General features: G+C 69.1%; 105 protein-coding genes and 3 pseudogenes (2 of these 108 running past the window's edge). 61 read left to right on the forward strand and 47 right to left on the reverse strand.

Annotation, left to right across the window (positions count from 1 at the left end; all coding sequences use genetic code 11):
- The 3 genes from L0M17_RS14200 to L0M17_RS14210 form a co-directional block, all read right to left on the reverse strand.
- Positions 1-302, reverse strand: partial view of an adenosylhomocysteinase gene (locus L0M17_RS14200; protein WP_241054723.1) — the beginning only. 1,261 nt of this gene lie to the left of the window's left edge; the window shows 302 of its 1,563 coding nt (coding positions 1-302); it begins with the start codon at positions 300-302; its stop codon lies beyond the left edge, outside the window.
- 59 nt (positions 303-361) lie between these two features.
- On the reverse strand, positions 362-559 hold the full coding sequence (locus L0M17_RS14205) for a Trm112 family protein (RefSeq protein ID WP_241054724.1): 198 nt from the start codon (positions 557-559) through the stop codon (positions 362-364).
- Between the two features lie 114 nt (positions 560-673).
- Positions 674-1,075, reverse strand: a complete 402-nt coding sequence (locus tag L0M17_RS14210; protein WP_241054725.1) for a DUF3499 domain-containing protein — start codon at positions 1,073-1,075, stop codon at positions 674-676.
- 170 nt (positions 1,076-1,245) lie between these two features.
- Here L0M17_RS14210 and L0M17_RS14215 point away from each other — a divergent pair, with 170 nt between their 5' ends.
- Positions 1,246-1,755, forward strand: coding sequence for a metallopeptidase family protein (locus L0M17_RS14215; protein ID WP_241054726.1), 510 nt, complete (start codon positions 1,246-1,248; stop codon positions 1,753-1,755).
- A gap of 55 nt (positions 1,756-1,810) precedes the next feature.
- Here the strand turns inward: L0M17_RS14215 and L0M17_RS14220 are convergent, their stop codons facing one another.
- Genes L0M17_RS14220 through L0M17_RS14230 form a run of 3 tightly spaced genes read right to left on the reverse strand, consistent with a single transcriptional unit; the run spans position 1,811 to position 7,510 of the window.
- Positions 1,811-3,406, reverse strand: a complete 1,596-nt coding sequence (locus tag L0M17_RS14220; protein ID WP_241054727.1) for a DUF5719 family protein — start codon at positions 3,404-3,406, stop codon at positions 1,811-1,813.
- Positions 3,390-6,881, reverse strand: coding sequence for a glycosyltransferase family 2 protein (locus L0M17_RS14225; RefSeq protein WP_241054729.1), 3,492 nt, complete (start codon positions 6,879-6,881; stop codon positions 3,390-3,392). Before L0M17_RS14225 ends, L0M17_RS14220 begins: the two co-directional genes overlap by 17 nt.
- Before the next feature lie 11 nt (positions 6,882-6,892).
- Positions 6,893-7,510 carry a WhiB family transcriptional regulator gene (locus L0M17_RS14230; protein ID WP_241054730.1) on the reverse strand — a complete coding sequence of 206 codons (618 nt, stop codon included), beginning with the start codon at positions 7,508-7,510 and terminating at the stop codon, positions 6,893-6,895.
- 267 nt (positions 7,511-7,777) lie between these two features.
- Here L0M17_RS14230 and L0M17_RS14235 point away from each other — a divergent pair, with 267 nt between their 5' ends.
- Positions 7,778-8,515, forward strand: coding sequence for a TIGR03089 family protein (locus L0M17_RS14235; protein ID WP_241054731.1), 738 nt, complete (start codon positions 7,778-7,780; stop codon positions 8,513-8,515).
- A gap of 42 nt (positions 8,516-8,557) precedes the next feature.
- Here the strand turns inward: L0M17_RS14235 and L0M17_RS14240 are convergent, their stop codons facing one another.
- A complete protein-coding gene (locus L0M17_RS14240) occupies positions 8,558-9,160 on the reverse strand; it encodes a GtrA family protein (RefSeq protein WP_241054732.1) in 603 nt (200 codons plus the stop codon).
- Between the two features lie 233 nt (positions 9,161-9,393).
- Here L0M17_RS14240 and L0M17_RS14245 point away from each other — a divergent pair, with 233 nt between their 5' ends.
- From L0M17_RS14245 to manA, 4 genes are read left to right on the forward strand one after another with little or no spacing between them, the layout of a single operon-like run.
- Positions 9,394-10,563: a 5-(carboxyamino)imidazole ribonucleotide synthase gene (locus L0M17_RS14245; protein WP_241054733.1), complete on the forward strand. Its 1,170-nt coding sequence runs from the start codon at positions 9,394-9,396 to the stop codon at positions 10,561-10,563.
- Positions 10,564-10,616: 53 nt separating this feature from the next.
- Positions 10,617-11,234, forward strand: coding sequence for a 5-(carboxyamino)imidazole ribonucleotide mutase (gene purE, locus L0M17_RS14250; protein ID WP_241056457.1), 618 nt, complete (start codon positions 10,617-10,619; stop codon positions 11,232-11,234).
- 8 nt (positions 11,235-11,242) lie between these two features.
- On the forward strand, positions 11,243-12,856 hold the full coding sequence (locus L0M17_RS14255) for an LCP family protein (RefSeq protein WP_241054734.1): 1,614 nt from the start codon (positions 11,243-11,245) through the stop codon (positions 12,854-12,856).
- Positions 12,857-12,889: 33 nt separating this feature from the next.
- Positions 12,890-14,224 carry a mannose-6-phosphate isomerase, class I gene (gene manA / locus L0M17_RS14260; RefSeq protein WP_241054735.1) on the forward strand — a complete coding sequence of 445 codons (1,335 nt, stop codon included), beginning with the start codon at positions 12,890-12,892 and terminating at the stop codon, positions 14,222-14,224.
- Positions 14,225-14,369: 145 nt separating this feature from the next.
- On the opposite strand, the gene L0M17_RS14265 is transcribed toward manA, so the two are convergent.
- The gene (locus L0M17_RS14265) at positions 14,370-15,479 is read right to left on the reverse strand and encodes a lipid II:glycine glycyltransferase FemX (RefSeq protein ID WP_241054736.1); all 1,110 of its coding nucleotides are present in this window, start codon (positions 15,477-15,479) and stop codon (positions 14,370-14,372) included.
- A 79-nt stretch (positions 15,480-15,558) separates the two neighbouring features.
- Positions 15,559-16,596 (reverse strand): class II fructose-bisphosphatase, encoded by a 1,038-nt coding sequence (gene glpX, locus L0M17_RS14270; protein ID WP_241054738.1) that lies wholly within the window; start codon positions 16,594-16,596, stop codon positions 15,559-15,561.
- Between the two features lie 145 nt (positions 16,597-16,741).
- On the opposite strand from glpX, the gene L0M17_RS14275 reads away from it, so the two are divergent.
- The 4 genes from L0M17_RS14275 (at position 16,742) to L0M17_RS14290 (ending at position 20,131) form a co-directional block, all read left to right on the forward strand.
- The gene (locus L0M17_RS14275) at positions 16,742-17,344 is read left to right on the forward strand and encodes a DUF4245 domain-containing protein (protein WP_241054739.1); all 603 of its coding nucleotides are present in this window, start codon (positions 16,742-16,744) and stop codon (positions 17,342-17,344) included.
- 70 nt (positions 17,345-17,414) lie between these two features.
- Complete coding sequence (locus L0M17_RS14280) at positions 17,415-18,029, forward strand: carbonic anhydrase (protein ID WP_241054741.1); 615 nt, start codon at positions 17,415-17,417, stop codon at positions 18,027-18,029.
- A 76-nt stretch (positions 18,030-18,105) separates the two neighbouring features.
- Positions 18,106-19,539 (forward strand): class II fumarate hydratase, encoded by a 1,434-nt coding sequence (locus L0M17_RS14285; protein WP_255732018.1) that lies wholly within the window; start codon positions 18,106-18,108, stop codon positions 19,537-19,539.
- A gap of 109 nt (positions 19,540-19,648) precedes the next feature.
- Complete coding sequence (locus tag L0M17_RS14290; protein WP_241054743.1) at positions 19,649-20,131, forward strand: NUDIX hydrolase; 483 nt, start codon at positions 19,649-19,651, stop codon at positions 20,129-20,131.
- Positions 20,132-20,190: 59 nt separating this feature from the next.
- Here L0M17_RS14290 and L0M17_RS14295 read toward each other — a convergent pair whose 3' ends face one another.
- The 3 genes from L0M17_RS14295 to L0M17_RS14305 form a co-directional block, all read right to left on the reverse strand.
- Positions 20,191-20,709 (reverse strand): prepilin peptidase, encoded by a 519-nt coding sequence (locus tag L0M17_RS14295; protein WP_241054744.1) that lies wholly within the window; start codon positions 20,707-20,709, stop codon positions 20,191-20,193.
- A 63-nt stretch (positions 20,710-20,772) separates the two neighbouring features.
- A complete protein-coding gene (gene phoH2 / locus L0M17_RS14300; RefSeq protein ID WP_241054745.1) occupies positions 20,773-22,107 on the reverse strand; it encodes an RNA 5'-3' helicase PhoH2 in 1,335 nt (444 codons plus the stop codon).
- Positions 22,108-22,350: 243 nt separating this feature from the next.
- A complete protein-coding gene (locus tag L0M17_RS14305) occupies positions 22,351-23,109 on the reverse strand; it encodes an isoprenyl transferase (RefSeq protein ID WP_241054746.1) in 759 nt (252 codons plus the stop codon).
- Positions 23,110-23,233: 124 nt separating this feature from the next.
- Between L0M17_RS14305 and trhA the strand changes: the two genes are divergently transcribed.
- Complete coding sequence (gene trhA / locus L0M17_RS14310) at positions 23,234-23,908, forward strand: PAQR family membrane homeostasis protein TrhA (RefSeq protein WP_241054747.1); 675 nt, start codon at positions 23,234-23,236, stop codon at positions 23,906-23,908.
- A 6-nt stretch (positions 23,909-23,914) separates the two neighbouring features.
- On the opposite strand, the gene L0M17_RS14315 is transcribed toward trhA, so the two are convergent.
- The 3 genes from L0M17_RS14315 to mca are packed head-to-tail and all read right to left on the reverse strand — an operon-like array spanning position 23,915 to position 27,487.
- Positions 23,915-26,023 (reverse strand): thioredoxin domain-containing protein, encoded by a 2,109-nt coding sequence (locus tag L0M17_RS14315; RefSeq protein ID WP_241054748.1) that lies wholly within the window; start codon positions 26,021-26,023, stop codon positions 23,915-23,917.
- A gap of 56 nt (positions 26,024-26,079) precedes the next feature.
- Positions 26,080-26,484: a hypothetical protein gene (locus L0M17_RS14320; protein WP_241054749.1), complete on the reverse strand. Its 405-nt coding sequence runs from the start codon at positions 26,482-26,484 to the stop codon at positions 26,080-26,082.
- A 22-nt stretch (positions 26,485-26,506) separates the two neighbouring features.
- The gene (gene mca / locus L0M17_RS14325) at positions 26,507-27,487 is read right to left on the reverse strand and encodes a mycothiol conjugate amidase Mca (protein WP_241054750.1); all 981 of its coding nucleotides are present in this window, start codon (positions 27,485-27,487) and stop codon (positions 26,507-26,509) included.
- A gap of 18 nt (positions 27,488-27,505) precedes the next feature.
- Here mca and L0M17_RS14330 point away from each other — a divergent pair, with 18 nt between their 5' ends.
- Both L0M17_RS14330 and greA read left to right on the forward strand, forming a co-directional pair.
- Complete coding sequence (locus L0M17_RS14330) at positions 27,506-27,961, forward strand: DUF4307 domain-containing protein (protein ID WP_241054752.1); 456 nt, start codon at positions 27,506-27,508, stop codon at positions 27,959-27,961.
- A 217-nt stretch (positions 27,962-28,178) separates the two neighbouring features.
- Entirely contained in the window at positions 28,179-28,670 is a 492-nt protein-coding gene (greA, locus tag L0M17_RS14335) for a transcription elongation factor GreA (protein WP_241054753.1), read from the forward strand.
- Positions 28,671-28,833: 163 nt separating this feature from the next.
- Here greA and ilvA read toward each other — a convergent pair whose 3' ends face one another.
- From ilvA to L0M17_RS14350, 3 genes are read right to left on the reverse strand one after another with little or no spacing between them, the layout of a single operon-like run.
- Entirely contained in the window at positions 28,834-30,087 is a 1,254-nt protein-coding gene (ilvA, locus tag L0M17_RS14340) for a threonine ammonia-lyase (RefSeq protein WP_241054755.1), read from the reverse strand.
- 11 nt (positions 30,088-30,098) lie between these two features.
- Positions 30,099-31,319, reverse strand: coding sequence for an AI-2E family transporter (locus L0M17_RS14345; protein ID WP_241054756.1), 1,221 nt, complete (start codon positions 31,317-31,319; stop codon positions 30,099-30,101).
- Between the two features lie 26 nt (positions 31,320-31,345).
- On the reverse strand, positions 31,346-32,278 hold the full coding sequence (locus tag L0M17_RS14350) for an aldose 1-epimerase family protein (RefSeq protein WP_241054758.1): 933 nt from the start codon (positions 32,276-32,278) through the stop codon (positions 31,346-31,348).
- 192 nt (positions 32,279-32,470) lie between these two features.
- On the opposite strand from L0M17_RS14350, the gene L0M17_RS14355 reads away from it, so the two are divergent.
- From L0M17_RS14355 to galK, 3 genes are read left to right on the forward strand one after another with little or no spacing between them, the layout of a single operon-like run.
- Positions 32,471-33,253, forward strand: coding sequence for a DeoR/GlpR family DNA-binding transcription regulator (locus tag L0M17_RS14355; RefSeq protein WP_241054759.1), 783 nt, complete (start codon positions 32,471-32,473; stop codon positions 33,251-33,253).
- Entirely contained in the window at positions 33,250-34,371 is a 1,122-nt protein-coding gene (gene galT / locus L0M17_RS14360) for a galactose-1-phosphate uridylyltransferase (protein ID WP_241054760.1), read from the forward strand. Before L0M17_RS14355 ends, galT begins: the two co-directional genes overlap by 4 nt.
- Positions 34,368-35,543 (forward strand): galactokinase, encoded by a 1,176-nt coding sequence (galK, locus tag L0M17_RS14365; protein WP_372498025.1) that lies wholly within the window; start codon positions 34,368-34,370, stop codon positions 35,541-35,543. The genes galT and galK overlap by 4 nt, the downstream gene beginning before the upstream one ends.
- A 111-nt stretch (positions 35,544-35,654) precedes the next feature.
- On the opposite strand, the gene L0M17_RS14370 is transcribed toward galK, so the two are convergent.
- On the reverse strand, positions 35,655-36,491 hold the full coding sequence (locus tag L0M17_RS14370; RefSeq protein WP_241054761.1) for a Bax inhibitor-1/YccA family protein: 837 nt from the start codon (positions 36,489-36,491) through the stop codon (positions 35,655-35,657).
- 178 nt (positions 36,492-36,669) lie between these two features.
- Between L0M17_RS14370 and L0M17_RS14375 the strand changes: the two genes are divergently transcribed.
- The 5 genes from L0M17_RS14375 (at position 36,670) to L0M17_RS14395 (ending at position 41,364) form a co-directional block, all read left to right on the forward strand.
- Positions 36,670-36,966 carry a GroES family chaperonin gene (locus L0M17_RS14375; protein WP_241056460.1) on the forward strand — a complete coding sequence of 99 codons (297 nt, stop codon included), beginning with the start codon at positions 36,670-36,672 and terminating at the stop codon, positions 36,964-36,966.
- A 301-nt stretch (positions 36,967-37,267) separates the two neighbouring features.
- Positions 37,268-38,536, forward strand: coding sequence for a branched-chain amino acid ABC transporter permease (locus tag L0M17_RS14380; RefSeq protein ID WP_241056461.1), 1,269 nt, complete (start codon positions 37,268-37,270; stop codon positions 38,534-38,536).
- Positions 38,537-38,546: 10 nt separating this feature from the next.
- The gene (locus L0M17_RS14385) at positions 38,547-39,515 is read left to right on the forward strand and encodes a branched-chain amino acid ABC transporter permease (RefSeq protein WP_241054762.1); all 969 of its coding nucleotides are present in this window, start codon (positions 38,547-38,549) and stop codon (positions 39,513-39,515) included.
- Positions 39,512-40,570 (forward strand): ABC transporter ATP-binding protein, encoded by a 1,059-nt coding sequence (locus L0M17_RS14390; RefSeq protein ID WP_241054763.1) that lies wholly within the window; start codon positions 39,512-39,514, stop codon positions 40,568-40,570. Before L0M17_RS14385 ends, L0M17_RS14390 begins: the two co-directional genes overlap by 4 nt.
- Positions 40,567-41,364 (forward strand): ABC transporter ATP-binding protein, encoded by a 798-nt coding sequence (locus tag L0M17_RS14395; protein ID WP_241054765.1) that lies wholly within the window; start codon positions 40,567-40,569, stop codon positions 41,362-41,364. The genes L0M17_RS14390 and L0M17_RS14395 overlap by 4 nt, the downstream gene beginning before the upstream one ends.
- Positions 41,365-41,420: 56 nt before the next feature.
- Here the strand turns inward: L0M17_RS14395 and L0M17_RS14400 are convergent, their stop codons facing one another.
- Together L0M17_RS14400 and L0M17_RS14405 are read right to left on the reverse strand one after the other, a co-directional pair.
- Complete coding sequence (locus L0M17_RS14400) at positions 41,421-42,791, reverse strand: ABC transporter substrate-binding protein (RefSeq protein ID WP_241054767.1); 1,371 nt, start codon at positions 42,789-42,791, stop codon at positions 41,421-41,423.
- Between the two features lie 520 nt (positions 42,792-43,311).
- The gene (locus L0M17_RS14405; protein WP_241054768.1) at positions 43,312-43,881 is read right to left on the reverse strand and encodes a hypothetical protein; all 570 of its coding nucleotides are present in this window, start codon (positions 43,879-43,881) and stop codon (positions 43,312-43,314) included.
- A 554-nt stretch (positions 43,882-44,435) separates the two neighbouring features.
- Between L0M17_RS14405 and L0M17_RS14410 the strand changes: the two genes are divergently transcribed.
- The gene (locus L0M17_RS14410) at positions 44,436-44,780 is read left to right on the forward strand and encodes a helix-turn-helix domain-containing protein (protein WP_241054769.1); all 345 of its coding nucleotides are present in this window, start codon (positions 44,436-44,438) and stop codon (positions 44,778-44,780) included.
- 123 nt (positions 44,781-44,903) lie between these two features.
- On the opposite strand, the gene mobF is transcribed toward L0M17_RS14410, so the two are convergent.
- Positions 44,904-48,449 (reverse strand): MobF family relaxase, encoded by a 3,546-nt coding sequence (gene mobF, locus L0M17_RS14415; RefSeq protein ID WP_241056462.1) that lies wholly within the window; start codon positions 48,447-48,449, stop codon positions 44,904-44,906.
- A gap of 543 nt (positions 48,450-48,992) precedes the next feature.
- Between mobF and L0M17_RS14420 the strand changes: the two genes are divergently transcribed.
- The 3 genes from L0M17_RS14420 to istB (L0M17_RS14430) all read left to right on the forward strand — a co-directional run bounded on the left by L0M17_RS14420 (position 48,993) and on the right by istB (L0M17_RS14430) (position 51,826).
- The gene (locus L0M17_RS14420) at positions 48,993-49,241 is read left to right on the forward strand and encodes a hypothetical protein (protein ID WP_241054770.1); all 249 of its coding nucleotides are present in this window, start codon (positions 48,993-48,995) and stop codon (positions 49,239-49,241) included.
- Between the two features lie 507 nt (positions 49,242-49,748).
- Positions 49,749-51,008 carry an IS21 family transposase gene (istA, locus tag L0M17_RS14425; protein ID WP_241054771.1) on the forward strand — a complete coding sequence of 420 codons (1,260 nt, stop codon included), beginning with the start codon at positions 49,749-49,751 and terminating at the stop codon, positions 51,006-51,008.
- Positions 51,005-51,826, forward strand: a complete 822-nt coding sequence (gene istB / locus L0M17_RS14430) for an IS21-like element helper ATPase IstB (RefSeq protein ID WP_241054772.1) — start codon at positions 51,005-51,007, stop codon at positions 51,824-51,826. Before istA (L0M17_RS14425) ends, istB (L0M17_RS14430) begins: the two co-directional genes overlap by 4 nt.
- 67 nt (positions 51,827-51,893) lie before the next feature.
- On the opposite strand, the gene L0M17_RS14435 is transcribed toward istB (L0M17_RS14430), so the two are convergent.
- Positions 51,894-52,286, reverse strand: coding sequence for a nuclear transport factor 2 family protein (locus tag L0M17_RS14435; protein WP_241056463.1), 393 nt, complete (start codon positions 52,284-52,286; stop codon positions 51,894-51,896).
- 291 nt (positions 52,287-52,577) lie between these two features.
- On the opposite strand from L0M17_RS14435, the gene L0M17_RS14440 reads away from it, so the two are divergent.
- Complete coding sequence (locus L0M17_RS14440; protein WP_241054393.1) at positions 52,578-53,972, forward strand: IS1380 family transposase; 1,395 nt, start codon at positions 52,578-52,580, stop codon at positions 53,970-53,972.
- A gap of 111 nt (positions 53,973-54,083) precedes the next feature.
- Here L0M17_RS14440 and L0M17_RS22950 read toward each other — a convergent pair whose 3' ends face one another.
- Complete coding sequence (locus L0M17_RS22950) at positions 54,084-54,536, reverse strand: cold-shock protein (RefSeq protein ID WP_372498026.1); 453 nt, start codon at positions 54,534-54,536, stop codon at positions 54,084-54,086.
- Positions 54,537-54,623: 87 nt separating this feature from the next.
- Between L0M17_RS22950 and L0M17_RS14450 the strand changes: the two genes are divergently transcribed.
- From L0M17_RS14450 to L0M17_RS14465, 4 genes are all read left to right on the forward strand, one after another.
- Entirely contained in the window at positions 54,624-56,450 is a 1,827-nt protein-coding gene (locus L0M17_RS14450; RefSeq protein WP_241054773.1) for an HD domain-containing phosphohydrolase, read from the forward strand.
- 65 nt (positions 56,451-56,515) lie between these two features.
- Entirely contained in the window at positions 56,516-56,938 is a 423-nt protein-coding gene (locus L0M17_RS14455; RefSeq protein WP_241054774.1) for an ester cyclase, read from the forward strand.
- 496 nt (positions 56,939-57,434) lie between these two features.
- The gene (locus L0M17_RS14460) at positions 57,435-58,007 is read left to right on the forward strand and encodes a DUF5305 family protein (RefSeq protein WP_241054775.1); all 573 of its coding nucleotides are present in this window, start codon (positions 57,435-57,437) and stop codon (positions 58,005-58,007) included.
- Positions 58,007-58,402, forward strand: a complete 396-nt coding sequence (locus L0M17_RS14465) for a hypothetical protein (protein WP_241054777.1) — start codon at positions 58,007-58,009, stop codon at positions 58,400-58,402. Before L0M17_RS14460 ends, L0M17_RS14465 begins: the two co-directional genes overlap by 1 nt.
- Positions 58,403-58,754: 352 nt before the next feature.
- Here the strand turns inward: L0M17_RS14465 and L0M17_RS14470 are convergent, their stop codons facing one another.
- On the reverse strand, positions 58,755-59,201 hold the full coding sequence (locus L0M17_RS14470) for a hypothetical protein (protein ID WP_241054779.1): 447 nt from the start codon (positions 59,199-59,201) through the stop codon (positions 58,755-58,757).
- A 379-nt stretch (positions 59,202-59,580) separates the two neighbouring features.
- On the opposite strand from L0M17_RS14470, the gene L0M17_RS14475 reads away from it, so the two are divergent.
- Positions 59,581-60,162 (forward strand): recombinase family protein, encoded by a 582-nt coding sequence (locus L0M17_RS14475; RefSeq protein WP_241054781.1) that lies wholly within the window; start codon positions 59,581-59,583, stop codon positions 60,160-60,162.
- Between the two features lie 79 nt (positions 60,163-60,241).
- On the opposite strand, the gene L0M17_RS14480 is transcribed toward L0M17_RS14475, so the two are convergent.
- Positions 60,242-60,958 (reverse strand): hypothetical protein, encoded by a 717-nt coding sequence (locus tag L0M17_RS14480; protein ID WP_241054783.1) that lies wholly within the window; start codon positions 60,956-60,958, stop codon positions 60,242-60,244.
- Between the two features lie 173 nt (positions 60,959-61,131).
- On the opposite strand from L0M17_RS14480, the gene L0M17_RS14485 reads away from it, so the two are divergent.
- The 5 genes from L0M17_RS14485 (at position 61,132) to L0M17_RS14505 (ending at position 64,096) form a co-directional block, all read left to right on the forward strand.
- A complete protein-coding gene (locus tag L0M17_RS14485) occupies positions 61,132-61,476 on the forward strand; it encodes a hypothetical protein (RefSeq protein ID WP_241054785.1) in 345 nt (114 codons plus the stop codon).
- A gap of 790 nt (positions 61,477-62,266) precedes the next feature.
- On the forward strand, positions 62,267-62,653 hold the full coding sequence (locus tag L0M17_RS14490) for a DUF2267 domain-containing protein (RefSeq protein ID WP_241054786.1): 387 nt from the start codon (positions 62,267-62,269) through the stop codon (positions 62,651-62,653).
- 186 nt (positions 62,654-62,839) lie between these two features.
- On the forward strand, positions 62,840-63,085 hold the full coding sequence (locus L0M17_RS14495; RefSeq protein WP_241054787.1) for a hypothetical protein: 246 nt from the start codon (positions 62,840-62,842) through the stop codon (positions 63,083-63,085).
- A gap of 75 nt (positions 63,086-63,160) precedes the next feature.
- Complete coding sequence (locus tag L0M17_RS14500) at positions 63,161-63,619, forward strand: universal stress protein (protein WP_241054788.1); 459 nt, start codon at positions 63,161-63,163, stop codon at positions 63,617-63,619.
- A gap of 237 nt (positions 63,620-63,856) precedes the next feature.
- Positions 63,857-64,096: a CsbD family protein gene (locus L0M17_RS14505; RefSeq protein WP_241054789.1), complete on the forward strand. Its 240-nt coding sequence runs from the start codon at positions 63,857-63,859 to the stop codon at positions 64,094-64,096.
- 1,167 nt (positions 64,097-65,263) lie between these two features.
- On the opposite strand, the gene istB (L0M17_RS14510) is transcribed toward L0M17_RS14505, so the two are convergent.
- The 3 genes from istB (L0M17_RS14510) to L0M17_RS14520 form a co-directional block, all read right to left on the reverse strand.
- Entirely contained in the window at positions 65,264-66,061 is a 798-nt protein-coding gene (istB, locus tag L0M17_RS14510) for an IS21-like element helper ATPase IstB (protein ID WP_308196793.1), read from the reverse strand.
- On the reverse strand, positions 66,058-67,590 hold the full coding sequence (gene istA, locus L0M17_RS14515; RefSeq protein ID WP_290427285.1) for an IS21 family transposase: 1,533 nt from the start codon (positions 67,588-67,590) through the stop codon (positions 66,058-66,060). The genes istB (L0M17_RS14510) and istA (L0M17_RS14515) overlap by 4 nt, the downstream gene beginning before the upstream one ends.
- Positions 67,591-67,710: 120 nt before the next feature.
- Entirely contained in the window at positions 67,711-68,073 is a 363-nt protein-coding gene (locus L0M17_RS14520) for a hypothetical protein (RefSeq protein WP_241054790.1), read from the reverse strand.
- A gap of 430 nt (positions 68,074-68,503) precedes the next feature.
- Here L0M17_RS14520 and L0M17_RS14525 point away from each other — a divergent pair, with 430 nt between their 5' ends.
- A complete protein-coding gene (locus tag L0M17_RS14525; protein WP_290427286.1) occupies positions 68,504-69,178 on the forward strand; it encodes a TetR/AcrR family transcriptional regulator in 675 nt (224 codons plus the stop codon).
- Positions 69,179-69,215: 37 nt separating this feature from the next.
- Positions 69,216-69,461 (forward strand): hypothetical protein, encoded by a 246-nt coding sequence (locus tag L0M17_RS14530; RefSeq protein WP_241054793.1) that lies wholly within the window; start codon positions 69,216-69,218, stop codon positions 69,459-69,461.
- Positions 69,462-69,689: 228 nt separating this feature from the next.
- On the opposite strand, the gene L0M17_RS14535 is transcribed toward L0M17_RS14530, so the two are convergent.
- The 4 genes from L0M17_RS14535 to L0M17_RS14550 all read right to left on the reverse strand — a co-directional run bounded on the left by L0M17_RS14535 (position 69,690) and on the right by L0M17_RS14550 (position 73,745).
- Positions 69,690-70,502, reverse strand: coding sequence for an ExeA family protein (locus L0M17_RS14535; RefSeq protein ID WP_241054794.1), 813 nt, complete (start codon positions 70,500-70,502; stop codon positions 69,690-69,692).
- The gene (locus L0M17_RS14540) at positions 70,499-71,932 is read right to left on the reverse strand and encodes a DDE-type integrase/transposase/recombinase (RefSeq protein WP_241054796.1); all 1,434 of its coding nucleotides are present in this window, start codon (positions 71,930-71,932) and stop codon (positions 70,499-70,501) included. Before L0M17_RS14540 ends, L0M17_RS14535 begins: the two co-directional genes overlap by 4 nt.
- 73 nt (positions 71,933-72,005) lie before the next feature.
- Positions 72,006-72,596: a hypothetical protein gene (locus tag L0M17_RS14545; protein WP_241054798.1), complete on the reverse strand. Its 591-nt coding sequence runs from the start codon at positions 72,594-72,596 to the stop codon at positions 72,006-72,008.
- A 693-nt stretch (positions 72,597-73,289) separates the two neighbouring features.
- On the reverse strand, positions 73,290-73,745 hold the full coding sequence (locus L0M17_RS14550; RefSeq protein ID WP_241054800.1) for an ATP-binding protein: 456 nt from the start codon (positions 73,743-73,745) through the stop codon (positions 73,290-73,292).
- 256 nt (positions 73,746-74,001) lie between these two features.
- Between L0M17_RS14550 and L0M17_RS14555 the strand changes: the two genes are divergently transcribed.
- Both L0M17_RS14555 and L0M17_RS14560 read left to right on the forward strand, forming a co-directional pair.
- The gene (locus tag L0M17_RS14555; protein ID WP_241054801.1) at positions 74,002-75,738 is read left to right on the forward strand and encodes a sensor histidine kinase; all 1,737 of its coding nucleotides are present in this window, start codon (positions 74,002-74,004) and stop codon (positions 75,736-75,738) included.
- Positions 75,731-76,090 (forward strand): response regulator transcription factor, encoded by a 360-nt coding sequence (locus tag L0M17_RS14560; protein WP_241054802.1) that lies wholly within the window; start codon positions 75,731-75,733, stop codon positions 76,088-76,090. The genes L0M17_RS14555 and L0M17_RS14560 overlap by 8 nt, the downstream gene beginning before the upstream one ends.
- Positions 76,091-76,118: 28 nt before the next feature.
- On the opposite strand, the gene L0M17_RS14565 is transcribed toward L0M17_RS14560, so the two are convergent.
- Positions 76,119-76,514, reverse strand: a complete 396-nt coding sequence (locus L0M17_RS14565) for an Hpt domain-containing protein (protein ID WP_241054803.1) — start codon at positions 76,512-76,514, stop codon at positions 76,119-76,121.
- A gap of 179 nt (positions 76,515-76,693) precedes the next feature.
- A complete protein-coding gene (locus L0M17_RS14570; protein WP_241056533.1) occupies positions 76,694-76,858 on the reverse strand; it encodes an ATP-binding protein in 165 nt (54 codons plus the stop codon).
- On the opposite strand from L0M17_RS14570, the pseudogene L0M17_RS14575 reads away from it, so the two are divergent.
- The 7 genes and pseudogenes from L0M17_RS14575 to L0M17_RS14605 all read left to right on the forward strand — a co-directional run.
- Positions 76,815-76,943, forward strand: a pseudogene (locus L0M17_RS14575) (ATP-binding protein); the annotation flags it as partial. The gene L0M17_RS14570 and the pseudogene L0M17_RS14575 overlap by 44 nt on opposite strands.
- Positions 76,944-78,475: 1,532 nt before the next feature.
- Positions 78,476-79,051, forward strand: coding sequence for a WxL domain-containing protein (locus L0M17_RS14580; RefSeq protein ID WP_241054804.1), 576 nt, complete (start codon positions 78,476-78,478; stop codon positions 79,049-79,051).
- Between the two features lie 245 nt (positions 79,052-79,296).
- Entirely contained in the window at positions 79,297-80,970 is a 1,674-nt protein-coding gene (gene istA / locus L0M17_RS14585) for an IS21 family transposase (RefSeq protein ID WP_241054806.1), read from the forward strand.
- A complete protein-coding gene (gene istB / locus L0M17_RS14590; RefSeq protein ID WP_241054808.1) occupies positions 80,967-81,770 on the forward strand; it encodes an IS21-like element helper ATPase IstB in 804 nt (267 codons plus the stop codon). The genes istA (L0M17_RS14585) and istB (L0M17_RS14590) overlap by 4 nt, the downstream gene beginning before the upstream one ends.
- A 122-nt stretch (positions 81,771-81,892) precedes the next feature.
- Positions 81,893-82,951, forward strand: a complete 1,059-nt coding sequence (locus L0M17_RS14595; protein WP_241054809.1) for a WxL protein peptidoglycan domain-containing protein — start codon at positions 81,893-81,895, stop codon at positions 82,949-82,951.
- A 42-nt stretch (positions 82,952-82,993) separates the two neighbouring features.
- Complete coding sequence (locus tag L0M17_RS22545; protein ID WP_290427287.1) at positions 82,994-84,265, forward strand: helix-turn-helix domain-containing protein; 1,272 nt, start codon at positions 82,994-82,996, stop codon at positions 84,263-84,265.
- 413 nt (positions 84,266-84,678) lie between these two features.
- Positions 84,679-84,888: a Flp family type IVb pilin gene (locus tag L0M17_RS14605; protein WP_241054811.1), complete on the forward strand. Its 210-nt coding sequence runs from the start codon at positions 84,679-84,681 to the stop codon at positions 84,886-84,888.
- Positions 84,889-85,122: 234 nt separating this feature from the next.
- Here L0M17_RS14605 and L0M17_RS14610 read toward each other — a convergent pair whose 3' ends face one another.
- Positions 85,123-86,172, reverse strand: a complete 1,050-nt coding sequence (locus L0M17_RS14610) for an iron ABC transporter substrate-binding protein (RefSeq protein WP_241054813.1) — start codon at positions 86,170-86,172, stop codon at positions 85,123-85,125.
- Positions 86,173-86,798: 626 nt separating this feature from the next.
- Between L0M17_RS14610 and L0M17_RS14615 the strand changes: the two genes are divergently transcribed.
- The 3 genes and pseudogenes from L0M17_RS14615 to L0M17_RS14625 all read left to right on the forward strand — a co-directional run.
- Positions 86,799-86,951: a hypothetical protein gene (locus tag L0M17_RS14615; protein ID WP_241054815.1), complete on the forward strand. Its 153-nt coding sequence runs from the start codon at positions 86,799-86,801 to the stop codon at positions 86,949-86,951.
- 692 nt (positions 86,952-87,643) lie between these two features.
- Positions 87,644-88,567: a carbon-nitrogen hydrolase family protein gene (locus tag L0M17_RS14620; protein ID WP_241054817.1), complete on the forward strand. Its 924-nt coding sequence runs from the start codon at positions 87,644-87,646 to the stop codon at positions 88,565-88,567.
- A gap of 109 nt (positions 88,568-88,676) precedes the next feature.
- Positions 88,677-88,841, forward strand: a pseudogene (locus L0M17_RS14625) (recombinase family protein); the annotation flags it as partial.
- Between the two features lie 248 nt (positions 88,842-89,089).
- Here L0M17_RS14625 and L0M17_RS14630 read toward each other — a convergent pair.
- From L0M17_RS14630 to L0M17_RS14675, 10 genes and pseudogenes are all read right to left on the reverse strand, one after another.
- Positions 89,090-90,286, reverse strand: coding sequence for an NAD(P)-binding domain-containing protein (locus L0M17_RS14630; protein WP_241054819.1), 1,197 nt, complete (start codon positions 90,284-90,286; stop codon positions 89,090-89,092).
- 510 nt (positions 90,287-90,796) lie between these two features.
- Positions 90,797-92,218, reverse strand: a complete 1,422-nt coding sequence (locus tag L0M17_RS14635) for an FAD-binding oxidoreductase (protein WP_241054821.1) — start codon at positions 92,216-92,218, stop codon at positions 90,797-90,799.
- A gap of 391 nt (positions 92,219-92,609) precedes the next feature.
- Positions 92,610-92,966, reverse strand: coding sequence for an ankyrin repeat domain-containing protein (locus L0M17_RS14640; RefSeq protein ID WP_241054823.1), 357 nt, complete (start codon positions 92,964-92,966; stop codon positions 92,610-92,612).
- Positions 92,967-93,107: 141 nt separating this feature from the next.
- Positions 93,108-93,494 carry a nuclear transport factor 2 family protein gene (locus L0M17_RS14645; protein WP_241054825.1) on the reverse strand — a complete coding sequence of 129 codons (387 nt, stop codon included), beginning with the start codon at positions 93,492-93,494 and terminating at the stop codon, positions 93,108-93,110.
- A gap of 422 nt (positions 93,495-93,916) precedes the next feature.
- Positions 93,917-94,639 (reverse strand): mycothiol-dependent nitroreductase Rv2466c family protein, encoded by a 723-nt coding sequence (locus tag L0M17_RS14650; protein ID WP_241054826.1) that lies wholly within the window; start codon positions 94,637-94,639, stop codon positions 93,917-93,919.
- Positions 94,640-94,976: 337 nt separating this feature from the next.
- Positions 94,977-95,756: a CDP-alcohol phosphatidyltransferase family protein gene (locus tag L0M17_RS14655; protein WP_241054828.1), complete on the reverse strand. Its 780-nt coding sequence runs from the start codon at positions 95,754-95,756 to the stop codon at positions 94,977-94,979.
- Positions 95,734-96,801: a prolipoprotein diacylglyceryl transferase gene (gene lgt, locus L0M17_RS14660; RefSeq protein ID WP_241054830.1), complete on the reverse strand. Its 1,068-nt coding sequence runs from the start codon at positions 96,799-96,801 to the stop codon at positions 95,734-95,736. Before lgt ends, L0M17_RS14655 begins: the two co-directional genes overlap by 23 nt.
- A complete protein-coding gene (locus L0M17_RS14665) occupies positions 96,798-98,174 on the reverse strand; it encodes a dihydrolipoyl dehydrogenase family protein (RefSeq protein WP_241054833.1) in 1,377 nt (458 codons plus the stop codon). The genes lgt and L0M17_RS14665 overlap by 4 nt, the downstream gene beginning before the upstream one ends.
- A 136-nt stretch (positions 98,175-98,310) precedes the next feature.
- Positions 98,311-98,478 (reverse strand): annotated as a pseudogene (locus L0M17_RS14670) (DUF427 domain-containing protein); the annotation flags it as partial.
- 236 nt (positions 98,479-98,714) lie between these two features.
- Complete coding sequence (locus L0M17_RS14675; protein WP_241054835.1) at positions 98,715-99,362, reverse strand: class I SAM-dependent methyltransferase; 648 nt, start codon at positions 99,360-99,362, stop codon at positions 98,715-98,717.
- An 80-nt stretch (positions 99,363-99,442) separates the two neighbouring features.
- On the opposite strand from L0M17_RS14675, the gene L0M17_RS14680 reads away from it, so the two are divergent.
- The 9 genes from L0M17_RS14680 to istB (L0M17_RS14720) all read left to right on the forward strand — a co-directional run bounded on the left by L0M17_RS14680 (position 99,443) and on the right by istB (L0M17_RS14720) (position 108,763).
- A complete protein-coding gene (locus tag L0M17_RS14680) occupies positions 99,443-100,810 on the forward strand; it encodes a dihydrolipoyl dehydrogenase family protein (protein WP_241054837.1) in 1,368 nt (455 codons plus the stop codon).
- 109 nt (positions 100,811-100,919) lie between these two features.
- Positions 100,920-101,375 carry a hypothetical protein gene (locus L0M17_RS14685; protein WP_241054839.1) on the forward strand — a complete coding sequence of 152 codons (456 nt, stop codon included), beginning with the start codon at positions 100,920-100,922 and terminating at the stop codon, positions 101,373-101,375.
- A gap of 10 nt (positions 101,376-101,385) precedes the next feature.
- Positions 101,386-102,192, forward strand: a complete 807-nt coding sequence (locus L0M17_RS14690) for a Crp/Fnr family transcriptional regulator (RefSeq protein ID WP_241054842.1) — start codon at positions 101,386-101,388, stop codon at positions 102,190-102,192.
- An 18-nt stretch (positions 102,193-102,210) separates the two neighbouring features.
- Positions 102,211-102,546, forward strand: a complete 336-nt coding sequence (locus L0M17_RS14695) for a DUF427 domain-containing protein (RefSeq protein ID WP_241054843.1) — start codon at positions 102,211-102,213, stop codon at positions 102,544-102,546.
- Between the two features lie 58 nt (positions 102,547-102,604).
- Complete coding sequence (locus L0M17_RS14700) at positions 102,605-104,224, forward strand: radical SAM protein (protein ID WP_241054845.1); 1,620 nt, start codon at positions 102,605-102,607, stop codon at positions 104,222-104,224.
- Positions 104,221-105,078, forward strand: a complete 858-nt coding sequence (locus tag L0M17_RS14705) for a class I SAM-dependent methyltransferase (protein WP_241054847.1) — start codon at positions 104,221-104,223, stop codon at positions 105,076-105,078. The genes L0M17_RS14700 and L0M17_RS14705 overlap by 4 nt, the downstream gene beginning before the upstream one ends.
- On the forward strand, positions 105,075-106,019 hold the full coding sequence (locus L0M17_RS14710) for an ABC transporter substrate-binding protein (RefSeq protein WP_241054849.1): 945 nt from the start codon (positions 105,075-105,077) through the stop codon (positions 106,017-106,019). The genes L0M17_RS14705 and L0M17_RS14710 overlap by 4 nt, the downstream gene beginning before the upstream one ends.
- Positions 106,020-106,415: 396 nt before the next feature.
- The gene (gene istA / locus L0M17_RS14715) at positions 106,416-107,951 is read left to right on the forward strand and encodes an IS21 family transposase (protein WP_241054852.1); all 1,536 of its coding nucleotides are present in this window, start codon (positions 106,416-106,418) and stop codon (positions 107,949-107,951) included.
- A complete protein-coding gene (gene istB / locus L0M17_RS14720) occupies positions 107,948-108,763 on the forward strand; it encodes an IS21-like element helper ATPase IstB (RefSeq protein WP_241054855.1) in 816 nt (271 codons plus the stop codon). Before istA (L0M17_RS14715) ends, istB (L0M17_RS14720) begins: the two co-directional genes overlap by 4 nt.
- A gap of 81 nt (positions 108,764-108,844) precedes the next feature.
- On the opposite strand, the gene L0M17_RS14725 is transcribed toward istB (L0M17_RS14720), so the two are convergent.
- Positions 108,845-110,083, reverse strand: coding sequence for an IS256 family transposase (locus tag L0M17_RS14725; protein ID WP_241056464.1), 1,239 nt, complete (start codon positions 110,081-110,083; stop codon positions 108,845-108,847).
- A 172-nt stretch (positions 110,084-110,255) separates the two neighbouring features.
- Here L0M17_RS14725 and istA (L0M17_RS14730) point away from each other — a divergent pair, with 172 nt between their 5' ends.
- The gene (gene istA / locus L0M17_RS14730) at positions 110,256-111,788 is read left to right on the forward strand and encodes an IS21 family transposase (RefSeq protein WP_241054857.1); all 1,533 of its coding nucleotides are present in this window, start codon (positions 110,256-110,258) and stop codon (positions 111,786-111,788) included.
- A gap of 36 nt (positions 111,789-111,824) precedes the next feature.
- Positions 111,825-112,320, forward strand: the 5' portion of a protein-coding gene (gene istB / locus L0M17_RS14735) for an IS21-like element helper ATPase IstB (protein ID WP_241054859.1). The gene runs 278 nt beyond the window's last position; the window shows 496 of its 774 coding nt (coding positions 1-496); it begins with the start codon at positions 111,825-111,827; the stop codon falls past the right edge of the window.

Below are 112,320 nucleotides of genomic sequence, written 5' to 3' on the forward strand. Positions count from 1 at the left end.
CGCGGGTCCTCGGCAGTTCCGGTGCCCACCACGATCGCTGCCGCCGCCTCGTCCTGCGTCGAGAAGATGTTGCAGGAGGCCCAGCGGACCTCTGCTCCGAGGGCGATGAGCGTCTCGATGAGCACCGCCGTCTGCACGGTCATGTGCAGGGATCCCGCGATACGAGCGCCCTTGAGCGGCTGCGACTCCCCGTACTCCTCGCGCAGGGCCATGAGTCCCGGCATCTCGTGCTCGGCGAGGCGGATCTGATGGCGACCGGCCTCGTGCAGAGAGATATCGGCGACGCGGTAGTCGAAGGTCACGGGAGCTCCTGAGGGCGGGAGGTGGCGGGGTGAAGAGGAAAGGTCTTTGGGTCGGCGGTTCAAGCGCCGGCGCTTGAGTCTTCCGCGGACTCGGCCGGCGGAAGCAGCACGGGGATACCGTCTTCAATCGGGTAGCGCGGAACGGCGCCATCGGGTCCGGCTGCGCTAGCCACGAGTTCGTCGCCCTCTTGGACCAAGGCACTGCCGGTCACGGGGCAGCGCAGCACAGAGAGGATCGAAGAGCTGATGTACGGCATGGGTCCAAGCCTACCGGCACCGCGGGCGAGGGGCTCGTTCCGGCGCGGTGGATCACCATAGCGGCCGCCCACTATAGGTGGCCCAGTACGGAGGTGGCTCAGTACGGAGGTGGCTCAGTACAGCTCAGGGAGGATCCGCAGGTGGCGGCCGCCGGAAGGCAAGTCGACGCCTGCGGGCGGCGTCAGCATGCTCTGGCCTTCACGGCCCTCGCGGTTGGCGCGTTGGGGCGCCTCGGCGGGCACGTCGTCGTCCTCGCCTGCCTCGCGCACTGCCTCGGCCAGCGCAAGGAGGTCGTCGGGGCTCGGCTGCCGCGCGGGGAGCGCGAGCCTCAGGACTTCCCAGCCGCGGGGCACGGTGAGTTTGTCCGCATGCTTGGCGCAAAGGTCATAGGTATGCGGTTCGGCGAACGTGGCGAGCGGCCCCAGCACGGCAGTGGAATCCGCGTACACATACGTCAACGTGGCGACCGCGGACTCGCGGCAGGCCGATCGGGAACAATGGCGGACTTCTCGCACAGCCAGTACCCTACTCTGCGCTCGGCGTGTGTGTCGTGAGCGACTCGGCCCAAGCGCCTATCCCTGCTCACACGGTGAGCAGTGGAACTGCGGCGAGTACTGCGGTGGGTACAGCGGTGAGCCCTCGCGCACGGTTAGCGCGGCTTCGAGGGCGGTACTACAGTCGATACATGCAGGATCGTTCCACGCAGGGGCCCTTGGGCCTGAGCATCCGCCCCCTCCCCCCAGCCGGTGAACAAGGCGCGGGCCGCCGCCGCGGATTCCGCGAACGCCGTCGCAACCGGCACGGTCGCGGACTGCGCGGCGAAATCATGCCCGCAATCCTGCCGGGAAGCCGCACTCGCGGCGAACGTTTCGAGGATTGGGTGCTCGATTCGGCGGATCGCCTCCAAGAGCTGCGCGGCAGCGAACTCGACAACGTCGAGTACGTCGTCGAGGAAATCCCGCCCGGACTCGAGAAGATCCTCCGTGACGGCGGCCGCGTCCCCCAGGGGAACGTCTCGCGGGCGGCCCAAGGCCGCCCAGCTCGCATCACGATCTACCGGCGCGTCGTCGAGACAGAAGCGCCGTCCCCGAGCGAGGCCCAGGATCTCGTCCACGACGTCGTCGTCGAGTACACCGCCGCACTCCTCAACGTCGAGCCCGAGTCCCTCGACCCGTACTACCGCGGCTACCGCTGACACCCCGGCTACCGCTCATACCTCCGCTACTGCTGAAGCTGGACCGAGCCCAGCATCAGTACCCGAGCGTGACCGGGATGGTCTCACGCCCGCCGGCGGGCGGCAGGATCGACGCGACCGAGATCCCGTTGCCCTGATCTGCTTCGAGGAGCAACGATCCGTAGGCGGGATCTCCGGACGACGAGATCGAGTAGGCGACGGTCTTCGCGCCGTCGACCGTGTCCGGCACTTGGAGCGTAGCCGTCGTGCCTCCCGCCACATCGAGGGTCACCGGCGCATGCAGCTTTCCGTCGTCGCTGATGGGCGTGGCCGAAACCTTCGCCCTGCCGTCGGGCACGGCGAAGACGAGCGTGCGTTGGCCCGTCTCCCCCACAGGGACGAGATGCCCGTTGCCAAGCCGAGGCTGGGCCCCTGAGACGGCGAAGTCCAGGGGAACCGCCGTGCTCGTCCCCTTGACCATCCGGACGCTCGCCGTGAAGGAGACGTCCGAGGCCGCCGAGATCGAGTATTTGCCCGCGGGCAGGCCTGAGAGCGGGATCTCTGTCACGGATCCGGCCTTCGCTGTGAAGACCGCGCCCGACGGCAGCGTAACTGGGCCGTTCGGGCCGAACACGCGGATCTGGACGACGGCGTTCGCCGCCCCTGGCACTGTCACTTGGAGCGCCGCGGTCGCATCGTCGAACCCATCCTGCGATGCGAGAGCGCTCGAGGCGGCGGGATCCTGAAGCTCGACGCCGGTCGCGACCGCGCGCGTCGAGGGCGCAGCGACGGGAGTGAGGAAGTCCACGCCACCGGGGGTGAGCCCCCGGAGAGTGCTCTGCTGGACAACAGCCGCGACGGGGCCGCCGGAGCTGCGGACGTGGACCGAAAGATTGCGCTGTCCGGGCTCGAAACCTCCGAGCACGAACGATTTCGTGCTCCCGGGCGGCACCTGAATGCCCCGGCTGCCTGCTGGCGCCTGCCCGAGAGGCTGGTCCCCGTAGAAGTCGAGGTCGACGCTCGCCGGCGTCGTCGTCGGATTGGTGAGGTAAAGCACCGACGTACGGCCGACGAGGGTGCTCGCCCCGCCGAGCCAGAGGTCGTTCGACGGCGACGCGCAGGGTCCGGCGGCGAGGCCGCGGAGGTCGCCGTCGGTCGCGCTGTAGCGGAACAGCGCGGCGGCCGAGGATGGGCGGTCTTCGAGGGCGGAGGCGGTCAGGAGCGCGGGCCCAGTCGTCGCCCGGCTTGCGACGACCGCGGGGGCGGAGGCCGACGGAGTGGCGCTGGCCTTCTGCGAGTCGCTGACCTTCTGGAGGACGGATCCGTCGACGCCGTTGATCGAGCTCGCTGGGAGTGCACCCGAGGGCTCTCCCATCACCGCCGCCGTGAGCAGGCTTGATGCCGTGGTGCTCGCGGGGCTGAATTGCGGATCGCCCTGGACGGGGGTTCCCTGCAGCAGCTCGGCGGGGCCGGGACACACGCCAACAGTCTGGCCCACAGGAACATCAACCGAAGGGGGCGTCCCCGGACGCAGCGCTGCAGGGTTCGGCACGGAACTGGCCGCGACCACGAGGCCCGTTCCCGCGCCCAGAACGACGACGCCGGCGGCCACACCGAGGGCGCGACGCAAACGGCGCTTGGTCGTTGTGCTCGCCTTAGACTCGCGCGTCATTGGTATCCCTTGCTGTCTCATCGCGGCTCGAATCCGCTTGACCTGACTCGCCGCGCGGGGCGTTTCGGTGACGGGCTGCCTCAGTAGCGGGCTGCCGCGCCGGATCCCCTACGGGTTCGTCTGCGGGGGCCCCCACCGGTTCGCTTGCGGGAGCCCCCGTGATCGCTCCTCGGCTGCCGGCGCTGCCCCGCGCCCTCCCGCTCGCCTGCGAGCCGTGCGTCCGGCGGCGTGGTGCGGGGCGAGTCGGGATGGCAGTCAGCCCGGCGAGGATGAGGACGACGGCGGCGAGCAGGCCGAGTGGCAAGGCAGCGGGCTGGTCATAACGGACTTCAACCTGTCCGCCTGCGGCCGGAAGCGTGAACGCCTGAGCCCACCCCTGGGTCGTCGAAGTGAGCCTGTGGCCATTCATCCACGCGGACCAGTGGGAATCGCTGCGCTCGGCCAGGACGAAGAGCCTCCCCTCGGGCCCTGCGGGCACGGAGGCGTGAACCTCCTCCGGCCCGGCATCGACGGTGGCGAGCAGGTTGCCCTTCACGTCGACGATGCTCGCCCGATGGGCGATGGCGGTGTCCTTGGCTCCCTGCTGGCCGGACGGCGTCACCCGCCACAACCAGCCGACGTCTGTCTGGCCGACGGCCACGAGCCCGGGAACGGCGTCCATCTGGGAGGCTGTGACCGAATCGGCGGCGTCGCGCTGCTGAAGCACGACGAAGCCCACGCCGAGCGCGTCGAGGTCGGGCCGCGGGTCCACGCCCGACGAACTCGAGACGACCGCGACGGCGCGGCGGATCGCCGAGTCGGCGGCGTCGTCGGCCGCTATGGACGGCGAGGCCAGATTCCCGGTGACCCGACTCGACGAGGCGACAGCCGTCAGCGCATCGAGTGTTGTGCCCGCGCCGCGCATGAGCGCGGCAGTAAAGCCGCCCTGTGGAGTACTGCGGAGGACAAGGGTCTTCGTCTGTTCGGCTCCGAGCCCCAGATCGCTTGCGGTCGCCGGGAGCGTGCGCGTTTGGCTCGGTGCGATCTGAAGCGGGCTGCCGAGACTTCCTTGGGGTGCCGCAACCGGAGCGATACCAGCCGCGGCCCAACGGGCGAGGCCGAGGGCCGGACCGGCTACGGAAATGATGAGCGCCGCGACGAGACCGACAGTCCCGGCGATGAGGAGGCGATTCGCTGCGGCAGACCTTGGTCCGCGGGACTGCGTCGCAGCCTCACGACCGTCGAGCACACGGTCCACGCCAACGACGGCCGCGGCCAGCAGGGCCAACAGGGCCGCCGCTACCGCCGGACCCGCGAACGCCGGCACGAGGCTGTCGCCCGAAACCGCTACCGGCAGACGTGAGATCGCCCACGCGAGCGCCAGCGCGGCAACCGCGACAGCACCAGCCGAGCGGGCCAGCGCACCGCGGCGTCCCGGGAGGGCCACGATGGCGGCCACGGCAGCAGCCAGAACGGGGACGCCCACGAGTAGCGCGTCAAGGAGGGCCCAAGGCACCCCCGCAGGCAACCAGCCTGCTCCTCCGAGACCGGCCGAAGCATCGAACGCCACCGGCTGCCCGAGGACGAGCTGCCAGGGCGCCGCGGCGCCGTACGCCGCGGGAACTCCGGGGTCGGCAAGCCATGCCCTCGGGTCGTCGGGCGCCGAGGCCCAGACCGGGAGGAACAGCACCACCGAAGGCGCAAGGATGAACCACAGCGAGCGGGCACGGCTCCGCAGCGCGACCGTGGCGAGGACGACGACGACGATGGCGAGCGCGAGGAGGCTCGGCGAACCAGCCGTCACGACTGCGAGGGCGAGGCCCCCAGCGGCCGCAGCCGTCCAGGACGGGACGCCTCCCGAGCCGGGCCGCGGAGTCCTCGCGACTCCGATCGTTCCGCGGACCCTCGCGGCTCCGACGGAGCGGATCACGCCGAGCGCAGCCCAAGGGAGGAAGACGAATGAGACGACCGCGCCCAGTCGTCCTTGCGCAACGGCCTCCTGGAGCGCGGGCGCCGCAGCCCACACGAGGCCGGCGGCCACGCGCGGCCAACGGTGCGAAGTGAGCGCGGAGGCGAAAGCCCAGCCGCCGAGGCCAGAGATCGCCGGGGCGAGCACGAGGGTCCAGGCGACGGCGCGATTCGGGTCCCCGATGCCGAGGACGCCGAGCGCCCAGAGGATGAGGTCGAACGGGTCGCCATGACCGGGCTGTCCCGCGCCGAGCTGGGTCCACCACGACGTCGCGTGCTGCCAGATCGCGCTGAGGTCCGTCGAGATTGGCAGGAGCCCTCCGCCCGTGACGGCCTGCGCGCTGAGGAGCGGGATGAGCGCGATGATTGAGCTCACCAGGGCCAGGACCGCGACGACGACGGCGCCGGTCCCGGCCCAGCCGCGCGCTGCGACCGCAAGGGATGCGAAGTCGTGGTCGGAATCGCCCGTCGGTTCGGCGTGGGCATCATCGCTGCCGGAACCGTCGCCGATGACACTGTCGGGATCGGAGTATTCGAGGAAGGCGCGCCGGTGGCTGCGGATCTCTTCGCGGGAGGCGCGAACACCGCGAACGGTGCGGCGTGCGACGGCGCGTGTGCGGGATGCAGCCCGCCGACCCCGCGCAAGTGGCGCGACGCCCCCGAGGGCGGCGAGAGCGGCGGCGCAGCGGGCCAGGCCCACACTCGGCTCCTTGTTCACGAGCGCCGCGACGAGTGCCCAGAACCCGGCGAAGAATGCGCCCAGGAAGTGGAGCGGGAGCGACCAGAACGCGGCGTGCTTGAGCCGTGTGTAGACCTCGGCGCGATGCTCGGCGAACGGGGTTGGGGCGTTCTCCGGACGGTCGGCGACATGCCGCATGCGGGCCGCCGGCACGACGACGACCCGGTGCCCGGCGAGGCGGGCCCGCCAGCAGAAGTCGACGTCGTCGCCCGTCCACGGGAGCGCGGGGTCGAAGCCCCCGAGGGCGTCCCAGACGTCGCGCCGCACGAGCATGCCAGCCGAGTTGACGGCGAACATGTCGCTGCGGTCGTCGTATTGCCCTTGATCCTGCTCGTCGTCATCGATGAGCGGGAGGCGCTCGGCCCACCGGCTCGCGAAGAGACCCACGTCGACGAGGCGGCGCGGCTCGTCCCAGTCGAGCTGCTTGCAGCCCGCCACGGTGACCGCTGGGGCGCGCTCGACGGCGAGGAGCAGCTCGGCGAGCGCGCGAGGTTCGGGAGCGGCATCGTCGCGGAGGAGCCAAATCCACTCTTCAACGGGGCCCGCGCCGCCCGTGGGACGGGGTGCGGCGGCGAGGGCCGCGGCGGCCGCGGCCCCGAAGGCCGCAGGGGCGTCGACGACGGAGCCAGCGCCGAGCGAACGGCGCAGGACGTCGCCCGAGCCATCGCGTGAGGCGGCGTCCGCGCCAATGAGGACGTCGGCGGGCCGCGTCTGTGCGGCGATGGCCGCAAGGGTGTCTGGAAGGTAGCCGACGCCGTCGTGGGCGACGACGACTGCGGTAACGTGCACGCTGTCCAGGATCAGACCGCCCGCTTGCGCAGGCGGCGCCGCTCGCGTTCGGACAGGCCGCCCCAGATGCCGAAGCGCTCGTCGTTGGAGAGCGCGTAGTCGAGGCACTCGGCCCGAACGGTGCACGAGCTGCACACCTTCTTGGCGTCACGGGTCGAGCCGCCCTTCTCGGGGAAGAACGCCTCAGGATCCGTCTGCGCGCAGAGCGCGTCGGCCTGCCACGCGAGTTCGCCCTCAATCGGCGTCGCGGATTGCAGAAGGCTCAGCCACACGGGCTCCGCCGGGCGGACCATCGGCACGCGCTCCAGCGACTGCCGGTCAAGCGACTGCCGGTCAAGAAGCGAGACGACTTCGGCCCCGCGCTCCTCGTCTGGTTCCTCGGCCTCGTCTTCGAGCGCGTCGCCGGCAAGCCCAGCGCCTGCAGCCGAATCTTCCTCCAGCACAGCGTGCTGTGCGAGGAACGCTGTTGCGGCATCCTCGAGCGCGGCGGCCGACATCTCGCGGTACCGCTCACCCGCCTCGGGGTCGGCCGGGTCCACGTACCAGTCCGCGGGAATGCCCCGCGGACGCGCGTACATGGCCTGTGCGGCCTCGATTTCTTCGTTCTGGAAACGCTCCGCCTGTCCCACGGTGCTCCTCCTCGGTGGTCGTCCACGCCCGCCTGCCTGAAAAGGCACCAGACTCCGGGAGGCTCCCGGCTTGGCCCCATCTGCCGGCGCAGTTACTGTCCAGTTCTAATTACACGCGTGTAAGTCGGTCCGGTCAAGCGCGGGGCGGGAATTGTAGCCAGCGAAAATGCCGAGCCACTGCTTCGCCACGCCCGAGTGCGTGGGCTCTCGCGGACGTCCGACGAAGGGCCGAGGGAACGACGTCCGAGGTCAGGCCAGAATAGACCCATGGAATCCACCGTCGCGTCCGTCCTGCACCGCCTCCGAGGAGGCAACTCCTCGGCTCCCCGACTCACCTGGTATGGACCGGATGGTGAGCGAGTCGAGCTCTCCGGTCGCGTGCTCGACAATTGGGCCGCCAAGACCTCGAACCTTCTCGTCGAAGAGCTCGATGCGGAATCTGGCACACGAGTCCGGCTCGACCTGCCGCCCCATTGGAAGAGCGCGGTCATCGCCCTCGCAGCGTTGCAAGCGGGCTGCGTGCTCGTGGACGGCGAGGCGGACCTGGTTTTCTCTGCCGAATCAGGAGGGGTTGGGCCAACCGGGAGCTCGTCAGGAGGGGCCGGGTCAGGCGTGCGTGGACGCTCGGCTGGGACGGCACGCGTCGTCGTCGCCCTCGGCGCGCTCGATGTCGCATACCGCGGGGAACTCGCCGGCGGTGAGCTGGACTATGCGGCGCTCGTGCGCCAGTTCGCCGATTCTTTCGAGCCCTTCGATCCTCCGGGCGCGGACGACGACGCCGCCCACCTCGGCGAAGAGCGGTTCACCCAGGCGGAGCTGCTGGAGCGCTTCGCCGAGAAGGCCGAGGCGGGCGCGAGAGTCCTGGTCGACGCCGGGAAGCCGCTGCGCGAGGTGCTCGCGGCCCTTCTGGGAATCTGGGCGGCCGACGGCTCCGTCGTCCTCCGTCATCCAGACGTCGAGGACACACCGAAGCTCCGGGCCGCGGAGCGAATCACAGCGGGATAGCCGCTATGGGCTCGCCGCCGGACACCTGCTAGGCCTCGCGAGCTAGGCCTCGCGCCGCTCGCTTCCCCTACGCGGTGTGGACCCCTGCCGCGCAGCCCCACGCGCTGTGGCCCCCTGTGCGGGCTCCCCCGTCGCAGCAAGGCTGCCCGTGGGGTCGTGTTCGAAGATCTCGTGGTCTCCCTGGTAGCCCGGCTCCGTGTCGAGCTCTTGATTGAAGACCCAGAAGCGGTACGCGAAGAAGCGGAAGATCGTGCCGAGGACGAGACCCACGATGCTGCCGGCCACGAAGATCGACACCTTGTCGGTCATGAGCAGGATGTACTTCGTGAACGCAACGCAGGCGTCGGCGATGAGGAGGCCAATGCCGTTCATGATCGCGAAGAGCACGGCCTCGCGCACCATGTTCCCCTGTTTGCGATGCCGGAAGGTCCAGTACCGGTTGGCGACCCAGGAGAAGATGCTGGCCACGATCGTCGCGATCGACTTGGCCCAGACCTCGCCGCTGTGGAGCGGGCCGTTGAGGAGCCAGATGAAGATCCCAGAGTCGATGACGAAGGCGAGGCCGCCGACTACTCCGAACTTCGCCACTTCCCGCCAGAAGAGCGAGACGAGACCGTTCAATCGATCCGAGATGGCGTTGATCATGTTCCTCCGAGTCCGTGCACTGCGGCCCCTTGCCTCGGGCCCGTCGCCGCGCGGGTGCCAGCCATACCAGCCATAGAAGCCAGCTCTGCAGGCCAATCTCATGAACCGTGGAAGCTCTGGGAAGATCTGGCCGCGCGACGCTCAGGCATCTATTCTACGCGCGCGGCCAAGGCACCCTCAGGCTGCTTTCAGGGTTCACAGGAAGGGGCGCGTCCGTTCGGTAGGCTTGGCGGGTGAGTTTTCCTGTGATCGGAGTCGTCGGCGGCGGCCAGTTGGCCCGCATGATGGCTCCTCCCGCCACTGCCCTCGGGCTCGAACTGCGCGTCCTTGCGGAGGCCGAAGACGTCTCAGCGGTCCCGGCTGTTGCAACCGCACCGGTGGGCGACTACCGGAACCTGGACGACCTCCGCGAGTTCGCGCGCGGTGTCGACGTCCTCACCTTCGACCATGAGCACGTGCCGACAGAGCACCTCCTGACGCTCATCGCCGAGGGCGTCAACGTCCAGCCCGGCCCGGCGGCGCTCGTACACGCCCAGGACAAGCTCCGCATGCGCGCCGCGGTCGATCGGCTGAGCCTCCCGAACCCCCGCTGGACCGCGGTGCACCACGTCGACGACCTCGTCGCGTTCGGCGACAAGATCGGCTGGCCGATTGTCCTCAAGACGCCTCGAGGCGGCTACGACGGAAAGGGCGTGCGGGTCCTCGGCTCCTCGGCCGACGCCGCAGCCTCCATCGACTGGTTCGGCGCCATGAGCCCCCTTCTCGCAGAGGAGATGGTCCCCTTCTCCCGTGAGCTCTCGGTGCTCATCGCCCGCACGCCGAGCGGCGCCTCCCGCGCGTGGCCAGTCGTGCACACCGTGCAGGTCAACGGCGTGTGCGACGAAGTCATCGCGCCCGCGCCGGGCCTCGACCCCGCTGTCGCGCAGGCCGCACAGTCAGCCGCGCTCGCGATCGCGACCGAACTCGGGGTCACCGGCGTCATGGCAGCCGAGCTGTTCGAGACGCCTGGCCGCGGCCAGGGCTTCCTCGTCAACGAGCTCGCGATGCGCCCGCACAACACGGGCCACTGGACTCAGGACGGGTGCGTCACGAGCCAATTCGAGCAGCACCTCCGTGCCGTCCTCGACCTCCCGCTCGGCGGCACCGGTGTGCTCGGTGAATGGGCCGTCATGAAGAACATCCTGGGCGGGGAGAACACCGACCTCTACTCAGCGTTCCCCGCGGCTCTCTCGGCCGATGCGGAGGCGAAGCTGCACACCTACGGCAAGTCGGTCCGGCCGGGACGGAAGATCGGGCATGTGAACCTCGTCGGCGGGGAAGGCTCCGAGCCCGAGGAGCTGCGCACCCGCGCAGCCCACGTCGCCGCCGTCGTCCGCGACGGTGTATCGAAGGAGACAGCGTGAGCACAAGCGGAGCGAGCACCCCTTCAGCTGCCCAGCCGCTCGTCGGCCTCGTCATGGGGTCGGATTCGGACTGGCACGTCATGGAGGCAGCCGCCGAGGCCCTCGCCGAGTTCGGCGTGCCGTTCGAGGCCGACGTCGTCTCAGCCCACCGGATGCCGCACGAGATGGTCGCCTACGGCGCCTCCGCACGCGAGCGTGGTCTGCGGGTCGTGATTGCTGGGGCCGGCGGCGCCGCCCATCTCCCCGGCATGCTCGCCGCCGTCACGACGCTGCCCGTCATCGGGGTCCCGGTCCCGCTCAAGACGCTCGACGGGATGGACTCGCTCCTCTCGATCGTGCAGATGCCTGCAGGTGTTCCGGTCGCCACCGTCTCCATCGGCGGGGCCCGCAACGCCGGCCTCCTCGCCGTACGCCTCCTCGCCTCCGGCACCGATGCCCTCGCGGAGCGCCTCTCCGCCGACCTCGCCCGCTTCGCCGAGGGCCTCAACGCGACGGCGGCTCGCAAGGGCGAATCGCTGCGCCGCAAGGTCGCCGAAGTCTTCCCGGCAGGAGGCACACCGGCCCAGGGCACGGCAGCATCAGCGCCAGAACCAGCATCAGCACCCGCATCTGCACCAGCACCAGCACCCGGCCGCGGCACAGCCGAAGCGGCCACAGGAGAGCCCGGATAGGGGGCCCGGTGATCTACGGCCAGCAAACAGACCCCGACGGCGCACCTCCGCGGAGCCGACTGACCGAACCGCTCAGGCATCCCGAGCAGGCCCCGGAAAGCCTCCGGACCCGACGCGCGATAGCTCTGCTCGCCCTCACCCTCGTGCTGCCCGGCAGCGCGCAGCTCATCGCCGGAAGGCGGAGGCTCGGCCGCCGCGCCGTAGCCGTAACCTGCGGTGTGTGGGGAGCGCTCCTCATTGCGCTCGTCGTCGGACTCATCAACCGCGGCCTGCTCCTGACCCTCGTGACGGACCCCATCTCGTCCGCCGTGCTCATCGGAGTCCTCCTCGCGCTCGCCGCAGGATGGGCGTTCCTCTGGGTCGATACGCTCCGCCTTGTCCGTGTGCCGCTGCTCGCGCGGCGCACACGCCCGCTCGTCGCCGTCGCCCTCGTCGCTTGCCTCGTCGCGACGAGCGGCACGCTGGCCTACGCGGCTTACCTGACCAACGTCGCCCGGGGCGCCGTCGGCAGCATCTTCTCCGGCGGCCCGGCCATCGCGCCCGTTGACGGCCGCTACAACTTCCTCATCATGGGCGGGGATGCGGGGGCCGACCGCACGGGCCGCCGCCCGGACAGCCTCTCGGTGCTGAGCGTCGACGCCTCAACCGGGCGCACTGCGCTCATCTCAGTTCCCCGCAATCTGCAGAATGCGCAGTTCGCGGACGGTTCGCCCATGCGCTCCGTGTACCCGGACGGGTACAACTGCGGCGACGACTGCCTCATCAACGCGATCAACACCGAGGTCACCGAGAAGTACGCAAACCTGTATCCGGGAGTCCGCGACCCAGGTGCGCAGGCCACGATGGAGGCGGTCTCCGGGACCCTCGGTATCAAGGTCCAGGCCTATGTCCTCGTCGACATGGACGGCTTCGCCCAGCTTGTCGACGCCCTCGGCGGCATCCGCGTCGAGGCGGGCGGCTGGGTCCCGATGAGCGGGGCCGCCCTCGATGACAGCGGCGACCACGCCCAGCCCATCGGCTGGATCTCCCCGGGCCCGCAGACCCTCGACGGTTTCCACGCCCTCTGGTACGGACGCTCGCGCGAGTTCGCGAGCGACTACGACCGCATTGCACGGCAGCAGTGCATCCAGCAGGCCATGATCAAGCAGCTCAATCCGGCGACGGTGCTCTCCAAGTTCGAGTCGATTGCGAACGCGGGTACGAAGGTCGTCGAATCGAACATCTCGGCCTCCCAGCTCGGTAGCTTCGTGGACCTCGCCATCAAGGGCAAGGGCCAGCCCGTTAGCCGCCTCGTGATCGGTCCCCCGGACTTCGACGCGAGCTTCCCCACCTACCCCGACTTCGGTCAGATCCACCAGAAGGTGACAGCCGTCCTCGCCGGCAACCCTTCGCCAAGCCCGAAGGCAGCCGGCGGCGCGTCCCGCGGAGGCGTTGGCCTCGCCGCGCCCGCCGCGATCCCCGCAGCGCTCGTGACAGCTCAGACGCCCGCGAACCAGTACAACTCGGTCGGCCCAGACGGGGTGCCCGTCAACGCGGCACGGCTCGACTACCTGTTCAAGACAGGGCAGAACCAGACGCTCGATGCGATCATGGCCGGGAACGGCCAGTGCACTCCCCTCTAGGGGGACCTAACTGAGAGGCAGCCAGAGCAGCCCATGCACCTCCTGCTGAACACCCTCCGCCCCTACGCGTGGGGCTCGACGACCGCGATCGCTCAGCTCCTCGGCCGCGAGCCCTCCGGAGGGCCCGAGGCCGAGCTGTGGATCGGCGCTCACCCGGATTCGCCATCTCGAGTGGTGAGCGAGCCCAGCGGCGAGGGCGCCACGTCTTCGGGAGATGACATATCTTCTGAGGGCGCCAGACCTTCTCAGGGTGCCAGCCCCTCACAGGCCCCCGGCCTCGACGAACTCATCTCCCGCGACCCTGAGGCGGCTCTGGGTGCCGAGAGCGTCGAGGCTTTCGGGCCGCGCCTGCCGTTCCTCCTCAAGGTCCTTGCCGCGGAGCACCCGCTCTCGCTCCAGGTCCATCCGACCCTCGAGCAGGCTCGGGCGGGCTTCGCCGCGGAGGAGGCGTCCGGCGTCGAACGTGGCGCGCCTCACCGCAACTACAAGGACGACAACCACAAGCCCGAGATGATCTTCGCCCTGAGCCGCTTCGAGGCGTTGTGCGGCTTCCGCACGCCAGCCGACGCAGCGGCCCGCTTCGAGCTCCTGACCGCGCTGCTTGCGGGACAGGACGCGGCCGAGGTCACGGAACAGGTCGCTGAGCTCCTGCGCGGCCCAGACGAGAGCGAGGCACTGCGTGAGGCGTTCGCGCGCCTCATCACGGGCGGCAGCCAGGTCCGCTCCGCAGTTCAGGCAGCCGCCGCGGCTATCGAAGGGTCAGGGACGGACGACGCCGGGCTCCTCACCGTCGCGGCGCTCGCCACTGAGTATCCCGAGGATCCCGGCGTCCTCGTCTCGCTCCTGCTCAACCGGATCACGCTCGAACCCGGGGAGGCGCTCGCACTGGGCGCTGGGAACGTCCATGCCTACCTCTCGGGGCTCGGGATCGAGGTCATGGCGTCTTCCGACAACGTGCTGCGGGGCGGCCTCACCCCCAAGCACGTCGACGTCGCCGAACTGCTCGGGACGGTGGCCTTCGCGGCCTTTCCCGTGCCGATGGTCCGCCCGGACGAATCCGCCCTCGGCCAGGAGCTCTACCGGCCGGGCTTCGCCGAGTTCCAGCTCCAGCGCATCCACGTGCCGGCGCCCGAGGCGGGGCTCGACGCGCCCCGGCCCGAACCGGTGCCTGTCGCGCAGTCCGGGGCCGCCGTCGTCCTTGTGGTCGACGGCTCGCTCACACTGGATACGCCCAAGGGAGATCTCGTCCTCGCGCGCGGCGACGCGGCCTTCGTGCCCGACGTCGAGGCTCCCGCCCTCGCGCACCCGGGCGACGGCGGGGTCCTCGCCTTCGCCGTCACGACAGGGCTTGCGACGAAGCTCGGCTAGCTGCCGCGCTGCACACAGGGCTAGGCCCGGGCCTAGCGAGACTGCGGGGGCCTAGCGAGACTGCCCCGGCCTAGCGAGACTGCCCGGGCTGACGAGACCGCCCGGGCCCAGCGAAACTGCCCGGTCGATCCCGCTTTGGTTCCCGCTACCGCCGGACGAGCTGCTTCGCCCGGCCCGCGGTTCCCTTGGCTTGCCTGATCGCGCTCTTGGCCTGCCCGACTGCCGCCTTCGCCACAGTCCTGCCCTTCTGGAGGGTGCGCCGAGCCAACGGCATTCCGGTCGCATACACGGGATACAGGGGCGAGAGCGGCAGCTCCCAGGTCCCAGCGAGCAGGTTCTCGTGCGGAGCGAACTGCTTCTTGAAGTCCGAGATGCCGTCGTTGAGGAGACCGTTGAGGTCGTAGCGCGTGCAGCCGTCGGCCTTCATCTCAGTGAACGCGGCCCATTTGACCCCGTAGTTCGCGCGTGCCTTCTGCCCTGCCGCCGTCACACCGCCGTAGAGCTCGAACGCAGTCCCCGCGCTCTTGGCGATCCAGACGAACGCGACCGGCTCGCCGCCGTCGAACGCAGCGACGATCGGCGAATCCTCGCCGAGGAAGCGCCAGATGTCGCGATAGTAGGCGTCCGAGTGAATGCCGAAGCCCGCGCGCTGTGCGGTCTCGCGGTAGATGGCGAGGATCTTCTCGAGTTCGTCCTCGCCAGCGACGCGACGGAACTTGAGGTCGCCCTTGAGGTTCTTGCGGACGTTCGAGCGGGTCGTGCGGGACATCGCGGCCATGAGCTCGTCCTCGCTCTGGGCGAGGTCGAGGATGAGGGTGCGCGGGATGAGGATCGTGCTCTCGGTCCGCCGGAATCCCGCGGCCGCCAGACGCTGCTCCCCCACCGAGCCCGCGTCCCAGTCAGGCTCTGCGACGAGCGCGACCGAACCACGCGTTTCGCGCACGTGGCGGGCGACGGCGTCGACCACCTTCGTAGCGTCCTCCGGCGCGCATACAGGGCCGCGCGAAAGGTAGGCGAGCGACTTGAGCGGCCACGGCAACGCCCGGTACAAGACCTGGGCGCCTCCGAGCACCGAGTCGCCCTCCGCCACCGTGAGCCGCTCCACCTGCCAATGGTGCGCGGCCTTGACCTCGCCCCAGCCCCACAGTTGCAGGGGGTGCCCACCGTGCTGGTTGACGAGTTCGTCCCAGACTCCTCGGTCGGTGCAGGCATCGACCGTGAAGCTGGTGGCGGTCAGGCTACGCGCGGGGGTCATGATCCTCCTGTGGTGGGGCAACGCTAAAGGCCGCGGGCCAGTCTAGCCGCGAACTGTCCGGCGCCCTGCCATGAGATCCTCAGGCCTGACGTGCCCAGGGCTCCCACTTGCTCGAGTGGTGCTCGGCATCGACGAAGCGGACCGTCCCGGACTTCGAGCGCATGACAATCGACTGGGTCTTGACGCGGTCCTTCTCGTACCGGACGCCCTTGAGGAGGTCTCCGTCCGTGATGCCGGTCGCGGCGAAGTAGCAGTTGTCGCTCTTCACGAGGTCGTTGGTGGTGAGCACACGCTCGAGGTCGTGGCCGGCGTCGAGCGCCTTCTGCTTCTCCTCGTCGCTCGTGGGCCACAGACGCCCCTGGATGACGCCGCCGAGGGACTTGATGGCGCACGCTGCAACAATGCCCTCAGGCGTTCCGCCGATCCCCATGAGCGCGTCCACGCCGGTGCCGGCGCGGGCAGCGGCGATGGCACCCGCGACGTCGCCGTCCATGATGAACTTGGTCCGCGCACCCGCGGCACGGATCTCCTCGACGAGCGGCTTGTGGCGGTCGCGGTCCAGGATGCAGACGTTGATCTGGTTGACCTTCACGCCCTTCGCCTTCGCGATGAGGTGGAGGTTCTGCTTGACCGGCAGGCGGAGATCGACGAGGTCTGCTGCCTCCGGGCCCGTGACGAGCTTCTCCATGTAGAAGACGGCAGACGGATCGAACATCGTGCCGCGCTCGGCGACAGCGAGCACCGCGAGCGCGTTGTTGATTCCGAGCGCCGTCAGGCGCGTGCCGTCGATCGGATCGACCGCGACGTCCACCTCGGGGCCTGTGCCGTCGCCGACCCGCTCGCCGTTGTACAGCATCGGGGCCTCGTCCTTCTCCCCCTCGCCGATGACCACTACGCCGTTGAAGTGGACCGTGTGGAGGAACGAGCGCATGGCGTCGACGGCGGCGCCGTCGGCACGGTTCTTGTCGCCGAAGCCCACCCAGTGGCCGCCGGCGATGGCGGCAGCCTCGGTGACGCGCACGAGTTCAAGCGCAAGGTTGCGGTCCGGCTCGTCGGCTCCGAGGGTGAGAGAGCTGGAAAGGGTCGAGTACTGGCTGTCGATCGGCGCAGGGGACACGGTGACCTCTTCTTCGAGTCGGATTTCTTTTGATCATAGTCTGCGGGGCAGGGACGGTCCCTTGCGATGACGGCGGTCACATGGGTCGGGATGTGACGTGAAACGCGAAGACTGGGGCGGGCCGAACATGCGGGACAATGGAGGGGTGAGCAGCACGCACGAGGATGCCCAACCCCAGACCGAGCAGCCGACGGTCAGGCCTGTCCTGACCCCAGGCGCGGCGAAGCGCGCCAACGCTTCGGTGACCGGGATGATCATGGCTCTCGCCGTCTCGCTGCTCGCGATCGTTCCCGTCTGGCTACTCAGCGGCAACTCGGGCGCCCAGGTCCAACGTCCGACCGTCAACGTCTCCGCCGTCGCCTCCGAGGCGAAGGGCGCGGCCGGCTTCTCCCCCGCGGCGCCATCGCTGCCCGCGGGCTATTCGGCGAACTACGCGCGTTGGGTGTCTGGAACGTCCGACGGCGTCAACCACTGGGATGTCGGCTGGGTCACCCCCCAGCAGCAATTCGTCTCCATCGAACAGACGGCCATGGCGAACCCGACGTGGATCACGCAACAGGTCAACGAGGCGCCGATCACCGGCACCCGCAGCGCGGGCGGAATCACCTGGACGCTATACGACAAGCCCGGGGTGGAGAAGAGCTACGTCGGCAAGGTCGGAAAGACGACCGTGATCGTGAGCGGCTCGGGCGGCTTCCCCGAATTCGACGTTGTCGCGGCCGGCGTTGCAGCCACAGGCGGCAACTGACCCGGACGGTACCCGACCCCGCCGGTAGCCGACCAGGCACAGGTAGACAGATGGGTCTAGAGTGGGGGGCGTGTCTGAGACCCTCACCCCCGCAGAAGCCTGGCAGAACCTCCGTGACGGCAACGAGCGCTTTGTCGCTGGGACGTCGATCCACCCCAATCAGAACGCTGCCCGTCGCAGCGAGCTCGTCTCGACCCAGAACCCGTTCTGCGTCATCTTCGGGTGCTCGGACTCCCGTCTGGCCGCCGAGATCATCTTCGACCTCGGCCTCGGCGACGCGTTCGTGGTCCGGTCGGCGGGCCAAGTCATCGACGACGCGGTGCTGGGCTCGCTCGAGTACGCCATCGAGCCTCTGGGCGTCCCGCTCATCGTGATCCTCGGCCACGACTCATGCGGCGCCGTCACGGCCAGCGTGAACGCGTTCTCGTCCGGCAACATGCCCCAGGGCTTCGTGCGCGACCTCGTCGAGCGCATCATGCCGTCGGTCCTGACGGCCCAGCGCAACGGCGTAACGACTGTGAACGAAACCGTCGTCGAGCACGTCAAGCAGACCGGCGACCGGCTCCTCGAGACGTCCCAGATCATCGCCCGCGCCGTCGAAGAAGGCCGCACGGCCGTCCTCGGCGTTTGCTACCACCTGGACGAGGGCAAGGCCGAGCTCGTTTCGGGCCTCGGCAACGTCTGACCGGGCCCAGGGCCTCGGACTCGCGTGGCGAAAGCCGGTTCGGAACGGTCCCTTCCGGGGGTCTAGTCTGGGTGCCATGACTGACTCTGCCGTGCAGGATTCTGCCGAATACCGGATCGAACACGACACGATGGGCGAAGTGCGGGTGCCCGCGGCCGCTCTGTACCGCGCCCAGACGCAGCGCGCCGTGGAGAACTTCCCGATCTCGGGCAAGACCCTCGAGCGCAAGCACATCGAGGCCCTCGCCCGGGTCAAGAAGGCCGCGGCCCGCGCCAATGAGGATCTCGGCGTGATCGACGGAGATCTCGCCGACGCCATCGCTGAAGCCGCGGACCGTGTGGCTGCGGGGGAATTCGACGACCACTTCCCGATCGACGTGTTCCAGACTGGCTCTGGGACCTCCTCGAACATGAACATGAACGAGGTCCTCGCTGAGCTCGCGAGCCGCGCGCTCCAGGAGAAGGGCGTGGACAAGGTCGTTCATCCGAACGACCACGTCAACGCGTCGCAGTCCTCGAACGACGTCTTCCCGACGTCGGTTCACGTTGCCGCGACCAACGCCCTGCTCAACGATCTCGTCCCGGCCCTGACCCACCTCGCTGCCGCCCTCGGCCGCAAGGCCGAAGAGTTCAAGGACGTCGTGAAGTCGGGCCGTACCCACCTCATGGACGCCACGCCCGTGACCCTCGGCCAGGAGTTCTCCGGCTACGAGGCCCAGGTCCGCTACGGCATCGAGCGTATCGAGGCCTCGCTTCCCCGGGTCGCGGAGGTTCCACTCGGCGGCACCGCGGTCGGCACGGGCATCAACACGCCCGCGGGCTTCCCGCAGCGCGTCATCAAGCTCCTCGCCCAGGACACGGCGCTCCCGATCACGGAGGCCCGGAACCACTTCGAGGCGCAGGCGAACCGCGACGGTCTCATCGAGGCGTCGGGCCAGCTCCGCAACATCGCCTACTCGATCATGAAGATCTCGAACGACCTGCGCTGGATGGGCTCTGGCCCCAACACGGGCCTCGGCGAGATCGCGATCCCGGACCTGCAGCCCGGTTCGTCGATCATGCCGGGCAAGGTCAACCCGGTCATCTGCGAGGCCGCGATCATGGTCGCCGCCCAGGTCATCGGCAATGACACGACCATCGCCCTGTCCTCTACCAATGGCGCCTTCGAGCTCAACGTCGGCATCCCCGTCATGGCCGCGAACCTGCTCGAGTCGATCCGTCTGCTCGCCAACACGGCGCGCGTCATGGCGGACAAGATGGTCGACGGCATCACCGCGAACGTCGAGCGGGCCCGCTTCCTCGCGGAGGCCTCGCCGTCGATCGTGACCCCGTTGAACAAGTACATCGGCTACGAGAACGCCGCCGCGATCGCCAAGAAGGCCGTCAAGGAGGGCCTCACCATCCGTGAGGCGACTCTTGCCCTCGGCTTCGTGGAGCGCGGCGAACTTACGGAAGAGCAGCTCGACAAGGCTCTCGACGTCACCACCATGACGGGCCAGGCGAAGGCGTAGTCCCCCCTCTCAGCCCGGGCTGAACGAGGCAATGCGTCGGCGGGCGTCGCCGGGGATCATCTCCCCCGCGCGGCGCCCGCCGTCGTCGTTCGCAGGTACTCTTGAGCCCGTGCCCACCCCTGATTTCATCTTGGCCTTGCGTGACATGATCGGCGTCCACCCGCTCTGGCTGCCAGGCGTCAAGGCGGTCGTCACGGACGACGGCGGGCGGCTGCTCCTCGTGCGCCGCGCCGACAACGGCCGCTGGACTGTTCCCGCGGGCATCATCGAGCCGGGTGAAGAACCCGCGATGACAGCGGTCCGCGAAGTGTTCGAGGAGACAGGCGTTCACGTGCGGGTCAGTCATCTCGCCGGCGTAGGGACCACAGCTCCGGTCGTCTACCCGAACGGCGATCACGCCCAGTACCTCGACGTCGTGATGGCGTGCGACTACGTGGGAGGCGAGGCCTGCGTCAACGACGACGAGAACCTCGAGGTCCGCTGGTTCGAGGCCAACGCGCTCCCCGAACTGCCACCGCTGCACCGCCGCGCCATCGAATGGGCGCTCGATCCAACGCGCGGGGCGCACTTCGTCGCACCCGCCGGAAGGTGACCCCAATCCCCCACGCAGCCGCGCGCCCACGCCCTCGCGCAGAGGTGATTATTGAACCCTTAGGCGGGCAGAAGGAGCGCCAAGGCGGCGCCGACGAGCATGAACGGGCCGAACGGGATCGCGGTCTTGCCGGTTGCCCGACGGAGCACAATGAGCACAACGCCGTAGAGTCCCCCGAGCAGGAACGCGGCGGCCGTGCCCCACAGGAGATGCTCCCAGCTGAGGAATCCGAGGTAGAGGCCGAGAACACCGGCGAGCTTGACGTCGCCGAAGCCCATTCCGGCCGGATAGACGACGCGGAGCACGAAATAGACGGCCCACAGAACGGCGCCCGAGCCTAGGACCCGCAGGATAGCCCCGACGTCGAAAGCCACCCCCGCTGAACCGATCGCGGCGGCGAGGGCCAGCGGGAGGGCCGCCCAATAGCTCGGCAGCACGATCCGGTTCGGCAGGAGATGGCTGCGAATGTCGATCACGGCGAGCCGCGCCGCCATCCAGACAAAATAGGCGAGGCACGCGACGACGAGCCAGAACGCGACCGGGCTCGTCTGCCAGAGCTCGGGGAGTCGGAGGGTCACCCTTGGACCCTATCCGACGACTCCCCTCACTCCGTGGCAATCGGCGGCGGCCGCCAGACGCCCCTAGATCTCGGCCCGCTCGAGCAGCTCAGTCACGAGGGCGGCGATGGGCGAGCGCTCCGAGCGCGTGAGCGTCACGTGGGCGAAGAGCGGGTGGCCTTTGAGCGTCTCGACGACTGCCGCGATTCCGTCATGCCGGCCCACCCGAAGGTTGTCGCGCTGTGCGACGTCGTGCGTGAGGACGATCTTCGAGTTCTGGCCGATGCGGCTCATGACCGTGAGCAGGACGTTCTTCTCGAGGGACTGCGCCTCGTCCACGATGACGAACGAATCATGGAGCGACCGTCCGCGGATGTGGGTGAGCGGGAGGACCTCGAGCATCCCGCGGTCCATGACCTCGTCAATGACGGCAGGGCTTGTCACGGCGCCGAGCGTGTCGAAGACGGCCTGGCCCCAAGGATTCATCTTCTCGGCCTCGGTGCCGGGCAGATAGCCCAGTTCCTGTCCGCCGACCGCGAAGAGCGGCCTGAACACGACCACCTTCTTGTGCTCACGACGCTCCATCACGGCTTCGAGGCCCGCGCACAGCGCGAGAGCCGATTTGCCAGTGCCCGCCTTTCCGCCGAGGGAGACGATCCCCACGGCGGGATCCATGAGGAGGTCGATCGCGAGCCTCTGTTCCGCCGAACGGCCGTGGAGGCCGAACACGTCACGGTCGCCGCGGACGAGGCGAACCTGCTTGTCCGCGCCCACCCGCCCGAGGGCCGAGCCGCGGGAGGACATGATGACGAGCCCTGTGTTGACCGGCATCTCCGCCGCTTCCGGCAGGAAGACGGGCTCGTGACCGTACAGGGCCGAGACCTCAGCGTCGCCCGCATCGATCTCTGCAACTCCGGTCCACCCCGAGTCGACGATCTGCTCGTTGCGGTACTCATCCGCGTCGAGCTGCATCGCAGACGCCTTGACGCGCATCGGAAGGTCCTTCGAGACGACCGTGACGGAGCGCCCCTCGTTGGCGAGGTTCTTTGCCACAGCGAGGATCCGCGCGTCGTTGTCGCCACTGCGGAAGCCCGCAGGCAGGACCTCTGCCGAAATGTGGTTGAGTTCGACGACGAGCGTCCCACCCTGCGTTCCGAGGGGGATCGGGCTCCCAAGGCTCCCGTGTTCGAGGCGCAGATCATCGAGCAGGCGCAGGGCCTTGCGCGCGAAGTAGCCCAGCTCGGGGTCGTGGCGTTTCGCCTCGAGTTCGGTGATCACAACAACCGGGATCACGACCTCGTGCTCGGCAAAGCGCAGCACTGCCCGCGGATCAGACAGCAGAACGGAGGTGTCCAGTACGTACGTCCGACGCTCGGCAGCGGCGGCGTGCTCTTCGGACAGCGTTCCAGTGGTCGTCACGTCGACTCCAGCCCCCAGGTTTCCCCGGCAGTCTCCAGTTCCTTCCGGCTCGGCCGCGAGGCCGGGCCGGCCTCCCGGAGCAGCTGCAAACGCAACGCCCAACTCGGCCTCCCCGCTCGGGAAGCGGATGCCCCCCGATGCCGCAACCCTACGCCGCGGGAGGTTGCCGGGAAATGAACGCGATGGGCATGTTGCCTGAATCAGGCCTCAGGCACCAACCAGACCTCAGGCGCCAACCAAACCTCAGGCGCCGAAGCGGCGCTGGCGCCCTGCGTAGTCGCGCAGGGCGCGGAGGAAGTCGACCTTCCGGAAGTCCGGCCAGAGCGCCTCACAGAAGTAGAACTCGCTGTAGGCGCTCTGCCACATGAGGAAGCCGGAGAGCCTCTGCTCCCCCGACGTCCGGATTACAAGGTCCGGATCCGGCTGGCCCGCGGTGTAGAGGAACCGGGAGATGTCATCGACGTCGAGGCGTTCGGCGAGGGCCGCAATGTCCTCGCCCCGGTTGAGGGCATCCCTCAGGAGGTCACGCACTGCGTCGACGATCTCGCGGCGCCCGCCGTAGCCGACGGCGACGTTGACGTGGAGCGGCTCCGAGGGGCTCGGCTTCGCCGTCAATCGCGCAAGCCGCTCGGCAAGGTGGTCCGGAAGAAGCTCCGGGGCGCCCATGGCGTGGACGGACACGTTCGGATCGTCGTCGAGCCGGTCGAGAGTTTCGGCGATGATGTCCGTGAGCTCTGCGAGTTCCTCGCTCGAGCGGTTCATGTTGTCGGTCGAGAGCATGTAGAGGGTTACGACGCGCACGCCCAGTTCACGGCACCAGCCGAGGAATTCGTGGATCTTGTCGGCGCCAGCTCGGTGGCCCTGGGCCGTGGGCGCGTTGAACTGCCGTGCCCAACGGCGGTTGCCGTCCACCATGACCCCGATGTGGCCGGGGATGCTCTCCGGTGTCAGGACACGCTGCAGCCGGCGCTCGTAGTAGCCGTAGAGGAAGCCGGGAAGCATGGCCACCAGCCTACCGGCAGAGCAGGGCGGGGCGGGGTTCAGACGCCGCCGAGGAGTCAGGCGCGGGACGCTGGCCCAAAATCCTACTTGAGAGTAACTTGGGCGTCTCCGGCTAGACTGAAGCATGCGGCAGCACGCGGTGACCCGTGCCGAGCTCTTGGCACTCAAGCCTTCATGGCGGGGCTGGATCCACACCGTGGCAGCGCCCATCGCGCTGGTCGCCGGCATTGTTCTCGTCGCGCTCGCACCTACGGCCGACCGAAAGATCGCGTGCGCCGTCTACGCATTCACGGGCCTCGCGCTCTTCAGTATTTCGGCGATCTACCATCGCGGAAACTGGTCGCCCCGAGTCAAAACAATCCTCAAACGGATCGACCATACGAATATCGTGCTCGTCATTGCCGGCACCTATACCCCGCTCTCGTGGGTGCTCCTCCCCCGTCCGACGGCCCTCGTGCTCCTCGTCGCGGTCTGGGGCGCAGCAGCGCTCACCGTGCTCTTCCGCGTTGTCTGGGTCACCGCACCGCGGTGGCTCTATGTGCCGATCTACGTCGCCCTCGGTTGCGCCGCATTCCTGTTCCTCCCGCAGTTCTTCGCCGCAAACGTCCCCGCGGCGATCCTCGTGTGCCTGGGCGGAGCTTTCTACATTGCGGGTGCGGTGTTCTACGGAATCCGCCGGCCCAACTTCAGCTGGCGCCACTTCGGCTTCCACGAGTTCTTCCACGCCTTCACGGTGGCGGGCTTTGCCGTGCATTTCGTGGCCATCATGGTCGCGATACTCGGCGCTCCCGGCCTCTGACCGGAGTCATCCTCCCGCCCGCAGCTGCTCGCCCAGTTCCTCGGGTGTCCCGACCGGCAGCCGGCATGCGAAGTCGCGGCACACGTAGGCGAGCGGCGACCCGTCCGGGCCTGAAGGGCGGTCGGCAAGCAGGGGAACCTTTCCGTCTGCGGCTTCGGCATCCGCTACGGCAACGACCCGCCCTGCGCTGGGTGCTGCCAGCGCTGCCGCGAGCAGACGACGGCGGTTCTCCCCCGGGCGGCCCACCACGGCGATCTCGAGTGGGCCCGCGAGCGAGGCTTCGCCGACGGCCAGGAGCCATCCGGCGACCCGAGGTCCTTGGGCCAGCACACGCGGGAGTCCTGCAAGGATCGACGATGCAAGCGCGCGATCCTCGAGGGAGCCGCTGTAGGCGGCGTGGGTGAGCAGGACGCCCGCGAGCAGGGAGGCGCCGCTCGGCGTCTCGGTGTCGTGGGGGTCGAGAGTGCGGGCTCCTGCAAGGGCCGACCGAACGCCGGCGGAAGCTTCTCTGGGGGCGACTGCTTCGTCCGAGAGCAGTCCGTCCGCGACGAAGCGCTGCGTGGCTGCCTCGAGAAGCTCCTCGGCCCACGCGTACCACCGTTCTTCCCCGGTCGCCGCGTACAGGCTGAATGCGCCCTCAGCACAACCGGCGTAGTCCGCGAGGAGACCTTCGATCCCCGCTCCCGACCCGGCGTGAGAGACGCGGAGGAGTCGCTCTCCGTCCCAGTGCACCGTTGCGAGGAGCTCGGCGGCGCGCTGTGCCGCGTCGAGCAGCTCGGGCCTCTCGAGTGCCCACGCTGCGTCTGCGAGGGCGGCAACGGCGAGGCCGTTCCAGCCCGCGACCACCTTGTCATCGCGTCCCGGTGGCGTGCGCCGTGCTCGCGCGACGACGAGCGCAGCCCTGTGGCGTTCAAGGAGTTCGCGTTCGGCCGTGTCGAGGGCGCGGCCTGCGTGAAGGGGCCCGGCGTGGTCCGAGTGCTCCCCCATGGGCAGGCCGAAGACCGCGGCGAGGCGTGCGGCGTCGGCCGCGTTCTCCTGGCCCAACGCCTCGGCGAGCTCTCGGCGGGTCCACACGTAGTAGCCGCCCTCGACGCTGCGGCCGTCACGCTCGGAGTCCGCGTCGAGCGACGACGCGAAGCCGCCCTCGGGAAGGCCGAGCTCACGGACGAGCCACTCCGCGGTGAGGACGGCGGCGTGGTGGGCCTCGTCTCGGGGAAACTCGTCCGAGCCGCCGAGCCATACCCAGTGCGCGAGGACCCGCAGGAGTTGGGCGTTGTCGTAGAGCATCTTCTCGTAGTGCGGCAGCGACCAGTCGGCCGTCACGGAATACCTGGCGAACCCTCCCCCGAGGGCGTCGAAGAGCGCCGAACGGCACATGCCAGCGAGAGTCCGGCCCGCAACAGCACGCGCAGCCTCCGCGGTGCCACCTCCCGAGGATGCCGCCGAGGCGTGGCGGATGAGAAATTCGAGAACGGGCGACGGCGGGAACTTGGGGGCGCCGCCGAAGCCACCGTTTTCGGGGTCCTCGCCGCGGACCAGCGCGGCGACGGCGTCGTCGAGGGCCTGGGACTCGACGGCAAGGGCGGGTGCCTTGACGTCGAGCAGGTGGGCGGAGAACACGCCTCCGAGCCCCTCGGCGAGTGCGGCGGCCTGCTGTTCGACCGCCTCGCGCCGCTCTGTCCACGCCTCCCACACAGCGTCAAGGATCTGGCGGAAGCTCGGGCGCCCGGGGTACGGGAGGGGTGGGAAATAGGTGCCGGCGTAGAACGCGCGGCCGTCCGGGAGGGCAAAGATGCTCAGCGGCCAGCCGCCTTGGCCGCTCATGGCCTGGCACGCCGCCATGTAGACGGCATCGACGTCGGGGCGCTCCTCGCGGTCGACCTTGATGCTCACGAAGCGTTCGTTGAGCACCTCGGCTGTCGCCCGATCCTCGAAGGACTCATGGGCCATAACGTGGCACCAGTGGCACGCGGCGTAGCCGATGGAGATGAAGACCGGGACGCCGCGCCGCGCGGCTTCGGCAAGGGCCTCGTCGCCGTAGTGCTGCCAGTCCACGGGATTCGCCGCGTGCTGCCGGAGGTAGGCCGAGGGGCTCCCTGCAAGTCTGTTCGCCATACCTTCGAGTCTCCCCCGGAACCGCCCGGGGTACACACTGCGGTATGGAAGAGGGGCTAGCGCGTGGCCTTGGGGCCTCGGCTGCGAGAGGGCTGGTCTTGGGGTGACTCGTCTGCAGGCGTGCCGTCACCGGAAGCGTCGACGGAAGGGCCGGACGGGGAAGCGTCCAACGAGGAAGGGCCGGACGAGGAAGCGCCGTCGGCCACGACTTCGTCGGCGTCCTCACGGACCTCGGGCGCCTCGCCAGCGGCACGCTCTTCCTCGACCTGGCTCCGGTAGCGGACGCGGCGGAGACGGCGCACCATGTCGACGATCAGCAAGAGCATGAGGACGACGATGAACGCCGTCGAGAGGAATCCCCAGATTCCGGGGGTGATCTGGTCATCGGTCAGGCCCGGGCGGAGCGTCCCCGAATCAGTCGGGTTGGGCGTGGCGGCGAGGGCCAGGAACAGAGAATGCACCCAACAATCTTAGCGTGCCAAACTATCGCAGTCCGGCGAAGAGATCCTCCTCGGTCTGGCCATCCTTGGGGTAGCCGACGGAGGAGGAAATGAGGGAGTAGTCCTCCCACGGCCACAGGCGCTGCCGCAGCTCGAGCGAGACCGCGAAGAAGGAGCCGTTGGGGTCCACCTGCGATGCGTGGGCGGCGAGCGCACGGTCGCGGATCTCGAAGTACTTGCCGCATTCGACCTGGGTCGTCACAGGGTGCCGGGCCGCCCACGGGTGGTGCCCTTCGGCGTCGTCCTCTGTTGCAGAGGCGACCCAGCGCGCGTAGGGCGATTCGAGTCCCGCCTCGAGCAGGGCGCGGTGGAAGGTCTCGTACTTGCGGGCATTGAACGGCACGTCGTAGTAGAGCTTCGACGGCGCCCAGGGCTCCCCCGCATCGGGGTACTCCTCTGCGAGCGGGGCTGCGCGGAAGGCCTCGACAGCGACGCGGTGGGCCATGATGTGGTCCGGGTGCGGGTAGCCGCCGTTCTCGTCGTAGGAGACGACGACGTGGGGCCGGAACTCGCGCACGAGTCGGACGAGCGGCGCTGCCGCCTGATGCAACGGAAACGTCGCGAACGCGCCCCACGGCAGCGGCGGCAGCGGATCACCCTCGGGCAGGCCCGAGTCAGTGAACCCGAGCCACCGGTGCTGCATGCCGATGATGCGCTGGGCCTCGGCCATCTCGAGCCGCCGGACGCCGCCCATGTCCCTGTCTGCGTGGGCGTAGCCGAGCAGCGCCGGGTTCTGGATGTCTCCCCGTGAGCCGTCCGTGCAGCTCACCACCATGACTTCGTGACCTTCGGCGAGGTACTTGGCCATCATGGGCGCACCCTTGCTCGACTCGTCGTCTGGATGGGCGTGGACGGCGAGGAGGCGGAGGGCGCCGTCATGGTTCGCAGGGCGGAGCGCGTCGTTGTTCGCAGGGCGGAGCGCGTCGTTGTTCGCAGGGCGGAGCGCGTCGTTGTTCGCAGACACGTCTCCTAGAATAGTCAGGTGACCCAAAGCCCCGGAGCAGCAGCCGACTCGCGATACGCCCAGCGTGGCAGCGCAAGGTACGGCGACCGCTACGGTGTGCCCCGGCGCAAGATGTCCCGGCGCGCCGGCCTGATCCTCTCTGCTGCGGTGCTGGTCGTCGTCGTCATCGGGGTGGCCCTGTTCGCGTGGAGCGGAAATAGTGCGACCGTCTCCTTCAAGGACGTGAGCTTCACCACCCCGGATGCTGGGCACGCGACGGAGGACATCCAGGTCACCAAGGACGCCTCCCAGACGGCGTACTGCACGGTGAAGGCGCAGGACAGTTCGTTCGGTGTCGTCGGCTGGAAACAGCTGGAATTCGGGCCGGTAGCGGGCGCTTCGGGCCAGACGACGCAACAGGCGCACGTCGTGCTCCGCACCCAGACTGAGGCTGTCTCAGTATCGATCGATTCGTGCTGGATCGCGGGAACCTGACGCGCTCGCACCTCGTTCAAGCAAATAGCGAGGATGTGACACGCACCTCAGTCCAGCTTGGGATCGCCTGACGTGATCACTACAATGGACTAATACCAGTGCCCCGTCGGTGGCAGCAGGCGGACCGGGTTTGCACCCGGGATCGCGGCAGCACTCCGGCGGGGTCTTTGCATGGAAGGCCGTGCAGGAACGTGCACGGATATATTGAGGAGACGAGATGACCACCACCCACCATGGCGGGGCCTGGCTCACACAGGAGGCGTACGACCGCCTGAAGGCCGAGCTTGACCACCTCTCAGGTGCCGGCCGTCACGAGATCGTCGAGAGGATCGAGGCGGCCCGCCAGGAGGGCGACCTCAAGGAGAACGGCGGCTACCACGCGGCCAAGGAGGAGCAGGGTAAGATCGAGGCCCGCATCCGCCAGCTGCAGGAACTCCTCCGCAATGCCCAAGTAGGCGAGAAGCCCGCTGACGACGGCGTCGTCGAACCGGGGATGCTCGTCGCTGCGAAGATCGCGGGTGAGGAGGAGCGCTTCCTGCTCGGCTCACGCGAAATCGCGGGCGACGCCGAGATCGACGTCTTCAGCGAGAAGTCGCCGCTCGGCGCGGCCATCATCGGCCACAAGCAGGGCGAGAAGCTCTCTTACACGGCGCCGAACGGCAAGGAGATCCAGGTCGAGATCATCTCGGCTACCCCTTACGCGGGCTGATCATCTGGGCTCGCCCTCAGCGCTGCGCGTAGGGCGATAGCTCCCAGAGCGACGACGGCGGCGCCGCCCCTCATGGGGTGCGGCGCCGCCGTCGTGTTGCCGTCTGTACTGTCTCTGCTGCCTCTGCTACCTGTGCTGCCTGTGCTGCCTGTGCTGGGGCGAGCTAGACGTGCATCACGATCGGCTGGAAGCCCTCTGCCCGCAGTGCCTCGAGGACCTGCTCCGAGTGCTGGTGGCCCTTGGTCTCCATGTCGATCGTGATCGCGACGTCGCCCATGGCGATCGAGCCACCGACCCTCGTGTGGTCGACACCGGTGACGTTCGCGTCGTTCTCCGCGATGATGCGCGAGATGGTGGCGAGCGATCCCGGGCGGTCGTCGAGCATCATGCGCACCGTCAGGAACCGTCCGGCAGCTGAGAGGCCGCGCTGGATGACCTTGAGCATGAGCATCGGATCGATGTTGCCGCCCGAGAGGATGACGGCGGTCTTCTTGGCGTCGATGCCGAGTTCAGCGAGCTTCCCGTCCATGAGCGCGGCGACGCCGACCGCCCCCGCGGGCTCCACGACGAGCTTCGCGCGTTCGAGGAGGAAGATGAGTGCCCGGGCGAGCGAATCCTCGCTCACGGTCACGACATCGTCGACGAGTTCCCGGATGATGCTGAACGGGATCTGGCCGGGGAGGCCGACCGCGATGCCGTCCGCCATAGTCGCCACCTTCGGGAGGGGGACGACGGCGTCCGCGGCGAGCGACGGCGGGTACGCTGCGGCGTTCTCCGCCTGCACGCCGATCACCCGGATCTCGCGTCCGAGCTGGGCGGCCCTCGCCTTGACGGCGACGGCGACACCCGCGAGCAGACCGCCGCCGCCCACGCCCATGAGGATCGTGTCGACATCGGGGATCTGCTCGAGGATCTCAAGCCCCACTGTCCCCTGCCCGGCGACCACATCGGCGTTGTCGAACGGGTGCACGAACACGGCCCCGGTTTCCTCGGCATAGCGTTTGGCCTCGGCGAGCGCCTCGTCGACGTTGTGCCCGTGGAGGATGACTTCGGCTCCGTGGCTTCGGGTCGCCTGGAGCTTGGGGAGCGCGACGCCAAGCGGCATGTAGATGCGCGCCTTGATGCCGAGGCGTTTGGCGGCCACCGCAACGCCTTGGGCGTGGTTTCCGGCCGACGCCGCGACAACCCCGAGCGCGCGCTCCTCGGCGCTGAGGCGGGCCATGCGCACGTACGCGCCGCGGACCTTGAACGAACCGGCCCGCTGGAGGTTCTCGCACTTGAAGAAGACCTCGGACCCCGTCACCTGAGCCAACGCTCTCGACGTCTCGATCGGCGTCCTCACAATAATGCCCTCGAGCAGCTCCTGCGCAGCAAGGACATCGTCCAGCGTCACAGCGAGGGTCGAGAGCACATTCATCGGGCTAGCTCCTATGAGGTTTCGGAGGATTCTGCGGCGCCGCCGCCCTCGGAGACGGGCTCCGGGCGAGCTAGCACCCTATCAGTTTCCCATGATCGTGACGAGATGAAGCGAACGGCGGAGTTTGCGACGGCGAGGGTGGGCACCGCGAAGAGGGCACCAGGGATGCCTACGAGGTAGGAGCCGGCGGCAACGCTGAGGACGACCGCGACCGGGTGGAGGGCGACGGCGCGTCCCATGACGAGCGGCTGCAGCACGTGGCTCTCGAGCTGCTGGACGAGGATGACGACCGCGAGCATGATGACCGCGTTGACGAGGCCGTTGGCGACGAGGGCGAGCAGGACGGCGACGGCGCCGCTCACAAGGGCGCCGACCACCGGGACGAAGGACGAGACGAAGACGAGGATCCCGAGCGGAAGCGCGAGCGGGACCCCGAGGATCGCGGCACCCACGCCGATGCCGACGGCGTCGACCGCCGCGACGAGCACCTGGACCCGGACGTAGCTCACGAGCGAGACCCAGCCCGCCCGTCCGGCGCCGTCCGTGGCGGCTCGGGCAGCCCTCGGAAGGAGCCCCACGAGGAACCGCCAGATCCGCTCCCCTTCAAGCAGGAAGAAGATCAGAACGAAGAGCGCGATGAGCGCACCCGTGATGATGTGTCCCGCCGAGCTCCCCACGCTGATGGCCCCGCTGAGCAGTCCGCTCTGGTTGTTCTGCAGCATGTTCTGGGCGTTGTCGATATAGGTGTGGAGTTGCGAGGCCGTGATCTGGAGCGGGCCCTCCGCGAGCCACTTCTGCACCTCGCTGAGGCCGGCGAGCGCTTGATCCCAAAGCTGGGCGAGACCCGCGGTGAGCTGCCGTCCCACCAACGTCAGGAGACCGGCGACCAGGCCGATGAAGCCCAGCTCCGTGATGGCCACTGCGAGACCGCGCGGGACGCGTGCGCGCCGGAGCCATGCGACAACGGGGCTGAGGAGGCCAGCGAGCAACGCGGCCACGAGGACGGGAATCACGAGGAAGCTCAGGTGGGCAAGCCCCCAGAGGACAGCGCTGAGGACGGCCATGATGATCGCGAGGCGCCACGACCACGCGGCGGCGATGCGCAGCGCGAACGGCAGGTCGGCGTCAGTTACACGGCGGTCGGAAGACGGGCGAGGAGCAGAGGCTTGCGGGCCGGCGGGAAGCGCGGAGCGGTCGGGGGCGTCGGTCCGGGGTGCGTCGGAGGCGTCCATCGGTCCATCCTGTCATCCCGCCCGCGTCAGAGCGCGGCTCCGATGCCCCATTCCATGGCCGTTCCCTCCCCCGGGGCGAGCCAGCCCAGGTCTTCGCCGCTGTTGAATGCGTTGGCTGGCCCGGTCTGTGGCTCAAGGGCGACTGCTATGTCCCGGCCAGGGTAGCGGCGCGTCACGAACACGTGCGTGTAGCGGCAGCGATTGTCCTGCCAGAGCCAGACCGACCTGCCGTTCGGCGCGGTGAGCGTCGCGCGGGCTACCCCTTCCTCGAAGGTGAGGCCGGTGTAGGCCGAGTCGAGGTCAAGGTTGCCGACCCGCCGGCCCCCGGAAAGGTCCCACTCCCCCTCGGCTGGCGTCGTAGACCGTGGAATCTGCCGCTCGTCCGGTACAAGCCGTCGTTCGCCCCTCACCGTGAGCGTGAGTTCGCCGGTCTCGACGTCCCCGAGTCGCAGAAAGGGGTGCGCGCCGAGCACGAAAGGCGCGGGCCGCTCCGAGTCGTTGGCGAGCGACTGGCGCACGTGGAGGCTCCCGTCGTCGTCAATTCGGTACTCGACGCGGTGCCTGACCAGGAAGGGGTAGCCGTGCTGCGGGAAGACGGTGCCCTCGAGTACCACGCGGGTGTCTTCGTGCTCGAGCAGCTCGTAGCCGGTGTTGCGGAGCAGTCCGTGGCTCGCGTTGTTCTTCGACGGCTCGGTGATGTCGAGCTGCTGGACCTCGCCGTCGAGCGTCCAGCGTCCGTCCTCGATGCGATTCGCCCAGGGTGCAAGCGTGATCCCGGCGGCGCCCGGAGGGATTTGGGCGTCCGAATAGGTCTCCGTGAGCTGCACGCCGTCGATCTCGAAGGAGCGCAGCCCGGCGGCGAGCTCGGTGACGACGGCGGTACTTCCACCTCGTGAGATGCGGTACTGGCGGCCTGTGGCGGCCGCGCGGCGGGTGGCGAAAGGAGTCGGGGCGCTCATGGTTCCTCACGTTAGCGCTCTCGGGCCAGGTCCAACCCAGCTATGGGTCAGGTTGGTCCGAATTGGCCCTTCCCTTCCGGCAGCAGAAATGTTATCTTTTGTTAGAAAACTTTTGTTGCTGTTACCTCGTTCCTGGGACCTCTCGGGCGTCCTTCGGGGATCAACGAGCAGCTTGGCAAAGAGGGGGCGACCGTGCTGGCAGCAGAGCGCCATGCGCGCATTGTGGCGGAGCTCGAAAAGCGCGAGGCGGTCCGGGTCGCGGAGCTCGCGAGCTCACTTTCGGTCTCGGAAATGACCATCCGGCGGGACATCGAGCAGCTCGAGAACCTCGGGCTCGCGCGGCGGGTTCATGGCGGCGCAGCACGCGTTGTGGACTTCGCGTTCGCCGAGCCAGGCTTCGAGGTCAAGTTCGGGCATCACGCCGATACGAAATCGGCCATCGCGCGGGAGGCAGCGGCCCTGGTCAAGCCGGGCTCGACGCTGTTCGTCACAGCGGGCACGACGACGTTTGCGCTCGCCAAACTCCTCCCGACCATTCCCGACCTGACAGTCGCGACGAACTCGATCAAGGTGGCCGAGGCCCTCGGGCACTCCGTCCGCACGATCCTCACGGGGGGCGAGCGCACGCCGTCCGAGGCCCTCGTCGGCCCCCTTGCCACTGCTTCGCTCACTCAGCTCCACGTGGAATTGTGCTTCATGGGGGTCCACGGCCTGCACCCCCGAGGCGGCCTTACGACCCCGAACCTCCTCGAGGCTGAAACGAACAGGGCCGCCGCCGACGCCGCGGCGCGACTCGTCGTCCTCGCGGACAGCACAAAGTACGGGCTTCTGAGCCTGGCGCAGATCGCGCCGCTTGAACGCGCCGACACGCTCATCTCGGACACGGGGCTCTCCGACGTTGCTCGCCGCGAGCTCGACGACCGCATCCCCCACGTCATCCTTGCCGACACCTCCACCATTGGGAGCCATGCATGACCACAGCCGCCGGCCTCTCCCCCGTCACGCGAAGCACTCTTGCCGACGGACGCGAACTCATCTACTTCGACGATCCCGGGACTCCCCGACGCGCGCCCGTCCGCGACGCCCGTGACCTCCCGCCCCGCCCTGAGCCCGGCGAACTCCGCTATGACGCACTCAGCGGCGAGTGGGTCGCCGTCGCTGCCCACCGCCAGTCACGGACCCACCTCCCGCCCCCCGATGCCTGCCCGCTGTGCCCCAGCACGCCGTCGTTCGCTTCGGAGCTCCCCGACCCGGACTACAACGTCGTCGTGTTCGAGAACCGCTTCCCGTCGCTCGGGCCCGCGCTCGCGGAACTGCCCTCCGCCCTGCCGTGGGGAGAGACCGTACCCGCGGTCGGCAGGTGCGAGGTCGTGTCTTTCACGCCGGAGCATCACGGCTCTTTTGCCCGGCTCCCCTACTCGCGGGCCCGGACGGTCGTCGAGGCTTGGGCCCACCGGACCGCCGAGCTCAGCGCACTCCCGGGGATCCGGCAGGTGTTCCCGTTCGAAAACCGCGGCGCGCAGATCGGCGTCACCCTGCACCACCCCCATGGCCAGATCTACGCGTACCCGTATCTCACCCCTCGCGGCGCCCAGCTCGCCGAGGCGGCGCGCCGGCATTTCGACGCGACCGACAGGACGCAGACGCTGCTCGGGTCCCTGCTCGACCGCGAGCGGTCCGACGGAGCACGCATGATCCTCGAGGGCGAGCATTTCAGCGCCTACGTTCCATTCGCGGCCCGGTGGCCGATCGAGGTGCACCTCGTGCCGCACCGGCACGTCGCAGACTTCGCCGGCTTGACGGGCGAGGAGAAGGACGAGTTGACGGACCTGTATCTCCGGCTCCTCGGCGGCGTCGACGCGCTGTACGAGACCCCAACCCCCTACATCGCCGCCTGGTTCCAAGCACCGATCGACCCCGTGCTCGGCCCTCCCTCGCGGTTCCATCTCCAACTCACCTCGCCGCGGCGCGCGGCGGACAAGCTCAAGTACCTCGCCGGATCGGAGGCAGCCATGGGCGCATTCATCAACGACACTCGGGCCGAAGACGTCGCTGCCAGCCTCCGCGATGCGGTTTCGGAGGCGCGCCAATGAGCCCGAATGTGCCGATGAGCCCGGATCTTGAGCGCCTGACTGCCACCTTCGGCGACGCCTTCGGCGGAGCGGCCGACGGCGTCTGGACTGCTCCCGGGCGGGTGAACCTCATCGGCGAGCACACCGACTACAACGAGGGCTTCGTGCTGCCGTTCGCGATCGACCTCGCCGCGCGCGTGGCCCTGCGCGTCCGCGACGACGGCGTGATGCGGCTTCTCTCCACCGCCGGATCAGAGAGCGGGATTACGGAGCTCTCTGTGGGTGACCTGCGTTCAGACCGCGCCAAGGGATGGAGCGTCTATCCTTCGGGAGTCGTGTGGGCTTTTCAGGAGCGCGGGATCGACGTGCCCGGCTTCGAACTCGTGCTCGATTCGGATGTGCCCCTCGGGGCAGGGCTCTCGTCCTCGCATGCGATTGAGTGCGCGGTCGCGACCGCCCTCAACGAGGTGACTGGTGCCGGGCTTGACGCCGAGGAGCTCGTGCTCACGACCCAGCGGGCCGAGAACGCGTTCGTTGGGGCACCGACCGGCATCATGGACCAATCTGCGTCGTTGCGAGGCCGTTCGGGGCATGCCGTGTTCCTCGATTGCCGGGACCAGAGCGTTGAGCTCGTCCCCTTCGACGCAGCCGCGGCCGGGCTCGTGACCCTCGTCATCGACACGCGGGTCGCGCACTCGCATGCGGACGGCGGCTACGCGAATCGACGGGACGCCTGCGAGCTCGGCGCCCAGGTGCTCGGCGTCAAGGCCCTCCGGGATGTCTCAGTCGACGACCTCGACGAAGCCCGCGGTCTCATGGACGAGACGACGTTCCGCCGCGTGCGGCACGTCGTGACCGAGGACCAGCGGGTGCTCGACAGCGTCGCTGCCCTCCGGGGCTCCGGACCGGCGGGCATTGCTTCGCTCCTCGACGCTAGCCATGCCTCGATGCGGGACGACTTCGAGATCTCGTGTGATGAGCTCGACACGGCGGTGGAGGCAAGCCGCGCTGCCGGGGCGATCGGCGCTCGGATGACGGGCGGAGGCTTCGGCGGCTCCGCCATCGCGCTCGTCCCCGACGACGACGAGAACCGTGTGCGCGACGCCGTGCTGGCGGCCTTCGCCGAGCGTGGGTTCGGAGCGCCGCGGCTCTTCACCGTGACCCCGGCCGACGGCGCGAGGCGTCTCGCGTAGGTCAGAGACAAGGCTCGATCAGAGACAACGCTGGAGACGGAAGAGGCGGCCCCGGAAGGTACCGGGGCCGCCTGCTTCTGCCAGCTCTGTCAGCAGATTGCTCCGGCTCGGCTAATCGTTGCTGTTCACGATCGCGAGCACGCGCAGGATCTCGGTGTACAGCCACACGAGCGTCACGGTGAGGCCGAACGCGGCCGTCCAAGCGACGCGCCTCGGGGCTCCAGCCCTGACCGCCTGCTCGATGCTGTTGAAATCGAAGATGAGCGAGATCGCCGCGAGGACAACCGCGAGGAGCCCGATCACGACTCCGAGCGGGATGCCGAACACCGTGATCCCTCGGAGGCCCCATGGATTCTGAACGACGCCGAACAGCATCAGGAACAGGTTCACAACGCTGAAGGCGAGGTAGCCCACGACCGCGATGAGGAAGAACTTCGCGAGGCCCGGAGTCGCGCGGACTTTACCGCTGCGGTAGAGGAACAGGGTGACGCCAGCGACGGCGAACGTGCCGAGCACGGCCTGCAGGCCGATCCCCGGAGCCACGCGGTCGAGCAGCAGGGTCAGGCCACCGAGGAAGAGTCCCTCGAGAGCGGCGTAGGCGAGGACGAGTGCCGGAGACGGCTCGCGCTTGAAGGAATTGACGAGCCCGAGGACAAAGCCGCCGAGCGCGCCCACGAGCGTGAGACCGAGGGCGCCGGCGGGCGGGACCGAGAGCGTGATGACTGCGCCGACCACGACGGCACCGAGGCATACGAGCGTCTTGACGATGACGTCGTCGTACGTGATGCGCCCGGTCTGTGCCGGGCCGGCCGACGGCGCACGATACAGCTCGTCGAGCTGCTCGGCCGTCATCGGCGCCGCATAGGGAGACGGCTGGACAGAAGGTGCCGTCGCAACGGCACTCTTGAAGTTCTTGCCCCGGAAGACGGGGTTGCCACCAAGGGCCATGGGTCACTCCTAGATCAGGTGCGGTGATGGAGTTGCGTTCAGAGGCTACCAAGTGCACGAGCACCTCGGTGGTAAGGTTCCCTCGCCCCACTAGACTGTCTCCGTGTCTCACGCCGACAGTCCAGAGCGCTCGTCCCTCAACGCGAAGTCAGCTGTGCCCACTCGACTCCCCCTGCGCATGCTCCATGACCGGATCCTCGTGCAACTCGACAAGGATGCAAGCGAGCGCCGTTCGGCCTCCGGGATCGTGATTCCGGCGACGGCGAGCCTCGGCCGTCGGCTCGCCTGGGCGGTGGTCGTAGCTGCGGGGCCTAGCGTCCGTCAGGTCTCGGTTGGCGATCGCGTCCTCTTCGACCCCGAGGACCGCTCGGAGGTCGAGGTGGCGACGAAGGACTACATCCTCCTGAGGGAACGCGACCTCCATGCAGTTGCTGAGCCAGAGACCCGCGAGAGCGAGCTCGGCCTCTACCTCTGACCACCTCCGGGGCAGTCGTTATCTGATCGCTACCTATCCGGGTTCACAGCGCGAGTTGCGCCGTCCTTCCGCCGAGTAACATGACGTTCCATCAGGTGAGATGCGTCACAAAGGCACCATGCATCGCGCCGTCGGTCCGTCCTTGAGCTGACCTGGGCCAGCTCTGACCCCGGAATAGCGGAGGTCCAACTTGAATAGACGAGAGAGTGTCAAGAGGCAAGAGGGCGCCGCTCGCGGTTCGCGGCTCCGCCGACCGCTCTCTGCGGCAGGTGCGCTCCTCGGCGTCCTCCTTGCCCTCCTCCTGACCATCGCATCGAGTGCCGGGGCGGCCACGCCGTCGTCGCCCCCATCCAGCTCAGGGTCGCCCAGCAGCTCAGGCTCCACGTCCCAGTTCCCGAACACCATCTCCGGATTCCTGCGCAATGCCGGCCAACCGCTCGCAGGCGTCAAAATCACCGCGAAAGGCAACGGCTTCGAGGGAAGCACGACCTCTGCGCCCAACGGATCGTGGAGCATCTCGGTACCCACGGAAGGCAGCTACCAGCTGACGCTCGACGAGTCGACCCTCCCCTCAGGCGTCAAGCTCGCGGCCGGTCAGGAGAACCCGCGGACGGTCACGTTCAACCAGACCACGAATGTGAGCACCATCTTCGCGTTCGGCGCCGGTATCACAGTTCATCAGAGCAGCTTCGTCGGAGACCTCACCAACCGACTCGTCGCGGGACTCAGCTTCGGTCTCCTGCTCGCCCTCGCTTCGGTCGGACTCTCCCTCATCTTCGGGACAACGGGCCTCACGAACTTCGCACATGGGGAAATGGTGACTCTGGGCGCCGTCGTCGTCTTCTCGCTCAGCAGCATCGGCAGTCCATTCTGGCTCGCGATCCTCGGCGGCCTCCTCTCCGGCGCCGTGTTCGGCTACGCTCAGGATGCACTTCTGTGGAAGCCGCTGCGGCGGAGGGGGACGGGCAACGTTCCCATGATGATCGTGAGCATCGGCCTCGCGCTCGCGGCACGCTACGTGATCCTGTTCTTCTTCGGAGGCGAGACGCAGCAGCTGCCGTACTCGCAGACCGTTGACATCGATCTCGGACCGGTCTCGGTGTCACCGAACAACCTCGTCTCCCTCCTCATCTCGATCGTCGTGATCGCACTCCTCGGATTCGTGCTCCTCCGGACGCGGCTCGGAAAGGCGACCCGCGCCGTCGCCGACAACCCGGCCCTTGCCGCCGCAAGCGGGATCGACGTGGACCGCGTCATCCGCCTTGTATGGGTCATGGGAGGCCTGCTTGCCGCCCTCGGAGGCATCCTATGGGCCTATTACCGCCCCGGGGTGACGTTCAACATGGGCCAGCAGATCCTGCTCATGATCTTCGCAGGCGTCACCCTCGGGGGCCTCGGCACGGTATTCGGCGCCCTTGTGGGCTCCGTCGTCGTCGGGGTCTTCGTCGAACTCACAACCGTCTTCGGTCTGACCTCGGACCTCAAGTACGTCGGGGCGCTGGTCATCATGATCCTCGTGCTCCTCTTCCGGCCGCAGGGCATTCTGGGTCACCGCGAGCGAGTGGGCTAAGGAGGCACGGATGGATTTCGGTCTGATCTTCAGCGAGGCCGTCGGTGAGATGGTGAGTCCGACGACGGCGGCCTACGCACTCGCAGCGCTCGGCCTCGCCGTCCACTTCGGCTACTCGGGTCTGCTCAACTTCGGACAAGCAGGGTTCATGGCCGTCGGCTCCTATGCCTTCGCGATGTCGACCATCCACTTCGGGGTGCCATGGTGGCTTGGCTTTCTCCTCGCGGTCGCTTGCTCGGTAGCCTTCGCCCTCATCCTCGGCATCCCGACGCTGCGGCTCCGCGCGGACTATCTTGCGATCGTGACGATCGCGGCCGCGGAGATCATCCGATACATCGTCACGACCAACAGTCTGACCGACGTGACGGGATCCGCGAACGGTCTGGCGGGCTTCCGGCAGGACTTCCTCCGGCTCAACCCATTCCCGCCCGGCAACTACCTCGGCTACAGCAGCCCGGACTTCTTCTACCGGGTGTTCGGCTGGGGCCTCGTGATCGTCCTCGGGATCATCGTATGGCTCCTCATGCGCAGCCCCTGGGGCCGGGTGCTCAAAGGGATTCGCGAGGATGAGCTCGCTGTGCGCTCCCTCGGCAAGAACGTCTATGCCTATAAGATGCAGGCCCTCGTGATCGGCGGCATCTTCGGAGCCCTAGCGGGTCTCGTCTTCACTCTCCCCCGCGACGTCGTCCAGCCTGCCAACTATGGCACTGAGCTGACATTCTTCCTGTGGACCTGCCTCCTGCTCGGAGGAATGTCCACGGTGCTCGGACCCGTCATCGGCGCGATGCTCTTCTGGATCGTCCTCTCGCTCACCCAGAACATCCTCTTCGGACTGATCCAGATCGGCGTGCTGCCCTGGCTGAACCCCTCGCAGGCTGGTCAGCTTCGATACATCCTTGTCGGCGTAGCGCTCATGCTGCTGATGATCTTCAGGCCCCAGGGCGTGTTCGGCAACAAGAAGGAGCTCGCTTTCTCATGAGCCAGCACGAGATGACCACCGCCGAGACGGTCGACTACATGGCAGACGAACGTCCAATTGCCGAAGGCCCGGTTGGGCCCGGCTGCAAGAAGCGCGATCCGATCCTCGTCGCGGACGGAGTCACCCGCCGCTTCGGCGGCATCAACGCCGTCGACGTCGATCACCTCGAAGTCCCGCGGCACAAGATCACGGCCCTGATTGGGCCGAACGGCGCGGGAAAGACGACACTGTTCAACCTTCTGACCGGCTTCGACACCCCGAACTCGGGTTCCTGGCAGTTCGAGGGCACGAATCTCTCGGGCATGTCCTCGTACAAGGTCGCTCGCCTCGGGATGGTGCGCACGTTCCAGCTCACGAAGGTCATGGGGAAGCTCACGGTCATGGAGAACATGCGGCTCGGCGCCTCCGAGCAGCCCGGTGAGAAGCTGCGGAACGCGTTGTTCCGAGGAATCTGGGGCAAGCGCGAGAAGGACATCACCGGGCAGGCGGAGGAACTCCTCGCGAAGTTCAAGCTGGATGCGAAGCGGCACGACTATGCGGCATCGCTTTCCGGCGGCCAGCGCAAACTCCTCGAGATGGCCCGCGCGCTCATGGTGAACCCCAAGCTCGTCATGCTCGACGAGCCGATGGCGGGCGTCAATCCGGCGCTGTCTCAGAGCCTCCTCGACCATGTCAAGAACCTCAAGGCCGAAGGCATGACCGTCCTGTTCGTCGAGCACGACATGCACGTGGTTCGCCACATCGCCGACTGGGTTGTGGTCATGGCGGAGGGAAAGATCGTGGCCGAGGGGCGGCCCTCCGATGTGATGAAGGATCAGGCAGTCATTGACGCGTACCTGGGCGCGCACCACGATGTGGACCTCGGTTCGATGCAGGGCATCGAAGAACTCGAGGCGGACCTCGCCGCGGACGAGGAGTCCGTAGTCGGGACAGCCGACGCCGGGATCCTCTCCCACGGCGCTGTGGACGAGTCGGAGATCCTCTCGGTGCAACCGCCTGAGGACGACCAATCCCACGAGCACGGGTCCCGCTTGCGGAAGGACGACACCGAATGAGCGAACAACCAGCAAGGTCCGGCACCGCGCGAGGAAAGGCTGCCGGAGCGAGCGAGGGCGACACCGTAGTCGTCAGTGTCAAGAATCTCGTGGCTGGCTACTTGCCGGGCGTCAACATCCTCAACGGCTGCAGCATCGAGGCGCGCCAAGGCGAGCTCATCGGCATCATCGGTCCCAACGGCGCAGGCAAATCCACGCTCCTCAAGGCCATGTTCGGGCTCGTCAAGGTCCATTCGGGGTCCGTCGTCGTCCGCGGCCAAGAGCTCACCGGACTCAAAGCCAACAAGCTCGTAGCCCGCGGCATCGGCTTCGTGCCTCAGACGAACAATGTCTTCACGACCCTCACGATCGAGGAGAACATGCAGATGGGGGTGTACCAGCGGCCCAAGAACTTCAAGGAACGCTGGGAGTTCGTCACCGATCTGTTCCCCGAGCTCGCGCGGCGCCGCGCCCAGCGGGCTGGCTCACTTTCAGGTGGCGAGCGGCAGATGGTCGCGATGGGTCGGGCGCTCATGATGGATCCTGCGGTCCTGCTGCTGGACGAGCCGTCCGCAGGACTCTCCCCGGTCAAGCAGGACGAGACGTTCCTGCGAGTCCACGAGGTCAACCGCGCTGGCGTCTCCGTGATCATGGTCGAGCAGAATGCCCGCCGTTGTCTCCAGATCTGCGATCGAGGCTACGTCCTGGATCAGGGCAAGGATGCGTACACGGGGACCGGCCGCGAGCTCCTCCACGACCCCAAAGTCATCCAGCTCTACCTCGGGACCCTCGCTGATTCGGTCGAGGGCCCCTGAGACGCCGAAGGCCCCCGACCTTTGGAGGTGCGGGGGCCTTCGCTGTCAGGCCGAGGTCAGGAGAGCTTGCCGTATTCCTGGCTGATCGGCTGGGGAACGTTGTTGTTGTCGAACTGGTAGAGGCCGATGTAGGCCTCCGTCGGATCACCGTTCGAAGCGAACGTCACCGGCCCGGACTGGCCGTCATAGTCGATGTCCTTGCCTTGTCGGAGCAGCGTCACGCAGGTCGCGAAATCGAAGCACTTCTGGCCTCCTTCGGAGACGTCCTGAAGGTGCATCGCTATGTCAGTGCCCTTCGTGCTCTTCGCTTCCTCGGCCGCGAGCGCGATGAGGTTCACAGCGTCCCACGATTCGCCCGCGTAGTTGTAGTCCTTGAGGCTCGGGTCGATCGTCTTGAGCTGGGTCTTGAAGTCGGCGCTCGCGAAGGTTCCCGGGATGGTGCCACGGGATCCTGAGAGGGTGCCCGGCTTGAGGTCCTTGCTGTAGTCGGACGTGTTCCCGTCAACGAAGAACATCTGGGTCGGCTTGATTCCCTTGGCTGTGAGCAGAGGAATGATCTGCTTGGCCTGATCGAACGAGATCACAGCGATCGCATCGGGCTTGGCCGCGACGACCTTGTCGACCTGTGAGCTGAACTGCGAATCGCCCTCGTTGAAGAGCTCCTGATCGACGACCTTGCCACCCGCGGCTTGGAAGGCCTTCACGACGTTGTCCCTGAGGCCCGTGCCGTAAGCATCATTCAGGACGAGCAGTCCGAGCGTTTGGGCGCCGCAGGAGGCGATGTAGTTCCCGAGCACGCGACCCTGCAGGACGTCCGATGGGGCGGTGCGCCAGTACAGGCCGTGGGCGGGCCACGTGCTGAACACCGGCGAGGTATTCGCCGGGGAGAACATGACCGTGCCGGACCCCGTGATCTGGTTGATTACGGTCTGGGACACGCCCGATGACGCCGCGCCAACGATGGCGCTGACGCCCTGCCCGAGAAGGTTGGTGACCGACTGGGTAGCGATATCAGTCGTCGTGTCACCGGAGTCGCGATGGATGGCCTCGATGGGATGGCCGAGCACACCTCCGGCATCATTGATCTGCTTGACCGCGAGGTTCACGCCCGCGATCTCAGGTGGGCCGAGGAAGGCGAGGGCACCGGTCTGCGGCAGCAGAGTGCCGATCTTGAGCGGCGTCGGCGATGTCGTCGATGACTTCGGAACGTCCGACGGGGCAACCGTGCTCGCGCCCCCTGAAGCCTGAGGGCCGCCGCTGGAAGTCGGAGATGGGCACGAAACGCCCCCTGCGGCCGCGGCGCTTGTGGTGCTCCCGGATGATCCCCCCGATGGACTCCCGCCACATGCGGTGGCGAGCAGGGCAACCCCTACGCCGAGGGCGGTCAGCCTGGCGACTCGGGGCACTATCTCATGCCGTGCAATCATTGGATTCTTCTCCTCCATCGAAGGGCGCAGAACTCCCCAGACAGGTGGATTCAGGTGTGTTCCTGATCACAACGTCAGGCTAGACCAACGTTGTTATTCACAGAAGAACCACAGGTCACAGCCTCATAACGGCTTCTGCACCAGAGGAAGCTGCGCCTCCTGAGAGGCTATCGGCTCGGCCGCCGGACTCGGCAGTCCGTGAGCAAGCGAGGCCAGCCTTTCGCTGAGCCTGCTAATTCAGCCTTTGGATCCTCTTCTCGATCTTCATCTTGGTCCGATGAAGGCGGGCCCAACTCCCCATTCCGGCGGCAGTAATTCGCCCGACTTCTTGCGTGCTTGGCAAAGCGCTCTTCCGAAGTTCCTCATCGATCTCCGAGGGTTCTCGACCCCGCATGGTATCGATGATTCTCTGAGCTGCCTGCACGGGGGCGGATGCAAAGGGGTGCTCACTGATCTCGCGGTTCACGGATGCCAACTCGGCTTGAAGCTGCTCGAGGTTCTGCCTTCCGAACACTGTTGTCTACCGCCCTAACACGCACCGCACCGCGGCATACCCGAACGAACTGGCAATCGCCCAGGCCGAGCCCGACTGCGCAATCCTGGTAATCTGCGCCGAGTTCAGGCCGATCCCCATCAGACACCTAACGACCCATGGGGCCAACCAAAATGGGTCCGCGACCACCGGGTATGCGATGCCAGCCGCGTTCGCATGGTCGACGACCTGGGTGAGCATCCGGCCGGACACTTCGTACTTGGTTGGGATGTCCCTTCCATTAGCATCTTTCGCCCACGCGGCGCCTGCCGCGGCCCGGATGCTTCCGTCCGCGTTGACGACAACGACGCCCTTGTCCGCGAGCTCTAGACGCTGGCCTTCACCCAACTCAATCTCGTAAGCGTACCGAGTTGGCGCGTCGATGCTCGTTATGGAGGTCAGCATTTGCACCCCCACTTGAGTTGGGATCACGGCGTTCGAACTGCGCTTGGACGACGGGAATGCGATTGCGCCATCGAGCAGCTCCCCGCCCCCGCTACCTTCCGCATGCGGCAGCCCGATCGACACGACCGAACCCTCTACACCGCCGATTTCCACGTTCCCTTCAGGGTCCAGAGGCACCGTTACGGACCGACTATTGCCCAGGTCGGCAACCACAGCCGACCCATCCTCTCGAAGGGACGGCGCAGAAACGGCTAGCAAGGAAGAGTCGATCGCAGCGACGCGTGCGAGCGCACCGGTCACGTCCGACGTCGAAATCTGAACTGACGCGTCGTCTGCGAAAGCTGGTCCGGGCACTACCCCAGCTCCACAGAACAACCCTGCAGTTACGGCGGAAACTATTGCCGCTCGCAGTCGACCCATCGAAAACCCCTTCATCCAAGAACTCACGAGATGCGTTTCTTGGACGATATCTAGGGAAAATTCTGGCAACCAACTGAAGGAGCACTTCGACGCCACGAGATGTGCAAAAAGTGCACCTGCGTAGAGAGTTTGAGAACACTGCCCCCGCTCTGAAGACCGTGGCTTTCCGGTGGTTGCGGGGTGTCTACAAGCGTAGCGAGAGGCCGTCTGAGCCGTCGATCAGGGATGATCGGGGCAGGCTTGTCCATTCGGTTGGGATGACTCAAACCTTTCTGAGTGCCGCCCAGGTGGACGAGCTGGTCGCGTTGTATGAGCAGGGGATGAGCCTGCCCGAGCTCGGTGAGAGGTTCGGGCTCTACCACCGCACCGTGACGGCACACCTCGTGCGCCGGTCCGTGCCGATGCCGAAGAGGGGGATCAAGGAAGAGCAGACGCCCGAGGCTGTGCGCCTCTACGAGGATGGGATGACGTTGACGGAGGTCGGACTGCGCTTCGGCGTGAGCCAGCAAGCAGTACGAAGGGCGGTGGCTGCCAAAGGCGTGGAGATCCGGCCCCGCGGTCGCCGCCCTCTTCCCAGTGCGTTGGTCGGCGATGGCTCTGATGATGCCGAGCAACCCGCGACTTCGCAATGACCCTTATCGCCATCGACGGCATCCAGGGCATCCAGGGAACGATTCGGCAATGACATCCGTAAGAGGGGCGATGAAATCGGTAAAAGGAGGTGTGCTGGCCGACCCCGATGACGGGGTACCTCTCTATAGCGACGGCCCGACTCGCGCGGTCCCGGTGCGGCGCATGCGTTCCCGATCCTGCCGCTCGGTCGAGGCGAGACTTCGTGCTCGGCCGAGGGCCGTCTGGGCGCGGCCGGCGTCGATCTTCTGTGCCTCGTTCGCCGCTGGCGCTCCGAGCGTGACATTGTCTTTGATCCCGTAGCGGTCGCGGTAGGCAGCGACCGTGCGTGCGAGGCGCCGCCAGGTCGCGACGGTTTTGGCGTCCTTCGGCGGTGTGCCGAGCACCATAGTCCAGCTCGCGTTTTCGGCGAGCGCGGAGTTGAGGAGGGCGTCTGCGCGGGCTTCGATGAGGTCCCGCCGCTCGGTGAGCGCTTGGTGCATCTCGGCGGTCATGGGGCCGAGGGCTTCGGGGATGAGCCCGGCGATCAGCCGCGGGGCGTTCCTTGTGCGTCCGGAGCCGACGGGGCGGGCGGTGGCCCGGGCGAGGCGGTGGTGGAGAACGGCGGCGATGTCGTCGGCGTCGGTGAACCCGTGTGCGGCGACGAGGCGGGGCAGCAGGGCTTCGACGTCGTGGTGGTTGGCTTCGGCGCGGCGCAGCTCTGCGGCGAATGCCCCGAACGCACCGGAGGCGATCGCCGCGTCTGCCTGTTCTTCGGTGAGTCCTGAGGATCGGATGAGGTTCTCCCAGCGGTTGTGCTGGGCGGCTGCGGCGATGGTCTCGTATTCGGCGGCGAGCTGGGCGATCGACCCCCACTGGTCCTGCTCGGCGGCGATCGTCTGGTGGGCGGAGGGCTCGGCGCCGACGTGCTGGAGCACCGCGTGCAGGACGCTTCGGGCGGTGGCCTCGGTGTTGTCGCCAGGGTGCGGCCCCTCATGCGCGGCGTCGGACCAGTCGGTCGCGACGTACGCGCGGTTGTTCTCCCTGCCCCGGGTCATGGCGACATAGAGGTTCTCCCTGGTCATGCTCGCGTCGACCAGGAGGTGTGAGGTGTCGACCGTGATGCCCTGGGCTCGATAGGAGGTGACCGCGTAGCCCAGATCAACGTGCTCGGCCGCGTAAGCAGCCGGGAGCACGACTGCGCCTCCTCGCTTGCGCCCCGCGCGGCGAAGGGCGAGGGAGCCGTCCTCGCGCACCTCGGTGACCGTCCATCTGTCGCCGTTGCGGACCCAGCAGCGGCCGTCGCGGAGGCGGCGGTCGTTGCGGCGTGTGATGACCGCATCCCCGGCCGCGGCGCGAGTGCCGTCGTGCAGTTCGACCTCACGCGGCCCGTGGACGGTGCCGTCGAGGATCAGCTCGGTGCGCGCCCGCTCGTTCAACGCGGTGACGGCCTCGTTCGAGTCGGCCACCAGCACCGTCGCCATCCCGGCCAGGAGGTCGACGCGCCAAGCCGTGTAGGCGGCATCGATCATCGCCTCCGTCTCCCCCTCGAGGACGCGGCCGTGCTCTATGTAGGTGTCGATGGCCTCGGTGCGCCCGCGCCGCAGGCCGAGGGAGGCGGCCTTCTCCCAGGCATTGGTGAAGCGGTGCACGTCGGCGAGCTCTGGGGCGTCGTCCCGGTCGTGCACGAGCATCCCGAACGCTCCGCCGGCGTCGACCGACTGGAGCTGGGTGTGGTCGCCCACCAGGAGCACCTTCGCCCCCGCCTCGGCGGCCAGGTTCGTGATCCGGTCGAGGGAGAGGGTTCCGGCGAGGGAGGCCTCGTCGAGGATGACGAGCTGGCCCCTGCGGAACGACTGCCCCGTGCGCTCGTGGGTGTCCCACCATTTGGCGGTGTTCTCCGTCTGGATGCCGAGGTCGTCGGCGAGGACCTGCGCGGCCACGGCGGAGGGGGCGAGGCCGACGACCGAGCCGGCCCCGTGCTCGGCCTCCCACGCCCGCCGCAGGGCGCTCATCGCTGTGGTCTTGCCGGCCCCGGCGGGGCCTACGAGGACGTCCACGATGCGCCCGCAGACGGCGACCCTGGCCAGCGCCGCGGCCTGGTCGCCCGCGAGCACCCGGCCCTCCCGGCCAGGCCTGGCGGTGACCTTCTCGACCGTCGTCAGCGAGGCGGTCGGGCCGGTGGTGGCGCGGGCGCGTTCGAGGAGGCGGTCTTCGGCCGCCAGCAGGACCTCGGAGGAGAAGACTGCCGAGTGCTTCGGCCGGAACACGCTGGTCCCGTCCGAGCGCTGGAACACCGCGGGGCTGGTGGCGAGCTCCGGCGGGGTCAGCCGCAGCGACGCGGCTTCGGCGGCGTCCACGACGAGCCCGACGACGGCCTCCCGGTCCTCGGTCGTGGCGAACCGGTAGCCCATCGTCTGCCGTGCCGCCTCCGCGGTGAGGTTCCACCGCCGCCACGTGGACCTCTTCTCCCCCACCGCCTCCACCACGCTCGCGCCGAGGGAGGCGATCGCCTCGAGAGGCACGTCGTCGGCGCGCAACATCAGCGGCTCCCCGTTCTCGGTGAGGGTGCGCGCCCACGAGGTCGCATCCGAACCCAGAAAGCGGCTTGCGCGCTGCCGCCACTGGGCGGTCAGATCCGCGAGCGAGCGGACCTCCTTCTCCGGGCGGGTGGCCAGGGTGGCCTGGGCGCGGAGCTTGATGACCGTCGTGTCCGATGGCTGGCGGCCGTGCCGCGCCACGTACTGCGCGATCAGCCGGTCCTTCTCCTGGTCGATGTGCCGCGACCGTTGGGAGAACTCTGCCACCAACTGCTCGGGGACGGCTGCGATGGCCCAGGCCGGGTTTCGGTCGCGGCCGCGATCGCGGGCCTCCCACCCGGCCCCGAGGGCACGGGTGAGGTAGTCGGCGAACACGGCTTCGTGGAGTTCGGACAGGGCAACAGTCGCCGCGTGCATCGGGCGGGAGTCCAGGCTGCGCCACCTGCCATCGAGCACGGTCCTGGCCTTGTTGGAGATCACGACGTGGGTGTGCAGGTGCGGGTCCCCCGCCCGGGAGTCGAAGTGATCGTACGCGGTCGCGATCAGGCCTGCGACGTCGACCTGGGCGACCGCCCCGTTGCGGTCGGTTGCACCCGCACGCGTGGCCGCAACCTCGCGCTCCATGTACGCAACCACGTCCGCGACCGCCGCATGGTGCGCCCCCGCGATCCTCTCCTGCGTCCCGGCGTCGGCGACGGCCCAGAGCACGGAGGCGGACTTCGGGATCGAGAACGTGAAGTCATAACCCGCGACCGCACGTCGCGACAGGGCCGCCTCCTCTTCCGCTGCGATGTGCGCAACCGCCGCCTCCCGTTCGCCGTCGCTGAGGCCCGGGCCGAGCGCCTGCGTGCGCTTCTGGATCCGCTCGGCACGGGTGGCGTACGCCGGGTATGCGCGGCCAAGCGGGTCCCCGCTGACCGGGTCACGGCCCATCCCGATCAGCAGCTGAAGCTGCACCTCGGAAACCGTGTCGCCTTCGCGAAGCCGCCCGTCGCCGAGGTCGGCGATCCCGGAGCCGAGCCAGCGCCCGGGCGGGGTCCCTTCGGCGCTGTAATACCGGGTCAACGGCGTCGAGAGCGGCCGGGTGCCGTCCCCGGCAGCGACAGTCCGCAGGAGGTACCTGTAGCCCTCTCCCGCCGACATCAACCGCATCGACACCGTCACACGCCCGCCCCCATACCTGGTTCATCAGGTCAGGTGCACATGGGCACCCCTCGATCTGCCAGACGCGTGACGACCATTCAGTAGCGGCTCGACCCAGCCGGATCCTTGGCTTTCCTGGAGCTTCGTGCCCTTCTTCATGCAGGGGCTCACCGACCCAGTCCGATTTACCGACGTGCGAGCACGCGAGGGTCGAGAGCATGGACAACAGCAGCCGTGCGGTTTCCCCGAACCGGGACTGGGATTAACGGTGAAGATGTCAGGGGCGGCTCCGGCCGGGTCTGACCTGCTGACGGTCCTATAGAAAGTCAAGGCTGCCGAGATCGGCTCTGAGGTCGTGGAAGACCTCGCGGGCGATGACGCGTTTGAGGCAACCGGGGACAGGCCCTCGGCCACGCGCCTCTTCGCGTAGGCAATGGTCGGGGCGTCGTAGCACAGCCGGAGGAGTTCTTCAGGCATCAGGCCGACCACGACGAGGGCGGGCCCGATTCGGCGGCCGTCGCGGCCGAGCCCCTGGCAGAGGCAGCCGCCGGCTTGGAGACGGCGGCCGCAGCGGACAGGCGCGGCACCTGCGTGAGGGTGCTCGAGCATCTGGTCGCCACGCAACGGTCCCTGGAAGCGACCCTCGGGCCTCTGGCTGCAGCGCACCGGCCCCCGTCCGGCTCCGGCCCCGACGGCGATCCCCGCGGAGGCGCTCAGACGGCCTCCGAATTGGAGGACGCGGGCATGACGGCCGACCTGCTGTTAGAAAAGCTCGCTAGGGTCCTCAACGCCCTCCCCTGAGCGCTCCTCGGACGGGATGGCTCAGGCGGCTTCCATTCACGCACCCCATTCCCGCCCCAACCCGTACATCGGGACCCATGGGTCGCTCGCCGGGGCAGCCCCCAGCTAACCGATCGCCCCTCGGGATGAGGCAGGCCTGTGGCGGCCACGCCCTGAAGCTGCCAGAGGCTGCCCACTGCTGGAAGTCTGGAAGCGGGCCCCCGTGCATGCGACAACGGCATGCCGGCTGAACTCTGCTAGGCGCCATAGGGCCGACGTTCACGACGCAGATGCCGGTCTCCGGGACCTCGGTGTGTGGGACGCCGAAGGGCCATAGCCGGGGCCACCTGACCGTCCACGGCCTCCCAAGACGGAGATTTCCACCTCGTGCCGCAACACCCCGACGGCTTGCCTTCGGGGACAACGGCCGTGAACCATTCCACCGGGGTGGTGACGCGTGTCGACGACGGAGTGAAACTGACCCTGTAGCGACGGCTTGGAACGGACCCCCTGGCTGAGGCTAGGAGGGTGATTTCTTTGGAGGATTGGGCAGAGATCCGCCGTCTTCATCGGGCCGAGGGTGTGCCGATCAAGCAGATAGCCGCTTCGCTGGGAGTTGGCCGGAACACCGTTCGGAGGGCTCTGCGTGCGGAGGGTCCTCCTTCTCGTGCCCGTGCTCCTCGGGGGTCGGTGGTGGACGCGTACGAGCCGCAGGTTCGGGTCCTGCTGGCGCGGTTCCCGAAGATGCCCGCCACTGTGATCGCCGAGAGGATCCAGTGGCCGTATTCGCTCACGACGCTCAAGGACCGCGTCCGCGCGATCCGTCCCGAGTACGTCGGCCTCGATCCGGTGGACCGCACCAGCTATCGGCCCGGCGAGGTGGCCCAGTGCGACCTGTGGTTCCCGGAGCCGAAGATCCCCGTGGCGCCCGGCCAGGAGCGCATGCTGCCGGTGCTGGTGATGACGCTCGGCTTCTCGCGGTTCATGCTGGCGGAGATGATCCCGTCCCGGCAGGGCGGGGACATCCTGGCCGGGATGTGGTCGCTGGTCAGCAGGATCGGCCGGGTCCCCAGGACCCTGGTCTGGGACCGGGAAGCCGCGATCGGCGGCACGGGGAAGGTCACCGCCCCTGCGGCGGCGTTCGCGGGGACGCTGGCGGCGAGGATCCTGCTGGCCCCGCCACGGGACCCGGAGTTCAAGGGCATGGTCGAGCGCGCGAACGGGTTCCTGGAGACCTCGTTCCTGCCCGGGCGGGCCTTCGCCTCTCCGCAGGACTTCAACGCCCAGCTGGCCGGATGGCTCGAGCGGGCGAACGCTCGCACCGTCAGGGCCACCCAGGCCCGCCCGGCCGAGGCCCTCGAGACGGAGCGGCCGCACATGCTCCCGATGCCGCCGGTGGCCCCGGCCATGGGCCTGCACCACCGGGTGAGGCTCTCGCGGGACTACTGCGTGCGCGTTGACTCGAACGACTACAGCGTCGACCCGAGGGCGATCGGCAGGTTCGTCGAGGTCAAGGCAACGTCCTCGGAGGTCACCGTGCACTGCGACGGCGCCCTGGTCGCCGTCCACGAGCGCTCCTGGGGCAGGTACCAGCTGGTCGCCGACCCCCGGCACCGCGAGACCGCCAAGGACATGCGCCGGGCCCTGGCCGCCGAACGCCGCAAGGCCCAGCCGCGGCGGCACGCGGACGGGCACCCGGTCGCGCTGCGCGCCCTGCCGGACTACGACGCCCTCTTCGGCGTCGACTTCGACCCCGCCACATCGATCAGGGAGGCATCGACAACATGACGCCCGCAGCCACCACAGCCCAGAAGGACTCCCCGGCCCAGCCGGCCGAGGGCATCCCGTCCCAGCTCGCATACCTCACCCGCGTGCTCAAGACCCCGACCATCGGCAGGGTCTGGCAAGAGCTCGCCGCGCACGCCAGGGACGAGAACTGGTCCCACGAGGAGTACCTCGCAGCCGTCCTGCAGCGCCAGCTCGCCGACCGAGAGAGCGCGGGCACCACCATGCGGATCCGCACCGCGCACTTCCCGGCCGTGAAGACGATCGAGGACTTCAACCTCGACCACCTCCCGTCCCTGCGCCGGGACCTCCTCGCCCATCTGGCCACCGCGACGTTCGTGCCCAAGGCCGAGAACGTGATCCTTCTCGGCCCTCCCGGAATCGGCAAGACGCACCTGGCCATCGGCCTGGGCGTCAAGGCGTGCCAGGCCGGATACTCGGTCATGTTCGACACCGCCAACAACTGGATCGCCCGGCTCTCCGCCGCCCACCACGCCGGGGTGCTCGAAGCTGAGCTGAAGAAGATCCGACGCTACAAGCTGATAATCGTGGACGAGGTCGGCTACATCCCCTTCGACCAGGACGCGGCCAACCTCTTCTTCCAGCTCGTCGCGACCCGATACGAGCAGGGCGCCATCCTGGTCACCTCGAACCTGCCCTTCGGCCGCTGGGGCGAGACCTTCTCCGACGACGTGGTCGCCGCCGCGATGATCGACCGCCTCGTCCACCACGCGGAAGTCCTCACCCTCACCGGAGACTCCTACCGCACCCGCCAACGCCGCGAACTCCTCGCCAAGGACAACCGCACGGCCAACGACTGACGAGCCCCGCGGGGGGTCCATTCCAATCCGTCGCCAGGGGGTCCCTGGGCGCAGGCCCTGACCGAAGCTAGGCCCAGAACGCGTCACCCTGCCCGGTGTCCTCGAAGTACTCGCGGCCCTCGATCACCTTTCCGTCCCGGATCCGGAAGGTGATCACGCCGTCTGTGTCGAGGGTCCTGCCATTTGCCTCGGCGTGGTTGTGCTGCAGCTGGACGGTGTGGGATTCCCCTCCGATGATTTCGTTGACGATGACCTTCAGGGTTCCCTGCGACCGTCCCCCCAGTTCGGCGAAGTACGCCAGGATCTCCTTCCGCCCCCGCTTCACGCCAGAGAGCACTCCGCTGCCCGAAGCATGCCAGACGGCGTCCTCCGCGAACAGTTCGCGCAGAGTCTCCATATCGCCTGCATTGAACGCCTCGTCTCCTCGCCGCACCAGCTCAACGTTCTCTTCGGCTCCCATCTCAGCCACTCCTCACTCATCTCCCGGTCTCCCTGGACGCTCAAGGGTATTTCCCAGCCGATACCGCTGTCGATGGATCGAATAGCGGTCCTCGCCTTCACCTCACAGAGCAGCCAGAAGAGAAAACCGGGGAGGAGCAGGACGGACAGCAAGCACGGCCGCCCTAAGCCTTGATCCACCGATGGGGTTTGCGGGAGGCATGGCGTAATTAAAGGCGAGATGCCCGCCATCTCAGGGAAAACTGGACTTGCTACAGAACCGGTCTCCTGAGGATGAGAGGGCATCTCGTAGGTGTTAGTTTCCCACAGTCCCGCCGCGGTGGCGGTGTCCTTCGACGAGCCGAATCTGGTCTCCGCTGCGGGGCTGGTGCCGGTGATGCGCTTGGCCGAGGCAGCTGGTCTCCAAACCCTGGCGGACGAGCATCTGAGCGTGCCAACGGACAAGGGCGCCAACGCCGGGCTCAAGCTCGCCGCGCTGGTGGCCGGGATGGTCGCCGGGGCGGACTCGATCGACGACATGGCCCTGCTGCGGCACGGGGGCATGAAGAAGCTGTTCAAGGTCTGCTACGCGCCCTCGACCCTAGGCTCGTTCCTGCGCGCCTTCGCGTTTGGGCACGTGCGCCAATTGGACGCGGTCGCCGCCCGATTCCTGGCGAACCTGGCCGCCCGGGCACCGCTGCTGGGGAACCCCGAGGAGGGGGACTTCGTGTTTGTGGACGTCGACGACACGATCGTCGAGGTCCACGGCTACGCCAAGCAGGGATCCGGGTACGGGTACTCCGGGGTTCGCGGGCTGAACGCCCTGCTGGCCACCGCCACCACGAAGGACACCGCCCCGGTCGTCCTGGCCCAGCGCCTGCGCAAGGGGGCCGCGAACTCCTCCCGCGGGGCCTCCCGGCTGGTCGCCGATGCGCTCTCGGCCCTGCGCCGGACCGGCACCGCCGGGCGGGTGCTGGTGCGGGCCGACTCGGCGTTCTACGGCCACCCCGCCGTCTCGGCCGCCCGCGCCGCAGGGGCCGAGGTCTCGGTCACGGTCCGTCTGGACCCGGCCGTGAGGCGCGCCGTCAGCTCCATCCCGGCCGAGGCGTGGACGACGATCGAGTACACGGACGCCGTCTTCGACGAGGCCGCCGGCGCCTGGGTCTCCCGCGCGGAGGTCGCCGAGGTCCCGTTCACCGCGTTCGCCTCCCGGAAGAAGGCCGAACGGGTGAGCGGGCGGCTTGTCGTGCGCCGGATCCCGGAGCTGAACCCCAAGGTCCCCGACGGGCAGGGCACCCTGTTCGAGATCCACCGCCACCACGCCTTCTTCACCACCGTCTCCGCCGAGGACCTCGGCACCGTGGCCGCCGATGCCACCCACCGGGCCCATGCCGTGATCGAGCAGGTCCACGCCGATCTGAAGGACTCGGCCCTGGCCCACCTGCCCTCCGGGAAGTTCGCCGCGAACTCGGCCTGGCTCGTCGCCGCGGTCATGGCGTTCAACCTCGCCCGCGCCGCCGGGACCCTCGCCGGCACCGCGTTCGCCAGAGCCCGCACCGGCACCATCCGCCGCAAGCTCGTGAGCGTCCCGGCCAGGATCGCCTCCAGCGCCCGGAAGATCCGCCTCCGCCTGCCCGAGACCTGGCCATGGCAGGCCGCGTGGGAAAAGCTCTTCACCACCGCCCACGCACCTCCGGCCACAGCGTAGGAACCCGCCCGCAGCCGGCAACGGCCAAACCGAACTCCAGTGGAACACCCCGGCAGCGAGGCCGGCCGATGTCCCATGCCCAGCAGCCAAAACCGCGACCGCTGCCGAGAACTACTCAGGAACGGCCGCGGATCGGTGGATCAAGGCTAAGCCAGCCGGGCAACGCTCCCGGCCGCAGTCCGCCGTCGAACTCTCACCGGAGCGACTCAGTCCGGGTGCACTGCTGGATGTATGGCCCCCCGCGAGGACGCGACACGCGGACTCCCGGGGTCGGGGGCGGATCTTCTGGGCCTGCGGGCCCTTGTGTCCGTGCCCCACCTCGTACTCGACCTTCTGGCCCTCGTGGAGAGAGCGGAAGCCGGGCGCGTCAATCTCCGAGTAGTGGGCGAAGGCTTCCGCCCAGCTGTCGTCTGGGTCGATGGGGCCATCCTTGCATACTTTGACGCGAGACGTGCTTTGACGTGTGTTGCGCTCAGGGGGCGTCCCCGGGTGTGGCCGGCCATGAAACGCAGCAGAGACTCCGACCGCCCGATCCTGAACGAACTCGGACCGGCCTGCGTTCAAGGAGGTAGAAGCTCAGTGGCCGGGGCCGGCAGCGCGGAGGAACGGTCCCGGACCTCCAAGAGGCCCCCGACCTCGTGTCTTGCCCCGATGTCTACCGAATCCTCTTCGACCCTGCAGACGTTCGACCAAATCTGGCTTCCCGGCTGGTCGCTCGCCCGTTCGCGTAGCCGCGATCGCCTCAGGGCGCTCGGAGCGAAGGACTTCTGCCGCAGCCTGCAGGCCCGCTCAGCCAACGGCCGCTCCCAGTCCCAGCGCGACGCCGGAGAGTGTGTCGGGGAGCTGTTCGGACTACGGAATCGCTCAGCCGAACGGGCGCGGGGAGTGCAGACTTGCCTCATGGACTCGGGAGGCGGTTCGTCGATCAGGTTCGCGGAGCTGCTGGCGGCGTTGTCGCTGGCGACGGATCTGGCCAACGGGTTCCCCGCGGAGAAGGGGCTGCGCAACTGCTTGCTTGCGGTCCTGATCGGGCAGGATCTCGGACTGGGCGAGGAGGAGCTGGCAGACGTGTACTACTTCGGGCTGCTGCGCTCTGTCGGGTGCACTTCCTTCGCCTTCGAGGAAGCCGCCGCGGTCGGCGATGACAGGAACTTCCGCAGCACGTTCGCGGGCCTGGATTCCTCCAGGCCCTCGGACATCCTGCGTCGGGCCGTCACGGGCTTGGGCGCCGGGGCAGGCATTATCGGGCGGGCACGGGCCGTGGGCGGGTTCCTGGCCGGCGGCAAGGAATTCCAGGTCGCGATGAGCCAGGCGAACTGCGAGGCGGGGGCGAGGCTTGCCCAGCGCGTGGGAATCGGCGGGCACGTCCCCGCGGCGTTGGCCCAGGTGCACGAGCGCTGGGACGGGAAGGGCATCCCGAACGGGGTCGCCGGAGAGGACCTCGAGCTGTGCGCGCGCATCGGGATGCTGGCCCACGACGTGACCGTCCACCGGGTAACCCGTACCCGCGAGGAGGTGCGTGCGATGGTGCGGGAGCGGGCGGGCGGCCAGCACGACCCCCAGATCGCCGGGGCGTTCTTGGGTCGCAGCGAGGAGATGCTCGACCGGATCGAGAGCGGTTCGGCGTGGGAAGCGGTGATGGCGCTGGAGCCCTCCTCGTCGCCGTGGCTGCCCGATTCGCGCACCGATGCGGTGTGCCGGGCACTGGCGGACTTCACCGACCTCAAGTCCCCCTACATGCTGGGGCACTCAACCGGGGTCGCCGAGCTGGCCGAGGCCGCGGCCGGCGCACTGGGTTTGCCTCCGGCCGAGGTCGCCGCCGTGCGGCGGGCCTCGCTCCTGCATGATCTGGGCCGGGCAAGCGTCTCCAACGCGATCTGGGAGAAGCCGGGCCCGTTGTCGCCGGCGGAGTGGGAGCGGGTCCGGCTGCACGGCTACTATACCGAAAGGGTGCTTGGCGTCTCGCCCTCGCTCCGGCGCCTCGCCCGACTGGCCGGCAGCCACCATGAGCGCCTCGACGGCTCCGGGTACTTCCGGGGAGATCCCGCCGCGTTGCAGACACAGCAGGTCCGGCTTATCGCCGCAGCGGACGCGTACCATGCCAAGACCGAGCCCCGACCGCATCGACCCGCCCTCCCGCCGGCAGAGGCGGCCCTTTGGCTGGCGCGGGAAGCGGCCGAGGGGCGCCTCGATACCGATGCGGTCAGAGCCGTGCTGGGCAGCGCGGGGCAGCCGCCAGCCCCATGGAGGCGCACCCTGCCCGCGGGCCTCTCGGAGCGCGAGGCCCAGGTGCTGCGTCTGGCGGCCCGCGGGACACCGAACAAGGCGATCGCCGCCGCACTGTTCATCTCCGAGAACACCGTGAAGACCCACATGCGGCACATTCAGGAGAAGGTCGGGCTCTCCACCCGGGCCGGCCTGGCGCTGTTCGCCATGGAGCACGACATGTTCCGCCCAAACAATCACCCGCCGGGGTGATTCCCCTCCTCGGCGGTTGAGGGACCCTCGTGCTGTCGGAACCGATTCGAGTGAAGGAGCCACCGATGAACAGCACCAAGGAAGCCGCCGACCGCCACGTCTCAGCGTTCAACGCCAAGGACCTGGACCGGTTCGTCGGCAACGAGACCGAGGACATTGAATTCGTCATCCCCGGCGGCATCATCCTTCACGGGCGAGACCAGGTCCGCGACTACATGAGGCTGCTCTGGGAAGCCTTCCCGGACCTCACCATCACCGAGGCCTACCAGGTGGTCTCCGCCGACACGGCGGTGACCGAGTCGACGTTCCGCGGCACGCACACGGGTGTGCTCCGCACACCTCAGGGGGACATCCCTCCTACTGGGAACAGCGTCCAGGGCCGCCAGGTCGCCGTGCAGAGAGTCCGAGATGGGCAAGTCTGCTCAGAGCACCTCTACTTCGACCAGATGGACTTCCTCGGCGCGCTCGGGCTCGAGGCGCACGCCTGACGCACTGCATCGTTGGGTGCGCGCACCAAGGGCGGCGGCAGCCGGCCCGGGTTCTCCCGGCTGCCGCGGTTGTGCGGGGCACCGACTGATGTCGCTGCGATCGCAATGCCGCGAGCGCGCGATCATGGCCGATCCCTTCGAGTCCCTCTAGTCCCATTGCCGAGGCCGGGTCCGGAGGCCGGGGGCCGCCGGCATGGGGAGGTCCGCCACGTGTGGAACGGGGGTGGATTCAGCGGCGCACCTCCGCCATCGGCCGGTGCGCCCGGCCGAGGCCTGTGGTGCGCTTCGCCGCCAAGCGCGGCCTATGATGGCGGTCCGGGCCGGAGGGAACAACGTCGCCGGCCTGGGCACGTGCGGAGGCGGCCTGGTCTTGGACATGTGCACCCTCCGGGGCATCCGGGTCGACCTGGGCTCCGGACCCGGGTGCAGACCGGCATCACCTCGGGGACGTTCGACTACAAGGTGCAGGCCCTCTGCCCTCCACAGAACCCGGGACTTGACATTCCAGCCCGTCCTGAAACTCAACCTCACCCCCCTCCAGCTCACCCTCGCAGGGGACCTCACCGTCACCGACACCGCCGCAGCGGCGTCCCCCGGGGCCGTCCCGCGCGCCCTGGAGGCGAACGGCTGGAACCTCACCGCAGCGGACGCCCGGGTCCTCTCTGCGGTGCTGCTGCTGGCCGCCCTCCTCGGCGGCACCGCGCTGGGCTACCTTTCCCGGCGCCCGGCCCCGGGCGGGGAAGGCGCGGCCATCCGGCGCCGGTACGCCTCCCTTCTGGTACGGGTCCGCCCGGTAACCACAGCCCCGGGGCGACCCGTCATCGACGTCACCAGCTTCGCGACCCTGGCCAAACTGGCCCAACGCTACGGGCTGCTCGTACTGCACTGGACCCGCAGCGGAATCGAGACCTTCATCGTGCAGGACGAGAACAACACCTACCGGTACCGCACCGGAGCGCAGGCCCCCGAACCCGAAGCATCCCGCACCCAAGACCATCCCTCCCCACGGTCGGACCAAGACGCCACAGCCACCGCATTCCCAATGGCTGCAGGCAACGGGAAGAGCTGATGCGCAGAACCGCCATGATCCTCGGCATCATCGTCCTGGCCGGCCTCGTCCTGGTCCGGGTCTCCGCGGCCACAGCCGGCAACACCTTCGCCACCGGATCCACAGTGCCCTACACCAGCTACGCCACCACCACCGTCACCCGCACCGCCCTAGGCCCCACCCTGGGCTCCGTGCAGTACAACCTCGATGCGGCCCGCACCTCGATCCTGTCCGTAACGCTGACCCTGAAAACCGCGACGGCGCTGGACACCGCCTCGGTGGCCTTCAACAACGGCCCCTCATTCGCCTGCGGCGCCGGCCAGCTCACCGGGCCCACCACCTACGCCTACACCTGCACCCCCACCACAGCGCAGCCGGCCGCAGGACTCACCTCGACCAGCGTGAACATCAGCTAACGCCGCCACCTCGGACGGACAGCAGCCAACGAGAACGTCACGACAATCACCACGGCGGTCCACAGCAGAAGGCCGAGATTCCGCGACCGTCGAGTGAACGGCGTTTGAGCTCGGCCTGATTGAAGGATCAGGGGCGCCGAACAACATCGAGCTGCACGAAGACCAGATGCTCGGTCCCGTGACCGGAGATCATCGATCAGAAGGAACTCCGTAGGCACCCCATCGGCGCCCACTGCCTCGAGATCCTCGTCGGTGCAGCCACGGCTCGTGCTCGCCTTCAACTCTTGCCCCTGCCCACCGCCTGACACTACGGGCCTTCCCGATGATCCAATCCGCCGGGCACTCAAGGGCCTTAGTTTATAGAGCCGCCTAGAACAAAGAAGGCAGCGGCGAAGATGGCGCAAAGCGCGGCCACACCCCCGGCCGCGATCCATCCGGCATATTTAGCCATTCTCTCGCTCATCGCCTCGAGCGACGGCGCGATCGAGTTGTAGAGGACGAGCCAGAACATAAAGACAATCGCAACAAGCACAAGGAACATTGCGGTATGCGTTGTCTTGCCCGTCGCCAGGGTGGCCAGCGAAAGTATCTCGCCGCCGGCGAACAGTAGCATCAAGCCCAGTGCAAAGAAGATGTTTCTCGGTCGAACCTCGGCCAGAAACCATATCCGCGCATCTTTCCCCTCCTGCACCCTCATCACCCCGCTCGAGACCGCCAACGCTATCGCGAGCGTAGGAATTATCGACGATGTGGCCTGAAAGTATTGGATGGCGATTTCGTGATGCAATGCTGACTCCACAGCTTTTGAGGGTTCATCGAGGTTAATCGCAGTAAAGGCATGAGAGCAGCTGTCTCATCCGTCGAAGTTCTCCCGGGAGAGTACCAGCGCGAGGCACTGAAACGTAAATCACCTGTCAGGATTAATGCACTTTTGCAGATACCTCACGCGCTCCGACTCGAATCATACTCATCGTCCAGGGGCGCATACCCGTTGAGTCTTCTAACCCTTTGGATACGAGACGTCTCGCTAGCCGAACATCAACAGCGACCCCATCCGCTCAGTTTTCGTGGAATCGTGCGAGTTCCCCTGCGGCCGGCGTTTCTCGCAACTATGTCTCGGAACCTTCTGGTTGAATCGCCGTATCCACCGTTGGTTAAGAGACACCCTGGAGCAGCCCATGGCAAAACTGATCGGCTACGCCCGCGTCTCGACCCGGCAGCAGTCCACCGACCGGCAGCAGGCGGACCTCCTCGTGGCCGGCGTGCGGCGCGACGACCTCTACGTCGACCACGGCGTCTCCGGAGCGCGGGCGTCACGGCCCCAATTCGACCGGGCGCTCGAGGCCCTCATCGCCGGGGACACCCTCGTCATCACGACACTGGACCGGCTCGGGCGATCCACCCAGAACATGCTCGCCTTCGCCGACGAGCTGCGGGCCCGTGGTGCTGGCCTGCGCGTGCTGAACCTCGGAGGCGGCGACGTCGACACCAAGACACCCATGGGGTCGATGCTGTTCACCATCATGGCCGCCCTCGCCCAGATGGAGCACGAGATCAAACGCGAACGCGTCATCGACTCCGTCAGCAAACGCAGGGAAGCCGGCAAGGACCTCGGCGGCCGCCCCCGCCGGATCACCGACAGCCAGATCAGGAACGCCATCCGCCTGGTCGAAGGCGGCGAGCCCGCAGCGCAAGTCGCAAGGGACCTCGGAATGTCCCGGGCCACCTTCTACAGGCGCTCACGAGCGCTCACGATCTGACCAGCCCCACACCCTCAACCCAGCTTCGGCCGCTCGCCCTCAAGGCCGAAGCTCCCAAGCCGGTCCCCTCGCTGGCTGCCTAGGCCGTCTTCCCGTCCAGCTGCCCGGGCAGCTTGTAGACGAATTTCTCGAGCGCAGCCCGCCGTTGCACGAACTCATCTCTTTGGCCGCACAGCCATTGAAAGATGGTCGACTGGTCCTCAAATCCCTGCACGGGTGTCCCGAGGTCGAGGGCTTTGGTGTAGGCGTAGTACTTAGCGAGGGCATTCCAGATGTCCGATTCGAGGGCGTAGACCGCAGCCCCACGAAGACGCTCTGTGGTGCCCTCAATCTCCGCCTGCTTCCCGGACAGCGCCATCCCGTCCCGGGTCGGCTTGAGCAGCCTGTCGATCGTCGCCGCCGAGACGGCCAGCAGCTGGGCACGTCTGTGCTCGGTGAGCCGGTGCGCGTCCTCGCCGAACTCGCCGTGCTCCTCGAGCTTCGGCAGCCACAGCGGCATCGTCGCTGCGAGGTACTTCCCGGACGGCTGGCCCGCGAGCCGCCACACCCGGATCAGGAGCCTGAGGGTGTCGTACCCGTACGTCCGGGGCCGCGGCGCGCGCTTGACCGCACGCTGGGAGCGCTTCCGCGCCGCCGCCGCACGGACCTGGCGGCGGGCGTTCGCCCTCGACCAGCCGGTCGTGGCGACCAGCTCGTCGAGCATCCGCCCGCGCTCCTTCTTCGACGCGGCCGCATACCCGCGGGCGTACTTCTTCGTGATCTCACGCCTGGTCGCCATCGACAGCTCCGATCCCATACCGGCCAGCAGACTCCAGCGCCCGCACCGGGACCGGCATTTCGCGAGCAGATCCCAGATGAGGCATGCGCCGCGTTTCGCGAGCACCTTAGAGGAGTCAAGTCGCCTCATTCCCATGGCGCGGGCCCGGTTCTAGGATGTGGGCATCCAAGACCGGCACTGACGGAGAGGACATGACCGTGGCTGTCATCGAGCAGGTACGCGAGGGAATGCCCGTGGTCGGGGCGGATGGGAAGAAGGCCGGCAGGGTCGAAGACCTCAAGATGGGCGATCCGGAAGCCGTGGCCGCCGAGGGCCAGGCCGTTCCCGAAACCGGGGGCGCGGGCGGCCTCATCGACGACTTCGTTCAGATCTCCAGGCTGCCCAGGCACGTAGCAGAGAGGCTTCTGCGGCTGGGCTACGTGAAGATCGACAGGCCCGGCCTGTTCGCAGGCCACGAGTACGTCGCCGCGGACGAGCTGGACCGGGTCGAGGACGGCACGCTCTGGCTCAAGGCAGGCCAACGCGCCGACCAGTGAGCCCCAGAGACGCGGGGGTTCCTCTGAAGGGGCCATGAAGTGGCCTTCACCGCAGAGGGCCTCGAGTGGGCCAAGGCCCTGGCCGAGAAGATGGCGCGGAGAGCAGGCGGCCCCTTCCACAGGGTCAGGGAGGCGGTCCTCTCCGACCGGCGAACCCGTCCACGGAATACTCGCGCTGGATGCGTGGCCTCGGATGGATCGACAACCCCGATGCGAACGCGTGAGAGCATCGCGGGCCTTCCCACCCGCTGTCGGGCTCCTCCAGAGCCGGGCTTCTGCAGCAGGAGCCCGGGACAATCCCCATGCGCTCCGGCCCGGGGTGCAGCCTGCACCCGCCGCGGGCCACGCCCATTGCGGGCGGGAGTCCCGTCGGACTGGCAGTGCCCAGGCTTCGTCCTGTCTGACAGGGGATGATGCCCGCCTCGCATCCCCTTGCATCTGCCCCCCGTGGTGTATCTAGAATCGTCACGCCCATCAGGGGCAGACCGGATATGCACGGACCTGACCGAGGGTTTGCAGCGAGTCATGACCCAGGAGGCTGCACTGTTGCTGAAGCGGAAGGGACCTCCTTTGGCCCGAACGGAGCACGGTGCCGGGGCGGTCGGCGACGGCCGGCCGCGGGCGCATCGGCCGGCCGTGCAGGAACAGCACAGGCAGGGCGGCCCCGCGGAGCGGCGCAGGGCCGGGAAAGCAGGCCAGGAACCTGATCGTCGGTCACGTCAGGAGGCCGCGTCATCGGCCCTGCGCTGTGCCAGGAGAGAGGCCTTACCAGGACAGGGGGAAGGACGGGATGAAGTACCACGATTTCCTGAAGCGCGTGGAAGAACGCGGGGAGTACACGGATCCTGCCGACGCCGAGAAGGCTGTGCGCACGGTCCTGGAGGCCCTCGGCAGGCGCCTGACCGGCGCGGAGAGCCACCATGTGGCCTCCCAGCTGCCCGCGGAACTGAAGTGGTTCCTCGAGCAGGCGCCCGAGCCGGCCGAGAAACTGGGCCCCGAGCAGTTCATCGACCACCTCAGCGCTGGGACCGGGGAGAGCCGCGAGAGCGCGAAATGGGACGCCAGCGCCGTGCTGACCACGCTCGGCGAGGCGGTCACCGGCGGGCAGCTGAACCAGATCCTGAGTGAGCTTCCTTCCGGCTACGCCGTGTACTTCGGCAAGCCAGAACTTGCCTGACCCCGAGCGGGACTCCGAGGCCACTACCGGGACGGCGGCCTTGATGTCCGCGTCGCAGTGCGCCTGAACAGGGCGGGACAAGCCCCACAAGAGGCTTCCACGCCAAACGGCGTCTAGCGGCACCACCGACTCGCCATCACCTTCAGGCTATTGGGCAGAAGCTGGCCCACCGAAGAGAGGACAGCCATGGACGACCAGTCACTGTATCCGGACGAGGCGATCAGCACCCTGCTGGGCGTCGAGGGACTGCCTGGGGAGGCGCGAGGGCAGCTCGAACAGGCCCTCGGCGGCAGCTACGCAGTCAGGTGCACGGCCCTGCACCTGGTGCTGAAGGGCCTTCCCCAAGGGGCAAGGCACTCGATGACCGCAGAACAGCTCAGCGTTGTCTCCCTCGGAGGCATCGCCGCTGCGGAGGCCCTCGCCGACCGATGAGCGCACCCCGCAGTGCGGGTCCGTGGGGCTGGTTGGACAGCGTCCTTCCATGAAGACAAGTGAGAGGAGATCACTATGAGCAGCAGCGACAGGAACAGGATCGTGGTCGGGATCGACGGCTCGGAGGCCTCCTCGAGCGCCCTCGCGTGGGCGCTCGAGGAGGCCAGGCTCCGGGGAACGGGACTTCGGGCCATCACTGCATGGCGCTACCCGGTCCTGGGCGATGCCACCGCAGTCGTCCCGGATCCTGAGGCCTTCAGGCAGGATGCCATCGACACCCAGGCCGGGCAGCTTGCGGCTGCGGACGTGTCGGGTGTCCCGGTCGAGAGCGTGGTCGTCGAAGGGGATTCCTCGCAGGTTCTGCTGGACGCGGCCCGCGATGCCGACCTGGTCGTTGTGGGATCGCGTGGCCATGGCGGGTTCGCAGGGCTCCTCCTCGGGTCCGTCTCGGCCCAGCTGGTCCACCACGCCACCTGCTCGGTCGTGGTGGTCCGGCCCGTCCAGGGCAATTCCAGCTCCGACGAACCAGGATAGGAGAAGCCCGCTCCCCCGACGATTCTTCCGCTGCCCCCGGGGGCTCTGCAGAAGCCGTGGCACGCGGCCCGGACCCCGGTCCCGGAGGGGGCCTGGGGCGCGGCCTCTGCCAGGTCAGGCGCGGCTGCTCCCCCCTTATGCCGAAAGGGACTTTATGCACCAGATCGGGCCGCTCTGGCTCGAAGAAGCCGGCGGGAGTACCGTGGCCCACATCCAACCCGATGGGAGGCACCGAGGATGGGACTCGAGGACAAGTTCGACGCAGCCGGGGACAAGATCAAGGGCAAGGTTGAGGAAGCAGTGGGCAAGGCCACCGACGACGACTCGAAGGTCCTCAAGGGCAAGGCCGAACAGGCCAAGGGAAGCCTGAAGGACACCGCCGCCGACATCAAGGCCCACGTGAAGGAGACCGCGGAAGAACGCCGCGCCGATTCGGACGACGGCCGCCCAGCCCCGCGGGGCGAGGCCGCCGGGTAGCCCGCCCCCGTCCACCCGGCGGGAACCCCCGTGGCCGCGGTCAAGCGATTAGGACGGCTGGCGGGAACATCCGCGACCGCCCGTGAAGCGGATGGTGTCCCGGGCCGTCCTCACGGCCCGGCCGGCCGGGAGGAACTCGACGCCCCCGGTCCCGGCCCGGCAGCGCCCATCGAGAGCGATTACCGATCCAGGAGGAGAAATGCCTTCCGCAGACAGGATCCCCGACCCAGAGAGGACAGGGACGACCTTCCCGCCGGGAGAGCCGCCCGTGCCCTCGGAACCGACCCCGGGCCTTCCCCCGGACCCCGGCCCTCAACCGGTGCCCGAGCCTCCGGGAAGGCCCGAGCCCACCGTCCCACCGGGCACACCCGACCCCGACCTCCCGCCGGACCCTTGGAGGCCGCCTCCGCCCATCCCCTAGATCCGGCAGCAGCAGGAGGCTCCGCCGGACACCGCCAAGCGGTATCGGAGAGCCGCTGCTCGTTGGCGTCACTGCGCACCGGGCCCTGTCTGCGCTGCCCACCTCCTCACCGCGCCTCTCCCGCCGGACGGGCGTCGGCAGCCCGCCCCTGTTGAGCACGCGCCCCTCCGATCGGGCGGGGTCAGGCCTTCGGCGGCCAGTCCCCCTGGGGGCGGGGTGGAGGCCGACATGGGCAGGCAATGATTGCCCGCATCTGTCTCCGGCTCCCGGTCCCCTCTCTGTCCAGGAGAAGGAACCCAAGTGGGCGGTGAACAGCAGGAGCGCTTCGGGCTGATGCCCAGGAGCCGGCCGATCCCCGCCCCGGGGAGCCCCTTCCCCCAGTAGGTCCAGGACCTGCTGCTCCCGCCGTGCGAGGGAGAACTCATCGGCCGTGCCCGGCGGCGCCGCTGCGTCGCCTCCTCGTGGGAAGGCGGCCTCCAGCAGGCGCAGCATCGGCTGGATGTGCTGCGCAAGCTCCAGCTCGCTGTCCGTGTAGTCCAGATCGAGACGGTTCAAACCCCATGCGCTTCCCACCCCCGAGGCAGGGTCCGCCGTCATGAGGGCCAGCTTGCGGTTGACGCCATAGGGTGTCAACGGCCAGTTGGTTTTCCCCGTGGACGGCCAGTTGTTCTCCCCGGTGGCGGCCATCTTTCCTCCCCACGTATGGCCAGTTGATTCCCCGGTTCGGGTTTGGACTGTCTGTCGGGTCAGCGGAAGGGCGTCACCCCCTTGCCGGAGGCGGCTTGGGCGAGGCGGTAGGACTCGCCCTTGGTCTCGACCCGGTGGGCGTGGTGCATGAACCTGTCCACCGTCGCGGTCGCGATGGTCTTGGGCATGATCTCGTCGAATCCGGCCGGGGCGAGGTTCGAGCTGACCGCCATCGCCCGGCGCTCGTAGGCGGCGTCCACGAGGCGGTAGAACCCCTCGGCGGCGTCTGGGGAGACCGGGAGCAGGCCTATGTCGTCCACGATGATCAGATCGCTGCGCACGACCCTGGTCAGGGCCCGGGCGATGGAGTCGTCGGCGCGGTGCTTGCGCACCAGGGCGCCGAGATCCTCGATCCCGAACCAGGACACGATCATGCCGGCCTCGACTGCCGCGTGGCCGAGCGCCTCGCAGAAGTGCGACTTCCCAGTCCCCGACGGCCCGTAGATCGCGAGATTCTCCCGCCGGCGGACCCATTCGAGGGACTTGAGTGCTTCCTGGGTCGGGCGCGGGATCGGGGAGAGCTCCTCGTCCCAGTCGCCGAAGGTCTTCCCTGCCGGGAAGCCGGCGGATTTGCGGCGGGTGATCAGGTTGGCGCGGTCGCGGCCGGCGACTTCCTCCGCGAGCAGGACCCGCACGAGCTCGGCTGGGTCCCAGCGCTGGGCCTTCGCGGTGGGGATCAGGTCCGTGAGCGCCTTGCGCATGTGGGGCAGCTTCAGCCGGCGGGTCAGCTCCAGGGCCTCGGCCAGCGGGTCGCCGTGGGCGCGGGCGACCACGGTCTGCATCGTTGTGATCGTCACCGGTCCTCCTCCTCGCCCGTCATGTCGGCGGCGGCGGGCTCTGAGCCATCGAGGCGGCCCCAGCCGCCCGTGCCCGGCTGGAGGGAATGGGCCTCGGAGGCCCGGGAGGGCTCCACGTGGGCGAGCCCGGCCTGGTAGCCCAGGATCGAGACCAGGTCCCTGTCGGCGAACCTGCCCGTCGTCGCGGCCGTGCCCAGGGCCCGGTCGACCTGGTCGGTGCCGTAGAGCTTGGCGAACGCAACGGCCTCGGCCATCTTCGCGCGGATCCGCCTGGCTCCCGCGGCGGCGGCCTCGACCAGCCACGCCTTGGCACCCGCGCCGAGCATCAGGAACGCTGCCTCCTCCGGGGTGGTCGCCCTGGGCTGCCGGTCCGCGGCCTCATCCGCCCGGGGCGGGTAGTGCGCGTCGTCCAGGACTGGGGTCCCGGGACGCCCGGTCGCATGCCGGGCCACCTCGCGGGCCTCCCCGCGCTCGGCCACGGAAGTGACGATGACCTCCTCGCCCGCCTCGCGCACCCAGACCCTGGTGTTGGCCAGCTCGTGCGGGACCGAGTACCGGACCCCGTTCATCGACACGGTCGCGTCCCAGTTCACCCGGCGGGTGGTCCCGAACACCACCGTGAACGGCGCCTTCGGAAGCAGATGCAGCCGCTCCCGCTCCGCAGCGAGCATCGCCGCCGGCGCCTGCCGTGTCTCCCGGTGCGGGCGGGCGTTGACCTCGTCGCAGAAATCGTGGCACGCCTTCTCCAACTGCCCGAAGGTGCGGTACTCCTCGAGCAGGTTCGCCGCCGTGGGCACCAGATCCGCCTTCGAGATCCGCACCGTGGACTCCGAGCCGCCCTTGGACTGCGGGTCGGCGGGAACGCAGGTGCGCACGGTCATCCCGTAGTGGCGGCCCATCTCCACGATCTGCGGGTTGCGCACCGCGACCCTGGCGATGTGGTCGGCGGTCACGGTGCGCTCGTTGTCGGTCAGCGCGAACGCCGGGACCCCGCCCATCCTGCGCAGCGTGGCATCCATGCACGCCACGACCGTCGGCAGGCTCTTGTCCCAGATCGGGATCACGACGCGGAACCGCGACCACGCCAGCCACGCGCACCACAGCAGCGTCGCCCGGCCCCCGATCCTCGGCCCCCATCCGTAGTCCCACTGCAGCCACAGCCCAGGCTCGACGATCCAGGGGCGGAACACGCGCCGCCGCCCCGCCGCGAACTGCGCCTTGGCCTCCGCGACCGTGCGCCTCGTGGTCCTCTCCGCGCCGGCGAACCCCATCGCGACCAGCCGCTCATGGACCACATCCGCCCGGACCCGGCCTCCCGAGCGCTCGACGAGTTCTTCGATCTTCGGCAGGAACCCGTCGATCGGCCTGGCCCGCTGCCCCTTCTCGCGATCCGGCCCTCCGGCAGCCCGCAGCTTCACATACCTGGCCACCGTGTGATGGTCACACCCCGCGAGCTCCGCCGCGGCACGGTAGCTGCCGGTGAGGTCATACGCCTCAAGAATCTCCATGATCTCCTCGTTGCTCTTCATCCGCGATCATCACCACGACCGGCGGAAGGAATCCCGCACCCGGGGAGAACAACTGGCCGTGGACGGGGAGAAAGAACTGGCCGTCAGCGGGGAACTATCTGGCCGCCAATGGGGAGAATCTCATGGCCGCTGACAATAGGGGCGGAGCAGTACCCGGTAGGTGCGTGTCCGGTAGAGGGCCAGGTCCGTGACGAGGTCGCTCAGCCGCCTCGGCGCCCACAGGCCCGGCGTGGCGTCGCGCAGGTAGCTCAGGAGAATCGGGTGGTCGTCGCAGACCGAGAGGAACGCCTCCGAGAGGTTGCCGTCCTCGTACTCCGGAAAGCTCAGAACCCGTGCCGAGGGTGTGCGGGCGTCGAGGATGTTGTAGACGACGTGGTCCGAGGGGAAGAGCTTCATCAGCATCTCGCTCGCCGCGCCCAGGTACTCGCCTCGGTCGGCGAGCCCGGCGAGCTCGGCCGCGAGGCCTGCCGCAGGTTCCATCATCGGCACCCCCAATCCGGCCTCCGGGGTCCACCCGGCCGGTGCACGCAGTCCCGGCTCCTGGCACCCATGGAGGCCTCCGGGATCCCAGTTCCCCCCGATCTCACGAGGTTAGGCAGTCCCCGGCCCGTGTACAAGCAGCATTCACCACTTGTGCATGTACAAACCGCTGAAGCGCGAGCTATAGTCTCAGATGCACGACCTCTCCCTCGATGGCGTGCGTACGCTGCCGCCCCGGTTCCCCCGGCCGGGGCGGTTTCCTTCTCCCAGCCTCCGAGGGGCCGGTACCGGGACGGCGCTGCCTCCCGCTGCTCACCGGGAGCGTCAGTCGTCCTCGCCGCCGGCACGGAGCCGGAGACGGCCCCGCGCCGGAACGGCGCCCAGGCGCCTCCTGGCGGCAGGCACAACCGCACGGGCGTCCTATGATGCCCGAATGGACCCCGAAACCCCTGCCCGGACCCCCGCCCCCGAGGGCGCGCCCGGGGTGCGGGAGCGGATCGTCGAGGCCGCCTACGCCCTGTTCTCCCGGCGCGGGGTGCGGGCGGTGGGGGTGGACGAGCTTGCCGCGGCCGCGGGCGTGGTGCCCTCGACCCTCTACCGGCACTTCCGCTCCAAGGACGACCTCGTCCTGGCCTACCTGAAGCGCCGCTTCCAGGAGCGCCGCGCCGCCGTCTCCGCCGCCGTCAGCGCCGCCCCGGACGCCGAGGAGGCCATCCTTGCCGTCTTCGACGTATTCGCCCGATGGTTCCGGACAGGCTCCCCCGAGGTCATCGGTTTCGTCCAGGTCTTCATCGAGATGGGCCCCGGCCACCCCCTCGGGCGCGCCAGCGCCGCCTACCTCGCCCAGAACCGCGCAAGCCTCGAACGGACCGCGGCCGCGGCGGGTTGGCGCGACCCCGAAGGCTTCGCCTGGTCCTGCCACCTCCTCCTCCAGGGCGCGATCATCGCCCACGAGGAAGACGACCCCGATGCGGCCGGACGCGCCCGAGACCTCGCGGCACTGCTGAGCCCAGCACCACCGCCGGCAGCCGGGCCCCTGACGGGCCTCCTACGAGCCGGCTCCCGGAACGTCCCCAGGCTCCGTCAGCAGAACTTCATCTGCCGTTAATAGACAGAACCTTAGGTCTGCTCACAGACTCCTTGCCATGGCAGAGATCATGGCAGCTGGGGCCATGGCCGCGCTGACCGAGCCCTACGCCGGCGAGGAGACCCTCGCCGGCCAGGTGCTGGGCATCCTCCTGGAAGTGCTGGAGGGCCCGGGCCTGGACCAGGAGTCCAAGGACAGGCTGCGCCGGCTCATCGACACCCACGAAGGCCACCCCGAACGCGCCCTGCTCAAGCACCTGCGCTGCGTCCGCCACCACGGGGCGGCCATCGCCGAGGCAGGCTGAGGGGATGGCCGCCGGCCAGGCTCCCCTGGCGCTGCCAGCCCCGCAGCCCACCGCTGCACGGCACCCCGTCCCCGCGGGCCCTGTGTTCGACGACGTTCTCGATGACGATGACGGCGTCATTCCCGCTGCTGATGGGTTGAGCGCGAAGAGGCCCCCGCCGGGCGGTTCCGGCGGGGGCCTCGTGGTCGTGGTGGCGCGGTGGTGGTCGTGGTGTCGCTGGGGTGTGCGTCATTCGCCGGTGACCTCGGCGACGGCGGCTCGGGCAGCGGATTCGTCGACCATGGACTGGCCTTTGGCCCAGGCCGCGGTGAGGGCCTGGATCGCCAGGACGTTCACCGCCCGGGGCAGTCCCCTGGAGACCTGGTGGACGAGCGCGGTGGCGTCGTCGCTGAAGAGCGCGTCCGAGCGGCCCGCGAGGCCGAGGTGGTGCCCGATGTAGGCCTTGGTCTCCTCGGCCGTCATGCCGGCTAGGGTGCAGCGCATGGTGATCCGCTGGTCGAGGGCGGCGAACGCGCCGAGCCGGATCTTCCGCCGCAGCGTGGGCTGGCCCAGGAGCAGGGCCGCGAAGGGGGCGTGGGAGTCCATCTCCGCGTTGGTCAGGAGCCGGAGGTCTTCGAGCTGGCCGGCGTCGAGCAGGTGGGCCTCGTCCACGATCAGGACCGTGAGGCGGCCGCGTTCGTGTTCCTCGGCCGCGAGGAGCTCCTGGGCCTGGGCGATGAGCGCGTGCCGGTGGACCTTGGGCACGGCCCCGAGGGCGGTGGCGATCTGGGCGTAGATCCCGGTCCCGCCCACGGTGGGGTTGCCGATGTAGATCACCGTGTGGCGCGAGGGGTCCAGGCCGGAGACGGCGGTGCGGGCGGCGACGGTCTTCCCGGCCCCGACCTCCCCGGTCAGGACGCCGAGGCCCCGTTCCCTGATGCACCAGGAGACGCGTGCGACTGCTTCGGCGTGGGCCTTGTGGCGGTGCAGCTGCGAGGGTGCGAGCTCTTTGCCGAACGGGGTGATGCCGAACCCCCAGTACGAGCGCAGGTCATGGGTCATGCCAGCACCTCCCCGGTCGCGGCGTCCACGGCGAGCAGGCCGTCGGTCGCCTCCGGTTCGAGGCCGGGCAGGGGCAGCTCGGAGTACTGGATCCGCTCGGCGAGCTCGGCGGCGTGGCGGGCCTCCACGAGCGAGAGGTAGTCGATGCCCGTAGCTGCCGGCTCGACCGGGGTGGCCTCGTCGGGTCGGGCCTTGCGGTGGACGTGGCTGCGGATCCGGTGCGGGAGGGCCTCGCCCATGGGCATGCCCTGGTACCGGACCTCGATCCTGGCCAGGTCGAAGGGGTCGTAGACCAGCTCGACCTTCCGCCCCGCCAGCGCCGGATCGACCTCGTACGTGTTGCCCTCGAAGGAGACCGTGGCGGTCTTGGTCACCTTCCGCCATGCCGACCAGAGGAACGCCTCGTGGAGCTGGGCAGGGCTGGCGTGGGCGACCGTGATGCCGTGCTCGGCGCTGCGGGCCCAGCCGTCCTCCCACCTCTCCAGGGGCGTCTGGCCGGTCTCGGAGTGCACCCGCCGGTGGTAGACGGTCTCGACCCATGCGGTGAACTTCCGGTTCAGCTCCGCAAGGTCCTCCACCTGCCCGCCCACGCCGACCTCGACGAGGAACTGCTCCCTGACGGTGCGGAAGTAGCGTTCGATCTTCCCCCGGCCCTGGGGCCTGCCCGGGCGGGAGTGGACCAGACGGATGCCGAGGGAGGCCAATGCCCTGAGGAACTGGGCATCGACGAACGGGGAGCCGTTGTCCACGTAGACGGTCCTGGGGATGCCGCGGGCGGCGATCCCGGCCCGGAGGGCGGCCTCCATCCGGACGGTGTCCTCGCGGTGCGCCCACCGGTATCCCGTCAGCAGGCGCGTGTTGTCGTCGATGAACGCGAACAGGATCGCCTTGCCCCCGCCGACGACGGGACCGTGGAGGGCGTCCCCGGTCCAGCGCTCGTTCGGCCCCTCGGCCTCGAACCGCCCGAACACCCCATGCCCGCCCTCTCCGGCACTGGCTGGGGCGTTCAGGCCGTGGGCGGCGAAGTGCCGCTGCAGGGTCCGATCGCTCGGGGCCCACCCGGCGTGCTCGCGCAGGACCGCGGCGACCTGCGCCGCCGTCCGGGACGGGGCCTCCCGCTTCAGCGCCACGGCCGTGGCCAGCACCCCCGCAGCCGTGCGGGGAACCACGTTCCTCGGAGCCGGGACCAGGGCGTCGAACCCTCCCGTGCGCCATGCCCGGATCCACCGGTCCAGCGTCTCCCGGGAGACCTTCACCGGGGCACCGAACGGCCCCCTGTGCTCGGCCGCGGCGAGCTCCCTGACCAGGGCCCCGCGCTGCCTGGCCGTCAGGGACGGATCGGCGGCCTCCCGGATCACGGCATACCGGAACAGTCCGACCGCCCGCGCCCTCTCGGTGCGGGCCTTCTCCTCGTCGTTCTTCTGGGGCATCTCCCACCATTCCTTGTCACGGCGCGCACGGTTGCGCGCCGCGACGAGGCTCCCAGACCGCCTCGGCCCGGTATCAGGGGCAGCTCGTGTTGCGCCGGGGACCGGGGAAGGCCGGGGAGAGCAGGAGCCCGCCCGTGACGACCGAAGCCAGCGTCCACGACGACACCGCGACGCCGGCACCGAGGCGGCGCCGGGCGGCCGAGCCTGCCCGGCCGATGGCCTCGAGGGCGTCGGCGAACCCGCCCCCGTGCGAGGGCGGCATCGGTCCGGCGAGAGGGTCGAGCTGTCCCAGCAGGGCCGTGAACACCCGGACTGCTTCCGCATTGCGTCCGAAGGCCCGCATCCAGCCACGCACAGTCCCCTCCGGAACCCCGATCTCGGCGGCGATGCGCCGGTGGCCGGCACCTCGGGCCTTGGCCACCAGCGCAGACCCGATCACCCGTGCCGCGTCGGCCCGCCGCGACAGGGCCGTGGCCGGCAGCAGCACATGCGTCCGGCCGCAGCCGCGGCACCTGGACCGGCGCGGCCTCGAAGCCCCCAGACCACGCACCACGCGACGTCGGGCAGAACCCCAAGGGCCCAGGCTCCCGCCGCACCCGCACGCCATTCTCCCGCCACGAAGCCGACGCTCGACGGCATCGGCATCGACGCCTACGATCTGCATGGGTGCACTCCTATGCACCAAGCAGCGGTGCCTCCCGAGACCCTGCAAAAATCGCGGGAGGGCCGCTGCGGCCACTGATTACGCGGCCAGTCTCGCCCATGACGTCGTCACGATGGCGTCGCCGAGGACCGCGACACGGAAGATGACCACGATCCCGGCCCGTCCCCACTGACAATGACGCCGAAGACTCAGAACACAGCCATCAGGAACGTCGGTGGACAGCCCTGGCAGGAGCAGCGGATCCGCTCCGCCGCCTCGGCACGCCAGCGGCGCCGGACCCCACCAGGCACGACCAGGGCAGGCACGCCCCCGGGGCGACGCCCGCTCCGGGCCACCGGCCGGGACGGCACTGCCCCTGGGCCGCTTCAGGTAAGCCCGCCACGGCACCCGCCGCCCTCGCCCCGCCCCGCCCCGCTCCGGGGAGCGTCCGCCGCGCCCGCCTCCAGGAATTCCAAGCCGCCCACGGGCGCCTCCCCTCCAGCGGCCGCAGCGCTTGCGTTGAGGAGCGGAGGCTGGGAATGTGGCTGTGCCGGCAGCGCCGGCTCCATCGGGACGGGACCTGCCCGAGGGCGGAGGCGGCCATGCTCGCCCAAGCACCCTGGGCCCCGGCTGGGAACTGGGCAGCATGCGCCCCTCCGCCTGGGCAGCCGCCACGGGTGAGACCGGCGGAGCCCGCAGCAAGGCCCTCCCCCTCTAGCGAGGCCTCGCCTGTGCCCTCTCGGGTCCAGGGCGCTCCAGCTCGAGGATCCACAGGTTCCCCGAACTCGTCGTCTCGCACGTGAGCTTCGAGAGCAGCCGCTCCAGCAGGGCCAGCCCGCGCCCGGTCTCGGCCTCATCCCCCGGAAGGCCCCGGCTGCGCCCTCCAGGACCGAAAGGCCACGCGTTCAGCTCCGCGACGCGGGCGGCCAGCCGGCCGGGGCCGATCTCGACCCGGAACTCGAGCACTACCGGGACGCTGGGGTCGAGGGGCCGGGCATGCCGGATCGAGTTGGCGACAACTTCGACGACGGCGAGCTCGAACGCGGACTGCTCCGCCAGCCCGACGTACGGCGCAGAAGCCCAGATCCTGGCCAGCTCCTCCTGCACCCGTTCGACGAACCCCGGCTCCGCCGCTCCTCGCGCCGCGCCCCGCACACTGAGCTCGCTCAATGCCAGACACCCCTCCGCCCTGCCGATAGCCCCGCCGCCCCGATCCCCGAACGGCGCGCTGCCGGGAGCAACGCACGCTCAGCCAGAAGAGCCTTCCCCAGAAGGAAGGAACTCCAATCGGAGGGCTCCCGGCGAGCGGCGCCGCCGCCGCTGCCCCGATGCCTCCCCCGGGATTCTTCCCAGAATCCGAGACCACCCATGTAACCTGCATAGGGAAAACTGTCAATCGATATGACAACTTTGGACGGCGGGGCGTATGCGGCAGCCACGGACGCAGGAGCGGGAGTGGACCCGAGGGCTGCACGTCTTCTACTACCAGCTCTCCCCCAGGAAGAGGATGGCGCTCGGCCAGGTGCCTCTGGCCGCCTCGATCGCGCTGGTGGTCCCGGTGGCGGCCCTGTCGCACCCGGGCATGGCCGCCGATCCGCTGTTCCGCCTCGGGGTGCTGCTGCAGGCCTGCCTGCTCGCCCTCGCAGCCGCCCTGCCGTGGGAGCGCCTGCCTCCGGGCCTGGCCCTGGCCATCCCGCTGCTGGACTTCGTGCCCATCGGGCTGGTGCGGGTGGCCGGCCTGGGGACCTCGATGCAGCTGGGGGTCCTGACGGCCATCCCGGTGGTCTGGCTGGCCTGGTCCGGCCTGCACCCCAGGTTCTGCCTGTCCATGACCTTCCTCGGTCCCCTGCTGACGGTATGGATCCCCCTGGCCGCGGCCGGGAACCATGAACCGGGTGCCTACGCCGACGTGCTGGTGCTGCCGGCCATGATGCTCGCCACCGGCGCCGTGGTGCACATGCTCGCCGTGAGCAGCGCCGACCAGCAGCGCTCCCTCCGGGAGGCACGTGATCGGCTCCAGCGCACCCTGGAGGGCTCCGCCCGGGAGAAGCGGCTGCTGGACGCAGTCCTGGAGACGGTCCCGGTCGGGGTCCAGGCGGTCGACGCGGCGGGGCGGACCTCGATGGCCAACCGCCAGCAGTACCTGAACAAGACCCTCGCCGGGCGCGTGCCCGGGGCCGATCAGGACTGGCCGGGCATCTTCGACGCCGCCGGGCACCCGCTGCCCCCCGAGCAGCAGCCCGTGATGCGGGCCGTGCGCGGAGAATCGTTCTCGGACTACATCATCCGCCTGGGCGAAGGGGCCGCGCAGCGGATGTTCTCCACCTCGGCCCGGCCCATCGGCGCCCCGGGGGCCGCGGACGGGGCGGTGCTGGCCTTCACCGACGTCACCGCGCTCATCCAGGCGATCGCCTCCAAGGACGACTTCCTGGCCAACGTCTCCCACGAGCTGCGCACCCCCCTGACCTCCGTCCTGGGCTACATCGACCTGCTCCGCAGCGCACCCGGCCTGCCCCAGAACGTCAGGGACGGGCTGACCGTCGTGCGCCGGAACGCCGAGCGTCTCCATCGCCTCGTCACCGACCTGCTCACCGCCGCCTCCGGGGGGATCGATGCCCGGCCCGCCCCCTGCGACCTGGCAGAGATCGTCCGGCTCGCCCTCGCCAGCGCCGCCCCCGCGGCCGAGGCCGCCGGCATCTCCCTGCACGACGCCACCATCGACAGGCCCCTGCCTGTGGTCGTGGACGCGGAGCGGGTCGCCCAGCTGCTGGACAACCTGATCTCCAACGCCATCAAGTACACCCTCCTCGGCGGAAGCGTCACCGTCCGGGCCGCAAGGACCCGGGGCGGGGCCGAGATCACCGTCTCGGACACCGGGATCGGCATGAGCGAGGAGGAGGCCGCGTCCGTGTTCGACAGGTTCTACCGGGCCGAGGCCGCCCGCGCCGCCCGCGTCCCCGGCGTCGGGCTCGGGCTCGCCATCGCCAAGGCCATCGTCGAGGCCCACCGCGGCAGCATCGAGTGCGTCAGCCGGCTCGCCGCCGGGACCACCTTCACCGTCTTCCTCCCCGACCCCGCCCCAGAGGCCGGGCAGCGGAGAAACGAGGAAGCCTTCGCCCCCGCCGGGCAGGCAGCAGAGCGCGAGGAGGATCATCATGGATGAGAATGTCCGGGCCCTGGTCATCGAGGACGACGACGACGTGCGCGGCCTGATCACCGCCGTCCTCGCCGGGGCCGGGATGCAGGTCCGCGCCGTCGCCAACGGGCACGCCGGCATCGCCGCCATGCCCGAGCACCAGCCTGATCTGGTGGTCCTGGACTACGGGCTGCCCCGCATGGACGGCGCAGAAGTCGCCCGCCGGATCCGCGCCGCCAGCGCCGAGGTCCCCATCCTGCTCCTGACCGCCAGGGAAGACCTCGTCCAGGACCTCCCGGAGGGGGTCACCGACGCCCTGGCCAAGCCCTTCACCGTCGCCGACCTCCAGCGCCGCGCCAAGGCGCTCCTGCACCCCTAGAATGCCCGCGTTCCGGCCGCGGCGCCCATCAATGCCCGGCGTCCTGGGGCCAGGCCTCCCCGAGCGCCTCCACCGTCCGAACACCGCACTCGGCGATCACGGCGCACATCTCCGCCAGGTCGCCCCCGCCGGCGCGCAGGGCCGACTCCAGGCGTGCCGCCTCCCAGGCCAGCCGCGGCGCCCCCACCATCATCGAGGAGACCTTCAGGCTCAGCACCGCATCCACGGCCTCGTCCGTCCCCCCGGCCGCCACCGCCCCAACAAGCCGGTCCCGGCGCCGCCCCCACAGCCGCGCGAAGTCGAGGGCGAAGCGGCGCGCGGAGCCGGGGAGCTCCGCGTCGAGCTCGGCCAGCACAGAAGGATCCACAAGGGGCAGCGCACGGGTCCCGGAATGCGCGCCAGCGGCGCGAAGCGGAGCTTCCATCAGTGCCTCCAGAGAGCGGATTCGAGTACGACCAGCCTAGGCCCCGAGATCATCCCGGACTCTGGAAACAGGGACTCCCTGCGCAAAAACCTTGGCATCACCTTGGGCACCTGGGTTTCGTCAAGTGATCTGGCCCCGGCTGTCGGCGCCGATTGTGGCCCCCGCTTGAAGGGCAGCGATCAGGATGAGGCCGCTGCTGCCGTGGATTTGCGTCGGCTCGAGGTCCTGCTGGTTCGGAGGCGGTAGGAGTCAGTGCCGGTTTCGAGGATGTGAGCATTGAAGGTGACGCGGTCGACGATGGCAGCCATGATCGACCGGATCGTCCACCACGCAGAGGTCGTCACCCTCAAGGGCTCCTCATACCGGCTCAGGAACACGAGATCGAAACCCTGCCCCCTCCGTACGAGCCGGAAACGCGGCAGACTATAACCACTCGAACTGACCGGATCTCGAAGAGCACAAACGTTCAGTTCCTCAAGAGCGTCAACGGAACCGACGACAGACAAAGCCCCGACCGCGTTCACCCGACGGTGGGAGGTTCGGTCCGATGGCAGATGTCGACCGGTTCAGAATCCTCCTGAGCAGCCTCGGCTCTCGTCCGGGCGCGCCGTACCACAATGCTCCGAGTCGCAGCTCTGCATGTGAGCCTGCCATGGCTATGCGAAGGCGTGCCCGGGGTAGCCGTGTTGGGAGTCACGACCACTCGTTCCGGGCACGCATGGCGAGCCTACTGTGACTGGGCATCCTCAGGGTGTCCGACTGTTGAAGCCGCCGCAAACTACGGTCGCCGCATTCTTTCAGCGACGCTGTCAGCCCCCGAGGCTTTGGCCAAGGTTCGAAGTCGTCGAGGCGCCGTCGAACCCCAACCCCTGCCAGTATCCGCGCCGGCTGCCACCGAGCGTCCGTGTCAGGTGGGTAGGACACTGCGGCCACGGGCCAAGGCGCTGGGGCCGCACCGCGGCAAGAAGGGGAGCGGAATACACAGCGAAATCAACACCTGAGTCACAACGATGCCCACCATTCCAGGAGGGTGTCAAGCCATTCGGCGACAACCGGAGCCAGGCGTCGTAGAAGCGCGTTCGGCGCCGCGGCCTTCGGCGCCCCCTCACGCCGCGCCTGGGGCAGCGAGCGCCCGGCTCCAAGTAGCTTCCTGAATCCTTTCGAAGGTTCACACCTTCTGAGCACGGCCTGCCGGCCAGGGCCCTCCACCGGCAGGTCTCGCCGGGCGGCGATCTCCGTCCAGCCGGGCAGAGACCGCCAGCCCCCGACAGGAAGGCCGGGGCCGGTCCGGATGGTGCGCACCCGACTGCGACCACGCCACACCCCCGCCCAGCCGCGGCCCGGAGTCAGGGGGTCAGCGGTCAGGGGCCAGGGGTCTTCACCGTCTCCCTCCCTGCCGGCCCGCAGGGCCCCGACCCGACCGGCGGGGCGAAGGAGCACGCGGGTAGGGACGCGTTCCGCAGCACTGGACGATGGCCGGACGGGATCCCCGGCGCGGATCGAATATGCCTTGGAGAATCCTTGCGAATCTCTTGGGAACAATTGGGGGAAGGATGCGCGAATTCCCGCTCGAATTCATGGGACCCGTTGCTATTCTCGTAATTGCTCTTCCCGGCAATCCGCTTTGCCGGGCGCGCCCCGATGAGGGTCCGGTATTCATGGTGCCGAATTCCTTGGCTGGGTGCGGCTTGAGGAGGGGCGGTGGCCTTGGCCAAGGCTTCCTGCCCCGTCTGGCGCTGTCGTCCCGGTCCTGGAGAAAAGGGCAGGGAGGGCGGCGGACAGGACGGCTCAAATGCGTATCCGGTGCGGCTCCCGCTGCACATGCCACGGCCGTCCGTGGAATTCCTGCCCGCGGGATTTATGCGCTTCGGGCAGGCGGCAGGGGTTTGTCAGGCCGGGCGATGGCGGCTCATTAATGCGTGCCAGTACCGGTCCCATTCGAAGAGAAAACAGGAACAATCATGCGCAGAACTACTAAGGCCCTGGCGGTCCTCGCCGTCTCGGGCATGGCATTGGGCGCGGGCGCGGCGGCGGCCTCGGCCGACACCGTGAACTCGACGGTCTCGGGCGGGTCGCTGACGGTGAGCACGGCGGCCCCCACGCTCTCGGCGGTGACGCTGAACGGGACGAACACCCAGACCTCCACCGGCACCTCGGGGACCTGGACCATCACGGACGCCCGGGGCACCGGGGCGAACTGGACGGTCTCGGCCAGCGCGACGGCCTTCACCAGCGCCGCGGGCACGGTGGAGACCACCGCCCGAACGATCGCGGCGACCGCGCTGACGGTCACCCCGGGCACGGTCACCCCGGGCGCCGGCTCGGACGCCGCGACGATCTCCGCCCCGGCACTGGCGATGTCCACGACCTCCCAGGCCCTGATCAGCGCCACCGGACCGGCCAAGGGCACCTACACCCTGGCCCCCTCGTTCAGCCTGGCCATCCCGGCCAACGCCTACCGCTCCAACTACTCCGGCACGGTCGGCTCCTCGGCCCTGAACCCCTACACCTCCACCCTCACCTACACCATCGGCTGACACCCTGCCGATGCCGGCGGCCTGCCCCAAACGCCCTTGGGGGCCGGGCAGGCCGCCGGCGGCGGGGGCAGCCCCTCCGCCGCGAACCCCGTCCCATGGTTTTGACAGTCTTAGCGGGACCCACCCTGGCAATCTAAGCGGGACCCACTTGGGGGTCTTGGGAGTGTCGGCGGCAATCTAAGCCGGACCCACCCTCCACCGTGATCAGACGAGTCGAGTCTGATTGCCGGAGGTGGAGGATGAGGATGGAGCCGCGGGTGGAGTTGTTCGCTCGCATTCGCAGGGATTCGCGCGTCGAGAGTCTGGGGATCCGCGCGCTGGCGAAACGCCACGGTGTGGGCCGGAACACCGTGCGGCAGGCGCTGACATCGGCGGAGCCCCCGCCGAAGAAGCCCCGCGTCCGGTCTGCCCCTCGGCTGGGGCCGTTCAGGGCCGAGATCGACCAGATGCTCCGCGCTGATCTGGAGGCGCCGAGGAAGCAGCGGCATTCTGCCGTTCGCGTCGCCGAAGTCCTCGTCGAGCGGCATGGCGCCGACGTCGCACCGTCGTACTCGACCGTGCGGAACTACGTGCGCGCTCGACGGGCGGAGATCGCCGCCGAGCGTGGAAGTGTCGCCGCGGACGCCGTCGTGCCTCAGGAGCACGCCCCGGGCGAGGAAGCCGAGGTCGACTTCGGCGAGGTCTGGATCGTCCTGGCGGGGGTGAGGACGAAGTGCCACATGTTCATCATGCGGCTGAGCCACAGCGGCCGCGCGGTCCACCGCGTCTACTCCACCCAGTCCCAGGAGGCCTTCCTCGAAGGCCATCTCGAGGCGTTCGACGAGTTCGGCGGGGTGCCGACCCGCCACATCAGGTACGACAATCTCTCCTCGGCGGTCCGGCGGGTCGTGTTCGGGGCGGGGCGCGTCCGGGATGAGAACGAGCGCTGGATCCTGTTCCGGTCGACGGCCGGCTTCGATCCGTTCTACTGCATCCCAGGGGTGGAGGGCGCCCACGAGAAGGGCGGAGTCGAGGGCGAGGTCGGCTGGTTCCGCCGCCGGCGCCTGACCCCGGTGCCCGAGGTGTCCTCCCTGGCGGAGCTGAACGAGAGGATCCGGGAATGGGAAGCCCAGGACCTCAACCGGAAGATCACTGGCCGGCCGCGCACGATCGGGGAGGACTTCGAGGCCGAGAGGCCCTTCCTCGCCCCGCTGCCCGCCGAGAGGTTCGACCCGGGCCTGCCGTTGTATCCGCGGGTGGACCGCTCGGCGCTGATCACGGTCCGGCAGGCCAAGTACTCGGTCCCGGCCCGCCTGATCGGGCGGAAGGTGCGGGTCTCCCTGCGGGCGACGGAGCTGGTCGTCTTCGACGGGCGCACCCAGGTGGCCCGGCACGAGCGTGTTGTCGAGCGCTACGGGCAGTCCGTCCAGCTCGACCACTACCTCGAGGTCCTTGCCCGCAAGCCCGGCGCCCTCCCGGGCTCGACCGCGCTTGCCAGGGCGAGGGAGTCGGGGACATTCACCAGCGCCCATGAGGCGTTCTGGGCAGAGTCCCGCAAGGTCAACGGCGACGCCGCCGGCACCAGAGAGCTGATCGATGTGCTCCTGCTCCACCGCAGCCTGCGCGCCTCGGACGTGATCGCCGGGATCCGGGCAGCGCTCTCGGTCGGTGCGGTCTCGGCCGACGTCGTCGCCATCGAGGCCAGGATGCACGCCAACGGCTCCACCCTCGGAATGCATCATCCCCATCAGCAGCCCGAACCCGTCGAGCACCGCGTCATCAGCCTCACCCAGCGCCGGCTCACCGATCCCGCCGCGGTGATTGCGGGCCTGCCGAAGGACACCCGCCCGGTGCCGAGCGTGACCGCCTACGACGAACTCCTCAAACGGCGCAAGAAGCCCGGGAAGTCCCCGGCCGAGAGCGAAGGAACAACAGCATGAGCCCCACCGTCACGAGGGTCGCCACGACCCTGCGCCGCCAGCGCAGCATGAGCGAGGAAGCGGCCCAGGCCGCGGTCGAGCAGGCCTGCCGGCGCCTGCACCTGCCCACGATGCGCGCCGTGATGGAGGAGGCGATCAAAGTCGCCGAGCGCGAGCAGCTCTCCTACACCGGCTTCCTCGCCGAGGTCCTCCTGGCCGAGTGCGACGACCGCGACCGCCGCTCCATCGAGCGCCGCGTCCGCGGGGCCGGGTTCCCCAGACAGAAATGGATCGCCGACTTCGACTTCGAGGCCAACCCGAACGTTAACCCCGCCACCGTCCACCAGCTCGCGCAGGGCGAATGGATCCGACGAGGCGACCCGCTGTGCCTCATCGGAGACTCCGGAACCGGGAAGTCCCACCTGCTCATCGCCTTGGGGACCGCGGCCGCCGAGAAGGGATACAGAGTCAAGTTCACCCTCGCGACCAAGCTCGTGAACGAGCTCGTCGAAGCCGCCGACGAGAAGCAGCTCGCCCGCACCATCGCCCGCTACGGAAGGGTGGATCTGCTCTTGATCGATGAGCTGGGGTATATGGAGCTCGACAGGCGTGGGGCCGAGCTCCTCTTCCAGGTTCTCACCGAGCGCGAGGAGAAGGCGAGCGTGGCGATCGCATCAAATTCGGGCTTCTCCGACTGGACGCGCACCTTCACGGACCCGCGCCTCTGCGCAGCCATCGTCGATCGCCTCACCTTCAAAGGCACCATCATCGAAACCGGGACCGACTCCTACCGCCTCCAACACACTAGGGCCAACGCATAACCGCCCGGCGCGGTCCACGCTCAGGTGGTCCCGGCTTGGATTGCCAAAGTGGTCCTCACTTGAGTTGACAGAATCAGTCCCAGCCCCCGAAGACCCGCCGAGCCAGGAAGACCGAAGAAGCCGTGACCGAAAAGCACACGAAACCGCTCCGCCGCCGCCTCCGGCCCGCCCTGGCCGCCGTGGCCCTGGCCCTGGCCGGGCTGGCCGCCTCCGGCGCCCCCGCGATGGCCGTGGACGACGGCACGCTGGGGATCAGGCCGCAGAGCGAGTCCGACTTCTTCCACCTCGACCTCGCCCCCGGCGCCGCCACCGACGCGACCGCTATCGTCTCCAACCACACCGGCGCCCCGGTCACCCTGCTCACCTACCCCGTCGACGGGCAGAACACCGCCCAGGGGACCTTCGCCTTCGCCGGGAAGGACGACCAGGCCAAGGCCCTGGGCGCCTGGGTGCACCTTGACGCCGACCAGGTCACCGTCCCGGCCAACACAGACCTCCCGGTCCACTTCCGCCTCACCGTCCCCCAGGGCACCCCGCCCGGGGACTACGCCGGCGGCGTGATCATCCAGGCACCCCCGGTACAGGGGCAGACCACCACCGTCCACGACACCGCCGTGCGGATCGACACCGTCCAGCGCCAGGGCGTGCGGATCTACCTCAAGGTCGACGGCACCCCCGTGAAGTCCCAATCCCACGGCACCCTCGCCTGGACCCAGGACGGGCCGAACCTGGACTTCACCCTGCCCGTGACCAACACCGGCAACACCATCCTGCACCCCACCGCGGACCTGAACCTCACCGGCTGGCCCACCAACGGCGCCCAGGCCAAGTTCGACACCCCCGAGAGCCTCCTGCCCGGGGCCACCGTGCACCTGCACGCCACCCTCCCCGGCGCCCCGCCCGCCCAGGCCGGCACCGCCGAGGCCAAGATCAACTCAGAGGCCGGCACCCAGGACGCCACCGCCACCGTCCTCTACGCCCCCTGGCTTGCCCTGGGCATCGCCCTCCTGGCCCTCGCCGCCGCCGCGTACGGCGCCTGGCGCCTGGCCCGGTTCGTCCGCCGCGCCCGCGCCGCCCTCGCCCAGGCCGCCGCCGCCCAGAGCACCGGAATCTGGCCCGCCGCCCGGCCGGCACAGGAGCGCACGGCACAGGACGGCACGGCACCGACCGGCCGGCACTGACCCCACCGGCCCCCGCCCCGAGGGGGCAGAGAGGAGAAGACCATGGGAGAACGATTCGGGACCCAGCTGCGCGCCGAGCGCACCGCGCGCGGCCTGTCCCAGACCCAGCTGGGCGGGGAGGAATACTCCCCGAGCTACATCTCGCTGCTCGAGCTCGGCCACCGCGAACCCACCCCGGCGGTCATCGCCGAGCTCGCCGGACGCCTCCGGCTCGCCCCCCAGACCCTGGAGGCCTGGAACCTGGGAAGCACCCCCCAGGAGGGCGCCTTCCTCCAGGCGGGCCTTGCCGCACGGCAGGCCTGGGACCAGCGCGACTACCCCGAGTCCGCCCGCCAGGCCGGCGCCGCGGCACGGCACGCCCACGCCGCCGGCAACCCGGCCGCCTGGTGGGAGATGGCCTACCTGCAGGCAGAGGCCCTGATGAGGCAGGGCCAGACCGCCCAGGCCGCCCTCATCGCCCAGGACATCCTCTCCGCGCCCCTCACCGGAACCTCGCACGCCCTCACCGTCCGCGCCCGCCAGCTCCTCTCCGCGCTCTGCCTCGGACTCGGAGAGCCCGCCGTCGCCGCCGCCCACGCCCGCGCAGCCGTGAAGGCCAGCGCCCCGCTGCCCGCCGGGTCCCCCCTGGCCGCCGCGGCCCTGATCTCCCTCATCGCCGCCCTGGCCGAATCAGGCCGGCTCGAGGAGGCCTGGGAGCACTGCGAGGCCCTCGCTCCCCACAGCACCCAGGACACCCCCGGGCAGGCGGCCGGCGAGGCCGAATGGGCCATCGGCAGCGTCGCGTTCCTGCGCGGGGACCCCGAAGAAGGCGCCCGCCGCCACGAACGCGCCGCCAGGCTCCTCTCCCCCGCCAACGACCTCCCGCTCTGGGCCCGGTTCAACAAGGCCTCCGCCGCCGCCCGCCTCGCCGGGGGCATCACCGAGCCCGAGACCCTCGCCGCCCTCGAACGGGCCGAGATCGCCTACTCCATCGTCGAGGCGAACCGCGCCGAGCAGCTCGAGCTCGCCCTGATCCGCGCCCACTGGCTCCACCTGGACGGCCAGCACGAGCTGGCCCTGGAACACCTGGGGCCGATCCACCGCGAAAGGCACCTCCTGGGCCACCACACCGCCGGGCAGGCCGCCCTCCTGCACGGCCAGGCCCTCACCGCCATCGGCCGGCACCAGGCCGCCCTCGAACACCTCCGCCACGCCCACGCAGCCTTCGCCAGATCCGGTCTGGACGGAAGCGCCCGCACCGCCGAAGACGCCATCGCAGCCCTGCCCCGCACCGCAGCCGAAACCAGAACCCCGACGAGCCCCGCCCCCGCCTGACCATCAGGACCAGCCACCGGCCCTCCGGGCGGATGCTTCGCCTGCAGGGGACGCCTCCGGCCCGCCCCCACCGAGGCGATGTCCGAACAGCGCGCGACACCCTTGGGGGGTTTCGGCCGCCGCCCCCGGTGTCAACGACGTGTTTGAATGGACCCCCTGACGACGGGGCCGGATTCCAGCCACCGTCGCTACAGGACCAGTCTCACACCCTCGTCGACACCCGGCGCGGTGCGCTTCCTCCCCAAACCCTGTGCAAGGAAAACGCAAGGAAGCCGGCCTCTTCCCCGGCCTTCCCAAGTCTTTCCCGAGCTTCCCCCGAGATCGATGTCACCGCGGTCCCGCGGCCCGTAGCTTCGATGGTGGAGCTGGCAAGACCGCCAGCGGACCAGTGTCCCCCCAAACAGGAGCCCGACATGCTTTCTCTCATCGCCTCACTCCACGTCCTGGGCCTCAAGGCCAAGGAGCGCTTCCTCTCCGACGAGAAGGGCGCGACCGCCGTCGAGTACGGCATCATGGTCGCCCTCATCGCCGTCGTGATCATCGTCGCCGTGACCCTCCTCGGCGGCAACCTCAAGACGATGTTCAACAACGTCGCCGGCCAGGTCCCCACGACCAACCCGTGATCCGACAGATGATCCGTCGGGTCTGCTCTGGCGAGAAGGGCGCGACCACCGTCGAGTACGGCATCATGGTCGCGCGGCCTGGGGTAACCAGCCGTGGACGCGGTCGGGCCCAGGCCCTACACCGCGGTGCATGCCTTCTAGGACCGCTACTGGACGCGGGGCGCAGAACTACTGGAAGTCGGACTTCCTTCTCGGGCCTGATGAGATCGAGACGGCCCGCGCAACTGACTGTCGTCAGAGGAGCCCGGCCTGGGTCATGAGGTCGTTGACCTCGGGGCCGTTGAGGGTCCCGGGGTCGATGGTCGGGGCCTGCAGATCGGAGAGCGGGACGAGCTTGGCGTTGGCCGGCACGCCGGAGCCGACGGGGTACTCGAACGACTTCCCATTCTCGAGGACCTCCTGGCCTGACTTCGAGGTGATGAATGCGAGGAACTTCTGGGCCTGGGCCTGGTGCCTGCTCGAGGCCAGGACCGCGCCGCCGGAGACGCTCACGAACGCGCCGGGATCCTGATTCTTGAAGTACTGCAGCGCGACGTTGTTGCTGTTCTCGCCGGTGTCCGCCTGATCGACGAACGAGTAGTAGTGATAGAGGATCCCGGCCTCGATGTCGCCCTTGTTGACGGCGGCGAGGACAGGGGTGTCGTCCTGATAGGTGCGGGCGTTGTCCTTGATTCCCTTGAGCCACGCGAGCGTCGCCTCGCTGCCCTTGAGCTGGAACATCGCGCTCACGATGGCCTGGAAGTCGGCCCCGCCGGTCGACGCGCCGATCCTGTCCTTCCAGGACGGGTCGGCGAGGTCCATGAGGGACTTCGGCAGCTGCGCCTCGGTGAGCTTGGTCTTGTTGTAGGCGAGGACGGTCGAGCGGGCCGCGATGCCCGTCCAGTCGCCGGCCGCGGGGCGGTACTTCGCCGGGACCTGGTCCAGGGTCGATTGGTCGAGCTTGGCGAGCAGGTGGGCGTTCTCGACCTGGTCCATCGCGGGCGAGTTCTCGGTCAGGAACACGTCCGCGGGCGAGGCCTTGCCCTCCTGGATGATCTGGTTGGCCATCTCCGGGTCTTCGCCGTTGCGGAGGTTGACCTTGATCCCGGTCTGCTTGGTGAACTCGTCGACCCACGCCGAGGTCAGCTCCTCGTGCTGGGCGTTGTAGACGGTGATGGTCGTCCCGGCGTCTCCGGAGTTCGAGGAGGCTGCGGCTGAAGGGGTCGAGGTTCCGGAGCATCCGGCGAGGGCCAGTACCGCGAGGGCTGCTGCGCTCACGGCGCTCGGGGTCTTCCAGTTGTTCATTGGGGGCCTTCTGGGGGAATGCAGCGCGCGGCTGTCTGCGGAATCACTCTCCCGGCCGAGCAGACCCGGTTGGGTGCAGCCGGCAGAGCGGTTAGGCAAGGCTTGCCTGACAACGAAAATCTACGGGTCGGCCTGTCTGCAGCCCAAATTAGGGAACATTTGTGTAGCGCAATATTGAAGAGACTGCCCGGTTTCGCGGACACGGTCCTGCCCGGATTCCATGTCGATTCGCACTATTTCCGCACGAGGGCGATGAGATCGCCTGGGAGTTGAATGTGCGCGCCGACGTCTTCGGGGCTTTGGGTGCGGATCCCGCCAGGGACACCTCCCGAGCCAAGCTCGGGACAGACGGGAAGCTGAACCGCTTCAGCTTCAGTATGGACCAGGCCACAGTGGAACGGATGGGGGTCCGGAGGCCCTCAACCGTAGCGGCGCCGGCACTCAACAGTAGCGGCGCCGCGAAGCCCGCCGCCAGGATCCTCCCCCAAGGGGCCGGACTGCACCTACCCGCGGGAGCCAGGCACTGGCTGCCTCTGGCATTCCCGTGCGTCGTTCCGCGGATGGGCCCGAGGCGCCATAGGCGCGAGCTCCGTGCTGACCACCTGCGAGGACCGCATACTGTCCTCATGCCCACCCAGACCATCAATGGAACGCTGATCTTCTTCGAAGTCGAAGGCCACGGTGCCCTGTCGTGCTCGTGCACGGCACCATGGGCGGAGCACACCGCGTGGGACGTTGCCGCCCCCGCACTGGCCCGCTCCTTCCAGGTCGTGCGCTAAGACGGGCGCGGCCATGGACAGAGCATTCCCGAGCCTGGCCAGGGGACCACGGACGACGACATCGCTGACCTCGCCTGCCTGATCAAGAACCTGGGGCTCGCTCGTCGGCAATTCCGCCGGAGGGTGCGTCAGCCTGCGGTTCGCGGTTGAGCATCCCGATCTGGTCAGGAAGATCTCGGTCCACGAGCCGCCGTTCACAGGGCTCCTCGAGGGGGACAGGAGACCCTTTTGGCCCCAGCCGAATGAGCACGGGCCCTTCTAACCAATGGTTCCTTTGAACCCACCGTGAGCGTCACCTGTCAGCGTTCCTGCTCAATCCCTCACGAGCGCCGACGGTCACCTGCCCGCTCCCTCGACCATGCCCGTACGAGGGGCATCAAGGTGCATCAGCAATGAGTCTCACTCGGGAGTTTCGCAGGTTCGCAAAATAAGGGCGTCTGACCGGACGGCGGCCGGTACCACCAGGGCGCGTCGCTTCTGAAGCGCGCCTCTCGGATGCAAAAGCCCGCAAGAGGATCCGTCACCGGGACAGGACAACGGGAACCGCCGCGCGCGATTCAATCGGGCATCACTGTATCTGGGGTGAGCCTGATCGGACTTCATCGGAGTTGGGAGCATTCGATCGCCGTGGAGCATTGGCTGCTGTCCCATGGTCGCGGGACAATCTGCTCGAGGGACGGGAGGCATCTTCAATGCGGATCGCGGCGGCACAGGGCCATCCGGTATGGCTGGACCCGGAGGCGACGACGGCCAAAGTCGTCTCGGCTGTGGAGCAGGCGGCCTCAGGCGGCGTGGAATTGCTCGCGTTTCCCGAGGCGTTTCTGCCCGGATATCCTTTCTGGGCGATTCTCGGCGGCGTCGACCGCCTCAACGAGCCACGCCACGCGGCGGCATACGGGAGTTATCTCGACGCATCGATAACGATCGAGGGCCCGCAGATCCGGCTGATCTGCCAGGCATCGTCCGACCTCGGGGTGTTCGTCTACTTGGGCATCGCCGAACGCTCTGGCGGCAGTGTGTACGCCACCCTGGTCGCCATCGACCCCACTCGAGGCGTGATCGGGACGCACCGCAAACTGATGCCAACCCACGGCGAACGCGTCATCTGGGCCCCCGGCGACGGGGCAGGCCTGCGCACGCACGACGTGCACGGCCTACAGGTGGGCGGGCTGAACTGCTGGGAGAACTGGATGCCGCTGGCACGATATTCGCTCTACGCGCAGGGTGAACAGCTGCATGTTGCCGTCTTCCCCGGATCCGCGTTCGCTGCCAACACCGATCTCGCCCGGTTCATCGCGATGGAAGGCCGGGTGTGGGTGCTCGTCGCCGCCGGACTGCTCACCGCAGCTGACATCCCGAAGGATCACCCGTACCACGAGCTGATCGCAGCCAAACCGGCTGGATTCTTCAACGGCGGGTCCGGGATCGTGACCCCGCAGGGCACCTGGGCTATCGGTCCGGTCACGGACAGCGAGCAGCTCGTCGTCGCCGACATCGACCCCGCCATGGTCAGCCGCGCCCGGCAGACCTTCGACCCCGCCGGACACTACGCCCGCCCAGACGTGTTCGATCTGCAGGTTCACCGGCGAAGACCCCAAGTCACCTTCGGCGACTGATCACCGAGCACAGCAATCCGGGGCGCCGCAAGCGGCCGCCGAGCACCGAAGATGTCAGGTTCGAGGGCCACTCACTCTCAACCGCTGTCGCGGCCGGTCCGTTCCGACCATGCTCATCGGGTCCGCGCGTTGCTCCACCAGCACCCAGGACCTGACCGCTCAACGGAACGCGCTCGAAGCACTTGGCGTCGCTGCAGACGCGATCCATGTCGACCACGGATTCACCGGAACCAAACGCGACCGGCCCGGGCTGGGCAAAGCACTGGCCGCATGCCCAGCGTTGAGACGATGACTGGAATCCGCCCGACCCCAGAGGGTCAAAATTCAGAAGTCGTTGACATCATGGACGTGTCTGACGACGGCGAGCACACCTTCGCGCTCCGGCGCAAACAACCCGAACGCGACGTTCTTAGGATCGAGGATGCTTCATCCAAACGATCTACACCTACCCTTGGGACGCGGGCCGTAACGCTTCTGGCGCTGAACACACGGCCCTTGAACGGGCAGCCGCGCACTACAAGTTCACGTGTGGCGTTCGGCGATTTTCCGTGCCACGACGGCCGCATCCGGTCCGACCCCGAACATCAGTGCGGAACGGCGACTCCGCATGAAATGCACGCCGCAGAAGAATAGGCCGGGCATCGTGGGGCTAGCCCCATCCCGAGTCAAGGGGAAGCCAAGCTCGTCGCAAACCGGCGCGTCGATCCAGCGGTAGTCCGGCCTGAACCCGGCCGCCAGCACGACGGCCCCGACCTCGCGCAGGCTCACCTCTTGCATCGGTTCGGCGTGGAACGGGGGCGGAACGGGCATGTCGGGGACGTCGAAGCCGCCCGCGGGAAGCTGCGCCCTCAGGAGGGTCCGCAGGTCTGCCCACCGCGCATCGCCGAAGGCCACCGATTCCGCCGCATCGTCGCCGAAGCCGATACGAATCCCATCGGTGCCGGCGACATGGCCGGCGAGGCGGACCCCGAGTGCTTGGAGTGTCCGGAAGTGCAGGTCGTGCCCGCCTCGGGCCCCGGTGGCCTGGGCGTTGGCCGAAAGCCTGGCTGCCGGTGACGGCAGGTCTGCCAGGGTCGCGTCGAGGAACGATGTGCGGCTGAGCCAGGTGACGATGTCGGTCCCGTCAAGCCGCCGCGGACTCCATGGAGCCCGCCCGCAGGCGAGGATCACGTCCCGGCCTGCCAGATGCAGTTCCTCGGCGATCTGACATCCCGTCTGGCCGCTGCCGACTACGACTGCGACCCCTGGTGGGATCTGATCCGGAGCCCGGTAGTCGCTCGAGGCGAGGATGAGGTGATCGGAGAGTCCGTCGAGGGCGGGCGGGCGGTGCTGTCTCGTAAACGAGCCGGTGCAGACAACGACGTCGTCCGCCGCCATCTCTCCGACGTTGGTCTCAGCATGCAGGCCATCATCGCCGGCTCTCAAGCGCCTGGCTTCGACACCTTCCATGATTGGAGTCCCCGTGCTGCGCGCATAGGCCTGGAGGTAGGAGACGATCTCGTCCCTGGGCACATGGCCTTCCGGATCAGGGCCAGAGTATGCGCTTCCCGGGAGGGCCATCGTCCAATTCGGGGTGACGAGGGTGAAGCTGTCCCACCGGTCCCGCCATGCCTGCCCGGGCCTTCCTCGCTCGAGCACGATGTGTTCGACGCCCAGAGCGTTCAGCTCATGGCTCACGGCCAGACCTGCTTGCCCTGCACCGATCACGATGGTCGACATGGCCAGATGATAGAGGCCGCGAGGCCCGGCGCGGTAGGACCCCGAAGCATCCCTCACCGGCCGGGCCCGACGGGTGGGGACGGGCATTGACGGGACTTTTGATCCCCTCCGGATCGGCGGAAGCGGGTGTGCCGTCCTGCCTTGCATTCGTCGGAGGTCCAGAACGGAGAGCGACTGCGCATGCTTCAGCGGTGACAGGGGACTTCCGCGCCTCGTTCCGCCCGGAGAGGAGAGCTTCATCCCGGGGAGCCGGGTGTCGACAAGGCGCGGGCCGTGTGGAACGGGCACATCGATCGGGGCGCCGAGCTGACCGTCCGCCCGGGGACGCGAGGCAGACCGCGCTCAATCAGGCCAATCGTCGCTGCGAATTCAACCTCGGCCCCACCTGGGCCCTCCGTCTGGCAGGAACATCAGACGGGGCGTGGGGGCACGTTCGCTCTGTCGCTTTCGAGGGCAGTCAGGCTCAAGGAGTCCGGTTCGCAGCATGGCCAGCTCAAGGATGTTCCGTGGCTATAGGTCGGTGCGCGGTGCGCCGACGGGCTTGGTGGGGCGGATGTTGGCGTTGTGGCGGAAGAGGTTCTCGGGGTCCCATTCGGCCTTGATGCGGGACAGCCGTTCGTACTTGCGGTCTCCGTAGGATGACCTCACGCGGTCCTCGTCGGTCTCGGAGAGGAAGTTGAGGTAGGTCCCCGGTCCGCTCGCGTGAGGACGCAGTGCGTCCCAGAACTCGCGCACCCAGGAACGGTCGTGTTCGAGCAGATCGGGGGTGGGGCAGGCTGCGGAGATGTTGAACACCCATTTGGCGTCCCGACGGCCCCCGAACGCGGTGTCCTCGTCCCCGACCCGCGAGAAGGCCCCTCGCATGGAGAAGACGGGAACGAAGGACAACGGGGAGGCTTTTCGCGGCAGGTAGTAGGCGAACACGTCGATCGCCTCGTCGGTGAGCTCGTCCAGGTAGAGGGCTTTTTCATAGGCGAGGATGCCCCACTGGGCGCTGTCGTCGAACATCCGCTGCAGATGGACGTAGGGCATCGGCGTGATCAGCTGCCACTGCGTCTCCGGCGCCGAGGCAAGGACGGGTTCGAGGGTCCGGGCCTGCTCTTCGGGGCCGTCCCAGCCGATGATGACCAGGGCGATTCCGGGGAGCCCCTGGTATCTTTCCGGGACGAACGGCGCCGAGGGCGCGCTCAGCCCGGCGACCAGCACGCCCGCGGCTTCGGGCAGGTGCGGGATCAGGTCCCGGCTGAACCGCAGCCCGTCCGCAGCGTGGTCGGCGTCCCAGAAGAACAGGCCAAGGTGGACCGTGGGCGCGACCTCATGCAGGGCGAACTCGAAAGCCGTCACGATACCGAAGTTGCCTCCCCCACCACGCAGTGCCCAGAACAGTTCGGGGTTGGACTCGTCCGAGGCCACGACGATCCGCCCCTCGGCGCTCACGACCTCGGCACCGACCAGGTTGTCGCAGCTCAGCCCGGCCCGGGGGGTGAGCCAGCCGATGCCCCCGCCGAGGGTCAGGCCCGCGACTCCTGTATGGCTGATGAAGCCGCCGGGCACCGCGAGCCCGTGCTCCTGGCTGGCCGCGTCCAATTCGGCCCAGGTCGTTCCGCCCCCGCACCTGGCCCGGCGTGCCGGCCGGTCCACCTGAACCTGTTTCATGGCGCTCAGATCGATCATCATCCCGCCGTCGCAGACAGCGTGCCCGGCGAAGCTGTGGCCGCCGCCCCGGACCGTGACCTCCAGGCCGGCTTCCCGGGCGAAATTCACAGCGTCCGCGGTCTGGGTCGCGTCCCCGGGGCGGACGATCAGCTCGGGGCGCCGATCGATGTCCCCGTTCCACACGGCCCGCGCCTGGTCGTATCCCGGCTCCCCCGGGATGAAGCTCTCCGCGCGGAAGGAGGCGCGGAAGTCCCCTGTCACCGCTGAATCAGGCACAGTCGCTCTCCGTTCTGGACCTCCTACGAATGCAAGGCACGACGCTACTCCCGCTTCTGCCGACCCGGAAGGGATCAAAGTCCCGAACAATTCACCCCCAAGGCGCAGGGGCAGCATAGGCGTCCTGCGCCGGGCCGGCTGCCTAGCACCGACCGAAAGCCAGACCCGACCGGACGTTCAGGTCCCTCATCCCGACGCCTCGGTTTGGGCCGCTCTGAAGACCTTCACGGACCTGATCAACTCCAGTATTGGCCTGGCCCAACAGTCGGATCGTTCTGCGGTGATTGTAGGACTCACCAAGCTTCGGATGGCCGGCCACGCCTTCGACCCCAATGACCTGCTCGCCGGGGCTCACACGGTTTTGCTGGTTGGTTATGCCGCTTGTTGGAGCCTAGCGTGCTATCGATCCATCGGGCGCCTCGATATCCGCCCCTGCCGCGATCAGGACTCGGGCCACCGCCGCGTCGTCGCTGCTGGCAGTCCAGTGCAGGGGCGTCTCGCCGGTCCAGTCCTCACCGCGCGCATCGACGTGGGCGCCCGCCCGGAGGAGGATCCCGGCGATGCGCGGCCCTTTCGGGAAATAGCCGGGCCAGTCGGTGACGACATGAAGTGGCGTGCGCCCCCGCGCGCGCCCAGCAAGGCGCCAGTTCGGAAGATCAGGATGGGCATCCAGCAGGGCCTCGAGGCGCTCCGCCTCACCCCGGCGGATCGCGACGAAGGCGTTCAGGCAGTCGCTGTCGGTGGGCATGGACACTCCTCACTGCAGGGAGCGCAGTCGGGGCTGGACTCCCTGCATGCACTCGGGGTCATCCGTTTCGATGACTCCGCTGTGCGACCATACCGTGTCCGCGCGCTGGAGGGGACGATCGCGTCTGCACGGCCCGCGGGGTCAGCCCCAGAACTCCTCCTGGGCGTGGGCGTCGTAGGGGTAGGTGTGGACTGTGCGGATGAGGCCGTCCTGGACCTTGAAGACGTGGCAGGCCGTGTAGTCGATGGTGCTGCCGTCCCGCTCGGCCTGGCTGCGCTGGAGGACGAAGCTGTGCTCGGCCCCGTCGGCGATGTCCACCACGCTGGCGCGGAACGTTCCGCCCGAGAGCTTGGGGAACTTGGGCAGGAACTCGCCTACGACGGCGTCCCGCCCGCGGTACTCGCCTGCGAGCCGGCTCTTCCCTGGGAACGACCACACCGCGTCCGGGGCGAAGAGCTCTCCGGCCTCCTCCATCCTGCCCTCGCTGAAGAGGTCATAGGCCTTCCGGATGACGTCCTTGTTCTGCATGTTCCCATCCTCACCTCGGATACAGTCCGATCATCAGCATCCCGCACGGGGTGGACGGAAGTCCCGCAGGGAGGCCTGCAGGACTGTAGGGGAACCGGGTCCTCGGCGGTTGCTCGGCCCGACGCTCCACGGCCGGACGCGACCACGGTACAACGCAAGGGCCGTCCGCACGAGAGCCGGGCCACCGCGCTTCGGGCTGTCCGTCCGGCCCTGCCGGAGCCCCGGCTCCCGGAACACAGCCCGCGGCCGCCCTGACGGCGCCTGCCAGCGACAGGCGTACGAAGGGCACTCGATGGCCAGGACGATCGAGAGCAAGGTGCTGCCTGCCCTAGCGGTGAAGGCTCCCCCGAGGACCAGTCCGTCGACGAGGAAGCCGAGGGGGGGCACAGTTCGGGTCCGAAAACAGCCCGCAGCCGGGTCGGTCAGCGCTTGAGCCGTCGGCTGCCGCCGTGCCAGTCCTCCTCCATCCCGGCTTCCCCGGGCGCGACGCCGAAGCTGCGCAGCTGCGGCCGCTCCCGCAGACTGCGCTTGAGCTCGGCAAAGCCAGGGAACGACGCGAGTCCGACGACGTGGTCCCACAGGCGGACCGCGTCCGCCTCGGCGGGCAGCCGGCTGATCACGGGCCCGAAGAACGCCGTGCCCTCGGGTGGGCGGAAATGGACGATCGGCGTGCCGACGTCCTTCCCGGTGAGGGAGAGCGCCCGGTCGGTCTCGGCACGCAGCTCCGCGTCCCAGCCCGTGTCCTCCAGCGCTTCGGCCAGGTCCACGGGCAGTCCGGCCTCGGCCAACAGCGGTTCGACGAAGGCCCGGCTGCCCCGTTCGGCCGGGTCCAGGCCCTCCGAGCCCTCGGCGTCGAACACCTGGGCGCCGATGGCCTCGTACAGCGGCCCCACGGCAGCGGCCCCATGCTCGGCACGGGCTCGCGCGGCCACTCGGAGCAGCCGAAGGCCGGAGGTGTGCCCGGCCTCGTACCCGGGCGGGAACTGGCTCTCGTAGTCGATATGGGTATTGAGCATCCGCAGCGAGATGAACCGCCAGTTCACGGTGTAGCCGCGCTGGCGCGCGACGCTGCGCACCCATTTGCTCGTCAGCCACGCGAACGGGCACACCGGGTCGAAGTAGTAGTCGATGTCAGGTTCCGCCATTCCGATTCTCCTCTTCCTTCTCTCACCCTCTTTTGGCTCCAGCGCAACGGGATCCCCAGTTCCCACGCTGGCCCCCGGCATCGCCCGCTTCTGCGCTCTTGGCAGCCGTGATCCCGCACCCGCAGGCCGGGTCCGGGCAGCGGCACTGTCCGCCTTCTATGACGGCCATGCCGTCCCTTCCCATGGTGAATGCTCCTTCGGAGGCTGCTCGTCGTGAAGGAAACTCCTGCTGTCCTACAGGGGGCCGGGCCTCGGTGCCCGTCTTCCTCCTTCCCGGAGAGTGCGGCGGTCAACCGCTGCTCTTGGGCCGCGTCATGCCTTCTCGACGCTTTCCGCATTACAGGAGCCGATCCAGTCCATGCCGCTGCCGCATCTCCGCCGTATCTCTGCGGGCGGGGATGGCAGGCCTCAGGAGGGCCCTCGCTGCGAGCACGACCTGGAGGGCAGCCGCGGGACGGATCCAAGGTGAGCGCGGCACGTCCTTCATGGCCGCACCGGCGAAGCTCGACACGACGACCGCTGCGATAGGACCGGCCCAGACGACGGCGGCCGCTAGCCGCAGGAGCGCACTGGGCTCGTGCTGCGCGGCATGCCAATTCCATACGGCGGCGTCTGCGATGAAGTCTGCATCGCGGCCGAAGGGAGTCTGGGTTCCGGTGGCACGGGAGATCTGTCCGTCCAGGAAATCGGTGGCGAGTGCGGCGATCGGCAGCAGGGGGCCGAGGCGGTCCTCCAGTGCGGGGAGGTTCGCCCGGACGAGGGTGAGGATGTTCGCGGGCCCGAGCGTGCGCCGGTCCTCGAGCATGCCCAGATGTGTGACGGTCAAGGCCCAGCTTGCGGCCACCCAGTGCCGGCGGCGTGGAGGGGCCGCGAGGGCGAACACCCAATGCAGGACGGTCGCCTCGGCCAGTGCAGGGGCATGGCGGAGCCCCTCGCTGGCCGAGCGCAGCGCGGCCCTGCCGAGGAACCCGGCCCACGCCGCAGGGGTCCAACCTTCCTCCCGGAGCCCGCGCAGGAGCCGGTCCGTGGCGGCGCGGCTGGAGGACCCAGCGGCCCCCGGGCCTCCAAGGAGGCACCGCGGCGCGGAAGCGCGCTCAGCCCACGGTTTCGTGGGCACGATGACCCTCTGGACCGTCGGTTTCCTGGGTCGCGTGTTCTCGTCCTTCACGCGTGGTCCCCCCTATGGCGACGGTGGCTGGCTCTCCCTGCCCGGCCGGGAGAGGCTCCGCGCCCGGCTCCCGGGATCGGTCTGGGCTGGTGGCGCCTCGTCCAGGTGCGGCGCTTCCATCCCGTCGTGCTGGGCCGAGTGCGCCGCGTTGGGCCCTGAGGATGATGAGGGCGAACGCGACGGCACCGCCGAGGAAGGCCAGCCCGGAGACCCAGGTGTTGACCCGCAGCCCGAGGATGAGGTTGGCGTAGTCGGAGCGCAGGAGCTCGATGACGGAGCGGCCCGCCGTGTACACCATGACGTAGAGGGCGAACTCGGCCCCGCGCGGGAGCCGGAGCCGGCGGGACACGACGATGATCGCGAGACCGCCGGCCGTGGTCCAGAGCGCCTCGTAGAGGAAGGTCGGCTGGAAGTAGCCCAGGACGACCGGGGCGCCGTCCGGGCCGACGGCGGCCGCGCCGGTGGAGGGGTCCATCCGGTGGATCTGCAGGCCCCACGGGAGGGTGGTCGGGTCGCCGTAGAGCTCGTTGTTGAACCAGTTCCCGAGCCGGCCGAGGGCCTGGGCGAACAGCAGCCCCGGGGCCACGGCATCGGCGAAGTCGGGGAGGCTCGCGTCCGCGCGCCGGCAGCCGATCCACGCGCCGAGGCCGCCTAGGGCGACGGCTCCCCAGATCCCCAGACCCCCGTCCCAGATCGCGAACGCGTTCCACGGGTCCTTCCCGGGGGCGAAGTAGAGCTCTGGGTCGGTGACGACGTGGTAGATGCGTCCGCCGACGATGCCGAAGGGGATGGCCCACAGCGCGATATCGAAGACCCGGCCCGGCCTGCCGCCGCGCTGGACCCATCGGCGGTTCGTGAGCCAGAGGGCGACGGCGATGCCGGCGAGGATGCACAGTGCGTAGAAGTGGATCTCGAGCGGGCCGATCTTGATCGCATCGACCGTCGCTGAGGGAAGGTAGGAGGGCACTGCGACAGGGTGGGGTCCGGTGGTCATGGGAGCTTTCCGAGGGCGTCTTCGACGGCGCGGTGGAAGGTGGGGTAGGCGTAGATCATCTCCCGCAGCCGCCGGATGGGGGTGCGTTCGTGGACGGCGAGGGTCAGCATGGAGAGGACTTCGCCGCCGGTGGGCCCGGCGGAGGTGGCGCCCAGGAGGATGCCCTGTTCGGTGTCGGCGACGAGCTTGATCAGGCCCTGGTTGCCGGCCTTGTGGATCCACCCGCGCGCCGAGGAGGGGATCTGGGCAGTCGCGGTGGCGACCGGGAGGCCCTTCTCGCGCGCCTGGCGTTCGGTGAGGCCGACGGCGCCGACTTCGGGGTCGGTGAAGGTCACCCGGGGCACGGCGTGGTACTCGGCCCCGGCGGTCGGCTCGCCGAGGATGTGGCTGGCGGCGATCCGGGCCTGGTACATGGACATGTGGGTGAAGGCGCCGTGCCCGGTGATGTCCCCGATGGCGTAGACGCCCTCGGCCATGCGCAGGTTCTCGTCGGTGGGGACAGTGCGGGCGCCCGTGTCGAGGCCGAGGGAGGCCAGGCCGAGGGCGTCGAGGTCGGTGCGGCGCCCCGTGGCGACCAGGAGCCGCTGGCCGGTATAGGCACGGCCGCCGGCCTCGACGGCGAAGGATGCCCCGTCGTGGTCGATGCGCTCGGCCCGGGTTCCGGTGTGGACGCCGATCCCTTCGCCGGTGAGCACGTCCTCGATCAGCCCGCTGGCCTCGGGCTCTTCGGCGGGCAGGAGCGCCTGGAGGGCTTCGATGACCTCGACGCGGGTGCCGAAGCGGGCGAAGGCCTGGGCGAGTTCGAGGCCGATGGGCCCTCCGCCGAGGACGATCAGGGAGTCGGGGGCCTCGGTGGCGGCGATGGCCTCGCGGTTGGTCCAGTAGGGGGTGCCGGCCAGGCCGGGGATGGGCGGGACGGCGGGGTCGGTGCCGGTGTTGAGCAGGATCGCCCGGGAGGCGTGGAAGTCGCGTCCGTCGACGCTGACGGTGCGGGTGCCGGTGATGCGGGCGGTGCCGCGGACGAAGCGGCCGCCGGCCTTCTCGAAGCGTTCGACGGCGACGGTGTCGTCCCAGTCGTCGGTGGCCTCCTCGCGGATGCGCTGGGCGACGGGGGCGAAGTCGGCCCCGACGTCCGCTGTCCCGGCCAGCTCCGGGACTCGGCGGGCCTCGGCGAGGGAGTCGGCGGCGCGGATCATCATCTTGGACGGGATGCAGCCGTAGTAGGGGCATTCTCCGCCGACCAGGTTCTTCTCGATCCCGATCACGGACAGTCCGGCCTCGGCCAGCCGGGCGGCGGCGGCCTCCCCGCCGGGGCCCATGCCGATGACGATGGCGTCTGCCTCTTCTGCCATGCCCGGTTCCTGTTCTGTCATGCCCAGTTCCTTCCTCGCGTGTTCGGTGGTCAGTGCCCGGCGTGGCCGAGCAGTCGGGACAGCAGGCCCCGGGACCGGGGGCTTCCTCGGGCGGGGTACTACTGCCTGCTTCGGTGACGCGCACGCCCTTCCAGAAGGCGATGTGGTCCTTGATCTGGCCGGCGGCGGGGCTGGGGGCGGGGTAGTACCAGGCGGCGTCGCGGTTGGTGCGGCCGTCGGCCTCGATGGTGTAGTAGCTGGCGGTGCCCTTCCAGGGGCAGACCGTGGTGTGGGTGCTGGGGCGGAAGTGCTCGCGGTTGATCGACTCGGGCGGGAACTACTGGTTCCCCTCGACCTGGACGGTGCGGTCGGATTCGGCCAGCACGGTGCCGTTCCAGACTGCGCGGTAGGTCCTGTTCGGGCTGCTCATCGCCTCGCTCCTTCTCCTGGGTCAATGGGGTTCCCGCCCGAACCTACGGACGGGCGGCCCGGCGGTCTGTGATCTGCATTGCAGAGCCGGGTTCGGCGTCCGTGGTGCGCTGGGCCGGGGCGCGGGCTGCTTCAGCGGCTGGCGGCACTGCGCGGGGTTCCGGCGCGGATCTGGATGTGGCCCCCGCGCAGCGAGGAGGCCTCGGTGTCCGGGGCGTCGTGTTCGAGGAGGGTCCAGGGGTGCGCGGAGGGATCGGAGCCGCCGGGGCGGCAGGCCAGGGCTGCTGCGGGGGCGAGCGCCGCGGCGGCCCCGGTGGGCACCTGCATGTCCACGACCGCGACCCTGGTCCGCGGCCCGCACAGGGCCATGATCCGTTCCCATGCGGCCGCCGGGTCCCGGGTGACGGAAAGGGAATACGTGGCCAGGACGGCGTCGACCACGGGTGCGGCCCCGTGGACGCGGCCGGCGAGGGCGTCCGGGGCGATGGCGGTCAGGTCGGCGCGGACCAGGTCGATGTTCGACCAGCCCCCGCGTCGGAGCCTCTTCCGGGCCTGGTCGAGCATCGCGGCGCTGGCGTCTATGCCGATGATCCGCCCGCCCGGGCCCACAGCCGCCTCGAGCCAGGCGAAATTCAGCCCGGTCCCGCATCCGGCGTCCACCACGGCCTGTCCGGGTCGCAGGCGCAGTCCGGCGATCCCGGCCAGGCACCCGGGACGGGAGACGGGCTCGCACGCGAGGGCGTCGTACAGGGGTGCGAAGGAATGGTAGCGGTCGGTCACAGGCCATCGTTGCATGCCTGTGCCATCGTGGGGCAGGGCACAGACAGGCAGACAGCATAATCAGGACGGGGAGGAGATCGATGGCGGGATTGGACCTGGTGGTGGTCGGCGGCGGGTCCGCCGGGCTGGTCGGGGCGCAGACCGCGGCCAGGCTGGACGCTCGGGTGGCCCTCGTGGAAGCCGAGAGGACGGGCGGAGAATGCCTCTACACCGGCTGCGTGCCCTCCAAGGCCCTCATCGGCGCCGCCCGCGACGGGCTCGGCTTCGAGGCGGCGATGGCCAGGGTCAAGGCCGCGGTCGCTGCGATCGAGCCGCACGACTCGCCCGAGGCCCTCGAAGCGGCGGGCGTGCACGTCCTGCACGGCCGCGCTGTCCTGGACCCCGACGGCACCATCCGCCTCGACGGACAGCGGCTGCCCTCCCGGTCGGTCCTGCTGGCCACCGGCGCCTCCCCGGCTGTGCCGCCCCTGGCCGGGCTGGAGCCCGGCGGGGCCCTCACGAACGAGACGGTCTGGTCGCTGCCCGGGCTCCCGGAGCGCCTCGCCGTCGTCGGCGGCGGCCCCGTGGGCTGCGAGCTCGCCCAGGCCTTCGCCCGCCTCGGGGCCCAGGTCACCGTCGTCGCCTCCGCGCCCAGGCTCCTGCCCCGGGAGGACCCCGAGGCCTCCGCCCTGGTCCGGGCGGCCCTGGAGGCCGACGGGGTGCGCGTCATCACCGGGGACGCGGCAATGGCCGCCGCCCGCCGGGGCGAGGGCTGGATGCTGCTCACCGGCCACGGGGCGCGTGTTCCGTTCACCCATCTGCTCGCCGCCACGGGCAAGGTCCCGCGCACCGCCGGGATCGGCGTGGCCGAGGCGGATGTCCGCCTCGACGGGGCCGGCCGCGTCGTCACCGACGCGTCGCTGCGGACCACGAACCCCAGGGTGTGGGCGGCCGGGGACGTCACCGCCAGGAGCCGCCACACGCACACCGCCGGGGTGCACGCGGCGATCGCCGCCGCCAACGCCGTCCTGGGCACCCGCCGGAAGGCAACGAGCATCGGCGAGCCGAGGGTGACGTTCACCTCCCCCGAGGTCGCCGCCGTCGGCCGGCGCACCACCCCTGGCACCGCGCGCACGGTGACGGCCCCGCACACCAGGGTGGACCGCGCCGTGGCCGACGCCGACCCGGTCGGGTTCACCCGCATCGCCCTCGATCGTGCAGGACGCATCACCGGGGGCACGATCGTCGGTCCGCGGGCCGGGGAGACCCTCGGGGAGCTGTCCCTGGCCGTGCACGCCCGGCTGAAGGCTCAGGACCTCGCAGCGGCCGTGCACGCCTACCCGACGCACAGCGACGGGCTCTGGTCCGCGGCGATCCGGGCGCGCCTGGCCGCCCTCGACGCCCCCGCCCCGCAGGCCGCAGCACGCCTGCTGCTCGCGCTGCGGCGGGCCGCCGCCCGGCCCCGATGACGCGCTCCCGCGGTCTCCTTCCGCTGTGTGCACTCGTTCACAGAACACCCCGCGCCGGGTGCGTAGCGTCTGGACTGTCAGCAGTTCCGCTTGTCGAAAGGCACCCGCGATGTCAGCTTCAGCCTCCGCATCCCACGCCGGAAGCTTCTCCTCCTCCTGGGGCCGGCGGGCGACCGCCGGGCTGCTCGGAGGCCTTGCCGGAGGCGTCGTCTTCGGCATGCTCATGGCCATGATGGGCATGTTCACCACGATCGCCATGATGATGGGCTCCACCTCGCCCTTGGTCGGGGTCGGGGTCCATCTGATGATCTCGGTCGTGTACGGCATGGTCCTGACCCTGTTCTTCTCCCGCTTCCTGCACTCCTACGGGCGGGCAAGCCTCGCCGGGCTCGTCTACGGCGTCATCCTGTGGGTCGTGGGCCCCCTGCTGGTCATGCCGCTGATGCTCGGCATGCCGGTGTTCGGGTTCAGTGCAGCGGTCATGATGTCACTGATGGGGCATGTGGTCTACGGCGTCCTGCTGGCCCTGGTCGCCGTGCGCGTGCTCAAGACGGTCAAGGCCTGAACAATTGGGCGTGAGCGAGGGAGTGGCCATGAACGAGGAGTGCCGCGACGAGCTGGCCGCCGGGGCCGCCAGGGCCAAGCCCTGGTCCCCGCAGGCGCGCGAGACCGACCCGCTGGAGGCCCTCCTGTCCGGCGGGGCCTTCGCGTGCCTGAACGAGGTCGACCTCTTCGCCGACCTGTCCGCTGCCGAGATCCGCGAGATGGACATGATGGCCCCGGCGCGGCTCTTCCGGCGCGGCGAGCTGCTCTACAGCCAGGCCCAGCCGGTCAAGGCCCTGTTCATCCTCAAGAGCGGTCGCGTGCGCGTCTTCCGGGTCGCCGAGGACGGCAAGGCCCTGACCATGGCGATCCTCGAGCCCGGGGCCGTGTTCGGGGAGATGGTCCTGGTCGGCCAGCGCATGTACGACAGCTACGCCGAGGCCATCGAGGACGCCATGGTCTGCCAGCTCGGCGTGGACGACGTCGAGCGGTTCCTGCTCTCCGACCCCCGCATCGCCGTGCGCATCTCCCGGCTGCTGGGCGAGCGCGTCGCCGAGCTCGAGGGCCGCCTGTCCGACCTGGCCCTGCGCCCGCTGCCCGCACGGGTCGCCTCGACCCTGCTCGGCATGGCCCAGTGGCCCTCCTCGGCACGCTTCGGGCGCGCACCCACGATCCGCCTCACCCACGAGCAGGTCGCCGGGCTCCTGGGCGCCACCCGCGAGGCCACCAGCAAGATCCTCTCCGACTTCTCCTCCCGCGGCCTCATCCGCCAGGGCCGGGGACGGATCACCCTCACCGACCCCGTCAGGCTGCGCGCCATCGCCCGCGGCACTGTCTAGACAGCGAGAGGAGACGACATGCAGCACGCTCCCGAGGAATCCAACCGCCGCCCCATGGTCGCCGCCTGGTACGGGGACACCTGCATCGCCCGCTCCGATGCCACCGTGTACCTGGAGGGCAACCACTACTTCCCGCCCGACTCCCTCCGCCAGGGGCTGCTGGCGGACAGCTGGTTGCGGACCCTGTGCTTCTGGAAGGGCATCGCGCGCTACCACCACGCCGAGATCGACGGCACCCGCGTTGCGAACGCCGCCTGGTCCTACCCGAGGCCTTCGCCGCTGGCCCGCCGGATCAGGGGCATGGTCGCCTTCGAGCAGGGCACCGGCATCACCGTCCGAGAAGAGCCCGGCTGAGGGGACCGCAGCCCCCACGCCCGCCCCGATTGGATCACGACACGGTGAGGAAACCAGCATGAGCATCCAGCGCACCACCCGCGACGAAGTCTTCGTCGAGTACACCAAGAGCATCTGCCCGGTCTGCAAGGTGGTCCTGGATGCGGAGGTGAACATCCGCGGCTCCAAGGTCTACCTCAGGAAGCGCTGCCGGGAGCACGGCGAGTTCGAGGCCCTGGTCTACAGCGACGCCGACGCCTACCTCGCCTCCGCCAAGTACAACAAGCCCGGCACCCTGCCCCTGGCCACCCAGACCGAGGTCGCCGAGGGCTGTCCCAGCGACTGCGGTCTGTGCCCGGCGCACAAGCAGCACGCCTGCCTGGGCATCATCGAGGTCAACACCAACTGCAACCTCGACTGCCCCATCTGCTTCGCCGACTCCGGCCACCAGCCCGACGGCTACTCCATCACCCTCGAGCAGTGCGCCACCATGCTCGACGCCTTCGTCGAAGCCGAGGGCGAGCCCGAGGTCGTCATGCTCTCCGGCGGCGAGCCGACCATCCACAGGGACATCCTGGCCTTCATCGACCTCGCCCAGGAACGGCCCATCCGCACCGTCACCCTGAACACCAACGGCATCCGCCTCGCCACCGACAAGGCCTTCGTCAGCGCCCTCGGGGAGCGCAACCGCACCCCCGGCAAGACGGTCAGCGTCTACCTGCAGTTCGACGGCTTCGACGAGTCCACCCACCTTGACCTGCGCGGGAAGAACCTGCTCGAGCGCAAGCGCCGGGCCCTGGACAACTGCGCCGAGGCCGGGCTCCCGGTCACCCTTGTCGCGGCCGTCGAACGGGGGCTGAACGAGCACGAGGTCGGGGACATCGTCCGCTTCGGCATCGACCACCCCGCTGTCCGCTCGGTCGCCTTCCAGCCGGTCACCCACTCCGGCCGCCACCGCGAATTCGACCCGCTGAACCGGCTCACCAACCCGGACGTGATCCGGATGCTGACCGAGCAGTGCCCCGAATGGTTCACCACGGCGGACTTCTTCCCCGTCCCGTGCTGCTTCCCGACCTGCCGCTCCATCACCTACCTACTCGTCGAGAAGACAGAGGAGGGGACCACCGTGGTGCCGATCCCGCGCCTGATCGACCTCGACGAGTACATGGACTACGTTACCAACCGGGTCCTGCCCGACCCGGACGTGCGCACCGCGCTCGAGGCGCTGTGGAGCGCCTCGGCCAGCATGGGCTCCGACACCACCTCCCGGAGCCTTCAGGCCACCGCCGCGGAGCTAGAATGCGCCAGCTGCGGCATCGACCTGCCCGCCGCCGCCCAGGACCTGGGCGAGACGGCGTTCATGATCGTCGTCCAGGACTTCCAGGACCCCTACACCCTCAACGTCAAGCAGCTCATGAAGTGCTGCGTCGAGGAGATCACCCCCGACGGGCGGCTCATCCCCTTCTGCGCCTACAACTCCGTCGGCTACCGCGAACAGGTCCGCGCCCAGATGTCCGGCGTCACGGTCGCCGACGTCGCCCCCAACGCCGCCGGCATCCAGAGTCTCCTCACGTACACCCCCTACGGGTCCAAGACCGCGGCCGACGGCGGGGCCTACCCGCAGGACACCGTGCCAGGGACAGGCCGCACCATCCCAGCAGGGCAGACCAACCTGGGCATGCCGGTGGTGCGCCGTTGACCGCACCCGGCCGGGCGTGGGGGCTACCGGCGGCCGACCCTGCCGCGGCCAAGGCCTGCTGCGCCGCAGGCTACGGCACCGACGCGGCCGCCCTTCTCCTGGGCCCCAGCTACCACCCCGGCGGCGCCGACCTCACCCGGCGCCTCGCACGCGAGCTCGGCCTCGGCCCCGGGAGCAGGGTCCTGGACGTGGCCGCAGGGCAGGGCACGACAGCGCTGCTGCTCGCCCGGGAGTTCGGCTGCGCCGTGACCGGTGTCGACCTCGGCACCCGGCAGGTCGAGCGGGCGAGGGCCGCAGCAGCACGGGAGGGACTCGGCCACCTCGCTTCCTTCACGGTCGCGGACGCCGAGGACCTGCCCTTCGAGGACGGAGCCTTCGACGCGGTGGTGTGCGAGTGCGCGTTCTGCACCTTCCCCGATAAGGCCCATGCTGCGGCCGAGCTCGCCCGCGTCCTCGCCCCCGGAGGCAAAGCCGGGATCACCGACCTCACCGTCCGCGGCGGCCGCCTCCCCGAGCCCCTGACCGGGATGGCCGCATGGGTCGCCTGCATTGCCGACGCCCGAAGCCCCGAAGGCTACGGCGCCCTCCTGAGCGCCGCTGGGCTCGACGTCGAACGATCCGAGGACCACAGCGGAGCCATCGCCCGGATGCTGGACCGGATCGAGGCCAGACTCGCCGTCCTGGCCATGACCGCCCCCGACGCACTCGCCTCCGCCGGCATCCACCCCGCCGCGGTGCGGCCCTACACCCGCACCGTCCGCGCCCAGATCGATGCCGGCGCGATCGGCTACGGCCTCCTCACCGCCCGCAAGACCCGAACCCCACCACCGACAGCAGGAGGAATCCGCCCGTGACCATCTCCCCGCGCCTCGCCCGCGCCGCCGCCCTGGCCGCCGTCCCCGTCGTCGCACTCGCCCTGTCCGCCTGCGGCGGCTCGGGCAACCCGCTCTCGACCGCGCCTGCCTCGGACCAGGCCAGTGCCGGCAGCCCCATCGTGGTCGGGTCCGCAAACTTCACCGAGAGCGAGATCCTCGCCGACGTCTACGCCGGCGCGCTCAACGGCGCCGGCGTGCAGGCGACCACGAAGACCGGGATCGGCTCCCGCGAGGTCTACGTCAAGGCCCTCCAGGACGGCTCGATCGACGCCGTGCCCGACTACTCGGGCAACCTCCTGCGCTACTTCGACAAGAACGCCACCGCCGTGAGCGCGGCGGACGTCATGAAGGCGCTCCCCGCCGCGACGCCGAAGGGCCTCACGGTCCTGGACCCGGCCAACGCGGAGGACAAGGACTCCATCGAGGTCACCCAGGCCACCGCGGACAAGTACAGCCTCAAGACGCTGGCCGACCTCGGGAAGGTCTGCGACCAGATCTCCCTCGGCATGCCGCCCGAGGCCAAGGACCGCCCGCAGGGGCTGCCCGGGCTGAAGGCGAAGTACGGCTGCACGCCGAAGCAGTTCGTCCCGCTCAGCGACGGCGGCGGCCCCGCGACCATCAAGGCGCTCCTGGACAACCAGATCCAGGCCGCGGACGTGTTCACCACCTCCCCGCTCATCGCCCAGAACCACCTCGTCACGCTCGAGGACCCGCAGAACAACTTCGCCGCCCAGCAGGTCGTGCCCCTCGTGCGCACCGACAGGATCACGGACAAGGCGAAGGGCGTGCTGAACAAGGTCAAGGCCGCGCTGACCACTGCGGACCTCGTCAAGCTCAACGACGAGGTCTCGGGGAGCGCCAAGCAGGACCCCAAGGCCGCCGCGGACGCGTGGCTCAAGGAGAAGGGGCTCGCCGGCTGAACCCTAGGGCCATCGGCAGACCGTGCCGTCACTCTTGGAGGACGGGCCCCACGGCGGCACGGCGGCAGCAGCCCGCTCTAGCCGCCCCTTGGGAGGAGAGGAGAAGACGATGAACACCCTCTCACCGACCATCGCAGCAGGTGCCGCGGCCGGCGCCATGGTGCTGACGCGATCACCTGCCTGGACATGGCCGTCAGGGCCAGACCGGCCAGCAGCGCTCCCGAGTATGGGTGTGATCACCTGAACTGGCCCCGGTCGGCCGTGTTGTCGTCACGAATTTCGGCCCCGCCCTGGGTGGTGATCGCGCTGCGGAGTGGGTGTGGCGTGTCGTCACGAATATTGGCCCCACTTTGAGTTCGGATCTTCCCGTCGGTGTTGGCGGCGGGGAGGTCCGGGATGGCGCGGTCACGGGTGGAGTTGTTCGAACAGATCAGGCGGAGCCGGCGGGACGAGCGGCTATCGATCCGCGAGTTGGCTGAGCGGCACCATGTGCATCGGCGGACGGTGCGGCAGGCTCTGGCAGCCGCGACACCGCCGCCGAGGAAGACCTATCGGTCACGAGCTCGTCCGGCGACCGACCCGTACGCGGCGGTGATCGACGGCTGGCTCCTGGCCGACCGGGAGGTGCCGAGGAAGCAGCGGCACACGGCTCGGCGCATCTGGCAGCGGCTCGTTGCCGAGCACGGCGCGACGCTGGCCGAGGTCACCGTGTCCCGCTATGTCGCCAGGCGCAGGGTCGAACTGGGCCTGGACGGGGTCGAGGTCGCGGTGCCGCAGACGCATCTTCCCGGGGCGGAGGCAGAAGTCGACTTCGGCGAGTTCTACGCGACGGTCGCCGGGGTCTGGACGAAGCTGTACATGTTCGTGCTGCGCCTTTCCCACTCGGGGCGGGCGTTCCACGTCGCGTTCGCCACCCAGGCGCAGGAGGCCTTCCTGCAGGGCCATGTGCTGGCCTTCGCGCATCTGGGGGCGGTGCCGGGCCGGGTCAGGTACGACAACCTCAAGCCGGCCGTGGTCCGTGTCCTGCGCGGGCGCGATCGGAAGGAGTCCGAGCGGTTCATCGCGCTGTGCTCCCACTACGGGTTCGACTCGTTCTTCTGCCGGCCGGGCCTCGAGGGCGCGCACGAGAAGGGCGGGGTCGAGGGCGAGGTCGGCCGCTTCCGCCGCCGCCATCTGGTCCCGGTTCCGAAGGTTTCCTCGCTCGCGGAGCTGAACACACTGATCGCCGCGGGCGATCTGCTCGATGACACCCGGGTGATCACCGGCAGGCCGTTGACGATCGCGGCCGCCTTCGCCGCCGAACTGCCAGAGCTGCTGCCGCTGCCGGCCGAGCCGTTCGACCCTGCCAGGCTGCTGGAAGCGCGCGTGGACAACCGGGCGAGGGTTGCAGTGCGGCAGTGCTACTACTCGGTTCCTGCCCGCTATGCCGGACGCCGTCTGCCCGTCCGGCTCACGGCCACCACGGTGGAGGTCCTCGACGGCGCGAAGGTCATCGCCCGGCACGAGCGCGCCGCAGGCCGGTACGTAGAGGTGCTCACCCTCGATCACTACCTCGAGGTCCTCAAGGTCAAGCCCGGGGCGCTGCCCGGGGCCACCGCCCTGGTCCAGGCCAAGAACGCCGGAGCCTTCACACCCGAACACCAGCTCTACTGGGACGCGGCCCGAAAGGCCCGCGGCGACTCGGCGGGAACAAGGGCGCTGATCGAGATCCTGCTCGCCCACCGCGCCCTCCCGGCCGAGGCCCTGACCGCGGCGATGGCCAAGGCCACGGCGGCCGGAACGCTCGATCCGCAGGTCGTGATCATCGAAGCGCGCCGCGAAGCCGGCGGGAACATCGCCCCGGTCATCCCCATCGGCGCGCTGTCGCGCTACGACCGCCCAGCACCCACCCTTGCCGCCTACGACGACCTTCTCACCGGGAGTGGCTCATGACCGTCACCGACGCCGCAGCACAGGCGGCCATAGGCGCCGCCGCACGCGAACTGCACCTGCCCACCGTCCGCGCCGAAGCCGCCCGGCTCGCCGAGATCGCAGTGCGCGAGAGACAGAGTCACTTGGCATTCCTCGCCGAGCTCCTCTCGGCCGAGGTCGATGACCGCTCCAGCCGCCGCCGGGCCCGCCGCATCGCCGAAGCCAGATTCCCCCGCCTGAAGCGGCTGGCCGAGTTCAACGTCGATGCCGTCCCCACCATCCAGGCAGCCACCCTCGCGTCCCTGGCCGGCGGGAACTACATGGACGCCGGCGAACCGATCGTGCTGCTCGGCGACTCCGGCACCGGCAAGAGCCACCTGCTCATCGGCCTCGGGCTCGCGGCCTGCGAGCAAGGACGCAAGGTCCGCTACGTCACCACCGCCCAGCTGGTCAACGAGCTCGTCGAAGCCGCGGACGAACGCCAGCTCTCCCGCGTCGTCGGCCGCTACGGACGCCTCGACCTGCTCCTGCTGGACGAACTCGGTTACGTCCAGATCGACCCCCGCGGAGCCGAGCTGCTGTTCCAGATCATCACCGAACGCGAAGAACGGGCAAGCATCGGCATCGCCACCAACCTTCCCTTCAGCGAATGGGGCTCCGTCTTCCCCGACCCAAGGCTCGTCGCCGCCATCGTCGACCGCGTCACCTTCAACGCCCACATCCTCGAAACCGGCACCGACTCATACCGCCTCCGAACCAGCAGGACCTCGATGTCGACGGTCATGGAATTCCCCGGTTCAGGGGTTGATCGCGTCACGGAATTCCCACTCTGAGCGGGTCGCGCGTCACGGAATTCCCCATGGGGACGACGTCGGGGACTGTCCGAATAACGGTGGGTTCGGTTTGGCCCATGGTTAGTTGATTCGACCTTCGAAGGCGATCGCGAAGGCGTTCAGTGCCGGCTTCCAGCGTGTGGCCCAGCGTGCCCTGCCTCGTCCGGTCGGGTCAAGGGACCGGGTGACGAGGTAGAGGCACTTCAGCGCTGCTGCGTCATTGGGGAAGTGGCCTCTGGCCCTGACCGCGCGGCGGTAGCGGGCGTTGAGGGACTCGATCGCGTTGGTCGAGCAGACCACGCGGCGGATCTCCACGTCCCAGTCCAGGAACGGGGCGAACTCGGTCCACGCGCTGCGCCAGAGCCGGGCGATGGCAGGGTATTCGGTGCCCCACTTGGACTCGAACTCCCCGAAGCGCTCCCGGGCCGCGGCCTCGGTCGGGGCGGTGTAGACGGGCTTGAGGTCCTTGGCGAGCTCGTCCCAGCGCTGGCGCGACGCGTAGCGGAAGGTGTTGCGGATCAGGTGGATGATGCAGGTCTGGACGGTGGCCCGCTCCCAGACGGCGGTGATCGCGTCCGGGAGGCCCTTGAGCCCGTCGCAGACGGCGATGCACACGTCCTCCACGCCGCGGTTCTTGATCTCGGTCAGGACCCCGAGCCAGAACTTCGCGCCCTCCCCGCCGTCCCCGGCCCAGATCCCGAGGATGTCGCGTTCGCCGTTTACCGTCACGCCGAGGACGACGTAGAACGGCTTGTTGCGCACCTGCCCGTCGCGGACCTTGACGTGGATCGCGTCGATGAACACCACCGGGTAGACGCGGTCCAGCGGCCGGTTGGACCACTCGGCCATCTCCCCGGCGACCTTCTCGGTGATCCGGCTGATGGTGTCCTTGGAGACTGCGGCGCCGTAGACCTCCTCGAAGTGCGCGGCGATCTCGCCCGTTGTCAGGCCGCGGGCGCTCAGGGACAGGACGATCTCGTCGATCCCGTCCAGGCGGCGTTTGCGCTTCTTGACGATCTGCGGCTCGAACGTTCCCTCCCGGTCCCGCGGGACCTCGATCTGGACCGGCCCGACCTCGGTGAGCACGGTCTTCGAGCGGGTCCCGTTGCGCACGTTCGTGCCCTCCGCGGCGCCGTGCCTCTCGTGGCCGAGGTGCTCGGTGATCTCGGCTTCGAGCGCGGTCTCCAGCACGCTCTTGGTCAGCCCGGCCAGCAGCCCGCCCGGGCCCACCAGGCTCACGCCCTGCTCGCGCGCCTGCTCCAGCAGCGACTCCGCGAGCTCCTTCTGATCGATGATCTCTCCCGTCACGGGATCGATCATGTCGGCGGTCTCGGTCATTGCCCTTCCTTTCGGTCAGGCCACGCCGTTCACACCGTTTTTCTTACAGTCCCCGACGTCGCGCTGGTGCCTTTGTCCGAGAGCCTTGTCCCAAGTCCGATGGTCGGGCTCGTGGACAGGAGCTGGTGGTTTGGCGCGGAGGAGTGTGGCGGTTTTGGATCTGGTCGAGTTGTTCATGCACTGGGACGCTGGCCGCTCGAAGAGCGAGCTCGCGGTGTCGTTGGGCATGGACCGGAAGACGGTGGCGAAGTATCTGGCTCCGGCCGAGGCCGAAGGCCTCGAGCCGGGACTCGGGCTGAGCGCCGGGGAGTGGCGGGACATGGTCGCGGGATGGTTCCCCTCGGTGGTGGACGGGAGGCTGCGGCAGATCACCTGGCCCCAGTACGACGCCCGGATCGACTGGGTCCGCGGCCAGCTCGCAGCGGGTGTGGCTGGGGCGGTGATGCACCAGCGGCTCGTCGACGAGGAGGGAGTGGGCGGCTCGGTGCGCTCATTCCAACGGTGGCTGGCGGCGACCCTGCCCGAAGAGGTCGCGGCCGCGCGGGGGAAGGCCAGGGCCACGGTCCTGAAGCCTCCGTCGGCTCCGGGCGAGCTCGGCGAGGTCGACTACGGGATGATGGGGCACTGGCGGGACCCGGCCACGGGCAAGGGCCATCGGGTCTGGGCGTTCATCTTCACCCTGCCGTTCTCCAAGCAGCCCTTCGTCTATCCCGTGACGCGGATGGACCAGGCCGCGTGGAACGACGCCCACGTTGCCGCATTCGAGTTCCTGGGGGGCACGCCCCGGCGGATCGTGCCGGACAACCTGCTCACCGGGGTGATCGCCCCGGACCTCTACGACCCGAAGCTCAACCGTGCCTATGCCGAGCTCGCTGCCCACTACGGGGCCCTGGTCGACCCGGCCCGCTCCGGCAGGCCCAAGGACAAGCCCCATGTGGAGCGGATGGTCCAGTACGTGCGCGGCTCGTTCTGGGCCGGGAGGTCCTTCACGTCGATGGCGCAGATGCGCGCCGAAGCGGCCCGCTGGGCACGGGAGGTCGCAGGGAACCGGAAGCCGAGGGCCTTGGCGGGGGACCGGCCCTGGGAGGTGCTCGAACGCCTCGAGCGCCCGCATCTGGTGCCCCTTCCGCCCCGTCGGCTCGAGGCCGCCGCATGGGCGGTGGCGAAAGTCGGGCCGGACTGCCATGCCTCGGTCAAGGGCGTCCTCTACTCGATCCCGCACCTGCATATCGGGGTCCGTCTGGATGTGCGGATCACGGCGACCACGGTCGAATTCCACCGGGAGGGGGTGGTCGTGAAGTCCCATCCCCGGATCGCCAAAGGCCGTCAGACCGATCTCGGCGACTACCCCAAGGCCGCGGGCCTGTTCCTGACCCGTGACGCCCCCTGGTGCCGGGAGCACGCCGCGGCGATCGGCCCCGCCACGGCCGAGCTCGTCAACGAGCTCCTCGCCGAGCCGGGGCTGCACCGGATCCGTGCAGCGCAGCGCATCGTCGGCCTCGCCGACACCCACACACCAGCCCAGATCGAAACAGCATGTGCTGCGGCGACCGCTGCCGGAGACCCGACACTTCGCACCGTCCGGGGCCTGCTCGCGGCCGGAGTCACGGTCCTGCCCAGGCGGCCGAACGGCGACAACGGCGCCGGAGCCCACCTCCGGGGGCCAGAGGCCTTCACGGCCAGCTGAACGCTCCCCGCCGCAGACGACAAGGGAAGAGATACCATGACAGCCGACAACACCCCCATGCACGCCCCCGCTGACCGGACCCAGCTCGCCAGCTCGCTGCGCGCGCTGCACCTCTCGGGCATGCTGGCCTCTCTGGAGAACAGGCTCGCCCAGGCCGCAGAAGGCCAACTCGGGCACCTGGACTTCCTCCAGGCCCTCTGCCTGGACGAGATCAACCGCCGCGACAGTGCTGCCCTCGAGCGCCGCACGCGGGCTGCGAAGTTCGAGATCGACGCCCGGTTCGAGAACTTCGACTTCACGGCAGACCCCGGAATCCCCTCAGCCCGGATCCGGGACCTGGCAAATGTCGAGTGGGTCAAAGCCGGACAGCATCTGATAATTTCCGGCCCCGTCGGGTCCGGGAAGACCCACGTGGCCACCGCGCTCGGCCACCAGGCCATCCGGGCCGGCGCAGCATGCCGGTTCACCAAGACCTCAAGGATGCTCGCCGACCTCGCCGGCGGCCACGCCGATGGGAGCTGGGGCAAACGCC

This window comes from Sinomonas terrae (assembly GCF_022539255.1).
In the GTDB taxonomy this organism is placed as follows: Bacteria; Actinomycetota; Actinomycetes; order Actinomycetales; family Micrococcaceae; genus Sinomonas; species Sinomonas terrae.

What these genes read in the sequence shown, in the direction of transcription:
- L0M17_RS14205 (WP_241054724.1), bottom strand. Translation starts at nt 559, where the DNA reads ATGCCGTACATCAGCTCTTCGATCCTCTCTGTGCTGCGCTGCCCCGTG.
- L0M17_RS14215 (WP_241054726.1), top strand. Translation starts at nt 1,246, where the DNA reads ATGCAGGATCGTTCCACGCAGGGGCCCTTGGGCCTGAGCATCCGCCCC.
- L0M17_RS14220 (WP_241054727.1), bottom strand. Translation starts at nt 3,406, where the DNA reads ATGACGCGCGAGTCTAAGGCGAGCACAACGACCAAGCGCCGTTTGCGT.
- L0M17_RS14235 (WP_241054731.1), top strand. Translation starts at nt 7,778, where the DNA reads ATGGAATCCACCGTCGCGTCCGTCCTGCACCGCCTCCGAGGAGGCAAC.
- L0M17_RS14240 (WP_241054732.1), bottom strand. Translation starts at nt 9,160, where the DNA reads ATGATCAACGCCATCTCGGATCGATTGAACGGTCTCGTCTCGCTCTTC.
- purE (WP_241056457.1), top strand. Translation starts at nt 10,617, where the DNA reads ATGGGGTCGGATTCGGACTGGCACGTCATGGAGGCAGCCGCCGAGGCC.
- manA (WP_241054735.1), top strand. Translation starts at nt 12,890, where the DNA reads ATGCACCTCCTGCTGAACACCCTCCGCCCCTACGCGTGGGGCTCGACG.
- L0M17_RS14265 (WP_241054736.1), bottom strand. Translation starts at nt 15,479, where the DNA reads ATGACCCCCGCGCGTAGCCTGACCGCCACCAGCTTCACGGTCGATGCC.
- L0M17_RS14285 (WP_255732018.1), top strand. Translation starts at nt 18,106, where the DNA reads ATGACTGACTCTGCCGTGCAGGATTCTGCCGAATACCGGATCGAACAC.
- L0M17_RS14305 (WP_241054746.1), bottom strand. Translation starts at nt 23,109, where the DNA reads ATGCTTCCCGGCTTCCTCTACGGCTACTACGAGCGCCGGCTGCAGCGT.
- trhA (WP_241054747.1), top strand. Translation starts at nt 23,234, where the DNA reads ATGCGGCAGCACGCGGTGACCCGTGCCGAGCTCTTGGCACTCAAGCCT.
- L0M17_RS14315 (WP_241054748.1), bottom strand. Translation starts at nt 26,023, where the DNA reads ATGGCGAACAGACTTGCAGGGAGCCCCTCGGCCTACCTCCGGCAGCAC.
- greA (WP_241054753.1), top strand. Translation starts at nt 28,179, where the DNA reads ATGACCACCACCCACCATGGCGGGGCCTGGCTCACACAGGAGGCGTAC.
- ilvA (WP_241054755.1), bottom strand. Translation starts at nt 30,087, where the DNA reads ATGAATGTGCTCTCGACCCTCGCTGTGACGCTGGACGATGTCCTTGCT.
- L0M17_RS14345 (WP_241054756.1), bottom strand. Translation starts at nt 31,319, where the DNA reads ATGGACGCCTCCGACGCACCCCGGACCGACGCCCCCGACCGCTCCGCG.
- L0M17_RS14350 (WP_241054758.1), bottom strand. Translation starts at nt 32,278, where the DNA reads ATGAGCGCCCCGACTCCTTTCGCCACCCGCCGCGCGGCCGCCACAGGC.
- galT (WP_241054760.1), top strand. Translation starts at nt 33,250, where the DNA reads ATGACCACAGCCGCCGGCCTCTCCCCCGTCACGCGAAGCACTCTTGCC.
- galK (WP_372498025.1), top strand. Translation starts at nt 34,368, where the DNA reads ATGAGCCCGAATGTGCCGATGAGCCCGGATCTTGAGCGCCTGACTGCC.
- L0M17_RS14370 (WP_241054761.1), bottom strand. Translation starts at nt 36,491, where the DNA reads ATGGCCCTTGGTGGCAACCCCGTCTTCCGGGGCAAGAACTTCAAGAGT.
- L0M17_RS14375 (WP_241056460.1), top strand. Translation starts at nt 36,670, where the DNA reads ATGCTCCATGACCGGATCCTCGTGCAACTCGACAAGGATGCAAGCGAG.
- L0M17_RS14385 (WP_241054762.1), top strand. Translation starts at nt 38,547, where the DNA reads ATGGATTTCGGTCTGATCTTCAGCGAGGCCGTCGGTGAGATGGTGAGT.
- L0M17_RS14390 (WP_241054763.1), top strand. Translation starts at nt 39,512, where the DNA reads ATGAGCCAGCACGAGATGACCACCGCCGAGACGGTCGACTACATGGCA.
- L0M17_RS14395 (WP_241054765.1), top strand. Translation starts at nt 40,567, where the DNA reads ATGAGCGAACAACCAGCAAGGTCCGGCACCGCGCGAGGAAAGGCTGCC.
- L0M17_RS14400 (WP_241054767.1), bottom strand. Translation starts at nt 42,791, where the DNA reads ATGATTGCACGGCATGAGATAGTGCCCCGAGTCGCCAGGCTGACCGCC.
- mobF (WP_241056462.1), bottom strand. Translation starts at nt 48,449, where the DNA reads ATGCGGTTGATGTCGGCGGGAGAGGGCTACAGGTACCTCCTGCGGACT.
- istB (WP_241054772.1), top strand. Translation starts at nt 51,005, where the DNA reads ATGACGCCCGCAGCCACCACAGCCCAGAAGGACTCCCCGGCCCAGCCG.
- L0M17_RS14435 (WP_241056463.1), bottom strand. Translation starts at nt 52,286, where the DNA reads ATGGGAGCCGAAGAGAACGTTGAGCTGGTGCGGCGAGGAGACGAGGCG.
- L0M17_RS14450 (WP_241054773.1), top strand. Translation starts at nt 54,624, where the DNA reads ATGTCTACCGAATCCTCTTCGACCCTGCAGACGTTCGACCAAATCTGG.
- L0M17_RS14455 (WP_241054774.1), top strand. Translation starts at nt 56,516, where the DNA reads ATGAACAGCACCAAGGAAGCCGCCGACCGCCACGTCTCAGCGTTCAAC.
- L0M17_RS14465 (WP_241054777.1), top strand. Translation starts at nt 58,007, where the DNA reads ATGCGCAGAACCGCCATGATCCTCGGCATCATCGTCCTGGCCGGCCTC.
- L0M17_RS14475 (WP_241054781.1), top strand. Translation starts at nt 59,581, where the DNA reads ATGGCAAAACTGATCGGCTACGCCCGCGTCTCGACCCGGCAGCAGTCC.
- L0M17_RS14480 (WP_241054783.1), bottom strand. Translation starts at nt 60,958, where the DNA reads ATGGGATCGGAGCTGTCGATGGCGACCAGGCGTGAGATCACGAAGAAG.
- L0M17_RS14485 (WP_241054785.1), top strand. Translation starts at nt 61,132, where the DNA reads ATGACCGTGGCTGTCATCGAGCAGGTACGCGAGGGAATGCCCGTGGTC.
- L0M17_RS14490 (WP_241054786.1), top strand. Translation starts at nt 62,267, where the DNA reads ATGAAGTACCACGATTTCCTGAAGCGCGTGGAAGAACGCGGGGAGTAC.
- L0M17_RS14495 (WP_241054787.1), top strand. Translation starts at nt 62,840, where the DNA reads ATGGACGACCAGTCACTGTATCCGGACGAGGCGATCAGCACCCTGCTG.
- L0M17_RS14500 (WP_241054788.1), top strand. Translation starts at nt 63,161, where the DNA reads ATGAGCAGCAGCGACAGGAACAGGATCGTGGTCGGGATCGACGGCTCG.
- L0M17_RS14505 (WP_241054789.1), top strand. Translation starts at nt 63,857, where the DNA reads ATGGGACTCGAGGACAAGTTCGACGCAGCCGGGGACAAGATCAAGGGC.
- istA (WP_290427285.1), bottom strand. Translation starts at nt 67,590, where the DNA reads ATGAAGAGCAACGAGGAGATCATGGAGATTCTTGAGGCGTATGACCTC.
- L0M17_RS14520 (WP_241054790.1), bottom strand. Translation starts at nt 68,073, where the DNA reads ATGATGGAACCTGCGGCAGGCCTCGCGGCCGAGCTCGCCGGGCTCGCC.
- L0M17_RS14525 (WP_290427286.1), top strand. Translation starts at nt 68,504, where the DNA reads ATGGACCCCGAAACCCCTGCCCGGACCCCCGCCCCCGAGGGCGCGCCC.
- L0M17_RS14530 (WP_241054793.1), top strand. Translation starts at nt 69,216, where the DNA reads ATGGCAGAGATCATGGCAGCTGGGGCCATGGCCGCGCTGACCGAGCCC.
- L0M17_RS14535 (WP_241054794.1), bottom strand. Translation starts at nt 70,502, where the DNA reads ATGACCCATGACCTGCGCTCGTACTGGGGGTTCGGCATCACCCCGTTC.
- L0M17_RS14540 (WP_241054796.1), bottom strand. Translation starts at nt 71,932, where the DNA reads ATGCCCCAGAAGAACGACGAGGAGAAGGCCCGCACCGAGAGGGCGCGG.
- L0M17_RS14545 (WP_241054798.1), bottom strand. Translation starts at nt 72,596, where the DNA reads ATGCAGATCGTAGGCGTCGATGCCGATGCCGTCGAGCGTCGGCTTCGT.
- L0M17_RS14555 (WP_241054801.1), top strand. Translation starts at nt 74,002, where the DNA reads ATGCGGCAGCCACGGACGCAGGAGCGGGAGTGGACCCGAGGGCTGCAC.
- L0M17_RS14560 (WP_241054802.1), top strand. Translation starts at nt 75,731, where the DNA reads ATGGATGAGAATGTCCGGGCCCTGGTCATCGAGGACGACGACGACGTG.
- L0M17_RS14565 (WP_241054803.1), bottom strand. Translation starts at nt 76,514, where the DNA reads ATGGAAGCTCCGCTTCGCGCCGCTGGCGCGCATTCCGGGACCCGTGCG.
- L0M17_RS14580 (WP_241054804.1), top strand. Translation starts at nt 78,476, where the DNA reads ATGCGCAGAACTACTAAGGCCCTGGCGGTCCTCGCCGTCTCGGGCATG.
- istA (WP_241054806.1), top strand. Translation starts at nt 79,297, where the DNA reads ATGGAGCCGCGGGTGGAGTTGTTCGCTCGCATTCGCAGGGATTCGCGC.
- istB (WP_241054808.1), top strand. Translation starts at nt 80,967, where the DNA reads ATGAGCCCCACCGTCACGAGGGTCGCCACGACCCTGCGCCGCCAGCGC.
- L0M17_RS22545 (WP_290427287.1), top strand. Translation starts at nt 82,994, where the DNA reads ATGGGAGAACGATTCGGGACCCAGCTGCGCGCCGAGCGCACCGCGCGC.
- L0M17_RS14605 (WP_241054811.1), top strand. Translation starts at nt 84,679, where the DNA reads ATGCTTTCTCTCATCGCCTCACTCCACGTCCTGGGCCTCAAGGCCAAG.
- L0M17_RS14610 (WP_241054813.1), bottom strand. Translation starts at nt 86,172, where the DNA reads ATGAACAACTGGAAGACCCCGAGCGCCGTGAGCGCAGCAGCCCTCGCG.
- L0M17_RS14615 (WP_241054815.1), top strand. Translation starts at nt 86,799, where the DNA reads ATGCCCACCCAGACCATCAATGGAACGCTGATCTTCTTCGAAGTCGAA.
- L0M17_RS14620 (WP_241054817.1), top strand. Translation starts at nt 87,644, where the DNA reads ATGCGGATCGCGGCGGCACAGGGCCATCCGGTATGGCTGGACCCGGAG.
- L0M17_RS14630 (WP_241054819.1), bottom strand. Translation starts at nt 90,286, where the DNA reads ATGTCGACCATCGTGATCGGTGCAGGGCAAGCAGGTCTGGCCGTGAGC.
- L0M17_RS14640 (WP_241054823.1), bottom strand. Translation starts at nt 92,966, where the DNA reads ATGCCCACCGACAGCGACTGCCTGAACGCCTTCGTCGCGATCCGCCGG.
- L0M17_RS14645 (WP_241054825.1), bottom strand. Translation starts at nt 93,494, where the DNA reads ATGCAGAACAAGGACGTCATCCGGAAGGCCTATGACCTCTTCAGCGAG.
- L0M17_RS14650 (WP_241054826.1), bottom strand. Translation starts at nt 94,639, where the DNA reads ATGGCGGAACCTGACATCGACTACTACTTCGACCCGGTGTGCCCGTTC.
- lgt (WP_241054830.1), bottom strand. Translation starts at nt 96,801, where the DNA reads ATGACCACCGGACCCCACCCTGTCGCAGTGCCCTCCTACCTTCCCTCA.
- L0M17_RS14665 (WP_241054833.1), bottom strand. Translation starts at nt 98,174, where the DNA reads ATGACAGAACAGGAACCGGGCATGGCAGAAGAGGCAGACGCCATCGTC.
- L0M17_RS14680 (WP_241054837.1), top strand. Translation starts at nt 99,443, where the DNA reads ATGGCGGGATTGGACCTGGTGGTGGTCGGCGGCGGGTCCGCCGGGCTG.
- L0M17_RS14685 (WP_241054839.1), top strand. Translation starts at nt 100,920, where the DNA reads ATGTCAGCTTCAGCCTCCGCATCCCACGCCGGAAGCTTCTCCTCCTCC.
- L0M17_RS14695 (WP_241054843.1), top strand. Translation starts at nt 102,211, where the DNA reads ATGCAGCACGCTCCCGAGGAATCCAACCGCCGCCCCATGGTCGCCGCC.
- L0M17_RS14700 (WP_241054845.1), top strand. Translation starts at nt 102,605, where the DNA reads ATGAGCATCCAGCGCACCACCCGCGACGAAGTCTTCGTCGAGTACACC.
- istA (WP_241054852.1), top strand. Translation starts at nt 106,416, where the DNA reads ATGGCGCGGTCACGGGTGGAGTTGTTCGAACAGATCAGGCGGAGCCGG.
- istB (WP_241054855.1), top strand. Translation starts at nt 107,948, where the DNA reads ATGACCGTCACCGACGCCGCAGCACAGGCGGCCATAGGCGCCGCCGCA.
- L0M17_RS14725 (WP_241056464.1), bottom strand. Translation starts at nt 110,083, where the DNA reads ATGATCGATCCCGTGACGGGAGAGATCATCGATCAGAAGGAGCTCGCG.